91 protein-coding genes and 1 pseudogene (2 of these 92 cut by a window edge) are annotated in these 115,343 nt (G+C 72.6%); 36 read left to right on the top strand and 56 right to left on the bottom strand.

The features are described from left to right. A protein-coding gene (locus DQ384_RS29605; protein ID WP_220183209.1) for an arabinofuranosidase catalytic domain-containing protein crosses the window boundary here: on the top strand, positions 1-615 show its end. Its footprint begins 891 nt before the window's first position; 615 of the gene's 1,506 nt are visible here — the last part of the coding sequence; its start codon lies off the left edge, out of view; the stop codon is at positions 613-615. A gap of 495 nt (positions 616-1,110) precedes the next feature. Continuing rightward, positions 1,111-2,880 (top strand): RICIN domain-containing protein, encoded by a 1,770-nt coding sequence (locus DQ384_RS43215; RefSeq protein ID WP_245966871.1) that lies wholly within the window; start codon positions 1,111-1,113, stop codon positions 2,878-2,880. A gap of 188 nt (positions 2,881-3,068) precedes the next feature. On the opposite strand, the gene DQ384_RS29595 is transcribed toward DQ384_RS43215, so the two are convergent. Genes DQ384_RS29595 through DQ384_RS29580 form a run of 4 tightly spaced genes read right to left on the bottom strand, consistent with a single transcriptional unit; the run spans position 3,069 to position 7,882 of the window. Further along, positions 3,069-4,796: an amylo-alpha-1,6-glucosidase gene (locus DQ384_RS29595; protein WP_114032156.1), complete on the bottom strand. Its 1,728-nt coding sequence runs from the start codon at positions 4,794-4,796 to the stop codon at positions 3,069-3,071. Positions 4,797-4,834: 38 nt separating this feature from the next. After that, positions 4,835-5,653: a carbohydrate ABC transporter permease gene (locus tag DQ384_RS29590; protein ID WP_114032155.1), complete on the bottom strand. Its 819-nt coding sequence runs from the start codon at positions 5,651-5,653 to the stop codon at positions 4,835-4,837. After that, complete coding sequence (locus DQ384_RS29585; protein ID WP_114032154.1) at positions 5,650-6,594, bottom strand: carbohydrate ABC transporter permease; 945 nt, start codon at positions 6,592-6,594, stop codon at positions 5,650-5,652. Before DQ384_RS29585 ends, DQ384_RS29590 begins: the two co-directional genes overlap by 4 nt. Before the next feature lie 19 nt (positions 6,595-6,613). After that, positions 6,614-7,882 (bottom strand): sugar ABC transporter substrate-binding protein, encoded by a 1,269-nt coding sequence (locus tag DQ384_RS29580; RefSeq protein ID WP_114032153.1) that lies wholly within the window; start codon positions 7,880-7,882, stop codon positions 6,614-6,616. Between the two features lie 191 nt (positions 7,883-8,073). Between DQ384_RS29580 and DQ384_RS29575 the strand changes: the two genes are divergently transcribed. After that, a complete protein-coding gene (locus DQ384_RS29575; protein ID WP_114032152.1) occupies positions 8,074-9,090 on the top strand; it encodes a LacI family DNA-binding transcriptional regulator in 1,017 nt (338 codons plus the stop codon). Between the two features lie 61 nt (positions 9,091-9,151). Here DQ384_RS29575 and DQ384_RS29570 read toward each other — a convergent pair whose 3' ends face one another. Together DQ384_RS29570 and DQ384_RS29565 are read right to left on the bottom strand one after the other, a co-directional pair. Next, complete coding sequence (locus DQ384_RS29570) at positions 9,152-10,897, bottom strand: ThuA domain-containing protein (RefSeq protein ID WP_220183208.1); 1,746 nt, start codon at positions 10,895-10,897, stop codon at positions 9,152-9,154. Between the two features lie 63 nt (positions 10,898-10,960). Continuing rightward, positions 10,961-12,589, bottom strand: a complete 1,629-nt coding sequence (locus DQ384_RS29565) for a lectin (protein WP_245966870.1) — start codon at positions 12,587-12,589, stop codon at positions 10,961-10,963. Between the two features lie 64 nt (positions 12,590-12,653). Here DQ384_RS29565 and DQ384_RS29560 point away from each other — a divergent pair. Then, positions 12,654-12,920 (top strand): annotated as a pseudogene (locus DQ384_RS29560) (SAM-dependent methyltransferase); the annotation flags it as partial. 381 nt (positions 12,921-13,301) lie between these two features. Here the strand turns inward: DQ384_RS29560 and DQ384_RS29550 are convergent. Next, complete coding sequence (locus DQ384_RS29550; protein WP_114032149.1) at positions 13,302-14,996, bottom strand: lectin; 1,695 nt, start codon at positions 14,994-14,996, stop codon at positions 13,302-13,304. Between the two features lie 463 nt (positions 14,997-15,459). Here DQ384_RS29550 and DQ384_RS29545 point away from each other — a divergent pair, with 463 nt between their 5' ends. After that, the gene (locus tag DQ384_RS29545) at positions 15,460-15,717 is read left to right on the top strand and encodes a hypothetical protein (protein ID WP_114032148.1); all 258 of its coding nucleotides are present in this window, start codon (positions 15,460-15,462) and stop codon (positions 15,715-15,717) included. A 108-nt stretch (positions 15,718-15,825) separates the two neighbouring features. On the opposite strand, the gene DQ384_RS29540 is transcribed toward DQ384_RS29545, so the two are convergent. Beyond that, positions 15,826-17,136 carry a serine hydroxymethyltransferase gene (locus tag DQ384_RS29540; protein WP_245966869.1) on the bottom strand — a complete coding sequence of 437 codons (1,311 nt, stop codon included), beginning with the start codon at positions 17,134-17,136 and terminating at the stop codon, positions 15,826-15,828. 291 nt (positions 17,137-17,427) lie between these two features. On the opposite strand from DQ384_RS29540, the gene icmF reads away from it, so the two are divergent. Beyond that, positions 17,428-20,643 (top strand): fused isobutyryl-CoA mutase/GTPase IcmF, encoded by a 3,216-nt coding sequence (icmF, locus tag DQ384_RS29535; protein WP_114032147.1) that lies wholly within the window; start codon positions 17,428-17,430, stop codon positions 20,641-20,643. A gap of 63 nt (positions 20,644-20,706) precedes the next feature. Here icmF and DQ384_RS29530 read toward each other — a convergent pair whose 3' ends face one another. Then, the gene (locus DQ384_RS29530) at positions 20,707-21,531 is read right to left on the bottom strand and encodes a DUF1206 domain-containing protein (RefSeq protein WP_114032146.1); all 825 of its coding nucleotides are present in this window, start codon (positions 21,529-21,531) and stop codon (positions 20,707-20,709) included. A gap of 167 nt (positions 21,532-21,698) precedes the next feature. On the opposite strand from DQ384_RS29530, the gene DQ384_RS29525 reads away from it, so the two are divergent. The 4 genes from DQ384_RS29525 (at position 21,699) to DQ384_RS29515 (ending at position 25,616) form a co-directional block, all read left to right on the top strand. Next, on the top strand, positions 21,699-22,649 hold the full coding sequence (locus DQ384_RS29525) for an ABC transporter permease (protein ID WP_114032145.1): 951 nt from the start codon (positions 21,699-21,701) through the stop codon (positions 22,647-22,649). Then, complete coding sequence (locus tag DQ384_RS29520; RefSeq protein ID WP_114032144.1) at positions 22,646-23,755, top strand: ABC transporter ATP-binding protein; 1,110 nt, start codon at positions 22,646-22,648, stop codon at positions 23,753-23,755. Before DQ384_RS29525 ends, DQ384_RS29520 begins: the two co-directional genes overlap by 4 nt. A 244-nt stretch (positions 23,756-23,999) precedes the next feature. Next, complete coding sequence (locus tag DQ384_RS41640) at positions 24,000-24,155, top strand: hypothetical protein (protein ID WP_181871488.1); 156 nt, start codon at positions 24,000-24,002, stop codon at positions 24,153-24,155. Between the two features lie 72 nt (positions 24,156-24,227). Continuing rightward, the gene (locus tag DQ384_RS29515) at positions 24,228-25,616 is read left to right on the top strand and encodes a sensor histidine kinase (protein WP_245966868.1); all 1,389 of its coding nucleotides are present in this window, start codon (positions 24,228-24,230) and stop codon (positions 25,614-25,616) included. A gap of 18 nt (positions 25,617-25,634) precedes the next feature. Here DQ384_RS29515 and DQ384_RS29510 read toward each other — a convergent pair whose 3' ends face one another. Next, on the bottom strand, positions 25,635-26,981 hold the full coding sequence (locus DQ384_RS29510) for a lanthionine synthetase LanC family protein (RefSeq protein ID WP_114032143.1): 1,347 nt from the start codon (positions 26,979-26,981) through the stop codon (positions 25,635-25,637). A 327-nt stretch (positions 26,982-27,308) separates the two neighbouring features. On the opposite strand from DQ384_RS29510, the gene DQ384_RS29505 reads away from it, so the two are divergent. Continuing rightward, a complete protein-coding gene (locus DQ384_RS29505; protein ID WP_181871487.1) occupies positions 27,309-27,539 on the top strand; it encodes a hypothetical protein in 231 nt (76 codons plus the stop codon). Next, positions 27,536-28,450: a nucleoside hydrolase gene (locus DQ384_RS29500; protein WP_114032141.1), complete on the top strand. Its 915-nt coding sequence runs from the start codon at positions 27,536-27,538 to the stop codon at positions 28,448-28,450. The genes DQ384_RS29505 and DQ384_RS29500 overlap by 4 nt, the downstream gene beginning before the upstream one ends. Before the next feature lie 187 nt (positions 28,451-28,637). On the opposite strand, the gene DQ384_RS29495 is transcribed toward DQ384_RS29500, so the two are convergent. Beyond that, on the bottom strand, positions 28,638-28,871 hold the full coding sequence (locus tag DQ384_RS29495) for a hypothetical protein (RefSeq protein WP_147268936.1): 234 nt from the start codon (positions 28,869-28,871) through the stop codon (positions 28,638-28,640). A 413-nt stretch (positions 28,872-29,284) separates the two neighbouring features. Between DQ384_RS29495 and DQ384_RS29490 the strand changes: the two genes are divergently transcribed. Beyond that, positions 29,285-30,208 (top strand): TIGR03619 family F420-dependent LLM class oxidoreductase, encoded by a 924-nt coding sequence (locus DQ384_RS29490; RefSeq protein WP_114032139.1) that lies wholly within the window; start codon positions 29,285-29,287, stop codon positions 30,206-30,208. 33 nt (positions 30,209-30,241) lie between these two features. Here the strand turns inward: DQ384_RS29490 and DQ384_RS29485 are convergent, their stop codons facing one another. Both DQ384_RS29485 and DQ384_RS41635 read right to left on the bottom strand, forming a co-directional pair. Further along, on the bottom strand, positions 30,242-31,420 hold the full coding sequence (locus DQ384_RS29485; protein ID WP_114032138.1) for an NAD(P)/FAD-dependent oxidoreductase: 1,179 nt from the start codon (positions 31,418-31,420) through the stop codon (positions 30,242-30,244). Between the two features lie 82 nt (positions 31,421-31,502). Continuing rightward, on the bottom strand, positions 31,503-31,649 hold the full coding sequence (locus DQ384_RS41635) for an anti-sigma factor domain-containing protein (RefSeq protein WP_181871486.1): 147 nt from the start codon (positions 31,647-31,649) through the stop codon (positions 31,503-31,505). Positions 31,650-31,953: 304 nt separating this feature from the next. On the opposite strand from DQ384_RS41635, the gene DQ384_RS29480 reads away from it, so the two are divergent. From DQ384_RS29480 to DQ384_RS29470, 3 genes are all read left to right on the top strand, one after another. Continuing rightward, positions 31,954-33,012 (top strand): LLM class flavin-dependent oxidoreductase, encoded by a 1,059-nt coding sequence (locus DQ384_RS29480; RefSeq protein WP_114032137.1) that lies wholly within the window; start codon positions 31,954-31,956, stop codon positions 33,010-33,012. A gap of 309 nt (positions 33,013-33,321) precedes the next feature. After that, positions 33,322-33,837: an HAD domain-containing protein gene (locus DQ384_RS29475; protein ID WP_114032136.1), complete on the top strand. Its 516-nt coding sequence runs from the start codon at positions 33,322-33,324 to the stop codon at positions 33,835-33,837. 74 nt (positions 33,838-33,911) lie between these two features. Continuing rightward, on the top strand, positions 33,912-35,018 hold the full coding sequence (locus DQ384_RS29470; protein ID WP_114032135.1) for a glycerophosphodiester phosphodiesterase: 1,107 nt from the start codon (positions 33,912-33,914) through the stop codon (positions 35,016-35,018). Positions 35,019-35,134: 116 nt separating this feature from the next. Here the strand turns inward: DQ384_RS29470 and DQ384_RS29465 are convergent, their stop codons facing one another. After that, positions 35,135-35,506, bottom strand: coding sequence for a hypothetical protein (locus DQ384_RS29465; RefSeq protein WP_114032134.1), 372 nt, complete (start codon positions 35,504-35,506; stop codon positions 35,135-35,137). 607 nt (positions 35,507-36,113) lie between these two features. On the opposite strand from DQ384_RS29465, the gene egtA reads away from it, so the two are divergent. From egtA to DQ384_RS29440, 5 genes are all read left to right on the top strand, one after another. Beyond that, a complete protein-coding gene (egtA, locus tag DQ384_RS29460; RefSeq protein ID WP_114032133.1) occupies positions 36,114-37,421 on the top strand; it encodes an ergothioneine biosynthesis glutamate--cysteine ligase EgtA in 1,308 nt (435 codons plus the stop codon). Continuing rightward, a complete protein-coding gene (gene egtB, locus DQ384_RS29455; protein WP_114032132.1) occupies positions 37,418-38,812 on the top strand; it encodes an ergothioneine biosynthesis protein EgtB in 1,395 nt (464 codons plus the stop codon). Before egtA ends, egtB begins: the two co-directional genes overlap by 4 nt. After that, on the top strand, positions 38,813-39,523 hold the full coding sequence (gene egtC / locus DQ384_RS29450) for an ergothioneine biosynthesis protein EgtC (protein WP_114032131.1): 711 nt from the start codon (positions 38,813-38,815) through the stop codon (positions 39,521-39,523). It abuts the gene before it with no gap. A gap of 112 nt (positions 39,524-39,635) precedes the next feature. Beyond that, complete coding sequence (gene egtD, locus DQ384_RS29445; RefSeq protein WP_181871491.1) at positions 39,636-40,640, top strand: L-histidine N(alpha)-methyltransferase; 1,005 nt, start codon at positions 39,636-39,638, stop codon at positions 40,638-40,640. A 472-nt stretch (positions 40,641-41,112) separates the two neighbouring features. After that, positions 41,113-43,290, top strand: coding sequence for a hypothetical protein (locus DQ384_RS29440; protein ID WP_147268935.1), 2,178 nt, complete (start codon positions 41,113-41,115; stop codon positions 43,288-43,290). 50 nt (positions 43,291-43,340) lie between these two features. On the opposite strand, the gene DQ384_RS29435 is transcribed toward DQ384_RS29440, so the two are convergent. The 8 genes from DQ384_RS29435 to DQ384_RS29400 form a co-directional block, all read right to left on the bottom strand. Then, positions 43,341-44,213, bottom strand: a complete 873-nt coding sequence (locus tag DQ384_RS29435; RefSeq protein WP_114032129.1) for a TauD/TfdA dioxygenase family protein — start codon at positions 44,211-44,213, stop codon at positions 43,341-43,343. 75 nt (positions 44,214-44,288) lie between these two features. Further along, positions 44,289-45,098, bottom strand: a complete 810-nt coding sequence (locus DQ384_RS29430) for an ABC transporter ATP-binding protein (RefSeq protein WP_114032128.1) — start codon at positions 45,096-45,098, stop codon at positions 44,289-44,291. After that, on the bottom strand, positions 45,085-46,137 hold the full coding sequence (locus DQ384_RS29425; protein ID WP_114032127.1) for a taurine ABC transporter substrate-binding protein: 1,053 nt from the start codon (positions 46,135-46,137) through the stop codon (positions 45,085-45,087). Before DQ384_RS29425 ends, DQ384_RS29430 begins: the two co-directional genes overlap by 14 nt. A 118-nt stretch (positions 46,138-46,255) precedes the next feature. Continuing rightward, complete coding sequence (locus tag DQ384_RS29420; RefSeq protein ID WP_114032126.1) at positions 46,256-47,131, bottom strand: ABC transporter permease; 876 nt, start codon at positions 47,129-47,131, stop codon at positions 46,256-46,258. A 76-nt stretch (positions 47,132-47,207) separates the two neighbouring features. Continuing rightward, positions 47,208-49,127, bottom strand: coding sequence for an FUSC family protein (locus DQ384_RS29415; protein ID WP_114032125.1), 1,920 nt, complete (start codon positions 49,125-49,127; stop codon positions 47,208-47,210). A gap of 12 nt (positions 49,128-49,139) precedes the next feature. Next, positions 49,140-51,230: a xanthine dehydrogenase family protein molybdopterin-binding subunit gene (locus tag DQ384_RS29410; RefSeq protein ID WP_114032124.1), complete on the bottom strand. Its 2,091-nt coding sequence runs from the start codon at positions 51,228-51,230 to the stop codon at positions 49,140-49,142. Then, positions 51,227-52,216 (bottom strand): FAD binding domain-containing protein, encoded by a 990-nt coding sequence (locus tag DQ384_RS29405; RefSeq protein ID WP_114032123.1) that lies wholly within the window; start codon positions 52,214-52,216, stop codon positions 51,227-51,229. The genes DQ384_RS29410 and DQ384_RS29405 overlap by 4 nt, the downstream gene beginning before the upstream one ends. Next, positions 52,213-52,716: a (2Fe-2S)-binding protein gene (locus DQ384_RS29400; RefSeq protein ID WP_114032122.1), complete on the bottom strand. Its 504-nt coding sequence runs from the start codon at positions 52,714-52,716 to the stop codon at positions 52,213-52,215. The genes DQ384_RS29405 and DQ384_RS29400 overlap by 4 nt, the downstream gene beginning before the upstream one ends. A 309-nt stretch (positions 52,717-53,025) precedes the next feature. Between DQ384_RS29400 and DQ384_RS29395 the strand changes: the two genes are divergently transcribed. Further along, positions 53,026-53,649 (top strand): helix-turn-helix domain-containing protein, encoded by a 624-nt coding sequence (locus DQ384_RS29395; RefSeq protein WP_220183207.1) that lies wholly within the window; start codon positions 53,026-53,028, stop codon positions 53,647-53,649. Positions 53,650-53,985: 336 nt separating this feature from the next. Further along, positions 53,986-56,697: a lectin gene (locus DQ384_RS29390; RefSeq protein ID WP_181871485.1), complete on the top strand. Its 2,712-nt coding sequence runs from the start codon at positions 53,986-53,988 to the stop codon at positions 56,695-56,697. Positions 56,698-56,924: 227 nt separating this feature from the next. On the opposite strand, the gene DQ384_RS29385 is transcribed toward DQ384_RS29390, so the two are convergent. Then, positions 56,925-57,809, bottom strand: coding sequence for a tryptophan 2,3-dioxygenase (locus tag DQ384_RS29385; RefSeq protein WP_114032120.1), 885 nt, complete (start codon positions 57,807-57,809; stop codon positions 56,925-56,927). 147 nt (positions 57,810-57,956) lie between these two features. On the opposite strand from DQ384_RS29385, the gene DQ384_RS29380 reads away from it, so the two are divergent. Beyond that, positions 57,957-58,388: an Lrp/AsnC family transcriptional regulator gene (locus DQ384_RS29380; protein WP_220183212.1), complete on the top strand. Its 432-nt coding sequence runs from the start codon at positions 57,957-57,959 to the stop codon at positions 58,386-58,388. A gap of 13 nt (positions 58,389-58,401) precedes the next feature. Here DQ384_RS29380 and DQ384_RS29375 read toward each other — a convergent pair whose 3' ends face one another. From DQ384_RS29375 to DQ384_RS29315, 13 genes are all read right to left on the bottom strand, one after another. Next, positions 58,402-59,520 (bottom strand): alpha/beta hydrolase family protein, encoded by a 1,119-nt coding sequence (locus tag DQ384_RS29375; protein WP_114032119.1) that lies wholly within the window; start codon positions 59,518-59,520, stop codon positions 58,402-58,404. 42 nt (positions 59,521-59,562) lie between these two features. After that, positions 59,563-60,564: an LLM class flavin-dependent oxidoreductase gene (locus DQ384_RS29370; RefSeq protein ID WP_114032118.1), complete on the bottom strand. Its 1,002-nt coding sequence runs from the start codon at positions 60,562-60,564 to the stop codon at positions 59,563-59,565. Positions 60,565-60,580: 16 nt separating this feature from the next. Beyond that, a complete protein-coding gene (locus tag DQ384_RS29365; RefSeq protein WP_220183206.1) occupies positions 60,581-61,009 on the bottom strand; it encodes a TIGR04076 family protein in 429 nt (142 codons plus the stop codon). Positions 61,010-61,041: 32 nt separating this feature from the next. Beyond that, positions 61,042-62,277 carry an amidohydrolase family protein gene (locus tag DQ384_RS29360; protein ID WP_114032117.1) on the bottom strand — a complete coding sequence of 412 codons (1,236 nt, stop codon included), beginning with the start codon at positions 62,275-62,277 and terminating at the stop codon, positions 61,042-61,044. Positions 62,278-62,532: 255 nt separating this feature from the next. Then, the gene (locus DQ384_RS29355; RefSeq protein WP_114032116.1) at positions 62,533-63,375 is read right to left on the bottom strand and encodes a glutamate ABC transporter substrate-binding protein; all 843 of its coding nucleotides are present in this window, start codon (positions 63,373-63,375) and stop codon (positions 62,533-62,535) included. Positions 63,376-63,388: 13 nt separating this feature from the next. Then, a complete protein-coding gene (locus tag DQ384_RS29350) occupies positions 63,389-64,882 on the bottom strand; it encodes a hypothetical protein (RefSeq protein WP_245966867.1) in 1,494 nt (497 codons plus the stop codon). A 1-nt stretch (position 64,883) separates the two neighbouring features. Next, a complete protein-coding gene (locus tag DQ384_RS29345; RefSeq protein ID WP_245966866.1) occupies positions 64,884-65,624 on the bottom strand; it encodes an FHA domain-containing protein in 741 nt (246 codons plus the stop codon). Between the two features lie 69 nt (positions 65,625-65,693). Then, a complete protein-coding gene (locus DQ384_RS29340; RefSeq protein ID WP_114032114.1) occupies positions 65,694-66,983 on the bottom strand; it encodes a vWA domain-containing protein in 1,290 nt (429 codons plus the stop codon). Beyond that, positions 66,976-67,890 (bottom strand): PP2C family protein-serine/threonine phosphatase, encoded by a 915-nt coding sequence (locus DQ384_RS29335; RefSeq protein ID WP_245966865.1) that lies wholly within the window; start codon positions 67,888-67,890, stop codon positions 66,976-66,978. The genes DQ384_RS29340 and DQ384_RS29335 overlap by 8 nt, the downstream gene beginning before the upstream one ends. Continuing rightward, on the bottom strand, positions 67,887-70,304 hold the full coding sequence (locus DQ384_RS29330) for a serine/threonine-protein kinase (protein ID WP_114032112.1): 2,418 nt from the start codon (positions 70,302-70,304) through the stop codon (positions 67,887-67,889). Before DQ384_RS29330 ends, DQ384_RS29335 begins: the two co-directional genes overlap by 4 nt. Then, the gene (locus DQ384_RS29325; protein WP_147268934.1) at positions 70,301-71,491 is read right to left on the bottom strand and encodes a hypothetical protein; all 1,191 of its coding nucleotides are present in this window, start codon (positions 71,489-71,491) and stop codon (positions 70,301-70,303) included. The genes DQ384_RS29330 and DQ384_RS29325 overlap by 4 nt, the downstream gene beginning before the upstream one ends. 223 nt (positions 71,492-71,714) lie before the next feature. Beyond that, positions 71,715-71,927 carry a hypothetical protein gene (locus DQ384_RS29320; protein WP_114032110.1) on the bottom strand — a complete coding sequence of 71 codons (213 nt, stop codon included), beginning with the start codon at positions 71,925-71,927 and terminating at the stop codon, positions 71,715-71,717. A 77-nt stretch (positions 71,928-72,004) separates the two neighbouring features. Then, positions 72,005-73,027 carry a GTPase family protein gene (locus DQ384_RS29315; RefSeq protein WP_181871484.1) on the bottom strand — a complete coding sequence of 341 codons (1,023 nt, stop codon included), beginning with the start codon at positions 73,025-73,027 and terminating at the stop codon, positions 72,005-72,007. Between the two features lie 182 nt (positions 73,028-73,209). On the opposite strand from DQ384_RS29315, the gene DQ384_RS29310 reads away from it, so the two are divergent. Next, the gene (locus DQ384_RS29310) at positions 73,210-76,689 is read left to right on the top strand and encodes an AAA family ATPase (protein WP_181871483.1); all 3,480 of its coding nucleotides are present in this window, start codon (positions 73,210-73,212) and stop codon (positions 76,687-76,689) included. A gap of 67 nt (positions 76,690-76,756) precedes the next feature. Further along, the gene (locus tag DQ384_RS29305; protein ID WP_147268933.1) at positions 76,757-77,299 is read left to right on the top strand and encodes a hypothetical protein; all 543 of its coding nucleotides are present in this window, start codon (positions 76,757-76,759) and stop codon (positions 77,297-77,299) included. A gap of 247 nt (positions 77,300-77,546) precedes the next feature. On the opposite strand, the gene DQ384_RS29300 is transcribed toward DQ384_RS29305, so the two are convergent. The 4 genes from DQ384_RS29300 to DQ384_RS29285 all read right to left on the bottom strand — a co-directional run bounded on the left by DQ384_RS29300 (position 77,547) and on the right by DQ384_RS29285 (position 84,151). After that, positions 77,547-78,263 (bottom strand): YoaK family protein, encoded by a 717-nt coding sequence (locus DQ384_RS29300; RefSeq protein ID WP_114032106.1) that lies wholly within the window; start codon positions 78,261-78,263, stop codon positions 77,547-77,549. Between the two features lie 472 nt (positions 78,264-78,735). Further along, positions 78,736-81,534, bottom strand: a complete 2,799-nt coding sequence (locus DQ384_RS29295) for a helix-turn-helix transcriptional regulator (RefSeq protein ID WP_114032105.1) — start codon at positions 81,532-81,534, stop codon at positions 78,736-78,738. Between the two features lie 236 nt (positions 81,535-81,770). Next, a complete protein-coding gene (locus tag DQ384_RS29290; protein WP_114032172.1) occupies positions 81,771-83,582 on the bottom strand; it encodes a 2-isopropylmalate synthase in 1,812 nt (603 codons plus the stop codon). Between the two features lie 74 nt (positions 83,583-83,656). After that, positions 83,657-84,151, bottom strand: coding sequence for a hydroxyisourate hydrolase (locus DQ384_RS29285; protein WP_114032104.1), 495 nt, complete (start codon positions 84,149-84,151; stop codon positions 83,657-83,659). Between the two features lie 360 nt (positions 84,152-84,511). Here DQ384_RS29285 and DQ384_RS41630 point away from each other — a divergent pair, with 360 nt between their 5' ends. Further along, the gene (locus DQ384_RS41630) at positions 84,512-84,661 is read left to right on the top strand and encodes a hypothetical protein (RefSeq protein WP_181871482.1); all 150 of its coding nucleotides are present in this window, start codon (positions 84,512-84,514) and stop codon (positions 84,659-84,661) included. 428 nt (positions 84,662-85,089) lie between these two features. After that, a complete protein-coding gene (locus tag DQ384_RS29280) occupies positions 85,090-88,167 on the top strand; it encodes an AfsR/SARP family transcriptional regulator (protein WP_114032103.1) in 3,078 nt (1,025 codons plus the stop codon). Positions 88,168-88,439: 272 nt separating this feature from the next. Here the strand turns inward: DQ384_RS29280 and DQ384_RS29275 are convergent, their stop codons facing one another. Next, positions 88,440-89,468 carry a LacI family DNA-binding transcriptional regulator gene (locus DQ384_RS29275; RefSeq protein WP_114032102.1) on the bottom strand — a complete coding sequence of 343 codons (1,029 nt, stop codon included), beginning with the start codon at positions 89,466-89,468 and terminating at the stop codon, positions 88,440-88,442. A gap of 769 nt (positions 89,469-90,237) precedes the next feature. Here DQ384_RS29275 and DQ384_RS29270 point away from each other — a divergent pair. Both DQ384_RS29270 and DQ384_RS29265 read left to right on the top strand, forming a co-directional pair. Next, positions 90,238-90,888, top strand: a complete 651-nt coding sequence (locus DQ384_RS29270) for a hypothetical protein (protein WP_220183205.1) — start codon at positions 90,238-90,240, stop codon at positions 90,886-90,888. A gap of 110 nt (positions 90,889-90,998) precedes the next feature. Continuing rightward, a complete protein-coding gene (locus tag DQ384_RS29265; protein WP_220183204.1) occupies positions 90,999-91,802 on the top strand; it encodes a fibronectin type III domain-containing protein in 804 nt (267 codons plus the stop codon). Positions 91,803-92,061: 259 nt separating this feature from the next. Here DQ384_RS29265 and DQ384_RS29260 read toward each other — a convergent pair whose 3' ends face one another. The 6 genes from DQ384_RS29260 to DQ384_RS29240 form a co-directional block, all read right to left on the bottom strand. Then, entirely contained in the window at positions 92,062-92,316 is a 255-nt protein-coding gene (locus tag DQ384_RS29260) for a hypothetical protein (RefSeq protein WP_147268932.1), read from the bottom strand. Beyond that, a complete protein-coding gene (locus DQ384_RS29255) occupies positions 92,313-92,711 on the bottom strand; it encodes a hypothetical protein (RefSeq protein WP_114032099.1) in 399 nt (132 codons plus the stop codon). Before DQ384_RS29255 ends, DQ384_RS29260 begins: the two co-directional genes overlap by 4 nt. Before the next feature lie 60 nt (positions 92,712-92,771). After that, a complete protein-coding gene (locus DQ384_RS29250) occupies positions 92,772-93,563 on the bottom strand; it encodes a helix-turn-helix domain-containing protein (RefSeq protein WP_220183203.1) in 792 nt (263 codons plus the stop codon). A 72-nt stretch (positions 93,564-93,635) separates the two neighbouring features. Continuing rightward, complete coding sequence (locus DQ384_RS29245; RefSeq protein WP_114032170.1) at positions 93,636-94,139, bottom strand: DUF6879 family protein; 504 nt, start codon at positions 94,137-94,139, stop codon at positions 93,636-93,638. Then, complete coding sequence (locus tag DQ384_RS40555; RefSeq protein ID WP_147268931.1) at positions 94,132-94,371, bottom strand: hypothetical protein; 240 nt, start codon at positions 94,369-94,371, stop codon at positions 94,132-94,134. The genes DQ384_RS29245 and DQ384_RS40555 overlap by 8 nt, the downstream gene beginning before the upstream one ends. Positions 94,372-94,577: 206 nt before the next feature. Continuing rightward, on the bottom strand, positions 94,578-95,426 hold the full coding sequence (locus DQ384_RS29240) for a maleylpyruvate isomerase family mycothiol-dependent enzyme (RefSeq protein WP_114032097.1): 849 nt from the start codon (positions 95,424-95,426) through the stop codon (positions 94,578-94,580). A gap of 478 nt (positions 95,427-95,904) precedes the next feature. Between DQ384_RS29240 and DQ384_RS29235 the strand changes: the two genes are divergently transcribed. Beyond that, complete coding sequence (locus DQ384_RS29235; protein ID WP_245966864.1) at positions 95,905-98,637, top strand: M36 family metallopeptidase; 2,733 nt, start codon at positions 95,905-95,907, stop codon at positions 98,635-98,637. A gap of 165 nt (positions 98,638-98,802) precedes the next feature. Beyond that, complete coding sequence (locus DQ384_RS29230; RefSeq protein WP_114032096.1) at positions 98,803-99,390, top strand: hypothetical protein; 588 nt, start codon at positions 98,803-98,805, stop codon at positions 99,388-99,390. 121 nt (positions 99,391-99,511) lie between these two features. On the opposite strand, the gene DQ384_RS29225 is transcribed toward DQ384_RS29230, so the two are convergent. The 7 genes from DQ384_RS29225 to DQ384_RS29195 all read right to left on the bottom strand — a co-directional run bounded on the left by DQ384_RS29225 (position 99,512) and on the right by DQ384_RS29195 (position 107,153). Further along, positions 99,512-101,455, bottom strand: coding sequence for a helix-turn-helix domain-containing protein (locus DQ384_RS29225; protein WP_245966863.1), 1,944 nt, complete (start codon positions 101,453-101,455; stop codon positions 99,512-99,514). 56 nt (positions 101,456-101,511) lie between these two features. Further along, positions 101,512-102,297, bottom strand: coding sequence for a 3-hydroxybutyrate dehydrogenase (locus tag DQ384_RS29220; RefSeq protein WP_114032095.1), 786 nt, complete (start codon positions 102,295-102,297; stop codon positions 101,512-101,514). Between the two features lie 60 nt (positions 102,298-102,357). After that, on the bottom strand, positions 102,358-103,383 hold the full coding sequence (locus DQ384_RS29215) for a branched-chain amino acid ABC transporter permease (protein ID WP_220183200.1): 1,026 nt from the start codon (positions 103,381-103,383) through the stop codon (positions 102,358-102,360). Beyond that, entirely contained in the window at positions 103,380-104,243 is an 864-nt protein-coding gene (locus DQ384_RS29210) for a branched-chain amino acid ABC transporter permease (RefSeq protein ID WP_114032094.1), read from the bottom strand. The genes DQ384_RS29215 and DQ384_RS29210 overlap by 4 nt, the downstream gene beginning before the upstream one ends. A gap of 169 nt (positions 104,244-104,412) precedes the next feature. Next, positions 104,413-105,663, bottom strand: a complete 1,251-nt coding sequence (locus tag DQ384_RS29205) for an ABC transporter substrate-binding protein (protein ID WP_114032093.1) — start codon at positions 105,661-105,663, stop codon at positions 104,413-104,415. 28 nt (positions 105,664-105,691) lie between these two features. Continuing rightward, positions 105,692-106,408 carry an ABC transporter ATP-binding protein gene (locus tag DQ384_RS29200; protein ID WP_220183199.1) on the bottom strand — a complete coding sequence of 239 codons (717 nt, stop codon included), beginning with the start codon at positions 106,406-106,408 and terminating at the stop codon, positions 105,692-105,694. Further along, positions 106,395-107,153 carry an ABC transporter ATP-binding protein gene (locus DQ384_RS29195; protein ID WP_114032092.1) on the bottom strand — a complete coding sequence of 253 codons (759 nt, stop codon included), beginning with the start codon at positions 107,151-107,153 and terminating at the stop codon, positions 106,395-106,397. Before DQ384_RS29195 ends, DQ384_RS29200 begins: the two co-directional genes overlap by 14 nt. 420 nt (positions 107,154-107,573) lie before the next feature. Here DQ384_RS29195 and DQ384_RS29190 point away from each other — a divergent pair, with 420 nt between their 5' ends. From DQ384_RS29190 to DQ384_RS29175, 4 genes are all read left to right on the top strand, one after another. Beyond that, positions 107,574-108,992 carry a tannase/feruloyl esterase family alpha/beta hydrolase gene (locus DQ384_RS29190; protein WP_114032165.1) on the top strand — a complete coding sequence of 473 codons (1,419 nt, stop codon included), beginning with the start codon at positions 107,574-107,576 and terminating at the stop codon, positions 108,990-108,992. Positions 108,993-109,163: 171 nt separating this feature from the next. Next, entirely contained in the window at positions 109,164-111,032 is a 1,869-nt protein-coding gene (locus DQ384_RS29185) for a flavin monoamine oxidase family protein (protein ID WP_114032091.1), read from the top strand. Positions 111,033-111,187: 155 nt separating this feature from the next. Further along, positions 111,188-112,348 carry an NAD(P)/FAD-dependent oxidoreductase gene (locus DQ384_RS29180; protein ID WP_245966862.1) on the top strand — a complete coding sequence of 387 codons (1,161 nt, stop codon included), beginning with the start codon at positions 111,188-111,190 and terminating at the stop codon, positions 112,346-112,348. A 541-nt stretch (positions 112,349-112,889) separates the two neighbouring features. Further along, positions 112,890-114,404, top strand: coding sequence for a sensor histidine kinase (locus DQ384_RS29175; RefSeq protein WP_114032090.1), 1,515 nt, complete (start codon positions 112,890-112,892; stop codon positions 114,402-114,404). Positions 114,405-114,517: 113 nt separating this feature from the next. On the opposite strand, the gene DQ384_RS29170 is transcribed toward DQ384_RS29175, so the two are convergent. Further along, positions 114,518-115,030, bottom strand: coding sequence for a DUF302 domain-containing protein (locus tag DQ384_RS29170; protein ID WP_220183198.1), 513 nt, complete (start codon positions 115,028-115,030; stop codon positions 114,518-114,520). Positions 115,031-115,323: 293 nt separating this feature from the next. After that, positions 115,324-115,343, bottom strand: the 3' end of a protein-coding gene (locus DQ384_RS29165) for a GNAT family N-acetyltransferase (protein ID WP_114032088.1). 862 nt of this gene lie beyond the right edge of the window; the window shows 20 of its 882 coding nt (coding positions 863-882); its start codon lies beyond the right edge, outside the window — the gene reads right to left on this strand; its stop codon occupies positions 115,324-115,326.

Raw genomic sequence — 115,343 nt, 5'->3', positions numbered from 1 at the left:
TCCCTGTACATCAACCCCGGCAACAGCTACTGGCGGGACGGCCACCTGACCGGCGTCCCCACCGGCGCCGCACCCGAGGGCATGTACATGGTGACCAGCGGCACGCACGTGAACAGCGGCTGCTGCTTCGACTACGGCAACAGCGAGACCACCAGGAAGGCCGACGCGGCCGGGGCCATGGACGCCATCAACTTCAGCAAGCAGTGCTGGTTCGGCGGATGTTCCGGAACCGGGCCGTGGGTCCAGGCCGACCTGGAATGGGGCCTGTTCTCCGGAGGGAGCCAGTCCTGGAACCAGAACCAGAGGGCTTTCCCCGGCAAGTTCGTCACCGCCACCCTCAAGAACAACGGCACGACCCGATTCGCCATCAAGGGCAGCGACGCGCAGTCCGGCAGCCTCTACACCCTTTACGATGGCGCGCTGCCCCCCGGCTACAACCCCATGAAGAAGCAAGGGGCGATCATCCTGGGAAGCGGCGGCGACTGCTGTAAGCCCGATGGAGGCGCCAACCTCAGCGCGGGGACCTTCTACGAGGGGGCCATGGTCGCCGGCTATCCCTCCGACGCCACCGAGAACGCCGTGCAGGCGGAAATCACCTCCGCCGGCTACCGCTGAGCCCCGCCGCCCCCGATCCTCCGGACACGGGCGGCGGCCAGACAGAGCCGGAGCGCCCGCCGCCCGCTCCCCCTCGGACGGCGGCCGGCGCTCCGGCACGTCCGACCGTCCCGGCCACGACCGGATTCCCGGATTGCCGGCGAGGGCCGAATCCGAATCGATTCGCGCGGAATAGTGTGGCGAGCGGACCGGCGTCGGAGGAGCATGCGAATGGCTCCCACCAGGCTCTGTAACGTGCCATTCATGCCCGAGATACGCGTCATTGACATCCTTCTGAGCCGGTTTTAAGCTGCGTGCGAATCGATTCGACCCGGTCCCGTAGACCCAGGACCGTCCTTGAAACCTTCGAGCCCCTGGTGACGTGCACGTCGAGACCGACGAACGCGACGACCGGCTCGGCTGCCCCCGCTCGCGCGCCCAAGGAGGTCCGGGCTCCTGAACCGCGCCGTTTCCCCGGCCCAGATGTTCCACCCCCCACTGCTCAAGGAGTCATGAGTGGAAACCACACCCAACAGGCGGCCCAGACGCCGCCGCGGGCTCGCCGCTCTCCTTGCCGCCGGCGCGCTGGTCGCGGCCTCCGTCATGATGGCCGCCGCACCGGCCCAGGCCGCGGATCAATCCATCACCGTCAACTTCTCCGCCGCGGGCGGCTCCCCCACCTACCGCGCCTCCGGGTGGATCTACGGCATGACCGAGAACGCCTCGGGCCCTGCCGACCACTTCTTCACCGATGTGAAGTTCCGGTACATGCGTGCCGGTGGCGCGCAGCTCGACAGCCCGGGCGGCTGGGTGTCGGGCCGATACGACCGCCGCTGGAACGCGACGCGCGCGCAGTTGCTGCGCACCCGATCGCTGGGCGGCGAGTTCGTCCTGCTCGTCCACGACCTGTGGGGGGCGGACGGCTATCCGATCTCGCGCTTCCCGGGTGACAACGGCGACTGGACCGACTACGACGCCTTCCTCACCCGCCTGATCAACGACGTACGGGCCACCGGCGCCCCGGTGCAGTGGGACCTGTGGAACGAGCCCAACATCACGCTCTTCTGGAACCGTCCCCAGTCCCAGTACTTCGAGCTGTGGCGGCGCACCTACCAGCGCGTCAGGGCGGCGTTCCCGGCGCACCTGATCGTGGGCCCGAGCTGCGCGTGCGTGCCCTCCACGGGGGGTTGGTGGACGCAGTACCTCGACTACGTCAAGGCCAACAATGTGGTACCCGACATCGTGAGCTGGCACTCCCTGCCGGGCGACCCGGTGGCGAACGTCGCGACCGCGAACACCACGCTGGACTCGCGCGGCATCCCGCACCCGCGTCCGTACCAGATCAACGAGTACGGGGCCTCCAACGAGCAGAACCCCGGTGACGGCGCCTGGTACATCGCGCGTCTGGAGAGGGCCGGCGCCGACGGCCTGCGGGCCAACTGGGCGGGTGGGAACAACCTGCACAACGACCTGGGCAACCTGCTCGTCCACGACTCGGCGGGTAACCACCAGCCGAAGGGCGAGTGGTGGGTCTACGACTTCTACGGCTCGCAGACCGGCCAGATCGTGTCCGTCACCCCCAGCACGTCGTACGACGCGTTCGCCACCAAGGCGAGCGGCGAGGCGAAGATCCTGGTCGGCGGTGGCTCCACGACCGGCAACATCGCGGTCAACCTGCAGCGCCTGGACACCACGAGCGGCATCGTGCAGAACAACCAGGTCCGCGTGGTCGCCCAGCGCGTTCCGTACAACAACGGCGGCGCGGTCGCGGGGCCGGTCACCGTCCAGGACTCCGTCGTGACCCTGTCCGGCGACGGCGCGACGGTCAACCTGCCGCACACCAATGCCGACGAGACCTTCACCCTCACGCTCCTGCCCCCGAACGGCGGCCCCCCGCCGTCGACGACGCCGATCCGCGGCGTGGCGTCGGGCCGGTGCCTGGACGTGAACGGCGCCTCGCAGGCCAACGGCGCGCAGGTGCTGATCTGGGACTGCAACGGGCAGGCCAACCAGCAGTGGACCTCGACCGCTTCCAGTGAGCTGCGGGTGTACGGCGGCAAGTGCCTGGACGTCAACGGCGGCGGCACCGCCGACGGCACGCCCGTGATCATCTGGGACTGCAACGGCCAGAACAACCAGAAGTGGCGCCTCAACGCCGACGGCACCATCACCGCCATCGGCGCGAACAAGTGCCTGGACGTCAGCGCTCTGGGCACCGCCAACGGCACCAAGGTGCAGATCTGGTCGTGCACCGGCCAGAACAACCAGAAGTGGACCCGCGTCTGACCCCACCTCCACACCGTCGCGGCTCCCGGGCCGCTGACCGGACCACTCCCATCGCGGCAGAGGGCCCGGCGGCGAGATCTTCGCCGCCGGGCCCCTCCGGGTACCCGGTCACGCTCCGAGCTTTGGCCGGGCTCTCCGGGACGGCGGGTACCGAATCGATTCGCCGACCGGCGTGAAGAAACGCGCTCTCATGCCGGAGCCGTCGACGCCGCCGTCGCCCGACGCTCGTGAGCGGCGGCGAGGATCAGGTAGGCGCTGGCCGTCCAGGTGTAGGCGCGGTCTCTCAGACCGGCGCCGCTGCGGGCGTCGAAGTTCTCGGCGAACCCCGACTTCTCGCACAGGGCGCGGAAACGGGCGCTGATCTCGTCCGCGAACGCGACGTACCCCGCCCGGCGGAGGCCGTCCTCGATCAGGATCGTGGCGGGCGCCCAGATGGGCCCTCGCCAGTAGCCGTCCTCCTGGTAGTGCTCCGAGGTGGGCAGCTCGGTGGCGAGCCCGTACTCGGTCAGATGCCTCTCGATGCGGGCGGCGAGCTCCGCGGCGACCGGTTCGGGGAGTTCGTCGCCCAGCACGATCGGCATCAGGTCGAGCAGGCTGGAGCTGGACCAGGTCCGGCCCGACCGCGCGCCCCGGGCGGCGAACCGCTCGCCGGTCCACAGCTGCGCGAGCAGCGCGTCCCGCATGCGGTCGGCCTCCCGCGACCATCGGGCCGCGTCCTCGGGCATGGCGAGTTCGCCGGCCAGGCGGGCGAGCTCCCGCATCTGCAGCACGAGGAAGGACGCGAGGTCGGCGGTCTCCACGACCCGTTCGGGGTCGAAGGTGGTGGCGTTGTCCCAGCCGCTGTCGTTGCCGTGCTGGTAGTGAGCCAGCTCGTGCCCGGGGACGCGGCGGGAGTCCAGCCAGAAGGATGTCCACCGCTCCAGCAGCCGGTAGACCTCGGCCGCCTCGCGTTCGTGCAGCGGGCGCAACCGCCGCAGGGCCCAGCCGTGGATGGGCGGCTTGACGAAGTTGTACAGGATCTCGGAATGGGTGACGGAGTCGGGCAGCGCGCCGGCGGCGTCCTGGTGGTCGAACATGAGCCGGAACTGGTCCCACGCCAGATCCGGCAGGCCGCCCGCGAGGGCGATGGCGTTGAAGCAGTGGTCCCAGCTCCACACCTTGTCCATCCAGTGCTTGGACATCAGCACCGCGGGGCGGGTGACGAACCCGGCCGGCCGCACGGTCGCCGACCAGAGCACGTAGGCGGCCAGGTCGGCGGCGGACGTCCGGTCGCCGCGCCAGGGCGCCACCGCGTCGCGGAAGGCGTCGAACGCGGACCGCGCGGCCGAGGTCACGCGCTCGAAGCGGTCCACGCGGGTGTAGGGGGCACGGGCGGTCTCGTACTCCTCCACGGCGATCTCCCAGGCTCCCTCCTCACCGGATATCACGATGCCGCGCTCGGCCGTACCGAGCGCCTGCGCGCCGAGTCCTTCGGCGACCCGCCCTTCGAGAAGCGTGACGCGGTAGCGGCGCCCGGTCTGGTACACGGTGAAGACCCACGAGCCGTCACCGGGATCCTGGTAGAAGTACGGCCCGCTGAACGGGGTCAGGACGGCGTCTGCCGCTTGCAGGCGCAGGCCGAGGCCCTGGCCCCGTATCCGCGCCGTGTCCGCGTTCTCGTACGCGAGGTCGATCCGGCCCACGTCGGAGGCCCAGGTGAGCCGATGCGGCGTGGCGGTGACGGTCGTCTCGGCGCGGGCGCCCTCCACGGTGGGGATCACCCGCAGGATGGGATGCATGCCGGTCTGGTGCGACACCAGATGCACGTCCTGCGCGTAACTGTTCTCGGCGATCACCGGGGAGAAGTCGAACCACGATCCGCGGAAGCTGAACGGGATCTCGTGCGGGGAGAACACCGGGCCTGCGGCGACGGTCATTAGGAGGGAGTCCCTTCTGCCGGGAGGGGGCCGGCCGGTCAGTTCTTCACCGCGCCCGCGGTGACACCCGCGGCCACGTAGCGTTGCGCGATGACGAGCAGGATGGCCGTGGGGATGGAGGCGATCACGGCGGTGGCCATGATGGCGTTCCATTGCTGGTTGTTGTTGCCGATGTAGTGGTAAATGCCGAGGGTGATCGGCTGGCCGCGGCCTCCGCCGTCGAGGGTGCTGGCGAAGATGAAGTCCGACCACGCCCAGAGGAACGCGAACAGTGAGACCGTGATGACGGAGTTGCGGCTGACCGGCACCACGACCGACCAGAAGGTGCGCAGCGCGCCCGCGCCGTCCACCCGGGCCGCCTGCATGAGCTCTTCGGGGATCCCGGACATGAACGCGGTGAAGATCAGCACCGCGAACGGCACCGCGAGCGTGGAGTCGGCCACGATGAGTCCGGGCACCGTGTTCAGCATCCCGGTGCTGAGGAAGATGGCGTAGAAGCCCATCGCCATGATGATCCCGGGGATCATCTGCGCGATCAGCAGGACGAAGGTCAGCAGCCCGCCGCCGCGCGGACGCAGTTTCGCGAGCGAGTAGGCGGCGGGCGTCGCGACCAGCAGGGTGAGGGCCACCGTGCCCAGGCCCACGACCACGCTGATCCCGAGGTAGGGCAACTGCTGGTCGAGGACGGCCCGGTAGCCCTCCAGGGTGCCGTCGACGGGGAACCAGGAAGGAGGGCTCTTTCGCATGTCCTGGTCACGTGTGAACGACACGTTGACCATCCAGTAGACCGGGAACAGCATCACGCCGGTCAGCACCAGCCCGAGCGCCGTCTTCCACCGGCCGGGCGTGTTTCTCATGAGAGGGTCCGCCTTCGCTGTACGCGGATGTAGATGAGCCCGAAGATCAGCGCCGTGACGATCAGCAGGTTGCCGACCGCCGCCCCCGGGCCGAACGCCGGCAGCAGGTTGCCGAAGCCCAGCCGGTAGGACCAGGTGGCGAACGTGGTCGAGGATCCGCTCGGCCCGCCCTTGGTCATGATCCAGATGATGTCGAACACCTTCAGCGTGTAGACCAGCCCCAGCAGCACCGTGATCGCCGACACCGGGCGCAGCAGGGGAAAGGTCACCTTCCAGAAGCGCCTCCAGCCGGTCGCGCCGTCGAGCTCGGCCGCCTCGTAGATGACCGGGTCGATGGCCTGGAGGCCGGAGTACAGCACCACCAGGTTGAACGGGATGCCGATCCAGATGTTGGCGATGATCACCGACCACAACGACCAGTCGGGCGAGGTCAGCCAGTGAACCGGTTCGACGCCGAGCACGCCGAGCACGGCGTTGACCACACCGGAATCACTGTTGAGCATCCACGACCACGTCGAGGACGACACGATGAGCGGGAGCAGCCACGGCACCAGGAACAGCGCCCGCAACGTGGCCGACAACCGGAAGTTCTTCACGAAGAACATGGCCAGGGCCAGCCCGATGACGAACTGGAAGACCAGCGACACCATCGTGAACATTGTGGTGTGCCACAGGGCGGGCCCGAACGTCTCGTCGCCGAGGATCTTGGCGTAGTTGGCGAACCCCGTGAAGGGCGCGTCCCCCTGGACGAACGAGCGCACCGTGTAGTCGCGCAGGCTGAGCTCGATGTTGCGGTACAACGGATAGGCGTAGAAGATCACGAGGTAGATGACGACCGGGGCCAGGAAGGCCCATGCCGCCCACTGACCGGATCGGGGACGGGGCGCCGCCCGGCGGCCCCCGGCGGCGGCACGGGCGGGCGCCTGTGAGACTCGATTCATGCTCGCGTCGTCCGGGTTCCTACTGCGTGGCGCTCGCCGCCGCGGCCTGCGCGTCGGTCATCGCCTGCTGCGGGCTCTTGGACCCGCTCAGCGCCGCCTGCACCGCGCCCCACATCGGCTCGGAGATCTTCGGATACTTGGTGCCCAGGTCGTCACTGGTCCGTCCCTTGGCGGCCTCGACCGCCTCCACCCACACCTTCAGCTCCGGATCCCGGGCCACCTGCTCGGCCCGCACCTGCTCGGTGGGCGCGATGTACGACAGGGTGGTCGTCGTGGTCAGAGAGTTGGCGCCGCTGGTCAGGCAGGTCACGATCTTCTGCGAGGCCGGGTAGCGCGCGACGTCCTTCTGCACGGGAATGCCGACGAACTCGCCACCCGTCGGCGCCGGCGCCGTCCCGCCGTCCTTGCCGGGGACCGGGATGGTGCCGTAGTCGAAACCGGCCTGCTTGGCGCCCGCGAGCTGCCAGGTGCCGTTCTCGGCGAAGGCGAAGTCGCCGGTGGCGAACTCCTGCCAGCTCGTGGTCTGGGTGTTGTTGATGACCGAGTTGGGTGCGTAGCCCTTCTTCAGCCAGTCCGTCCACAGCGCCACCGCGGAGACCCCTTCGGGGGAGTCGAGCTTGGTGAGCCGGGCGCCCGATCCCCAGAACCAGGGAAGGAACTGGAAGCTGCCCTCCTCGGTGCCGATCGCGGAGAACGTGATGCCCTTCTTGCCCGCGGCCTTCACCTTCTGCAGCGCGGCGGTCAGCGAGGTCCAGTCCTTGACCGAGGCGATGTCGACCCCGGCCTTCTTGAGCACCTCCCTGTTGTAGTAGAGGGCCAGAGTGTTGGCCCCGATCGGAACCCCGTACGTCCTGCCCTGGCTCTGCCCGGCGGCCAGCAGGTTCGGCGCGATGGCCGAGATGTCGAGCTTGTTCTCGTCCGCCGTCGTGAGGACCCCCGCCTCGGCCAGCGTGGACACGACCGGGTTGTCGACGATGAGCACGTCCGGCGCGTTACCCTGCTGCGCGGCGAGCAGCGCCTTGTTCGTCAGGTCGGTCGTGTCGTAGGCGGTGCGCTCGATCGTGACGCCCGCCTGAGTGCCGCACGTCTCCAGCAGCTTGACCCACTCGGAGCTCCTGTCGTGCTGGGGGTACGGATCCCAGATGGTGTAGGTCCCCCCGCCAGAGGCTTGGCTCGCGCCCGCCGGATCGCCGCCCCCGCCGGACGGCGACGAGCACGCCACCAGGCCACCTAGGGCCGCCAGGGACACCAGACCGGTCGCGCGCCGGCTCGCTGCCGCTAATCCCATGATCGTGACCTCCGCTGAGTGTTACGCGGCTATTTCGCATCCGAAGTCGAATCGGTTCGCCCGAAGATAGGCCCGGCCACTCCCGACGTCAATGCCCGCGACCAAAAGCCCTGGAAGCCCCACCAGTTCCTCCACGGGACCGATTCGACCTACGATGAGGGGCGTAGGTCGGGACCAGACGAGGAGTGCCGGTGAACATCGGGGAGATCGCCAGACGGTCAGGTGTGTCGCGCAGCACCGTCTCCTACGCCCTGAGCGGCAAGCGACCGGTGTCGGACACCACCCGGCGGCGCATCCAGGCGGTCATCGACGAGCTGGGATACCGCCCCAACGCCACGGCCAGGGCCCTCAAGGAGGGCAGGACCCGCACCATCGGCCTGATCATCCCTCCGGCCAGCCAGCGCCTGACCGACATGCAGCTCGGGTTCGTGGCCAGCGTCGTCGACGCCGCCGGACGCGCCGACCTGGACGTCCTGTTGTCGTCCTCAGGCGGCGAGCACGACCGCTCGTTCGAGCGCGTGGTCGGCGGCAGGCGCGTGGACGGCGTCATCCTGATGGAGATCCGGCTGGAGGACGACCGCGTCACCAGCCTGCGGCGGGCCGGGCTGCCGTTCGTCGGGATCGGCCGCACCAGCGACCCCGAGGAGATGTCATGGGTCGACATCGACTACGAGACGCTGATCGCCAGGTGCGTCCACCACCTGGCCGACCTGGGCCACCGCGGCATCGCCCTGGTCGACCGCTCCGCCGAGCTGGCGGCCACCGGATACGGCCCCAGCCACCGAGCCCATGCCGGTTTCCTGCGCGCGATCGCCGAACGCCAGGTGGAAGGCGTGCACACGTGCTGCGCCGACGACGCCACCTCCGGGGTGTCGTGCGTCGAGCGGCTCCTCGTCGAACACCCTGCGCTGACCGCGATCGCCACCATAAACGAGGCCGCCGTTCCCGGCATGTACCGGGGGCTCGAACAGGCGGGCCTCTCGGTGCCCCGCGACTTCTCCATCGCCGGCGTCGCCGGCCGTTACCTGGCCGAGAACCTGCACCCCCCGCTCACCGCCGCCGACGTCCCCGCCGACGAGCTGGGCGCGAAGGCCGTCGAGCTGCTCATCGAGCGCATCGCCGATCCGGCCGCCTCGTACCGCGATCTTCTCGTCAGCCCGCCGATCTCCCTGCGCGGGACGACCGGGCCCGCGCGCCCCCGCCACTGACGGGTGCCGCGCGTTCGCCGGAACGGCGGGCCGTCCGGCGAACGCGCGGTGTCACCTCGTCTCAGGGGCGGGTCCACTTCTGGTTGTTCTGGCCGTTGCACGACCAGATCTGTGCCCGGGTGCCGTTGGCGGTGCCGCCGACGTCCAGGCACTTGTTCGCGCCGACGGCCGTGATGGTGCCGTCGGCGTTGAGGCGCCACTTCTGGTTGTTCTGGCCGTTGCAGTCCCAGATGATCACAGGAGTGCCGTCGGCCGTACTCCCGCCGTTGACGTCCAGGCACTTGCCGCCGTACACCCGCAGCTCGCTGGAAGCGGTCGAGGTCCACTGCTGGTTGGCCTGGCCGTTGCAGTCCCAGATCTGCGTAACGGCGCCGTTGGCCTGCGAAGCGCCGTTCACGTCCAGGCACCGGCCCGACGCCACGCCCTTGATCGCGGTCGTGCTGGGCGGGGTCGTGCCGCCCAGCTCCTTGACGCGGATGTTGCGGTACGCCACCACGTCGCCGGGCCCGTGGTTCTGGATGCCGATGTACCCCTGCTGCAGGGAGCGGACCGGGTCGGCGTTGGTGAAGTCGTTGATCTTCACGCCGTTGAGGAACACCTGCAGCCGCTCCCCCTCGACGAGCAGTTCGTAGGTGTTCCACTGTCCCGGCGGGTTCAGGGCCGCGTCGCGGGCGGCGAGGTCGGCGGCCTTGAACCCGTAGATCGCGCCCGTCGTCTTGTCCGCGGTGTCGGTGGCGTCGATCTGGACCTCGTAGCCGGTGTTCATGGCCGCGTTCGGGTCGCTGGTGGCCGGGAATCCGACGATCACCCCGGAGTTGGAGTCGCCGGTCAGCCTCCAGTCGAGTTTGAGCGAGTAGGAGCGGTACTCCTTGGCGTTGTACCACAGCATGCCCAGGCCGCCCTGGGAGGTCAGCGTGGCGTCGCTGTTGGTGAAGGACCCCGGACCGGCCTGCGACCAGCCGGTGGTGGAGCCGTTGTACAGGGCGGTGTACCCGGTCTCGGGACGGCAGTCCGCGTTGACGGCCTTGGACGCGTAGCGGATGCCGCCGAGCAGCAGGGTGCGGAAGTTGCCGTCGGCGTAGGACTCGATCGTGTGTCCCATGCCGGTGTAGAACGAGCGGCCGGACGACTGCGGGTGGCACCAGGTGATGGGGTGGTCGCCGCCCATGGAGCCGCCGCTGTAGCTGCCCTCGTTCAGGTTCTGCAGCACGTGCACGGCCGAGCGCGGGTTGGTGCGGTAGTTGTACCACTCGTCGGTCCGGGTCCAGTTCGCCCCCAGGTGGGCCGTGGCGGCGTGCGCCCGGTCCTCGGTGCGTACGGTGGCCTGCTGGATCGCGGGATGGCTGTTGAACCACGCTCCGACGAGCTGGCCGTAGTAGGGCCAGCTGTACTCGGTGTCGGCGGCGGAGTGCACGCCGACGTAGCCGCCCCCGCCGTCGACGTACGCCTGGAAGGCGTTCTGCTGGGTGTCGTTCAGCACGTCCCCGGTGGTGCTGAGGAACACGACGGCCTTGTACTGCGCGAGGTTGCCGGCGGTGAACGCGTTGGAATCCTCGGTGGCGTCCACGGTGAAGTCGTTGGCCGCGCCGAGATCGCGGATCGCCTGGATGCCGGCGGGGATGGAGTCGTGCCGGAACCCGGCCGTCTTGGAGAAGACGAGCACCTTGAAGGCGGCGGCTTCGGCGGGGGCGGCGGCGAAGCCGGGGATCATGGTGGCGGCGGCGAACGTCGCCATGGCCAGCGACAGGCGTCGCAGGATCGATCTCTTCCCGTCGCGCCCCGTGGCGGGGGTCAGATGTCGCAGCATGGTAGTCCTTCCGATCGTGGCGCCGTGGCGCGACGGCATCGCATCTCTTGGTGGGGGAACACGTCAGGCACGGGCCCACCTCTGGTTGGCTCCGCCGTTGCACGACCAGATCTGCACGGTGGTGCCGTTGGCCGTGCCGGCGCCGCTGACGTCCAGGCACTTGTTCGCGCCGACGGCCGTGATGGTGCCGTCGGCGTTGAGGCGCCACTTCTGGTTGTTCTGGCCGTTGCAGTCCCAGATGATCACAGGAGTGCCGTCGGCCGTGCCCCCGCCGTTGACGTCCAGGCACTTGCCGCCGTACACCCGCAGCTCACTGGAAGCGGTCGACGTCCACTGCTGGTTGGCCTGCCCGTTGCAGTCCCAGATCAGCACCTGCGCGCCGTTGGCCTGGGAGGCGCCGTTCACGTCCAGGCACCGGCCCGACGCCACGCCCTTGATCGCGTTCTGGGGCGTGCCGGAGGAGCCGTCGAAGGTGAAGGCGTCCAGGTCGAACAGGTTCCCCTGGCCTGTCGGCCCCCGGAAGACGAGGTACAGCGTGGTAGCGCCGGCCGGCACGCCGCCGAGGTTCGCGGTGGCGTCGGCGAAGGTCTCCCAGCTCCCGGTGACCGGCACGGTGACCGTGCCGAGCAGGGTGCCCGTCGCCGAGCCGGTGCGCACCTCGATCCTTCCGCCCGCGCCGGCGGACGACACCCGGGCGGTGATCCTCGTCGCGCCGCCCAGCGCGTACGGCTGGAAGGAGATCCAGTCGCCGTCGTCGACGAAGCCGACTGTCTGGCCACCCTCGGCGGCGGTGTGAGCGGCGGGCTGGACGCCCTGCATGGCGCCGTAGTGCTCGCCCTGGCGGTGCCGCGGCTGCAGGATGCGGGTGCCGGTCGAGGTGAGACCGCCCGTGTCGGTGTAGGAGGCCTCGAAGACGCCGTAGATGTTGGCGGCGGCGTCGTGCTCACCGTCGGTGGGCACCGTGATGGAGCCGCTGCAGCCGGACTTGGAGGTGATCTGGTGACGGTGGCTGTCGTGGCCCAGGTAGTAGGTCACGGTCACCTTCGAGCAGTCGATCGCGCCGTCCTCAGGATCGCCGACGTTGACCTGGAACGGCACCGTGTCCCCGAAGGAGAAGAGCTGCCCGTCGCCCGGGCTCGTCAGCGAGACGGCCGGCGCGGTGTTGCCCACGCTCACGATGACGCTCGCGCTCCCGGTCAGACCCTGCGGATCCCGTACCGTCAGCGTCGCCGTGTAGCCGCCGTTGCCGGTGTAGGTGTGGGACGGGTTGGCGGCGGTGGAGGTGGTGCCGTCGCCGAAGTTCCACGAGTAGGTCAGCGCGCCGCCCTCGGGGTCGGAGCTGCCCGCCGAGGAGAAGTTCACCGTCAGCGGCGCCGGGCCGGAGGTCTTGTCGGCGGCCGCCTTGGCGATCGGGTTTCGGTTCGCCGCGCCGATGTACTCGATCCGGTACAGGGCCTGGTTGTTGGAACCGGTGCCGTAGTCCAGGACGTACAGGGCGCCGTCGGGGCCGAAGGCCATGTCCATCACCTGCGTGCCCGCCCAGGGGAACGAGGAGATCTCGCCCCGGGAGCCGTCGGACTTGACCTCGATCGCCTTGATCCAGCGGCGGCCGTACTCACCGGCGAAGAAGCGTCCGTCGAGGGTCTGCGGCGCCGTCGCGGCCAGCTTCGTGAGCCACGAACGTGGGGACATGGACTCCTTCTTCCTGCCGTGAGGACTCGCGGCGGGCGGGGCACGTGGCGTCGGCGCTGCCGCCTCGGGCAGCCACCTGCTGCTGTCGCACATCACGCTCGACTTCGCCCCCGAGGTGCGCCGCGAGGACTTCACCAAGCCGTACGACAAGAGCACGGCGCCCATGGTGCCCCGCACCCACGCCGAGGTGCTCCGGCTCTTCGGGGACTGGCGGCTGGTCGAGCCGGGCCTGGTCGAAGTGGTGCGGTGGTGGCCGGACGAGGAGCCGCAGGAGATGATCCCCGGCGGCGGACGGGCCTGGGCGTACGGCGGCGTCGCGGTCAAACCGTGATCGGCGCCGGTATGTGATCCCGGTCAAATGGCTGCGATCCAGCGGCCGACCGATCATGGAGTCGTGATCCGCGGATGTGTGGTACTCATTCGCGAAGCCCGCCGGACTTGCCTGACCCGGAGGCCGCGGCCCAGGCCGCGGCCATCCACATCGACAACACGCTGGAGGACTACCGCAGGGAAATCCAGCAACGCATCTTCTTCCGCTCCCCCTGAGCCATGTACGACGGCACAATCACGCCGCCCCAGGGCGGTTCCTTCATGGTGAAAAGGCGATCGAGCCGCGCTTTCCCGTACAGTCCGGCCTCGTTCGGCGTTCACAGTCACCGGCATGTCGTGGGCGTGGAACGTTCAGGGCCCGCCACAGATGTGACTTGTCACCTCAGACGCGGGACCAGCGCTGGTTCGCGCCGCCGTTGCAGGACCAGATGACGAGCGTGGTGCCGTTGGCGGTGGCGTTGTTGGGCACGTCCAGGCACTTGCCCGCGGCGACGGCGGTGATGGTGCCGTCGGCGTTGAGCCGCCACTGCTGGTTGCTCTGCCCGTTGCAGTCCCAGATGATCACATTCGTGCCGTCGGCGGTGCCACGGTTGTACACGTCCAGGCACTTGTTGCCGTACACCCGCAACTCGCCTGAACCGGTCGGCGTCCACTGCTGGTTGACCTGCCCGTTGCAGTCCCAGATCTGCGCCGCCGTGCCGTTCGCCTGCGAGGCTCCTGTGACGTCCAGACATCTGCCCGAACCCACGCCCTTGAACGCGCCCGAAGGGCTCGGCGAAGGTGAGGGCGAAGGCGTGCCGGAGCCTCCGCTCACGATGACCATGGCCGCCCCGTGCGCGGGCACCGAGGCGCTTATCGTCCCGGACGAGGAGCCGGTCGTGTGGGCCCACAGGTCGCGTACCGAGTAGGAGGACGCCGGGCCCAGGCCCAGGGCGGAGGCGGTGGTGGACACCGTCGCCGTACCGCCGCCCCGGTTGAGCAGCACGGCCGCGACCGAGCCGTTCGACATCGGCTTTCGCCAGACCTCCAGGTTCCCATTGTCACTGATCTTGTGGCCCTGCCTGCCGCCCCAGTCCTGGTTGACGCCGATGACCTCGGTGTTGGTGAGGATCGTCCGGCTCTCGGCGCTCATCGTGCGGATGTCGTTGCCCGCGATGAGCGGCGCGTTGAGCAGAGACCACAGGCTGAAGTGCGCCCGCGCCTCGGTCCCCGTCAGGGAGCCGACCCCGACCTCCAGCATGTCCGGGTCGTTCCACCCGCCCGGTCCCGCGTACGCCTCCAGACCGACCTGCTGGTCCAGGATGCCCATGACCGAGTTCCAGTTCGCCTGGATGTCGCCCGTCGTACGCCAGGAGTTGCCCACCGGCATCCCCCACGTCCACACGCTCTCCTGACCCCAGTTGCACAGGCTGAACAGGATCGGACGTCCCGTGGCGGCCAGCGCGTCGCGCATGGCGGTGTACCGCTGCTGCCCGTTCTTGCCCTGATGGTCGCCGCAGTTGTCATACTTCAGGTAGTCGATCCCCCACGACGCCCACAAGGCCGCGTCACGCCGCTCGTTGCCCAGGCTCGCCGGATACCCGGCGCAGGTGGTGGTGCCGGCCGAGGAGTAGATGCCGAGCTTCAGGCCTTTGGAGTGGACGTAGTCGGCCACGGCCTTGATGCCGTTGGGGAACTTCTGCGGATCCGGCACCAGATCGCCGTTGGAGTTCCGGCTCCTGGTGGACCAGCAGTCGTCGATGTTGACGTAGGTGTAGCCCGCCGCCGCCATTCCACTGGACACCATCGCGTCCGCGGTCTGCCGCACCAGAGAGTCGTTGACGTTGCAGCCGAAACTGTTCCAGTCGTTCCACCCCATCTGGGGCGTACGGGCCAGCCCGTTGTCCAGCGCGGAGGCCGGCGACGTCCCTCCGCTGATCACGGCCAGGGTGCCGGCGGCCAGCACCGCCGCCAGCGTCCACTGGAGGGTCTTTCGCGCGCTGACTCCTGGCCGATGAGTCAGGCCGGCACTGCGGCGCGGCCGGCCGCCGCGCCGCGCCCCGGCGACGAGCCGGAGCCATTGGCGAGAGATCTTCATGTCACTCCCGGAGGGTGCGTCGTCCGAACGAGATGGATCGCTGCGGGTCACAGCGCGGTTGTGAGCGCTAACATGCCTCGCGCCACGTCGGGTCACCGTCTGGCGCGGGATGCTGCGCGGATCAAATACGACGCGCGAAGGGTTCGTCAAGGGCCCTCACGATGACGCGGACCCTTCACGCGAGGCCCTTACCGCCGCGACCACGCCGCGACCGCACACTCGACCACGCACCTCCGTGAAACTTTCATCACCGCGTGCCGCGAATTCAGTTGGCCGTTCGTGCACGCTCACGACCGTGAGCGCCTCCGCCGGGCCGCCCTATTTCCTCCCTGGCGCGCATTGATTTCGTCATAGTGATCACTCAGGATGTTCGTAATTCCTCCGACACGAGCGCGAAACGGTCGCGCCCGTGATCGCTCTCGCCATGCGGCTCCGACACGGCCGTAGGACGGATATGCCGTCAATGCGATCGCTCTTCGGCCGGGGCGAGGGCGCGCCGGCCCGGTTGGACCTGCACCAGCGGCCGGAGACCCTGCACTTCGCCGTCGAGATCCCGGAAGGGTCCGGCGGGACCTTCACCAAGGCCCTCCGCGGTCTGCCCGACCCCCTCGCCGGAACGATCGGCCCCGACCGCAGAGTCCCGATCACCGATCTGGCCACCCGGATGGCCACCGCCCTGGGCGTGCCGTCCCTCGGCCCGGGGCCTTCGCCCTCCAGATGATCGAAAGCGCCGAACGAGTCACCTTCCTGGCCCCGGGCCGCCCGGAGGCCGGCCACTGAACCGGGCGCACCGAGCTGACGGTGATCTCCCGGAGGTCGTGGGCCGGGGTCAGGGGAGGGAGTGGCGCAGGGTGGTGGTGGCGGGGCGGACGTCGGCGGGGGGTTCGTGGTCGAGCAGGAGCCTTCGCATCAACGCGGCGAGGTCGCACATCAGGGGCGGGGTGAAACCCCGGCGGGTGATCTCTTGGGTGCCGATGCGCAGGCCGGGGAGCGGCTCCGCGCGCCCGGGCAGGCCGATGCCGCTCAGGTAGACGCCGCCCTCCGCCAGCGTCCGCGCGGCCGCGTCGCCGCCGCCGAGGTCCGAGGCGTCCACGGCGACGTGGTGGGAGGCCGTCCATCCGCGGTCGGCGGCCACCACGGCGAACCCGGCCTCCTGGAGGGCCGCGGCCAGCGCCGAGGCGTTGGCGACGCAGGCGTCGGCGTAGTCGGGGCCGGTCTCGGCGAGCTCGGCGGCGGTGACGGCGAGGGGGGCGAGCCGGGCGGCGTCGTAGTTGGCCGTGAGCCCGGGGTAGGCGGCGGCCGAGACGCGCTCGGCGAGGGCCTCGTCCCTGGTCACGATGGCCGCGCCGGGCGGGCCGCCGAACGACTTGTAGGTGGACATGGTCAGGACGTGCGCGCCCTCCTCCAGCGGGCGCTGGAAGCGGCGTCCGGCGATCAGCCCGGCCACGTGCGAGGCGTCGTACACCAGCGTCGCGCCCACCTCGTCGCAGGCCGCGCGTACCGCCGCCACGTCGTGCGGGAAGAGCATCAGGCTCGCCCCGATGACCACCAGCGCCGGCCGCTCGCGCTCCAGGAAGCCCGGCAGCCGCGCGTGGTCGATGGAGAACGCGGCCGCGTCGTAGGGCAGGTCGGCCACCCGCAGCCCGCGCACGCCCGCCACGCCCTGCGCGTGGTGGCTGGCGTGCCCGCCCGCCGCCTCCGGGAGCACCGCGATCGTGTCCCCGGGCCGGGCGAAGGCCGTGTAGCAGGCCAGGTTGGCCAGGGTCGCGCTCTGTAGCCGGACCTCGGCGAACTCCCCCTCCATCAGGGCGGCGACCTGGAGCGGCGCGAGGGTCTCCAGCACGTCCAGGTGGTCGAGCCCGGTCTGGTACTTGTCGCCCGGCCAGCCCATCGACGGGCGGCCGGACACGGCGGCGTCGTGCGCGGCCAGCGCCCGTGGGCTCATCGTGTTGGTGCCCGCGTACAGCACGATGCCGTCCTCGTCGAACGCGCGGCGGTGCCCGGCGAGGGCGCCCGTCACGGTCCGCACGACCTGGTCGGCGTCCTGCCCGGCGAGCCGGGCCTCCAGTTCGGCGAGACGCCGCCGGGCGCGCGGCGGTGCCCAGGGGGCTACGCGGCGGGGACCTTCCAGGGTGACCACTCCGTTCGGCCGAGGTTCGTACCAGGACGTTTCCGACGTTACGGGCGCGCCCAGCGTCTCACCACCGACCACCACAGGAGATCAATACCGGATATTTAGGCATTTGTAGGAATCAAAGCCACGCCTCCCCGCCTGACCGATGCTCCGGAGGACGGAAGCCCGCCTCTCGCGGTGTCCGGGAGGCGACATTCGCCCACACGGTGGATGACGATCCGAATCCGGGCGCAGGATGATACTTGGACGTCCTACAATTTAGTAGGACGTCCAAGTATCTCAGGTTGAGGAGCGCCGGTGCACGTACCTGCCAACCCCGTGCGAGTGGTCACCGCGGCGGCCCTGTTCGACGGGCACGACGCCGCGATCAACATCATGCGGCGCATCCTGCAGACCCAGGGCGCCGAAGTCATCCACCTGGGCCACGACCGCTCGGTCGAGGAGGTCGTCACCGCGGCCGTCCAGGAGGACGCGCAGGCCGTGGCGATCAGCTCCTACCAGGGCGGCCACGTCGAGTACTTCAGCTACCTGGTCGACCTGCTGCGCGAGCGCGGCGCCGGGCACGTCAAGGTGTACGGCGGGGGCGGCGGCGTGATCGTCCCCGACGAGATCGCCCGGCTGGAGGGGCACGGCGTCGCCAAGGTCTTCTCCCCCGAGGACGGCCACCGCCTGGGCCTCGCCGGGATGATCAACACGATCATCGAGGCGTGCGACGTCGACCTCACCGAGGGCGCCGAGCCCCCGCCCGTGGAGGGCGGCGACCCGCGGGCGGTCGCCCGGGCGATCACGTTCGTGGAGTGCGGGCGGGCCGGCGAGGCCTACCTCGGCGCGCTGCGGGCGGCGGCCGGGGAGCGCCGCGCGCCGGTGCTCGGCATCACCGGCACGGGCGGGTCCGGCAAGTCGTCCCTCACCGACGAGCTGATCCGCCGGCTGCGCGTGGACTACGAGGACAAGCTGCGCGTCGCGGTGATCGCGGTCGACCCCACCCGGCGCAGGGGCGGCGGCGCCCTGCTCGGCGACCGCATCCGCATGAACAGCCTCGGCGGCGGCCGGGTGTTCTTCCGCTCGCTCGCCACGCGCGGCTCCCGCGAGCTTCCCGAGCACCTCGAGGACGTGATCACCGTGTGCCGGGCCGCCGGGTACGACCTGGTGATCGTCGAGACCCCCGGCATCGGGCAGGGCGACGCCGCGATCGTCCCGTTCAGCGACGTCTCGCTGTACGTGATGACCCCGGAGTTCGGCGCGAGCTCCCAGCTCGAGAAGATCGACATGCTGGACTTCGCCGACCTCGTGGCGATCAACAAGTACGACCGGCGCGGCGCCGAGGACGCGTTGCGCGACGTGCGGCGGCAGATGGTGCGCAACCGCGAGGCGTTCGGCACCTCCCCCGACCAGATGCCCGTCTACGGCACGGTCGCGGCGCGGTTCAACGACGACGGGGTCACCGCGCTGTACCAGGCGCTGCGCGGCCCGCTGCGGGACCGGGGCCTGCCGGACGGCCCGGGGCTGCTGCCGGCGACGGACGTGAAGACCTCCAGCATCGGCGCGGCGATCGTCCCGCCGGCCCGGGTGCGCTACCTCGCCGACATCGCCGAGACCGTCCGGGCCTACCACCGGCGCACCGCGGAGCTGGCCGAGGCCGCCCGCCGGCGCCAGCGGCTCGCCGAGGTGCGCCGGCTGCTGGCCGCCGAGGGCGCCGCCACCGCCGACGTGGACGCGCTGCACGAGCGCGCCGACCTGGAGCTGCCCGCCGACGCCCGTGCCCTGCTGGACGACTGGCCGAAGACGGTGGAGGCGTACTCCGCCGACGAGCTGGTGGTCACCGTGCGGGGCAAGGAGCTGCACACGCCGCTGTGGCGCACGTCCCTGTCGGGCAGCCGCGTCCCGCGCGTGGCCCTCCCCCGGTTCACCGACCACGGCGAGCTGCTGCGGTTCCTGCGCGCCGAGAACCTGCCCGGCCGTTTCCCGTTCACCGCCGGGGTGTTCCCGTTCAAGCGCGCGGACGAGGACCCGACCCGCATGTTCGCCGGCGAGGGCGACCCGTTCCGCACGAACCGGCGCTTCAAGATGCTCTCGGAGGGCCAGCCCGCCGTGCGCCTGTCCACGGCGTTCGACTCGGTCACCCTGTACGGCCACGACCCGGCCGAGCGGCCCGACGTGTACGGCAAGGTGGGCACCTCGGGGGTGTCGATCGCCACGCTGGACGACATGAAGGCGCTGTACGACGGCTTCGACCTCGCCTCGCCGAGCACGTCGGTGTCGATGACCATCAACGGCCCGGCCCCGACGATCCTGGCGTACTTCCTGCACACCGCGATCGACCAGGCGCTGGACCGCTTCCGCGAGGACGCCGGCCGCGAGCCCACCGCCGAGGAGGCGCGGGACGTGCGGGCGCGGACGCTGTCGACCGTGCGCGGCACCGTGCAGGCCGACATCCTGAAGGAGGACCAGGGGCAGAACACCTGCATCTTCTCCACCGACTTCAGCCTGCGCATGATGGCCGACGTGCAGGAGTGGTTCATCGCCAACGAGGTGCGCAACTTCTACTCGGTGTCCATCTCCGGCTACCACATCGCCGAGGCCGGGGCGAACCCGATCACGCAGCTCGCGTTCACGCTGGCCAACGGCTTCACCTACGTCGAGGCGTACCTGGCGCGCGGGATGGCGATCGACGATTTCGCGCCCAACCTGTCGTTCTTCTTCTCCAACGGCATGGACCCGGAGTACAGCGTGCTCGGCCGGGTGGCGCGCCGGGTCTGGGCCGTCGCCATGCGCGACCGGTACGGCGCGGGCGAGCGCTCGCAGAAGCTGAAGTACCACATCCAGACCTCCGGGCGCTCGCTGCACGCGCAGGAGATGAACTTCAACGACATCCGCACGACGCTGCAGGCGCTGATCGCCATCTACGACAACTGCAACAGCCTGCACACCAACGCCTTCGACGAGGCGGTGACCACGCCCAGCGCCGACTCGGTGCGCCGCGCGATGGCCATCCAGATGATCATCAATCGGGAGTGGGGCCTGGCGTACAACGAGAACCCGCTCCAGGGCTCGTTCATCGTCGACGACCTCACCGACCTGGTGGAGGAGGCCGTGCTGGCCGAGTTCCAGCGGCTGTCGGACCGGGGCGGCGTGCTCGGGGCCATGGAGACCGGCTACCAGCGCGGCCGCATCCAGGACGAGTCGATGCTGTACGAGACCCGCAAGCACGACGGGTCGCTGCCGATCATCGGCGTCAACACCTTCCGTAACCCCGCCGGGACCACCGAGCACGGCACGCTCGAACTCGCCCGGGGGACCGAGGAGGAGAAGCACGGCCAGCTCACCCGCGTGCGCGCGTTCCAGGAGCGGCACGCCGCCGAGGCCCCCGGGGCGCTGCGCAGGCTCAGGGAGGCCGCGATGTCCCAGGAGAACGCCTTCGGCGCGCTGATGGAGGCGGCCAGGGTCTGCTCGCTCGGCCAGATCACCGAGGCGCTGTTCGAGGCCGGGGGCCAGTACCGCCGCAACGTCTGACCCCGCTCGCACGCGAACGGACCCGGGCGCGCGGCCCGGGTCCGTGACGCTGGTGTGGCCGGGTCAGGTGCGGCGCCAGCGGGACTCGCAGAAGCAGAAGGCGGCGAAGACCAACAGGCCGAGCGCGACCACGACGAGCAGCCACGGCCCGAGCGGGGTGTCGGCGAACGCGCGGAGCGTGGAGTCGATGCCCTTGGCCTCGTCGGGGTTGTAGGTGATCGCCGACTGCACGGCGAAGATCCCGGCGCCGGCGGCGATCACGCCGCGCGCGGCGTAGCCGATCATGCCGAGCTTCTCGACGATGTCGCGCGTCCTCGGCGACATCTGACCGGTGTTCAGGTGCTCGAAGAACTTCTTCTTCCAGCCCTTGTAGATCCAGTACAGGCCGAGCGCCACGATGCCGAGGCCGACGGCGCCGACGATGAGCCGCCCCCCGGGCCAGTCCATGACGGCCGCGGTGAGGTCCTTGGACTGCTCGTCGGTCGAGCGGCCCGTGGTGCCGCGGAGCAGGAAGCTCAGGACGGTGCCGACGACCAGCGCGTACACGACGGTGCGGGCGGCGGCCTCGATCCGGTGCTTGGCGTCCATGCCGGACCCGAGCGCGGCCTCCGAGAGCTGCCACAGGGCGAGCGCGGCGAAGCCGATGGCCAGCAGCCAGAGCAGGACGGTGCCGAACGGCTGCTCGGCGACGGTCCGCACCGCGCCGGTCTTGTCCGCCTCCTTCCCCCCGCCCCCGAAGGCGATCTGCAACGCGAGGATTCCGATGAGCGCGTACAACACGCCCCGGCACGCCATTCCGAACCGCGCCAACCGGTCGAACGTCCGGCTGTTGGTCACCTGCCGCGCGGCTCCCCGCGCCTGATTCCCCGCTGAGGCCACGGAGTTCATATTGGCTCCTCTCGAGTCGCCTCCCCACTACACATCTGGCCGGAAATCAAACGCCTAATCCGCCTTGCCCCCCAGGAGAATCGCCGGAATCGCCGTACCCGGGCCCCTGCGGAGGGGCCGCGGGAGGCGCTCGCGTGGCGCGGCGGGATACAGGGGATTCATCCGGCATGAAGGCATCGAGCACGCTTACGGTGATCACGGTACTCAAGGGCAGGCGGCGAAGACCCGAGCGCGGGAGCGGTCACGGCGTCGCGCACGGGGTTCCCGCGGCCCTGCTCGTGCCCGCCGCGGTCGCGCTGGCGCTCGTGGCGCTGCCGCTCGCCGGGACGCTCGCCCGCGCGCCGTGGCCGTCCCTGGCCGGTGCGGACGTCCTGGGGGCGCTGCGGTTCCCGCTGGTGACCTCGGCGCTCGCGACGCTGGCCTGCCTGCCGCTCGGGGTGCCGCTGGCCTGGGTGCTCGCCCGGACGCGGATGCGGGGCGAGCGGGTGGTCCGGGCCCTGGTCACGGCGCCCGTGGTCCTGCCGCCCGCCGCCGCCCTCGTGGCCGTGCCGCTGGTGGCGTCGCCGGGGGGCGGGTGGGCGGGCGCGTCCCTGCGTCCCGGGACGGCGGGGTTCGTGCTCGCCCAGGTGTTCGTCGGGCTGCCGTTCGTGGTGATCGGCGTGGAGCGCGCGCTGCGCGCCGGGGACCCGCGCCTGGAGGAGACCGCGGCCCTGCTGGGCGCGTCCCGGTGGACGGTGTTCCGCAGGGTGACCCTGCCCTCCGCCGCGCCCGGGATCGCCGCCGGAGCGGTGCTGTGCTGGGCGCGGGCGCTCGGAGAGTCGGGCGCGGCACTCGCGCTGGCCGGGAACCCGGTCTGGGGGACGCCGATCGCCCCGCCGGGGCTGTCCCCCGCCCTCGGGTCCCCGGCCGCCGTCGCCCTCAGCCTCGCCCTGGTCACGGTGTCGGTCGCCGTGCTCGCCGGCCTGCGCGGCCACTGGATGGGGACGCCGGGCGGGGTGGGCGTCCCCCGCGCCTGGGTGGGAGCGCCGGGCGGGGGGACGGCCGCCGGCGCGAGGAGGGGGGCGCCGGGCGGGCAGGCCGTCCCGGACCCGCCCGCGCGGGCGGAGGCCGGGCCGTGATCGACGCGCGCCTGGTGGCCGGGCACCCGCCCTTCCGCCTCGACCTGAGGCTCCATGTCGCCGCGGGCGAGGTGGTCGCGCTGCTCGGGCCCGCGGGCTGCGGCAAGACGACGGCGCTGCGCGTGCTGGCGGGGCTCACCCCGTCCCTCGGCGGGTACGTCCTGCTCGACGGGGCGGCCGTGCACGCCCGCGCGCCCCGCCGCCGGTCCGTGGCCATGGCCGGCCGCGATCCGCTGCTGTTCCCCCACCTGACCGCGCTCGACAACGTCGCCTTCGGCCCGCGCTGCCAGGGCGAGTCCCCGGAGCAGGCGCGCCTCGCGGCCTCCGCCTGGCTGGAGCGGATGGACCTCGCCGCCCGCGCGGGCGCCCTGCCGCGCGAGCTGTCCCCGGGCGAGGCGCGGCGGGTGGCGCTGGCCCGCGCGCTGGCCGCCCGCCCGCGGATCCTGCTGCTGGACGAGCCGCTCGCCGCCCTGGACCCGGGCGAGCTCGCCCCCGCGCGCACCCTGCTGCACCGGCACCTGTCCGGCTTCACCGGCGCGTGCCTGCTGGTGACCGGCGACCCACTGGACGCCATGGTGGCGGCCGACCGGCTGCTGGTGATGGACGACGGCGTCGTGGTCCAGGAAGGCGCGCCCGCCGAGGTGGCCCGCCGCCCGCGCACCGGCCACGCCGCGCGCCTCGCCGGGCTCAACCTGTGCCGGGGGCACGCCGCCGGGCGGTCGGTGTCGGTCGGCGGCGGGACAGAAGGCGGCGGGACGGGCTCCGGGCTGGACGGCGGGACGGTCGGCGGGACCGGCGCCGTGGGAGGGCGCGCGGTCACGTTCACCGTGCGGGAGGCGCTGCGCGGGCCAGTGTTCGTCGCGTTCCCGCCCTCGGCGGTCACCCTGTCGCGGGCCATGCCCGGCGGGACGCCGCACAACCTGTGGCGTGGCGGCGTGGAGGGCATCGAGGGGCACGGCGACCGCGTCCGGGTCCGCCTCGGGGGGCCGATCGCGGCGGCCGCCGACCTGATCCCCGCCACCCTCGCCGACCTCGGCCTGACCCCCGGCGACCAGGTGTGGGCCTGCGTCCCGGCCGCCGAGACCCACGCCTACCCCGCACCGTGACACCGCCCCGTGACGCCGTCCTGTGCCCCCCTGTGACACCGCCCACTCGGGCGCGCTGCGGCGGCCGTGAGCGGGACATCGCGGACGGCGAGGGCGGGGCAACGCAAAGTCACACAGCCTGAAGGGAGCATTCGCGCTTGCCAGACCGCTGCGGGGGCAGAGGTAATGGATCAGGAGCGCGACGGGACCACTCCCCCGCGTCCCCCATGCCCGTGCACGGACACCACGGAAGGAGCGGTCGCCGATGCCGAGGCAGATCGCCGCATACCAGGCCCCCAGCCCCCTCGACCTGGAGGCCCGGGTGCACACCCTCGAACTCCAGGTCGCCTCGCTGACCGAGGCCGTGCGGTCGCTCACCACGCGGGTGAGCGACCCGAACGCGGCCGCCACCACCGACTGACGCGTTCTCACCCGCCCCCCGCGAGCAGGGGACCGGACCGGTGTGGTCGACTGGGTCCGTGGGGGGCGATCGGTGAGTACGTGGCACCGTTTTTCGGTCAGGGGCCGCCTGACCCTCTACGCGGGCGCGGTCGCGGCTCTGCTGTCACTCATGCTCGGGGTCGTGCTGATGGTCGCGATCAACCATCTCGCCACCCAGTACCTCACCCGGGAGATCTCCGCGGTCGGAGCCCGCGTCGCCTACGACCTGGAACGCGGGATCGTCCAGAATCCGATCCCGCACGGTCTCGTCGGCGACATCCAGGTCGTCGACGCCCGCGGGCGCGTGGTGAGCGCCAGCGAAAGCCTCCAGGGCAAGCCGCCGATGGCGACGCTCGTGCCGCCGCCCGGCGCCAAGGACATGGCCACGACGGTGGTCTGCGACCACGCCCTCTTCCCCAAGGGCCGGTGCGAGATCGTCGTCGCGACCAAGGTCTACCGCGCCGGGCAGAGCTGGACCATCTACAGCGCGGCGCCCGTCGTCCCGTTCTTCGTCCACCCCATGCTCGTGGCGGTGATCTGCGTGGGCGTCGTGCTGCTCACCGGGGTGATCACCTACGGCGCCTACCGGCTCGTCACCACAAGCCTCGTGCCGGTCGACGCGATCCGCTCCGAACTGGACGAGATCAACGCCACCTGCCCGCAGCGCCGCGTCCCCGTGCCACCCGGCCGCGACGAGATCCATGACCTGGCCGTGAGCGTGAACCACACGCTCGGCCGGCTCCAGATCTCGATGGAGCAGCAGCGCCAGTTCGCCTCGGACGCCTCCCACGACCTGCGCAGCCCGCTCACCGCCATGCGCGCCGAGGTGGAGGACGCCATGCTGGCGCCCGCCGAGACGGACGTGACCGCGCTCGGCTGTTCCCTGCTGCGCAGCCTGGACCGGCTGCAGGCGATCGTGTCGGACCTGCTCACGGTCGCCCGCTTCGACGCCGGGGTGGCCGACGAGCGGGAGCCGGTGAACCTGTCCCGGCTCGTCGGCGGGGAGCTGGACCGCCGTCATCCGGTGATGAAGATCAAACGCGACCTGGAGCCCGAGGTCATCGTGATCGGCGACTCCCTGCGCCTGGCGCGCCTGCTCACCAACCTCCTGGACAACGCCGAGCGGCACGCCGAGACGGAGGTCGCCGTCACCCTGCGCGCGGAGCGGGGCGGGCCGCCCCGTGCCCGGGGGATGCCCCCGGGCACCGCCGTGCTGGAGGTGATCGACGACGGGGCCGGGATCGAGCCGGAGAAACACGAGATCGTCTTCCAGCGCTTCACCCGGCTGGACGCCGCGCGCAACAAGGACGCCGGGGGCACGGGGCTCGGCCTGCCGATCGCCCGGCAGATCGCCGAGCTGTCCGGCGGCACGCTGACGATCGAGCCCAGCGGGCGCGGGGCCAGGCTGGTGGTCCGGCTGCCGCTCGCCGGGCGTCCCTAGGCGGCGCGGCCCTCGCCCTCAGGACGTGCCGCGCAGCGCCGAGGCGGGGAGCGGGATGGCGGGGAACGGGTTGTCCGGCAGGAGGATCATGCGGTGCGGCTCGCTCGCCCGGCAGGCCGCGTCCATGTGCAGCAGCGCCGAGCCGATGCCCGCCGCGCCGATCATGTAGCCGGTGTCGGCGGTGACCTCCCAGGGCCGCAGCCGGCGGTAGGCCTGGTACCAGCGGTAACCGGCCTGGTCGTGCCCGGTGGCGCGGCCGATCAGGTTCTCGGCGAGGGTGCGCGCGAACTCCAGGTGGGCGGTCTCGCCGGTCGCCGCCCACAGGCCGACGAACAGCTCCAGCAGCCCCGCGGTGCCGCAGCACTGGCAGGCGACGTTCCAGTAGCCGGCGGTCTGGCGGCGTGGGACGCCGCTGCAGACGATTCCGGCGGCGAGCCGCCGTACCCAGTCCAGGTCGCCGGGGTCGCCGGTCACGCGGTGAAGCTCGTAGAACAGGCGAGCCACCCCGGCCGAGCCCGAGCACAGCCCGAGATAGTGCAGTCCCCGGCCCTGCGGCACGTGGTGGGGCACGAGGGCGTGCTTGTCGGTCACGACGCTCACCGTGCGGACGAAGTCGGCGCCGCGCCGGGCGGCGTCCAGGAAGCGTCTGTCCCCGGTGACGCCGTACAGCCGGGCGAGCAGGAAAGCCGTGCCCGCGGTGCCGGAAAGGAAGCCGGGCGTGACCGCGTCCTCCGGCAGGTCGGGGCAACCCTCACGGCCGAAGCGGTGGCCGGGGACGACCCGGTCGGCGACGCTCACCCCGGCCTCCACGGCGACCTCCTCGTAGGCCGGGACGCCGAGCATGCCGGAGGCGTGCAGCAGGCCGAGGATGATGCCGCCGTCGCCGCGCTGCGCCGGGTCGCCGGTCCAGCCGACGCCGCCGCCGGTCCTGCGCAGGCTGCGCACGACACGGTCGGCCGCCGCTCTCGCGGCCGCGGACAGGCTCTCGTCGCCGGTCGCCCACCCGGCCTCGGCGAGCGCGAAGACCATTCCGGTGAGGCCGTGGTAGAGCGAGAGGTCGGGCTCGTCCTCCCAGGTGGCGGCGAGGTAGCGGGCGCCCTGCCGGGCGTCGTCGAGGTAGGCCTCGTGGCCGGTGGCCGCGGCGAGCTCCAGGAAGAACAGCACGATGCCGGCGACGCCCGCGTACAGCGAGCCGGGCTGGCCGGAGCGGGCGGACTGGCGGCGAGGATCGGGGTTGGCGACCCAGTGCCGGCCGCGCCCGTCCTCGACGGCGGCCGAGCGGATCCAGCGGCCCGCCATGATCGCCGTGGTGAGCGGGGTCTCGGCGCGCGGCCATGATGGATGGTGGATCCGATCCGGGCTCATGTCGCCTCCTCCACGCTCCCAGCATCCCATGAAACCCATGAATTTGGTAGGAAAACTAGGCAATCGCTAAACATTCGGTCACCGTGCCGCCGGGGTCCGGCGGGGCCGTGACCCACCGCATACCCGCAGTATCAGAACACTCTCACATACGACGCGCCCACGGGGCGATCAATGGGCATCGCTACCGGCACAATCCCGTGCGGGACGGCCGGATAGCCCCGTTTGCAGACCGATACCTGGAGAGGTCACCTCGCCTGGGATGTTCGTCCGGATTTGCGATGATTGGGGGGCCACGGCGAGTCAGCCGAGATGGAGGGGGTGGGCCGGGTGGGCGTCAGCGCACCGGCACTGGCGGACTCGGTCCATCGTGTGCCCGGCACGCGCGGCGCCGCGGAGGGGACGCGGGGCCACTCCCCCACCCTCGACGCCACGCCGCCCCACCTGGTCACCCGGATCGTGACCGAGCGCGGCGCGTTCGAGCCCTTCCGCGTGTCCGAGCACTTCACCGCCGCCCCGGTTCCCGGCGGGCTCTCCCGCGAGGGGCGGCCCGCGCCATGAGCGCCGCCCGCCGCGTCGTCGTCGACACCGATATGGGCATCGACGACGCCTGCGCGCTGCTCTACCTGGCCGGGCGCCCGGAGGCGCAGATCGCCGCCGTGACCTCGGTGGCGGGGAACTGCCCCGAGGAGCAGGCGGCGCGCAACATCGCGTACGTCGCCGGCCTGATCGGGCTGGAGGCGCCGGTGGCGCGCGGCGCCGCCGTGCCGCTGCCGGGAGCCCCGCCCGTGGCGCGCGACTCCCACGGCGCGGACGGCCTCGGCGACCTAGGCCTGAAGCGTCCCCCGCCGCCCGCGACGGACGAGACGGCCGCCGCGCTGATCGCGCGGCTCGCCGGTGAGCGGCCCGGCGAGCTGGACCTGCTGGCGCTCGGGCCGCTGACCAACCTGGCCCTGGCGTCGCGCGCCGACCCGGCGGTCTTTACAAAGTATCGTTCGGTCGTGGTGATGGGCGGCTCCGGCCCGGACGGCACCGGCCTGTCCGACACGAACGTCGCGTGCGACCCCGAGGCGGCGCGGGACGTCCTGTCCGCCCCGCACGGCGAGCTGACCATGGTCGGGGTGAACGTCACCGGCGCCGCGCTGCTGCCGGACACCGCCCTGGACGCCCTGCGCGCCGCCGGCACGCCGGTCGCGCGGTTCGCCGCCGCGGTCCTCGGCGCCTACCGGGACCTCAAGCGGCTGCGGCTGGGCATGCCGGTCATCCCGCTGCACGACCCGCTGGCGGCAGGCGTCCTGCTGGACCCCGGCCTGGTCACCGAGGCCGTGACCGGGCCGGTCGCCGTCGTCCGCGATGGCCCGTCCTGGCGGGCCCGCCCCGCCGCCGGACCGGGGCCGGACGCCCGCGTGGTCACGGCCGTCGACGCGGACCGGTTCGTCGCGCGGTTCACCGCGACGCTGGCCCGGCCATGAGCACGACCATGAGCACGGCCATGCTCATGGCCATGAGCATGGCCGGATCGGTACGGCGGGCCTCGTCGAGTGGCTCCCGGCCTACGCCCTCGCCACGGGCTGAGGCACGGTCAGGCAAGCAGTGAGGTGGGCGGGACGGACGGCGTGACAAGCGCGACCGGAAGCGCAGGACGCGCCGGGAGCACGGTCACCCGGCGCCGGCGGAGAGGCGGCCGAACAGCTCCAGGGCGGCCTCCCGCACGCTGGCGGGGGTGATGCCGTCCAGCGCGGCCCGCGCCTCGGCGATGTCGCGGGTGGTGGCGCAGGTGATCGCCACCGAGGTGGCGGCGGCGTGGTCCAGCGAACCGGCCGGGGTCCTGTCGGCCATCTCGCGGGCGGTCGTGGCGAGATCGAGGTTGTCCATATGCGGCGCGGCGGTCAATGAATTCTCCTCGCGGTAGCGGATCGGCCCGGGACCGGGCCGACGCGAGCGCGCGGCACGGCGGCCCCTCCGCCCCCCGGCGGCGGCCCGGCACGCGCCGGCGTCCTCTGTACTTGGCCCTCAATCCTGCTCCTAAAGGGCACGTTCGTGCCACTCGGGAAGCGGCGTCCGGCCGCGTGGCACGCCTGGTGTGAGGCGGGAACTCCGACGGGGTAGGGCTTCACCAGCGGACACGATCTTTTTCCGTCGTTTCTCAGGTTTCCGGAATACCGGGGCATTTCGCGGGGCTGGACTGCACGGGATCTCACCAGGGGGCGCGGAACGGCCGGACGGCCCGTCGCCCGGCCGCCGGTCGCGCATCCCCCGAGACGACCAGATCACCGCTGACGAATCCGCACCACGTGAGGACGCACATGGAATCTATGGGGCTCGGTGTGGCGCTCCCGACGTCGGGACCGCTCGCGTCACCCGTCAACATCTCCCGCTTCGCCCGGCAGGCCGAACGGCTCGGATACGACTCCCTGTGGACCTACGAGCGGCTGCTGCGCCCGATGGCCGCGCTGCCGCTGCCGGGGGGCGGCGAGCCGGCGCGTATCCCGGAGATCTACCGGCTCACCTACGAGCCGCTGGAGACGCTGAGCTACGTCGCCGCCATCACCGAGCGGATCAAGCTCGGCACCAGCGTCGTCGACGGGCTCTTCCACCCGCCCGTCGTGCTCGCGCGCCGGTTCGCCACACTGGACCAGTTCAGCGGGGGCCGGGTGATCGCGGGTCTCGGCCAGGGCTGGATGCCGCAGGAGTTCGAGACGGCGAACGTGCCGATGCGGCGCATGGGCAGCGGCATGGACGAGCTCGTCGCCGCGATGCGCGCGGCCTGGGGCCCCGACCCGGTGGAGTACGAGGGCCGCTTCTACCGGATCGCGCCCTCGGAGGTGAACCCCAAGCCGGTGCAGCCGCGGATCCCGATCCTGCTCGGCGCGATGACGCCCAAGGGGGTCGAGCGGGCGGGCCGCATCGCCGACGGGCTGAACCCGATCGCCGTCTCGCCGGAGGCGCTGACGCAGCTGGTGGGCGCGTTCCGGCGGGCCGCGCGGGACAACGGCCGCGACGCCGACGCGCTGACCGTGGTGGCGCGGGCGAACGTGCCGATCACCCGGGAGCCGATCACGGGGGGCGACCGGCCGTTCCTGGCGGGGTCGCCGCGGCAGATCGCCGAGGACCTCAAGCGGCTGGAGGGCGCCGGGGTCGGCCACGTGTTCTTCGCCAACCTGGCGAGCACGGACATCGAGGAGGAGCTGGCGCTGCTGGAGGAGCTTAAGGCCACCCTCAAGCCCTGACCCCGCGCCTCCGTGCCACCGCCTCCGGCCGGGCTATCCGAGAATGCGCGCGGCCCCGAACCCGGCGGCCAGCGTCGTGCCGGCGGCGAACCGCCCGGGGCCGAAGGCCGCCAGCCGGGGGTCGGTGTCCTCGCCGAGGATCAGGCGGGCCACGTGCTCGCCCCACGCGGGGGCCAGCTTGAAGCCGTGGCCGCTGGTGCCGGCGTCGACGAAGACCCGCTCGCCGACGCGGCCGGTCACCGGCTGCCAGTCCGGGCTGACGTCGTACAGCGACGCCCACCCGCCGATCAGGGCCGCCCGCCGCCGAGCGGGGCTGCGGCGGGCCGCCGCGCGGGCGAGCCGTCCGAGCTCGGACTCGCGGGGGGCCGCCCGGAAGTCGTCCGGGTCGGCGCGCGAGGCGGGGACGACTCCGCCGGCCAGGAACTGCGTGCGCGGCTGGGGCGTGGAGTAGGAGCCTGCGGCGACGTCGATGAGCACGTGGCGCACGATCTCGGCGGTGTCGGCGGGGTCGTGTTCGAGCACCGCGACGACGTGCCGCTCGGCGGTCAGGGGCAGGTCGACGCCGAGCGGGCGCAGCAGCGCCGGCGTCCACGGGCCCGCCGCGACGAGCAGGTGACCGACGCCGGACGTGCGGCCGTCCGCCGTGGTGACGTCCACCTGGCCGGGCCGCTCGGCGAGCTCCGTGACCCGGTGGCGCAGGTGCAGGACGGCGCCGTGCCGCCGTGCCGCCTCGGCCAGACCGAGCGTCGTGGCGAACGGGTCGGCGAATCCCGCGCCCGGCTCCCAGACGCCGACGGCCACGCCGTCGAGGTCGAGCCCCGGCAGCCGCTCCCGGAGATCGGCGGCGGGGACCACCTCGCTGGGAACGCCCGCCGCGGCGAGGCCGGCGGCGGTCCGCCCGGCGGCGGCCACGTCGTCCGGGCCGTGGAGGTAGAACGCGCCGGTGCGGCGGAAACCGGACTGGCCGCCACCGGTGCGCTCCTCGAAGGCGTCCAGGAAGGCGATGCCGTCGCGGGCGCTCTCGACGAGGAACGGGTCGGTGTAGTAGGCCCGGCAGATGCCGCCGGAGCGTCCGGTGGGGCCCGCGGCCGGGGTCAGCCGCTCGAAGACGGCGACCGAGACGCCCCGGCGCGCCAGGTGGTAGGCGGCGGCGACCCCGTGGACGCCCGCCCCGACGATGCCGACGTCGTACGTCGCGTGTGCCGCCGCCATGCGCTCACATCCTCCGTATTACCCGCTCAAAAGGTAGGAATAATGGGTTTCCCTGTCAACCGTTCCGCGTGACGCACGGCGGTCAGGCCGCGGGCAGGTCCACGAGCATGACGGGAGTGGTGGTCGGCCGGGCCGAGCCGCCGGCGGGCTCGACCGTGACGCCCACCTTGGCGGCCGCGCTCATGCGCTGCCCCCAACCGTCGGTGTGGACATCTACAGGTGCGGACATGGGTGTTTCGAACCAGATGGTCGTGCGGATGGGCGCGGGCCCGGATCGGTCGCGGGACTTTCCCAGCCTTCCATACCTTCCGGGCGTGTCGCCCGGCCGCGGGCTCCGGCCCGTATTTAGAACTAATCAGGTAGGAATTGCATAACTTGTGACCGCGGGGCTATGGTCGAGTCGGACCGGCCCGGCGAGCCCCGGCGCGCCGGACGGCCCGTGGAACCGAGGGACGCGAGCGACCGAGGAGCCCGAGGAACCCAGGAACACGCGCGCCCGTCGCCGCCCCTCCGAGCCCGGAACGGGAGACCGCATGAAGTTCCTCGCCATCACGCTGATCGTCCACGGCCCCCACCCCCTGACCGGCGAGACCAAGCCCACCACGGCGCGGCTGCGCGAGGTCGTCGACAACGCCGTCCTGGCCGAGGAGCTCGGCTTCGACGGCTTCGGGGTGGGAGAACGCCACGAGCGCCCGTTCATCTCCTCCTCCCCGCCCGTCGTGCTCGGCCACATCGCCGCGCGCACGTCCACGATCCGGCTGTTCACCGCGGTCACGACGCTGAGCCTGCTGGACCCGGTGCGCGCCTTCGAGGACTACTCCACCCTCGACCACCTGTCGGGCGGGCGGCTGGAGCTCATCATCGGCAAGGGCAACGGCGCCGCCCAGGCCGAGTTGTTCCACGTGACGGCGCAGGACCAGTGGGACCGCAACCGCGAGGGCTACGAGCTGTTCCGCCGGCTCTGGCGCGAGGACAGGGTTACCTGGTCGGGCCGCTTCCGCCCCGAGCTGCGCGACGCCGAGGTCCTGCCGCGCCCGCTCCAGCGGCCGATCCGCGTGTGGCACGGCAGCGCCACCAGCAAGGACTCGGTCGAGCTGGCCGCCAAGTACGGCGACCCGTTGTTCTCGGCGAACGTGACCAACCCGATCGAGCCGTACGCCGAGCTGATCGCGTACTACCGCGAGCGCTGGGAGTTCCACGGCCACGACCCGGCGGACGCGCTGGTCGGCGCGGGCACGGCGGGGTTCCACGCGGCAAGGACCTCCCAGGAGGCGATCGAGACCTACCGGCCGATCTACGACGCGCGGATGGCGCTGTTCAGGAAGGTCGGCGTCGAACCGGTGTTCCCGACGCTGGAGGACGCGATCGAGCGGAGCTCGATCCTGGTGGGCAGCCCGCAGCAGATCATCGACAAGGTCCACCGCTACCACGCGCGATTCGGCCATGAGGTGATGCACATCGCCGCCGACGCCGACGGCCTCACCGACAAGCAGCACCGGGCGGCGCTGGAGCTGTTCCAGGGCGAGATCGCCCCGGTGCTGCGCCGGGAGATTCCGAGCAGGCCGTTCCCCGGCGCGCCCCCCACGGCCTGAGACCGGCGCCCGGCCTGGCACAGAAAGGCAGACGAAGGCCAGACATGGCACCCCGACGGACCCCGCTGTCCATCCTTGGCGCCGATCCGCTCCGGCGGCACCGTGGGCGAGGCGCTGCGCGAGGGACGTGACCGGGGCGGACGAGCTGCTCGTCACGGCCACCGCCTACGAGCACGCCGATCGCGTGCGCTCGTACCGGCTCCTCGCGGAGGCGTGGAACCGCCCCTAGGCGGAGGAAGGGTCCGTCGTGCCGTCGGAACCCGTGGACACGGCATCATGTCTACAGGACCGACGACCGAGGAGCGGCACGTGACCAAGCGCCCCCTTGTACTTCTGGACGTGGACGGGGTGCTGAACCCGGCCCGGCGGCACTCCCTGCGGCTCCGGCGGCACGAGTGCGTCCTGGACGGCCGCTCCTATCGCATTCTGCTGAACACCCGGCACGGCGCCAAGCTGGCGAGGCTCGCCGGCGACACCGGCGCCGAGCTGGCCTGGGCCACCACCTGGGAGCAGCACGCCAACGCCGAGATCGCCCCGCGCCTCGGCCTGCCGGCCCTGCCGGTGATCACGGTCAACGGCGACCCGGGGTCGCGCGCGGGCGAGCACTTCAAGACCCGTCACGTCGCCGAATACGTCGCCGGGCGCCCGTTCGTCTGGTTCGACGACAGCCTCGGCGTCGCCGACTGGCACTACCTCAAGGACCACCCCGGCGTGGACGAGTTCCTGCTGGTCGACGTCGACCCGGGCACGGGGCTGACCGACGCGCACCTGACCCGCGCCCGCGAGTGGCTGTCGGGCAGAGGCGCCGCCGCCGTTGATCGTTAACCGTCGCGCCACCCCGGGTACAGGTGCGGCCGTTAGCGTGCCCCGCGAAACCAGAGAGTGGGGTGTGCCCGGACATGAAGAAGATGCTGACGGTGCTGACGACGGCGCTCACGGCGGGAGCGGCGTTCGCCGTCCTCGCGCCGCAGAACGCGACCGCCGGAGACCGCGACCGCCACGAGGGAAGCGTGCCCCTCGTCATCGGCCACCGTGGCGCCAGCGCGATCCGCCCTGAGCACACGCTGCTGTCGTACGAGGCCGCGATCAAGCTCGGGGCCGACTACATCGAGCCCGACCTGGTGTCCACGAAGGACCACGTGCTGGTCGCCCGGCACGAGAACGAGATCGGCGGCACCACCGACGTCGAGAACCACCCCGAGTTCGCGGCGCGCAGGACGACCAAGACGATCGACGGCGTGGCGGTGACCGGCTGGTTCACCGAGGACTTCACGCTGGCCGAGCTGCGCACGCTGCGCGCCGAGGAGCGCATCCCGGACCTGCGGCCGGACAACACCGCGTTCAACGGCCTGGCGCAGATCCCGACGTTCGACGAGGTGATCGAGCTCGCGCAGAAGAAGGGCGTGGGCGTCTACCCCGAGACCAAGCACCCGACCTACTTCGACTCGATCGGGCTGTCGCTGGAGGAGCCGCTGCTGGCCGCGCTCAAGCGCCACAACTGGGACGGCTCGCGCGCGCCGGTCTTCATCCAGTCGTTCGAGACCACGAACCTCAGGCAGCTGCGCCCGCTGACGCGCCTGCCGCTGATCCAGCTCGTCAACGGCACGGGCGCCCCGTACGACCTGGTGGCGGCGGGCGACAAGCGCACCTACGCCGACCTGGTCACCCCGGACGGCCTGCGCGACATCGCCCGGTACGCCGACGGGGTGGGCGTGGCCACCGCGTGGATCGTCCCGACCGGCCCCGACGGGAGGCTCCTGCAGCCGACCACGCTGATCAAGGACGCCCACCGCCGCGGCCTGAAGGTGCACACCTGGACGATCCGCCCCGAGAACTCGCAGCTCCCGGTCGACTACCGCCTCGGCAACCCGGCGAGCCCCGCCTACCCGCGCGCCACCGGCGACGTCATGGGCTGGCTGGAGCGGCTGTTCGGCCTCGGCGTGGACGGCGTGTTCTCCGACGACCCGGGCATCGCCCGCGCCACGCGCGACCGCCTGTTCTCGTAGCTTGACCGGCCCCCTGCGATGAGGGGCGGCCGCCGGCGGGCCCGGTCCGCCGGCGGCCGCGGGCGGTTCGGCGAGGACCACCTGCGAGTCCTCGCCGAAGCCGCGGGGAGAGACGATCAGCTGACGTCGGCGCAGATCACGTAGACGCTGATGCCGACGTCGTTGTACTTGTTCTGGCGGCCGAGGCCGATCCATCCGGCGCCGTCGTCGGTCGGGAAGCTCCCGACGAGGATCGCGTCGTTGCCCTGGGCCTCGGCGCCGCCGCCGACGGCGCGCTTGCCGGAGGGGCACCGCACGACGCGGCGCTGGAAGTTGGGGACGTTGGCGTTGGGGAGCTTGACCAACTGGTACCCGGTGAAGCCGGCGGCCCGCTGAGCGGCCGGCGCCGGGGCGGGGGCCGCGTCCGACGCCGGGGCGGCGGCGATCGTGGCGAGTCCCGCGCAGCAGGCGGCGGCCACTCCAAGCGTCCAGACCTTCTTCGCGCGCATTGATTCTCCTTCGATGGTTCCCCTCCCCGTCCCGCGGGGCCGTCGGCGGCCGGTGCCGTCGCGTGCTCCCGGGCGGGGCCGGGGATCTTCGGTTCGTCACCGGAAGTATCCATACGACTACAGTGCGTGTCCATGCCCGCCGGGCGCCGCCCTTGCCTCGCGCGCGCGGCGCCCACTTCGGTCGGCGTGATCCCTTGACTCCCCGCTCCCCCGCGCGACCTGCGCGTTCCTCGCGCCGCGGCCCGGCGGGCCCGTCCGCGCGACCCTTGCCGCCGCGCCGCCGTCCGGCCACAAGAGGACAGCACAAGGCCCCGCACGGCGCCCCTTACATCCGCTTTATACGGCATGATCCGTATATTTGGGAGATCATGTGCTTTTGAGCTGATCATCCGTTTTGGGCTTCATAGGGCGGAATGCCGGGTACGAGATGCTTAGCCAATGGCCCGGCGCCGGCGCACCCGGACGGCCGCGCCCTCTCGTCCTTCTCGGCCTTCTCGACCTTCCGGACCTTCCGACTTCCCGCCCCGCCCTCTTCGCCGCTCGCCTCTCGCGAACAGGAGGTCTCCACGGCTCTGCCGACCGTACACGCCTCGTCCTAGGAGGTCTCATGATCGGTACAGAGAACAGCGACGCGCGGGTCCGCGGTCCGGCGGACGTGGAGAGGTTCGCGCAGCGGTGCTTCCGCGGCTCCCCCGGCACCGCCGCCCCATCGGATTCCCCCCGCTCCCCCGGCTCCCCCGGCTTCCTCGGCTCCCCCGGTCTCCCCGGCGACAGGGTCGGGGTCGAGCTGGAGTTCCTCGTCTTCGACCGCGCCGAACCCTCCCGGCAGGTCACCGTGGCCCGGATCATCGACGCCCTCCCCCCGCTGACGCGCGGCAGCGCCCTCACCTTCGAACCCGGGGGCCAGCTCGAACTGTCCGGCCCCGCCGCCCCGCTGGCACGGGCCGTCCGCGACATGGCCGCCGACCTGGAGACCGCCCGCCGGGCCCTGGCCGACGACGGCCTGCTGGTGGCGGGGATCGGCCTGGACCCGATCCGGCCGCCCCTGCGCCAGCTCCGCCAGCCGCGCTACGAGGCGATGGCCGAACTGCTCGGCGTCCCCTACGGGCCGATGATGATGTGCCTGTCGGCGTCGATCCAGGTCAACGTGGACTTCGGGGAACGGCCGCACGTCCGCTGGCACCGCGCCAACGCGCTCGGCCCGGTGCTCAACGCCGCCTTCGCCAACTCCCCGCTGTCCGGCGGGCGGCCGTGCGGATGGATGTCGGGACGCCAGGCCGTGTGGCTGCACCTGGACTCCACGCGCACCCGCCCGGTCTCGGGGGACGGCGACCCGGCGGCGGCCTGGGCGCGCTACCTCATGGACGCCCGCCTGATGCTCCTGCGCGAGAAGGGCACCCGCCGCCCGCCCGCGCCGAGCCGGGCGACGTTCGGCGACTGGATGCGCTCCCCGCACCTCGGCGGGCACCCGCCCACGCTGCGAGACCTCACCTACCACGCGACCACGGTGTTCCCGCCGGTGCGGCCCCGGGGATGGCTGGAGATCCGCTACCTCGACGCGCTGCCCGTGAAGTGGTGGCCGGCGTGCGTGGCCGTCACCTGCGCGCTGCTGCTGGACGACCGCGCCGCCGACGCCGCCCTCGCCGCCACCGGGCCGCTCGCCGACCGCTGGTGGCACGCCGCCCACGTGGGCCTCGGCGACGAGCGGGTGCGGCGGGCCGCCGACGAGTGCTTCCGCGCCGCCGCCGGGGCGCTCCCCCGGCTCGGCGCCGAACCCTGGCTCGTCGCGGACGTGGAGTCCTACGCCGACCGTCACGTGACGACCGGCCGCTCCCCCGCCGTGGACGCGCTGACGCGCTCGCGCGAGCCGGGCGCGGGCCCGCTCGCCTGGCTGAGCGAGGAGGTCGCCGTATGAGCACCCTGAGGAACACGAAGGCGGCCGAGGCCACCGACGCGTCCCACACCGCGGCACTCCACACCGCGGCGCTCGACGACGCGGCCGCGTTCAAGGAGCGGATCGCCGCCGAACTGGACGAGGGCCGCCGCCGCTCGCTCACCTACACCGACATCGACGACGACCTGCTGGTGCGCCAGCACTCGGCCCTGATGTCCCCGCTGGTGTGGGACCTGGCCCACGTGGGCAACTACGAGGAGCTGTGGGTGCTGCGCGAGCTCGCCGGGGCCGACCCGACCCGCCCGGAGATCGACACGATCTACGACGCCTTCGCCCATCCGCGCAAGGACCGCCCGAACCTGCCACTGCTCGGCCCCGCCGAGGCCCGCACCTACATCGCCGGGGTCCGCGGCCGCGTCCTGGACGTCCTCGAGGGCCTCGGCGAGGCGGACCTGCGCGGCGCCGACCCGCTGCGCGCGGGCGGGTTCGTGTTCGGGCTCGTCCTTCAGCACGAGCACCAGCACGACGAGACGATGCTCGCCACGCTGCAACTCTCCGGGCGGCCCGGGCTCGTGCGCGACGGCGACCTGCCCCCCGGCAGGCCCGGCGGCGCGGAGGAGGTGTTCGTCCCGGCCGGCCGGTTCCGCGCCGGGGCCGGCGCGGACCCATGGGCCTACGACAACGAGCGGCCCGCCCACGACGCCGACCTGCCCGCGTTCTGGATCGACCGCCACCCGGTGACGGCCGGCGCGTACGCGGCGTTCGTGGAAGACGGCGGGTACGCCGAGCCGCGGTGGTGGAGCCCGCGCGGATGGCGCTGGCGCGCCGAGCAGGGCGTCACCGCCCCGCTGTTCTGGTGGCGCGAGGGGCACACGTGGTGGCGCACCCGCTTCGGCCGGGCCGAGCCGGTGCCCGCGGACGAGCCCGTGCAGCATGTGAGCTGGTACGAGGCCGACGCCTACGCGCGCTGGGCGGGCAAGAGGCTGCCCACCGAGGCCGAGTGGGAGAAGGCGTGCGGGTGGGACCCCGCCGCCGGGCGGGCCCGCGCCTACCCGTGGGGGGACGCCGCCCCGGGGCCCGCGCACGCCAACCTCGGCCACCGCGCCTCCCGTCCCGCGCCGGTGGGCGCGTTCCCGGCGGGCGCGTCCTGCTACGGGGCCGAGCAGATGATCGGGGACGTGTGGGAGTGGACCGGCTCGTGGTTCCTGCCCTACCCCGGCTTCCGCGGCTTCCCGTACCGGGAGTACAGCGAGGTGTTCTTCGGGCGCGCCCACCGGGTGCTGCGGGGCGGGTCGTGGGCGACGCACCCCCGGGCCGCGCGCGCCAGCTTCCGCAACTGGGACCTGCCGAACCGGCGGCAGATATTCGCCGGCTTCCGCTGCGCGCGCCCGGCGCCGAAGGAGGAGGCGTAGGTGTGCCGGCACGCGGCGTGGCTCGGCGTCCCCCGCCCGCTCGCGTCGCTGCTCCAGGAGCCGTCGTACGGCCTGTGCCGGCAGTCCCACGCGCCGCGCATGCAGCGGTGCGGAACCGTGAACGCCGACGGGTTCGGGGTGGGCTGGTACGACGCGGGGCGCGAGGAGCCGGTGCGCTACCGCCGTTCCATCCCGATCTGGGCGGACGCGAACCTGCCGGGCCTGGCCTCCGTCGCCCGCTCGGCCTGCCTGATGGCCGCCGTGCGCTCGGCGAGCCCGGGCATGCCGGTCGAGGAGTCGGCGACCGCGCCGTTCGCCGAGGGGCGCTGGCTGCTCAGCCACAACGGGCGGGTCGCGCGCGAGGCGGTGCGGCCGCTGACCGGCGGGCGCGCCCCGGAGAGCCCGTGCGACTCGGCGTGGCTGGCGGCCGCGGTGTTCGCGCGGCTCGGCGCGGGCGCCACGCTCGGCGATGCGGTGTCGGAGGTGGTGCGGCTGGCCGGGCTGCGCGACCCGGACGCCCGGCTGAACCTGCTGGTCGCCGACGGCGGCATGATCGCCGCGACCGCCTGGAACGAGACCCTGTTCCTCCATCTCGGCGAGGGCGCGCTCCTCGCCAGCGAGCCGCTGGACGACCGGCCGGGCTGGGAAGCCGTGCCCGACCGGCACCTCGTCCTCGCCACGCCCGACGGCGTGCGCGTCCAGCCGGTGTGACCCGCCGGGACGTGCCCCGCCGCGCGCGCCGCCGCCCGTCCACCCGTCACCTCAGGAGGTTCGCGTGTCCGTCACACAGATTCCGCTGCCGTTCCTGTACACGGTCGACCACATGGGCCCCCGCTACCTGCGCCAGGCCCTCGCCGAGGACGTCCGCACCGGGCTGACCTCCGTCCCCAAGTGGCTGCCGCCGAAGTGGTTCTACGACGCGGCGGGAAGCGAGCTGTTCTCCCGGATCACCCGGCTCCCCGAGTACTACCCGTCGCGACGGGAGCTGGCCCTGCTGCGCGAGCACGCGCGCGAGATCGCCGCGCTCACCGAGGCCGAGAACCTGGTCGAGCTGGGGTCGGGGACCAGCGAGAAGACGACGCTACTGCTGGACGCGCTGACCTCCGAGGGCACGCTCAAGACCTACACCCCGGTCGACGTGGACGGGACGACGCTGGAGGCCGCGGCCCAGCGGGTGGCGGCCGCCTACCCGGGGCTGGCCATCTGGGCGGTCCGGGCCGACTTCGAGCGGCATCTGTCCCTGCTGCCCCGGATCGGCCGGCGGCTGGTCGCGTTCCTCGGCGGCACGCTCGGCAACATGGACGAGGAGGGCCGGGCGTCCTTCCTGACCGAGCTGCGCGCGACGCTGTCCCCCGGCGACTGCCTGCTGCTCGGCGCCGACCTGGTCAAGGACACCGGGCGGCTGGTCGCGGCCTACGACGACGCCGAAGGGGTGACGGCGGCGTTCAACCGCAACGTCCTGTCGGTGATGAACCGCGAGCTCGGCGCCGACTTCGTGCCCGAGGCGTTCGAGCACGTCGCGTTGTACGACGCCCGGCTGAACCGGATCGAGATGCGGCTACGCGCCGTGCGGCACACGCGGGTCCGCTTCCGCGAGCTCGACCTGGTCGTCACCTTCAAGGCGGGCGAGGAGACGCGCACGGAGATCAGCTCCAAGTTCTACCGCTACCGGCTGGAGCGCGAGGTGGAGCGGGCCGGGTACACGCCGGTCCGCTGGTACTCCGACCCGGCCCAGGACTTCGCGCTGTTCCTGGCGCAGGTCCCCCGACGGCCCGGCGAGGATCGTCCTCCGGAGTACCGCTCACGGCGCGCCAGGCACCACACCTGACCCGCCCGCCCCCTCCGACACGCCGCCCCGGAGGCTCGGCCATAGGCACCGGTCGGGGCGCGGCGGAAGAACGCCGACTCTCAGGCGCCCCGAACCGGCCGAGCGGAGCGAGGCCATGAACACAGGGCCCCGAACCGCCGTGCCGGAGGCACGGCCATGAACACAGTGCGCCGCGGGCGTAGCGTGGAGCGATCCATGGGTCGAAAGGCCGGCAGATATCCGAGAGATATATCCGGTTATTACCGTTGAAGCCTATTCATCCGGCCGTTTGCCGGTCGCGGGACGGCGACTTTCCAGGCAACGTGGGAAAGATGAGAGCCGATTCCCCCGCTCGTGAACGCGCCCCTCCATGACGGGCCCATGCAGCTTGGGAGTTGCCCGAGATATATGCTTTGGAGATCAATATGGCTTTTGCCCATTGATATCCGCTGCCACAGGTGTGAACCGCATCACCGTCGAGGAGGCTTCAGGGGTGTCGGCGCAGGAAAGACGGCTCTCGGCGATCGGAGAGGCCGCGGCAGAGGTCCTCCGCCACACCGACTACCACCTCGTCAGGGCCGAGGACGTCGCGGCGGCCGTGCGGCTCTCCCGGGAGGGCCACAGCGGGCGGCGCAGCGCCGTCTGGCTGTACAACGAGGTCAAGAGCCGCAGGGTGCTCGTCGCGCTCGCGCTGCGCCACGCCTTCGCGGAGTTCGCCGACCGCGCCGGCCCGCGCGAGCCCCTGGAGACGCCCGGCTCGCTCGTCGAGGCGCGCGACCTGCTCACCCAGGCGCTGCTGCTCGTGGCGCGCTTCCATCGCGCCGAGGCGTTCCTGACCCAGCAGGTCCAGCTCGGCATCGGCGACATCGCCACCTCCGAGAAGCGTCAGTCCGCGCCCCAGGGACCGCCGAGCTGGCCCGACACCGCCATCGGGCGGACGGCCGCCGCGGGCTGGTCGGGCCGGGTCGTCGCCTACGCCGACCACCTCGCCCCCGTCATCGCGGCGGCGGCGCGCGCCGTCTGCCTCCCCCCGCCCGGCTGGGCCCGCGCCTGCGCCGAGAAGCTCTCGGACCTGGCCTTCGACGCCCTCACCGACGACCTGGACGGCCCGGTCGACCGCCAGGCGGCGGCGCTGAGCGCGCACTGGTACGAACGACACCTGATCCCCCTGGCCGGCACCTGGATCAACGACCTGGACGTGGCCGAGCGCGCCCGCGACGTGGCGCGCCGCTCCGCCCCGGGCACCCCCGCCGAGGCCGACGCGCAGGCGGGCGTGCTGCGCGCGCTGCTCGACACCGGCATACTGCTGAAGCGGGCCGCCCGGGAGGCCGGGGAACTGGCCGGGCTGCTGGAGTCCCCGGAAGCCGGCCCGGCGGCCGGCGCCGCCCTCGGCACGCGCTGCGACGTGCAGAACCGGCGCGGGCTCGCGCTGCTGCGCTACGGCGACCTGGAGACGGCGCGGGCCACCTTCGAGTCCTCGCTGGAGATCGCCGAGAAGCAGCGGTCGCTGGACCCGGACGACGCCGCCGCCCACGCCGCGCGCGCCCGCCATCACCTCGGCGAGACCCTGGTCGAGGCCGGGCGCCCGGTCGAGGGGCGGCGGCTGATCGAGCAGGCCCGCTCGGCGCGCGAGGCGGGCGGCACGGGCGACACAGGCGGCACGGGCGGCACAGGGGCTGCGTCCAGGGCCTGGCGGCGGCTCACCCTGACCGCCCAGGCCGCCGCCCGCGCGGCCGTGCGCTCCGGCCAGGTCGTCGAGGGGCTGCGCCAGGCCGAGGCCGTGGTGACCGACCGGCAGGCCCGCCTGGGCGACCCCGGCGACATCAACGTGGTCGCCGCCCGGGTGTCCCTCGGGGAGGCCCTGCTGGAGGCGGGGCAGCCGATCGAGGCCCGTCACCTGCTCCAGGAGGCCGGGCGGCAACGCGCCGACCTGCTCCAGCCGACCGCCTACTGGCCGAACCACGACCTCGTGCGCACCGCGCAGGCCGAGCTGGCCCTGCGGGACCCGGGCACGGTCGTGCGGCTGCTGGAACGGGCGCCCGTCCTGGACGACTGGTTCGCCGCGCAGGTCTCGGCCCGCCTGTGGGTGGAGGCCCGGGTGGTGCACGCGCAGGCGCTCGCGCTCGGGGAGGACCCCGGGACGGCCGTCGCCGCGCTCGGCGAGCTGGCCGAGCGGCTCGCCGCCGATCCCGGCGACGCCCTGCCGCTGACCGTGCGGCGGGCCCTCGCCGAGGTGCTGCTCTTGAGCGGGGATCCCAACGAGGCCGCCGCCGTGCTGCGCACGGTGCGGGCCGCGGAGTCCGACCCCGGAGATCCGCCGGGCCGGGCCAGGACGTCGCTGCTGGCCGCGCGCTGCGAGGACGCGCGCGGCGACGACAAGGCCGCCGCGCGCCACCGCGCCGCCCTCGCGGGCGTGAAGGGCCTGGACCCGAACCATCCGCTGCTGCTGGAGGGGCGCTACGACGAGGCGGCCCGCCGCTTCCAGACCGGCCGCTTCGACGGCCTGGATGAGCTGCTCGCCCCGCTCCTGGACCGCACGCCGCTCGCCCACGGCCGCCCGGCGCTCGGCGACGGCCATCCGCTGCTGCTCAAAGCCGTCGCCCTGGCCGACCGCAGCGGCGCCGTCCGCCTTCCCCGCGCGCCGCGCCAGGTCCTGTGGGAGGACGCCTGACGCGCCGCCACAGCAACCCGCGGCACCCTGCTGAACCCTCCTGAGGCGCCCTAGCTCGCGGGCCCGACGGGACGGTCGCCGCGCAGCGTGATGCGGTGCATGACGCGGCGGGTGTCGCCGTAGTCGCGGTTGGCGTAGTGGGAGGTGCTGCGGTTGTCCCACATCGCGACGTCCCCGGCCCGCCAGCGGTGGCGGACGATGTGCTCGGGCTTGGTCAGGTGGGCGTACAGCAGGTCCAGGATCCCGCGGCTCTCGGCGTCGGAGACCCCGGCGATGTGGGAGGTGAAGCCCGGGTTGACGAAGAGGCCCTTGCGCCCTGTCTCCGGGTGCACGCGGACCACGGGGTGCTCCACCGGGTCGAGCCGCGTCACCGTCTCGCCCTCCCACACGTTGCCCCGGCCGCCGCGGCGCTGGGCCAGGTAGTAGCCGAACTCGCGGTTGCCGTCGTGCACGGCGGTCAGCCGGTCCACCAGGTCGCGCACCGGCGCCGACAGGGATTCGTAGGCGAGCTGGGAGTCGGCCCAGCTCGTGTCGCCGCCCGACTCCGGCAGGCTGACCGCGCGCAGGATCGAGCCGAGCGGGGGCCGGGGCATGAAGGTGACGTCGGTGTGCCACACGTCGGCGAAGCCGTTGTCGGCGCTGTCGATCGCGTAGATCTCCGGGTGGGCCTCGTCCACGCCGGCGACCACCGGGTGGGAGGGGGTGAGCTCGCCGAGGCGCCGCCCGAGGGCCACCTGGCCGTCATCGTCCAGGCTCTGCCCCCGGAAGAACAGCACCTTGCGCTCGACGAGCGCGGCGCGCACGGCCGCGAGCTCGGCGTCGGTGGCGGTCGCGAGGTCGAGCCCGATCACCTCGGCGCCGAAGCGCGGGCCGAGCGGGTCGAGGGTCAGCGCAGGGGCCGGCTTCTGGGATGTGTAGGTCATCTCCGGGTCCTCCGATCTGTGGTGGCGGTCGCGTACGGGTCGGCGGGCTTGGCGGGCGGGCTTGGCGCGGGGAGGTCAGGCGGCGGCGCGGACGGCGTGGCCGATCTCGGCGCGCAGCGAGGCGTAGGCGGGCAGGGCGCGCAGCTCGTCGGGGTCCGGCCCGGTGCGCGGGAGGTCCACGTCGATGTCGAGGGCCACGCGGCCGGGCCGCCGGGTCAGCACGACGACGCGGCTGCCGAGGAACACGGCCTCGTCCACGCTGTGGGTGACGAAGACCGAGGTGCGGCCCGTCTCTGCGCTCACCCGGCGCAGGTCCTCCTGCAGGCGCTCGCGGGTGAGGGCGTCCAGCGCGGCGAACGGCTCGTCGAGCAGCAGCAGCGGGTCGTCGCCCGCGAGCGCCCTGGCGATGGCCACGCGCTGCTGCTGGCCTCCCGAGATCTGCCAGACGCGGCGCCCGGCGACGTCGTGCAGGCCGACCCGGTCCAGCAGCCCGGCCACCCGGCGCGGGCGCTCGGCGCGCGGGACCCCGGCGTAACGCAGGGCCAGCTCGACGTTGCCGCCGACGGTCTTCCAGGGGAAGAGCCGGGGCTGCTGGAACACGACCCCCGCCCCCTTCCCCGGGACGGGGACCGCGCCCGCGGTGCGCACGGAGCCGGACGTGGGCTCCTCGAACCCGGCGATCAGCCGCAGCAGGGTGCTCTTGCCGCAGCCGGACGGTCCCACGAGCACGAGGAACGCGCCCGCCGGGACGTCCAGCGAGATCGGGCCGAGCGCGGCGACGGCCTCCGAGCCCCGCCCGTAGACGTGCTCCACGTCGCGGACCTCGACGGCGGCGTGCTCCTGCCGCGTGGCGGGAGCCGTCCCCGCGGCGTCAGGAGAGGGCATCGGGCAGGCCCTTGGTGTAGATCGCCTTCTGGACGGTGGCCAGGTCGGGCACCGCGTCGATCTTCTTCTGCTCCTTGAGGAACTCGGCGGCGCTGACGAGGTTCCCGGCCAGCCCGCCGGGCTTCTCCGGCGTGCCGAGCCACTCGGGCCCGGAGAGGTCGGCGGGGTCGAGGAACACGCCCTGGGCGAGCTGGTTCGCGGCGTCGGCCGGGGCGATGTTGAGCTCGGCGCCCACGGCCGCCGCCGCGGCGTCCTTGTCGCTCTTGATCAGGGTCAGGGCCCTGGCCTCCGCCTCGCGCCAGGCGTCGACGGCGTCCGGGTGGGCGTTCGCGAACGCGGTGGACACGACGCCGAGGTCCAGGGTGGGCTTGCCCGCCGTCGCCAGCTCGCGGCTGGAGACCAGCACCTTGCCGTTCTTCTTCAGAGTGTCCAGGGCGGGCAGCCAGACGTAGGCCGCGTCGATGTCGCCGCGCGTCCAGGCCGCGAGGATGTCCTGCGGCTCCAGGTCGACGATGGTCAGCGCCGACTCGGGCACGTTCGCGCGGTCCAGGGCGGCGAGCAGGCTGTAGTGCGCGGTGGAGGCGAACGGGCTCGCGACCTTCTTGCCGCGCAGGTCCGCGATCGAGGCGATGCCGGTGCCGTCGCGGGCCACGAGCGCCTCGTTGTCCCCGGCCACGTCCAGGACGAACGCCACCTGGTAGGGGATGTTCAGCGGCGCCGACAGCCCGCGCGCGACGGGGCTGGAGCCGATCGCCGCGATGTCGACGGCCCTGGCGACGAAGGCGGTGTTGATGCTCGCACCGGAGTCGAACCTGGTCCAGGTGATCTTGTAGCCCGGCAGCGCCTCCTCCAGCCAGCCCTTGTTCTTGACGATGAGGTCACCGCTGGGGAACGCCTGGTAGGCGAGGCGGATCGTCTTGCCCGCGTCGCCGCCGGAGGGTCCCGCGGAGGCGGCGCCGTTTCCGCAGGCGGCGAGGACGGCGGCCGCCGCGGCGGCCGCGGTGAGCAGGAAAAGGCGGCTGAGGCCTGGTCGGGCCATGGGTTGATCTTCCTTGTCTCTCTCCGGGCCCCTTTCCGGGATCCCGGGCCTTCTCGCTGTGCGTACCGGGGCCTGAGCGTGCCCGGGCCTTCGCGTGACGGCCTCGCCGTACGCCGGCTCAGGCGCGGCCCCGCCAGGGGATGAACCTGAGCTCGGCCAGGCGCAGGACGGCGTCGATGAGCAGGCCGGAGACGCCGATCGCCAGCAGGCCGAGCACCACGACGTCGGTCTGCAGGTAGCGCTGGGCGTCGCGCACCATGCCCCCGATGCCGGGTACGCCGTTGATCGTTTCGGCCGCCACGACCGAGGAGTACGCGACGCCCACCGCGAGGCGGACGCCGGTGAAGATCTCCGGAAGCGCGCTCGGCAGGACGACGTCGCCGACGACGTTCCACCGGGTGGCGCCGAGCGCCCGCGCGGCCTCGACCAGGCCGACCGGGGCGGCGTACACCGCCGAGGCCGTGGCCACGGCGACCGGGGGCAGCGCGGCGATGGTGAGCAGCCACAGCTTCGGCGTCTCGTCGATGCCGAACCAGATGATCAGCAGGCTGAAGTAGGCCAGGGGCGGCAGGACGCGGACGAAGGTGACGACCGGCTCGGCCACCACGCGGATCCAGGGGACGGTCCCCATGATGACGCCGAGCGCCAGCCCGGCCACCACGCCGAGCGCCGAGCCGATGAGGATGCGGCGCAGGCTCACCCCGAGGTGTTCGACCAGCAGGTGCCCGCTGTAGCCGCGGGTGCCGTCGTGGACGGTCGAGGTGAGCACGAGCTGGTCCCACACCGCGCGGGGCGAGGGGATGAAGGACGGGTTCCGCGTCGCCGCCGCCAGGAGCTGCCACAGGACCAGCAGCACCGCCAGGGCGAGCACCCTGACGCCGAACCGGCGGTACCGCGCCGCGCGCGGGCTTCCCGCCGGGGAGCCGGAGCCCTCGGCGGACGCGGCGGGCGCGCTCCGGCCCGCGTCCGGACGCAGGGAGGCGGGGGACGTCACGGGTGGGCGCGCGGACGCCGACGGGGGGTCGTAATCACACCTATTTCCTACCGTAAATACGGGGATTAGGCAACCCTCAGTCGCCCGCCAGGGTGGCCCGCAGGCCGCTCACCGCGCGGCTCACCGGTTCGAGCGGGCCCTCCTGGACCCGGCAGGGACGGTCCGGCAGGGGCGTGCCCGCGCGCACGCTCTCCGCGATCCCCTCCAGGCAGCGCACCACGTCCCGCACCGCCTCGTCCGACGGGAGCGGCGCGCCGTGGCCGGCGCGGGCGACGGTCGCCGCCGTGGCGTCGGCGACCTGCTCCAGCGCCGTCATCGGCGCCATCCACGTGGTAACCCGCCTGCTCACCATGGGCGGCTCGGTCACCGCCCGCTGGAAGACCGTGCGCAGGTCGGCGAGCGCGTCGAACGCCCGGCGGTGGGCCACGGCGCGGTCGGGGTGGCCGGGGTCGAAGGCGTGGCGCAGGTAGCGCGCGGTGGCCGAGACCGCGTCGGCGAAGCGCGGCCGCACGGGCGCCTCCCAGCTCGCCGGCCACGGCAGGTAGCCGAGCAGCAGCACGATGGCGCAGCCCACCAGGGTGTCCACCAGGCGGATCTCGGCGATGCGCGGGCCCGCGCCGGTCAGCAGGTCGACCAGCAGCACGACCACCGGCACCTGGAAGGTCGACATCAGGCCCCAGTTGCGCTGCTGGCCGTACGGCAGCAACGCCGCGAAGATCGCGATCGGGACGAGGATGGGCGGGCCGTACGGCACCACGTAGAGAATCACGGTGCCGATCAGCGCGCCGACGACGGTGCCGAGCCCGCGTTGCACCGCGCGCGCGAAGACCGACCCGAAGTCCGGCTTGAGCACCAGGGCGACGGTCAGCATCGCCCAGTACGACCGCTCCAGCCAGTGCAGCTCGCTCACCGCCGCCGCCGCGCCCATGCACAGCGCCAGCCGGATCACGTAGACGCGGGTGAGATGCCCCGAGCACATCCCCCGCGCGGTCTGCCGCAGCTTCGCGCCGGGACCGACCCGCTCGTAGGGAAGGCGCTCGTCCTCGTCCTCGGACACCGAGTGGCCGGAGATCAGATCCACGGCGCCTCGCGCGGCGGAGCGCAGCGCCGCCAGGGCGGGCGAATCGGTCTCGAACGGCACCGTCACGGGGAGGCCGTCGCGCTCCAGGGCCTCGGCCAGCGACCGCACGGCGTCCACGACCTCCGGCGGAGGGCCGCGGCCCTCCTGGGCCAGCGCGACCAGGGCGTGGCGGATCCGCGAGGCCTGGTTCAGCAGCGCGATCAGACGGGTGCGTTCGGGGTCGGGCCCCGCCGCCGAGGACCGCGCGCCGAACACAACCTCGTACGCCCGCTTCAGCGCCGTGTCGAACGCCTCCAGGGCGCCGCTCGCGCCCGGGTCCTCGGCGAGGCGGGCCAGCTTGTGGTAGACCCCCGCCACGGCGGCGTTCTCCGCGGCGCGGGGGTGCAGCGGCCAGCCCGCCACCGACAGCAGCAGCGACCACATCGCGCCGGCCAGGTACGCCAGCGCGCCCTGGACGGGCGTCTCGGGGAACGGCACCCCTAGGCCGATCACCGACATGACCAGAAGCTGGAGCGCGCCGAACGATCCCGCGCCGCCGGCCGTGCTGACCAGCGCCGAGAGCACCGAGACCGCGACGACGGCGGCCACCGTCCACCAGCCGAGCCCCGGCACGGAGTGGCCGATCACGAAGCCGGTGGCCCCGCCGATCGCGCCCGCCCCGGCGCGGATCACCCGCGCCCGGTAGGAGCCTCCCCGGTCGGCCAGCGCCGCCGCCATGGCGCCCATGGAGGGCAGCAGGCCCATGGTGATGCGCCCGGCGAGCATGGCCACCAGCAGCGGGGTGGTGACGGCGGCCGCCACGCGCAGCATCGCGCCCCAGCGGGGCCGCACCGGGACGGGCCGCACGGCCTCCACCAGCCAGCCGGGCGCGACGTCCGCGAGCCGGTCGGCGGGACGGCGCAGCGGGCCGCTCATCCCGCCGGTCCCTCAGCGCACCAGCCGGTCCAGGCGGATGGGCAGGTCGCGGACGCGGATGCCCGTCGCGTGGTGGACGGCGTTGGCCACCGCGGCCGCGGTGCCGACGATGCCGATCTCGCCGATGCCCTTGGTGCCCATCGGGTTGAGGTGCGGGTCGTCCTCCTCCACCCAGAACGCCTCGATGTCCCGCACGTCCGCGTTCGCGGCGATGTGGTACTGGGCGAGGTCGTTGTTGAGGTAGTCGCCGAACCGCGCGTCCATGACGCTCTCCTCGAACAGGGCCATGGACAGGCCCATCGTCATGCCGCCGACGAACTGCGAGCGCGCGGTCTTGGGGTTGACGATGCGCCCGGCGGCGAACACGCCGAGCAGCCGCGTCACCCGGGTCTCCCCCGTGTCGGCGTCCACGGCCACCTCGGCGAACTGCGCGCCGAAGGCGTGCCGCGCGTATTTCTCCTGCCCGCGGACCTCCTCCGCGGTGGCGGCCGAAGCCTCCGCGCCGCCCGGCGGCACGACGCCGCCGGTCCGTTCCAGCTCGCGGACCAGGGCCTCACAGGCCCGCACGACCGCCGTGCCCCACGACGCGGTGCCCATCGACCCGCCCGCGATGGAGGCCTGCGGCAGCGCGCTGTCGCCGATCTCCACCCGGACCCGCTCGGCGGGCGCGCGCAGCGTGTCGGCGGCGATCTGGGTCAGGACGGTCCTGGCGCCGGTGCCGAGGTCGGCGGCGGCGATCCGCACGGTGAACGTGCCGTCCGGCTCCGCGCGGGCGGAGGCCTGCGACGGGGACCGGTAGGCCGGGTAGGTCGAGGAGGCGACGCCGGTTCCGTACAGCAGGCCGCCCCGGCGCCGGACGCCGGGACGCGGGTCGCGGGCGTCCCAGCCGAACCGCCGGGCCCCCTCGCGCAGGCATGCCACCAGGTTGCGCGAGCTGAACGGCAGCCCGGTGTCGGGGTCCGTGGCGGGCTCGTTGCGGACGCGCAGCTCCACCGGGTCGACGCCGCAGGCGACGGCCAGCTCGTCCATCGCCGACTCCAGCGCGAACATGCCCGGGGCCTCGCCGGGCGCGCGCATCCACGACGGCGTCGGCACGTCCAGCCGGACGAGCCGGTGGGTGGTGCGCCGGTGCGGCGCGGCGTACATCATGCGCGTCGCGACGGTGGTCTGCTCGGCGAACTCCGCGATGGTCGAGCTCTGCTCGCAGGCCTCGTGCGAGATCGCGATCAGCCGCCCGTCCTCCTCCGCGCCGAGCCGCACCCGCTGGATCGTCGGCGTGCGGTAGCCCGTGACGGCGAACATCTCGCGCCGCGTGACCGTGAGCTTCACCGGGCGTCCGACCTGCTTGGCGGCGAGGGCGGCGAGCACCACGTGCGGGTGGGCGAGGCCCTTGGAGCCGAACCCGCCCCCGACGTGCGGCGAGATGATCCGCACCTGCTCGGGCGGCATGCCGAACAGCGGCGCGAGCTGGCCGCGCAGCGCGGTCGGCCCCTGCGTGGAGTCGTGGACGGTGAGCCCGCCGCCGTCCCACTCGGCGACGGTGGCGTGCGGCTCCATCGGGTTGTTGTGCTCGGCCGGGGTGGTGTACGTCGCGTCGACCACGACCGGCGCCGAGGCGAGGGCGGCGTCGGGGTCGCCGCGCACGTCGTCGGCCGGGAGGCGCGGGTTGACGTGATCCGGCCGGTACAGGCGGGGATGGTCGGCGCGAAGCTCGACGTCGTGGGCCTCCTCGGAGTACTCGACGCGCAGCAGGGCGGCGGCCTCCCTGGCGGCCTCCAGCGTCTCGGCGATCGCCACCGCGACGTACTGTCCCCGGTAGGCGACCCTCGGCGACTGCAGGACCGACAGCTCGGCGGCGTCGCTGGGCGCCAGGCGCGGCGCGTTGCCGTGCCAGATCACCGCGATCATGCCGGGGACCTTGAGCGCCGCACCGGCGTCCATGCCCTTGACCTCGCCCCGGGCGATCGTCGCCTGCACGGGCGCGGCGTAGGTGAGGTCGCGGGGGTTGTGCTCGGAGGCGTACCGGGCCCGGCCGGTGACCTTCTCCAGGCCGTCCACCCGGTCGATCGGGGAGCCGACGTATGTGATCTCGGTGGTGGTCATGAGGTCTCCGCGAGGTCGGCGAGCACGCGTACGAGCAGGTTGTGGGCCAGGGGGACCTTGAAGGCGTTCAGTGGCAGCGGGCGGGCGCCCCGCACCTCGGCGTCGGCGGCCCGCGCGAACTCCTCCACGGTCGCCGGCGCGCCGCGCAGCGCGGCTTCGGCCGACCCGGCCCGCCAGGGCACGTGCGCGACGGCCCCGAAGGCGATGCGGCAGTCGCGGACGCGCCGTTCGCCGTCGAGCTCCAGGACCGCCGCCACCGACACGACGGCGAACGAGAACGAGGCGCGGTCGCGCGCCTTGCGGTAGCGCGACCGCGCCGCCAGAGGCAGCGCGGGCACCTCCACGGCGGTGATCAGGTCGCCGGGCTCCAGCACGGTGTCCCGGCTCGGGTCCTCGCCCGGCAACCGGTGCAGGCCCGGCATGGGGACGGTCCGCGCGCCGCCCGGGCCCTCCACGTGCACGACCGCGCCGAGCGCGGCCAGCGCGACCGCCATGTCCGACGGGTGGGTGGCGACGCAGCTCTCGGAGTGGCCGAAGATCGCCAGGTTGCGGTGGTCGCCGGTGCGGGCGGGGCAGCCGGAGCCGGGCGACCGCTTGTTGCAGGGCTTGGTGACGTCCTGGAAGTAGGAACAGCGCGTGCGTTGCAGCAGGTTGCCGCCGACCGTGGCCATGTTGCGGATCTGCCCGGACGCGCCGGACAGGACCGCCTGGGCCAGGACGGGATAGCGGCGCCGCACCAGCGGGTGGGCCGCCAGGTCGCCGTTGCGCACGCCCGCGCCGATCAGCAGGCCGCCGTCCGGGGTCTCCTCGATCGCGGCGGGGGTGACGCGGGTGACGTCGACCAGCGTGCCGGGCTCGGCGACGCCGAGGCGCATGAGGTCGACCAGGTTGGTGCCGCCGCCGAGGTACATCGCGTCGGTGCCCGCGCCGAGCGTCGCCACGGCCGATCGGACGTCGGCGGGACGCTCGTAGGCGAAGGGCCTCATCGCGCCACCTCCTCGATGGCGGCGACGATGCCGGGGTAGGCGCCGCACCGGCAGAGGTTTCCGCTCATCCGCTCGCGGATCTCCTCCTCGCCGAGCACCGGGTCGGCGGCGACGTCGGGGGTGACCGCGCTCGGCCACCCCCGCGCCGCCTCGGCGAGCATGCCGGCCGCCGAGCAGAGCTGCCCGGGGGTGCAGTAGCCGCACTGGAAGGCGTCGTGCTCGATGAACGCCCTCTGCAGCGGATGCAGCCCGTCCTCCCCCGCGAGCCCCTCCACGGTGGTGATCGGCTGGTCGTCCACGGTGACCGTGAGGGTGAGGCAGGATTTGACGCGCCTGCCGTCCACCAGCACCGTGCAGGATCCGCACTGCCCGTGGTCGCATCCCTTCTTGGAGCCGGCGAGGTCGAGGCGTTCACGCAGCGTGTCGAGCAGGGTCTCACGGGTGTCCACCGTGAGCGGATATATCTGCTCGTTCACCGAAAGTTGGAGGTCAACGGTCATCGGTCCAGGGGCGGTGTCGCCCCGCGGTTCGTTCGCTCGGGCTTTCACCCGCGCTTCCCTACCCCCGCAATCCCCAGGGCTATCCCATGAAACGGCCATGCTGACCGGGCCAGGACGCCCGCAGGGTCAGCGTTCGGCCCGCCGGCGATGTGGAACGGGCATGGAGGGGTGCGCCCCCGCCCCCTGGACACCCCTACGCCCCCAGCCCCGGCGAGCGCGGGTTGGCACGCGGAGTGGCTCTGTTGTGAAATATGGTTTGCCCGGATCTATGGCGCGGCGCGTGCCGCATTGGTCGGAGGAGGGGTCCCGGTGGGCATATCGGAGCGCCGGGGCAGCGACGACGACCGCGAGGAGCGCGGGGACGCCGTCGGCGCGCGGATGCGGCGGTTCCGCAAGGAGCGCGGCATGACCCTGCGCGGCCTGTCCACCCGCTCGGGCCTTTCGATCGGCTTCCTGTCACAGGTCGAGCGCGGCATCTCCTCCATCGGCCTCACGGCACTGAACGGCGTCGCGGCGGCGCTGGACCGCACCGTGGCCGACTTCTTCGAGGAGGACGCGCCCGAGGGCGAGGGCTCCAAGGTCGCCCGCCTGCCGTTCCACTTCACCCTCACCCGGGCCGAGGCCGCGGCCACCGAGTACGTCTCCGGCCAGCAGACCTACCGCATGCTGTCCTCCCGGGGGCCGCACCTGGTGCTGGAGCCGCTTCTCGTGCGCATCGCCCCCGGCGGCAGGCGCGAGGACGCCTACGGGCACGCCGGGGAGGAGTTCGCGTTCGTGCTGGAGGGGGAGCTGCTGTACGAGGTCGAGGGGGTCGAGCACCGCCTGTTCGCCGGCGACAGCGTCCACCTGCGCTCGACCGTGCCGCACACCATGTACAACGACACCGACCGCGTCACCACGGTCGTGTCGGTGGTGACGCCCCGGCTGTACTGAGCCGGTCCCGCGAAGAGCCCTTCATGGCCGCCTCCGCGCCGCGACCGGGCGGCCGAAGGCACGGGCAGGCGCGACCGCTCTGGGGACCTCGGCGTCGCTGCCATCCGGTGGCCGCGGGCCGCCATGCCCCGGACCGCTCCCCATAGTGCCGTGCCGAGGCCGTGAGCTGCGGAGATCAGGCGAGATTCACAACCTCTGTTGACAGCGGTCAAGCGCCGGTCGATTATCCGATCAACTCCTCATGACAACGTTGTCTGCGCTCCCCCCATGACAACGTTGTCCACGATCCGGGCTCGATCGCTCCAGACGACGCCCCACCCCCCACAGGAGGCACCCGTGCGCGCCTTACTCGCGCTCGCCCTCACCCTGTCCGTGATCGGAGTACCGGCCTCGGCCACCGCCGCCGAGGCGCTCGCGATCGACGACCCCGCCCAGTACGTGAACGCCTTCGTCGGCACCAGGCCCGGCGGCCCGGACTTCGGGCACGGCGGCGGCGGAGGCAACACCTTCCCGGGCGCCGACGCCCCCTTCGGCATGCTCCAGTGGAGCCCGGACACCGTGACCCACCAGCACGGCGGATACGACTACGACGACAACCGGATCAGGGGCTTCAGCCTCACCCACCTGTCCGGCCCCGGCTGCAGCGACTTCGGCAACATCCCGTTCATGCCGGTCCTCGGCTCCTCCCCGGTCTCCTACTCGACCTTCACGCACGCCGGCGAGTCCGCGTCGCCCGGGTACTACTCGGTCCAGTTCGACAACGGCCTGCGGACGGAGCTGACCACGACCGCCCGGTCCGGAATGGGCCGCTTCACCTATCCGGCCGGTCAGCGGGCCTCGCTGTCGGTGGACGTCGCCAAGGCGTTCAACGCGGCCAGCGGTTCGCTGACCATCGGTACCGACACGCTGTCGGGGTACACCGACGGCGGCGGCTTCTGCGGCGCCGGCAACCGGTACCGGCTGTACTTCCACGCCGCGTTCGACCGTCCCTTCGCCACCGCGGGAGTGGCCACGGCGGACGGCAAGGTCGACCTGAGCAGGAAGTCGATCGAGGGCGACAGCGCCGGCACGGTACCGCCCGCGCCGAAGACCGCCGAGCGGCAGGGAAAGGCGCGCGCCACCGCGAGCACCGAGGACGTCCGGCCGCTCGCCGCCGCCGCGCTGGTCTCGTTCGACACCGGCACCCAGCGGTCGGTCACCGTCCGGGTCGGCATCTCGTTCGTCAGCCTGGACGGCGCCAAGGCCAACCTCGCCGCCGAGCAGGGGTCGCGGACGTTCGACGAGGTGAGGGCCGGCGCCAGGACGGCGTGGAACGATCTGCTGGGCCGCGTCTCGGTGACCGGCGGAACCGACACCCAGCGCCGCAACCTGTACACCTCGCTCTACCACTCGCTGCTGCACCCCAACGTGTTCAGCGACGCCGACGGCCGCTACATCGGTTTCGACAAGCAGATCCACACCGTGCCCGCGGGCCGCGCGCAGTACGCCAACTTCTCCGGCTGGGACGTCTACCGGTCCCAGGCCGCGCTGATCGCGCTGCTCGCGCCCAAGGAGGCGGCCGACATCGCGCAGTCCGCGATCAACCAGGCGGCCTACGGCGGGTACTTCGACCGCTGGACCGTCGCCAACGGCGGCACCGGGGTGATGAACGGCGACCCGCTGGCGATCATCATCTCGACCATGCACGCCTTCGGGGCGACCGGTTTCGACGCCGCGGACGGGCTGCGCCGGATCGTCGCCGGCACCAAGGACGTGCGCCAGCGTCAGGGCTGGCTGCAGTACGACACCTACGGCTACGTGCCGACCGGGCTCGGCGACGTCTGGGGTTCGGCGTCGACCACGCTGGAGTACACCAGCGCGGACTTCGCGATCTCGCAGCTCGCCCGGCGGATCGGGGACAACGCCACCGCCGACACGTTCCTGCGGCGCGCGCAGAACTGGCGCAACCTGTTCGAGTCCGGCAGCAGGTACATCCAGCCCCGCAACGCCGACACCACCTTCCCCCCGTTCAGCCCGCTCCAGCAGAACGAGTACGTCGAGGGCAACGCCGCGCAGTACACGTGGATGGTGCCGTTCAACCACCGCGGCCTGTTCGACGCCATGGGCGGCAACGCCGCCGTCCTGACCAGGCTGGACGACTTCTTCACCGAGCTGAACGGCGGGCCGAACAAGGCGAAGGCGTACCTGGGCAACGAGCCGACGCTGAACACGCCGTGGGCCTACGCCTACGCCGGCGCCCCGTACAAGACGCAGGACATCGTGCGGCGCGCGCTGACGACGATCTTCAAGCCGACGCCGGACGGCCTGGTCGGCAACGACGACCTCGGCCAGATGTCGTCGTGGGCGGTCTGGGCCGCGCTCGGCATGTACCCGCAGGTCCCCGGCAGGGCCGATCTGGTGCTGGCCAGCCCCCAGTTCCCCTCGACCACCATCACCCGGGGCAACGGGAAGGTCATCACCATCACCGCGCCGGAGGCCTCGGACACCGCCAAGTACGTGCAGAGCCTGCGCGTGAACGGGCAGACCTCGACCCGGCCGTGGCTGCCGGAGTCGTTCGCCGCCAACGGCGGCACGCTCGACTTCACCCTCGGCAGCGCCCCGAACACCGGATGGGGCGGCGCGGCGGCCGACGCGGCGCCGTCCTATGACGTCGGCCCGACGCCCGCGCGGTCCGGCGCGATCACAGGGCCGGCGTCCAAGTGCCTCGACGCCGAGCCCTCCACCGCGGCCAACGGCGCGGTCGTCCGCCTGTGGGACTGCAACGGGACGCCCGCGCAGCAGTGGACGCTCGCCTCGGACGGGTCGCTGCGTGCCCTGGGCCGCTGCCTCGACGTCGCCCAGAGCGGCCGGGCGAACGGGACGAAGGTCCAGTTGTGGGACTGCAACGGCACGGGGGCGCAGCAGTGGTGGCCGAAGGCGGGCGGCGCCCTGGTGAACCCGCCGTCCGGCCGCTGCCTCGACGTGCCCGGCTCCAACACGGCCAATGGAATCCAGCTGCAGATCTACGACTGCAACGCCACGGGCGCCCAGGTGTGGCGCCTGCCGTGACCCCCGGGTGGCCCGGCCCCGCACCGGCGGCCGGGCCACCCCTCTGTGCGGGATGAGATCCGGGGATCCGTCTGGGAACCCGCTTCTTCCGCCCGGCCGGCTTGATCTGGGATCGACGAAGCCGAAACCCGGGCGCGTGTGGCGGAACCCCGTGCTGTTCAGTGGGACGTGAATATCATGAACAGTGCTCATGTTGTTCACGGCGCCCGTTCCGGTGGGCGGGGCGGTCACATGGTCGTGCGCGCCGACCAGAGTTCGGGGAAGACGTCGCGGCGCAGGCTGCGTTCCAGCCAGGTCAGGCCGCTCGAGCCGCCGGAGCCCGGCTTGGCGCCCATCGAGCGGCGCACGGCCATGAGGTGACGGTAGCGCCAGTCCGAGAACCGCTCGGACAGGTCGGTGAGCGTCTCGGCGAGCGTCCAGAGCTCGTCGCCCGGGCCCTGTTCGGCGTAGATCTTCACCCAGGCGGCCTCGACCAGCGGGCTCGGGACGTACTCGGCGGCCGGGTCGCCCGCCGGGGGGACGTCGAACCCGCGCCGGGCGAGCAGGGCCAGCACGGTGTCGTACAGGCTCGGGGCCCGCAGCGCCGCGACCAGCTCGCGGTACACCTTCGGGTCGCGGCGGTGCGGCCGGGTGAGCGGCTCGGACTTGTTGCCGAGCAGGAACTCCAGGTGGCGGTACATGGCGGACTGGAATCCGGAGGCCTCGCCGAGCGCGTCGCGGAAGGAGTTGAACTGCGCGGGGGTCAGCCAGCCGAGCGCGCCCCAGGCGGCGTTGAGCGCCTCGAAGTAGCGGACGCTGCGGGCCAGCACGGCGGTGGCCTCGGCCACGCGCTCGGCGTCCAGCAGCCGCTGGGCCAGGTGCCACTCCGCGCGGATCAGCCCGAAGTACAGCTCCATCACCTGGGTCGTGACCAGGAAGGCGCGTTCCTCGGGGATGTCGGTGATCGGCCGCTGGAGGGCGTGCAGCTCCTGCGCGGCCACGTAGTCGTCGTACGGTGTGCCGGAGGTGAACTCCAGCGTGGGCCTGCCGTGGTTCGCCGCCGCCCGTGAGGCGCGCTGCCGTACGTCCGCCGGGCGCACCCGCGCCCCGCCTGCCCGCCGTCTGCTCGTCATTCTCGTCTCCCTGTTTCACCTCCATGTTCACTTAGGTCGAATTTTAGTGAAATACTGGGCCAGGAGCGATTCTGGCGTTCGGCTTTCTGGATGAAAGGTGCAAACCGGGTTCCGGTTTGCGAATGACGGAGCGTGACCGTGGACGCGATGGACTGGGCCCTGCTCGCCGAACTACAGGCGGACGCGCGGCTGTCGTACAGCGAGCTGTCCCGCCGTGTGCATCTGTCCGCGCCCGCCGTGGCCGAACGGGTGAGGCGGCTGGAGGAGGCCGGCGTGATCGCGGGCTACCACGCCCGCGTCGACCTGTCCCGGGCCGGGCGTAAGGTCAGCGCGCTCATCCGCATGTCCTGCTACGGCGTGCGCTGCGTGCTGCGCGACCCCCTGGCGCTGGCCTGGCCGGAGATCGTCGAGGTGCACCGCGTGACCGGCGACACCTGCTGCCTGCTGCGCGTCGCCACCACCTCGATGGGCGCCTTCGAGGAGCTCATCGACCGCCTGGCCCCCTACGGCCAGCCGTCCAGCATGATGATGCTGTCCAGCCCCCTCCCCTGGCGCGCGCTGAGCCCCGTCGACGAGTGACCGACCGCGCCGTTCAGCCGCGGGCGGAGGCGAGCCGGGCGGTCAGGTCGCGGGCCGTGTGCGCGCAGATCGGCGCGGACGGGTCTATGACCGACCAGTGGTCGCCCGGGCGTTCGATGTAGAGGGCCTCGCCGCCCGCGGCGGCCGCGTACCTGCGGGCCATGTCCACGAGGTCGGGGTCGTCGGACGCGCCCTGGACGACCAGGTGCGGCACTCCGAGCGGCAGCCGCCCCAGCGGGCTCGCGGCGGCGTACACCTCGGGAAGCTCCTCCGGCGTCCCGCCGAGCGCGCCGGCGACGGCCCCCGAGCTCATGTGCCGCCTGTGCCCCTCCACCAGGTCCAGCACCCCGGCCAGCGAGACGGCGACCGCGATCGCTCCCCCGGCGTCGGCCGCCGCGCGCAGGGCGAGCTGCCCGCCCGCCGAGTGACCGGCCACGGCGACCCTGCCGAGGTCCACCGGAACGTCCATGGACCGCAGCGCGGCGATGCCCGCGGCCACGTCGGCGGTGGTGGCGTCCCAGCCGTGCAGGTCGGGGCGGCGGTATTCGAGGTTCCAGGACGCGAGGCCCCGGCGCGCGAGATCGACGGCGAGCGCGTCCATGAGGTCGGCGCCCCAGACCGACCGCCAGTAGCCACCGTGGACCAGCACCACGACCGGCGCCACGACCGGCACCGTGACCGGCACGGGCGAACGCGCCGGCGGCGCGGGAAGGCGCAGCTCCGCCCACTGGTCGGGGTGGGGGCCGTACGCGATCCGGCGCGCGGGCCATCTCAGCCGGTGCACCGCGTGGCGGATCGCCCAGATCAGCCCGCCGACGCCGCGTCCCTGCTGGTGCGCCGCCCCTCCGGCCACCGGGACCGGACCCGTGCGCTCCAGGTCGAGCCACACCGTACGCGGCGCGTACGCGGCGGGCAGCCCCATGAGCGCTCGGACGTCCGGGTGCGGCCCCGGCAGGACGACGACCGCGCAGTCTCCCGAGGTCGCGCCCAGCTCGGCCTCCAGCGCCGCGGCGTCGCCCGCGACCGCGAACCGCGCGGGAACCCCGAGCGCGGCCGCCTCGGCCCCGGCGACCTCCCTGAGCAGCCGCGCGTCGGCCACCAGCCCCGGCCCGGCCACAACGAGCACGCGCACACCGCACCTCCGTCCACCATCTGCTCGCGAACCTACCCCCGGCTACTCGCGCAGCATCGGCAGGACGGCCGTTCCGAGGAGGTCGACCCCCTCGTCGTCGGTGAGACCGTGCGGCGTGCCGAACTCGACCCGGCGGACGCCGGCGTCGAGCAGCGCCCGCGCCTGCGCGGCCACCTGGCCGGGGGTGCCGGAGAAGGCGAACAGGTCGAGGACGTCGTCGGGGATCAGCGCCCCGGCGGCGCGGTCCTCCCCCGAGGCGACCAGGGCTTTGACGCGGGCGAGCAGGTCCGCGGGGACGTCGGCCGTCGGGTCCAGGTCCGCGACCACCGCGAGGTACATCGCGACCTCCGTGCGGGCTCGCGCGCGGGCGGCGGCTCCGTCTCTGTCGACGACCGTGACCGCGCCGAGCACGATGCCGACGTCGCCGGGGTCGCGCCCGGCCGGGACGGCACCGGCGCGCACCCGTTCGCGGATCACCGGGACCATCGCCGGGTTCGCGCTGCCGCCGACCTTGATCTCGTCCGCGATCCGCCCGGCCAGCGCCGCCCCCTTGGGGCCCCACGCGCCGAGCAGCAGCGGCGGCCGGGGGCGCCGCACGGGGTAGCGCAGCCGCGTGCCCGGTTCGAGGCGGAACATCTCGCCCTCGAAGCCGCCGTCGTCTCCCCCGAGCAGCCGGTAGACGACCTCGGCCGCCTCGGCGAGGGCGGTGAGCGGGCGGGGCTGGGGGATGCCGACCGCGCCGAGCCAGGTCCCGCGCGCCAGGCCCAGGTACGCGCGCCCGTCCGAGGCGAGGTCGAGGGCCGCGACCTGCCCGGCGATCTCGTACGGCGCGAGCGAGTACGGGTTGAGGCAGGCGGCGCCGAGCCGGACGCGCCGGGTGGCGGCGGCCATCTCCAGCAGCGGGAAGACGGGCGGCTGGTACATCAGGTCGCCGAAGACGCTGACCACGTCGAACCCGTGCACCTCGGCCCGGCGCGCGAGCCGCGCGTAGTCACCGGCGCGCTTGTCGCTCTGCAGCCCGAGGCCGATCTCGGCGGCGGTCATTTCCGAAGCTCCCGTCTCAGGTCAGGTCGGCGGAGTTCATGCGGCGGCGGCCCGTGCGCTCGACGCGCATGATCAGGCGTTCCTCGGGGTCCGGGCAGGCGAACAGCGCGTCCTTGGCGAGCCAGTCGCCGGAGGCGAGGTCGCGCTGCTTGGCCGCGAGGAAGGGCAGCACGGCGGCGAGGGCGTACACGCAGAAGTGCCTGCCGTCGGGCAGGCGCAGGTGGGCGCTGCGCTCCAGCGTGAAGTGGTCGCCGGTCGCCATGCCGCACACCGACCTGCCCTCGATCCGGTCCACGACGACCCGCAGGTCGTACAGCTCCATGTCCCCGGACTCCCCGGACTCCCCGGACTCCCCGGGCTCCTGGAGGTCCCCGGTCCGCCCCGGGTCCGCGTCCGCGAGGCTCGCGGCCTCCCCGGGTTCCCGGACGTCTCCCGCGTCGTTCACTGCGGTCTCCTGTCGGTCGTGTCCAGCGGCGGTCATGCGAGGGACGGGACGGCCGCGTCGTCGCGGACGACGGCGCCGCCCTTCATCACCCATCTCACCGTGCGGAAGGCCGAGGCGGAGGCGAGGGGGTCGGTGTCCGTGGCGACGAGGTCGGCGTACCTGCCGGCTTCGACGGTGCCGAGGTCGGCGTCGGCGCCGAGCCAGCGGGCCGGGCCGAGCGTCGCGGCGTGGAGGGCACGGGCGGGGCCGAGGCCCGCCTCGGACATGTGCTCCAGTTCCCTGACCGTGGCGTTGGTGCCCTCGAACGGCCAGAACGGCGGCATGTCGCTCCCGAGCAGGACGGTGACGCCCGCGTCCAGGGCCATGGCGTAGCTCTCCAGGTGGCGGGGGCCCGCCCCGAGCGAGCGGGCGCGCATCCAGGCGGGGACGCCGAGCTCCTCGAAGAAGTCCGCGCAGCGCGTGACGAGCAGGGTGGGCACGAGGGCGGTGCCGCGCGCGGCCATGGCGGCGGCGACCTCGGGGGTGAGCTCGTAGCCGTGCTCCACGCAGTCGAGCCCCAGCGCGACGGCCTCGGCGATGACGGTCGCCGGGCCGGCGTGCGCGGTGACCTTGCGTCCCCAGGCGTGCGCCGTCTCCAGCACCGCGGCCATCTCGTCTGCGGACAGCTGCGGGGTGTCGATGCGCTCGTTCTCGCCCGCGATGCCGCCGGAGATCATGAGCTTGATCAGGTCGGCGCCCGCCTTGATCTGGGCGCGGACGCCCCGGCGGAACTCGGCGGGGCCGTCGCATTCGAGGGTGTCGGTGCCCTCGTGCCCGTGCCCGCCGGTGCAGACCAGGGCACGCCCCGCGGTGAAGACGCGCGGCCCGGGGACGCGGCCGGCGTCGATCGCGCGGCGCAGCGCGAAGTCGGCGTGGTCCTTCTCGGCGACGCACCTGACGGTGGTGACGCCGCAGGCGAGCGTGCGGCGGGCGCCGTCGGCCATGTAGAGGGCCAGGTCGTGCGGGCCCATGGCCTTGACGCCTTCCCCCTCGGCCCCGGGGAGCGACAGCGAGAGGTGGGTGTGCATGTTGACGAGGCCGGGCGTGACGTAGGCGCCGCCCAGGTCGATCACCGTGGCCTCGGACGCCTGGGGCATGACCTCGGCGAGCGGCCCGGCGGCGGCGATCCGCTCGCCACGGATCAGGACGGCCGCATCGGGAACGGGGGCGCCGCCCTCGGCCGTCCTGCCGTCGACCACCGTGCAGTTGACGATGACCTTGTCGCCCATCGGCCGGCCCCGATCCCTGAGAAACCCGAATGTTCATGAACAAACGTGCGGTTGTTCAGGGCGTAATATAGCCGTCTTCGCAGTATGTCCCGCTAGTCCAGCGGACAAACCGGTTACCATGTTCACGGAATTTCATGAAGGCGGACCCACTGGACGCGTCAGGAACCGCCGGACGCGCGCGCCGCGACGCCGCGCGCCGCCTACGGCGCGTCGGAACGTCCGGCGCGGACGCCCTCCGCCTCCGTCAGGGGATCGTCAGCCGCAGCCCTCGAACTGCGGCACGCTGAACGTGAGAGCCAGCCCGGACTTGGCGAACCACTTCTGCAGCAGCTTCTTGGCCGTGCCGTCCTGGTACATCTCGGTGAGGGCCTTGTTCACCGCCTCGCAGCCGTCGATGTCGCCGCTGCGGATGCCCACGCCGTACTTCTCGTCGCTGAACGGCGCGTTGACGATCGCGGTGCCGGGGGTCGCAAACCCCGCGAGGATCAGATCGTCGGTCGAGACCGCGTCCACCTTCCCCGACCGCAGGTCCTTGACGCACTCGCTGTAGGACTCCGACGGCACCAGGGCGACGGGGACCTTGCGCTCCTCCTTCACCCGCTTCCAGGAGTTGGACCCGGTCACCTGGCACAGCTTGCGGCCGCGCAGGTCGCGGACGTTGTCGATCCGCGCCTGCCCGGTGCGCACGAGGGTGTCCTGGTGGGCGACGTAGTAGGGGCCGCCGAACCCGACCTTGGTCTTGCGCTCGGGGGTGATCGAGTAGGTGGCGAAGATCAGGTCGACCCTGCCGTCGATGAGCGCCTTCTCTCGCTCCCCCGACGTCACCGGGACGAAGTTCGCCCGCTTGCCGAGCTTGGCGGCGACGTAGTTCGCGACGTCGACGTCGAAACCCTCGAACCTCCCCGACACCAGCATGCCGAGACCGGGCTGGTCCTTCTTGACCCCGACGACGAGGGCGTCCTTGTCGAGGACCGACGTGCCGGCGGCGCAGGACGCGGCGAGGGGGACCGCCGCCGCCACGGCGAGCGCGACGGCGGCGGCGCGGCGCGGGCGACCGGCCCTGCCCAGAGGGCCGCGCGTCCGGATGAGCGTGAGCATCGATACGTTCCCTTCAGCGGTACTCGGCGAGCCGGGGCCGGACACCGACGAGGACCAGCACGATGGCGAGCAGCGCGGCGGCGGGAGGCAGCCAGTCCCACCCGCCGAGGGCGCGGTCGCCGTCGGCCACGGCGTCGTCGAACGCCTTGCGGTGCAGGCCGGTCAGCTTGACCAGCGCCTCGTCGTAGTCGCCGAAGGCCGGTCCCATGACCTTGCCCACGGCGTCGCGGCGCGCCCCGGAGGTGGCCGTCTGGCGTATCTGCCGGTCGTTGCGCTGGAACGCCTGGTAGAGACGCAGCACCCGGGCGACGGCGGCCTCCTGCCCGGGAAGGCTGCCGCCGGAGGCCTCCGTGCCGTAGAACCCGAGGAAGGTGACCTTGCCGGGATAGGCGGCCACCGCCGAGTCCAGGGCGGTGTAGTACTTGTCCAGGTTGCCGCCGGGCACGTAGAGAACGGCCTGCGACTTGTCGAGGTACACCTGCTCGTAGGTGTCGGCCCGCTGCGGGTCCAGCAGGTACCGGATCTCGTCGCCGTGCAGGGTGTTGCCGATGGCGCGGGCGCGGGACAGCGCGAGGACGGAGTTGAAGCCGTCCTCCTTGGCGGAGGTGAGCGCGTTGCCCTCGTGTTGCAGCACGACGATGCCCGCGAGGGTGAGCGCGCCGACGACGGCGGTGGCGACCAGCAGCGGCAGGTTGAGCGTGCGCCGGAAACCACGGCTCAGGAAGACCTGGAGCGCGACCAGCGCGGCGAGCGCGATCAGCCCGGTGAGGCCGACCCACAGCCGCCCGGTCCGCACCGAGTCCAGCTCGGCGAGGGAGGAGTGACGGACGATGGTGGCGCTGTCGAGGGTGAGGTTGTAGGCCTGGGGGAGCAACTGGAGCCGCATCAGGTCGGTGGCCTCGCGGTACTCCTTGAGCACCTCGGCCGGGGGCGGCCCGGCGTCGTGCCCCGCCTGCTCGTCCAGCAGCAGGGCGCGGGCGGCGAGCCGCTCGTAGCGGCCGAGCCCGTCGAGCAGCGCGCGTACGGTGGTCTGTCCGGTGGCGTCGCCGCCCGCGAGGTCGGCCGCCTGGAGCACCGCCCGGTCGGCCTGCGCGCGGCGCTGCTCGTAGCGGTCGAGCATGCCCTGGCGGCCCGCCTGGAAGCCGGCGTCCCTGCCGGTGAGCAGCAGGCCGGCGACCTGCGCGTCCATGTCGCTGAGCGCGAAGTAAAGGTCGGCGGTGGCGACGACCTGCGGGCCGGCGGTGTGGCCGATGGCCCGCAGCCCGTCTCTGGCGTGCCCGATGGACAGGGCCACCGCGCCGGACACCAGAAGCACGGTCGCCGTGGCGACGGCCGCGAGGAGGCGGATCCAGCCGGGCACGGTGCGCACCCGGGTGACGCGGCGCAGCGACGGCGAGCCGACGACGGAGCCCGGCACCGGGACGGCGACGGGGCCGGGCGCCGGGGCGGGATCGGGGGGCGCGGCGGGCGCGGGGGCGGACGCCGCGGGGGGACCGGCGATCGTCATGTCAGCCCTTCCGCACGGTGAGGAGAGTCCAGGCGCCGACGTGGACGCGGTCGCCGTCTTCGAGCGGGACCGGCACGTTGACCTCGATGATCTTGCCGTTCACCAGCGTGCCGTTGGCTGAGCCGGGGTCGACGATCTGCCAGCTCCCGTCGGGCTGGGCGAGCAGCACGGCGTGCAGGTGGGACACTCCAGGGTCCTCGGGGGGCTCGGACAGGTCGATCTCGGGCACCATGGGCCGCGACTGCCGGCGCCGGCCGATGCGCGTCTCGGGCCCGCGCAGGGGCACCCGGCGCTCGGGACAGTAGGGCGGGAACGCGACCCTGGCCGCGTCGGGGCCGCCCTGGGCGATCATGCTCTCGTAGTGGGCGCGGTCGGCGTTGATCACCGCGACCCAGCCGCCCGCGGGGGCCGGGGCGGGCGCGGGCGGCTGCGCGGTGCGGTACGACGACGAGGGCGCAGGCGGCTGCCACCCCGGCTCGGCGGGCCGCCAGGACTGGGACGGCTGCGCGGGCTGCCACGGCGCGGGCTGCGGGGAGGAGCCGGTGGGCTGCGGGGCGGGACGCACGGCCTGGGACGGACCGGCGCCCGACCCGCCGAGCACGAAGTCGTACCCGCAGTTCTCGCAGAACCGGCCGGTGCGCGGAGCCCCGCAGTCGGGGCACGGGCCGTCCTCGCCGCCGGGGGCCGCGGACGGCCCCCCGGACGGCGCCGCGGGCACACCCGCGGCGGGGGCGCCCGTCATGCGTGCTCCGCAGGTGTCGCAGTACTCCTCGTCGGAGCTTTCGTGCCCTTGTGGGCAGATGGCCATCGCTCAGCTCTCCGGGTCCTTGCGCATGCGGACGGTTCGGACGGAGCGGGTGTCGAGTGCGATCTCATCCGCTTTGTCAACGACACGCTTGAGACGGGCGGTTCCCGTCGCGGGGTCGACGTCGATGACCTTGTCGAGCAGCTTGGCGGTCTCCTCGTTCCCGGCCCGCTCGGCGATGCCGCGCGCCTTGCCGAGCCGGGCGGTGGCGGTCTCGACGTCGCCGTCGTTGCGCGCCTGCAGGCCCTCCTGGATGAGCGAGGCGAGCTCCTGCTGCCCGGTGTAGTGGGCGACCCGGGGGTTGATGCGCGTGGACTGGACGGGGTCGTCGCTCCACTGGGCCAGGATGTTCCCGCTGGCCATGACCTCGCCGGTGGCGGGCTGGACGAGCTTGACCAGGGCCGCGCGCATCTCCTGGCCGACGTTGCCCGGGGGCACGCTGACGCTGACGTGGTACTCGCGGGTCTCGCCGCCCCACGCGCCGGTGGGGTAGTCGCCGGTGAGCGCGTCCACCTCGGTGCGGCGGCCGGTCAGGTCCTCCAGGGCGGGCGAGACCTGCTTGACGAAGTTCAGCTTCGCCGCGCGGGGCGCCCACACCCGCAGCGCGATGTCGGCGACGGTCTTGCCCATCGCGGCCTCGGTCATCGCCCGGAAGTCGGCCTCCAGCTCCTCGGGCCTGCGGACGTCCATCACGCTGCCGAGCAGGGTGGAGCCGATCCTGCGGACCTCGGCGACCACCCAGTCGGTGCCGACGCCGCGGCAGTCGCAGACGAACTTGCCCGCGGAGTAGGCGAGGTTGGCGTCGAACTCGGGGGCCGGCTCGTGCTCGTTCTTGCCGTCGGTGAGCAGGATGGCGTGCCGGATGGCGCCGGGGTGCTCGGCCTGGTGGGCGCTGAACAGGTCGGCGGCGCGGCGCAGCCAGCGGCCCATGGCGGTGCCGCCCTCGGCGCGCAGGCGGGCGATGGCCTCCTTGGCGGCCTGCCGGCTGTGGAAGTCGGCAGGGGCGAGCCGCCCCGAGCCCGGGAAGATCACCTCGGCCTGGTGGTTGCCGGAGATCACGGCGAAGTGGACGCCGTCGCGCAGGGTGTCCACGGCGGCCTGCGCGGCCTTGCGCGCGTCGTTGATCTTGCCGTAGGACATGGAGCCCGACGTGTCGATGATGATGACCTCGGCCGCCTCGGCCACGGAGGCGCTCCGCACCGGCCCGCTCGCCTCGACCGTGATGATGCCGTGGACCTCCTGGCTCCCCGCGGGCAGGTACTTGTTCTGGTCCACACGGATGGTGAAGTCAGTCACTTCTCTCCTTCGGGAAAGCCACCGTGGTGTCCGTCCGCTCCCCCTGGCCGAACGGGATGATCGCCACGGTGATGTTGTCGTGGCCTCCCGCCTCGATGGCCAGGCGTACGAGCCGCCGCGCCGCCACGAGAGGGGTGTCGTGCAACGCCGTGGCGGCCAGCGCCTCCGGCTCCGGGTAGTAGTTCCACAGGCCGTCACTGCACAGCAGCACCGCGCCGGGCCCGTCGGTGGTGAACGTCCTGACGTGCGGGACGACCTCGCCCGCGTCGGCGCCGAGCCACGCGGTCAGCATGTGGGTGCCGGGGGTCGCGTCGTCCTCGGTCAGCAGCGCCGACTGGCCGCCGAGCCAGTACGCGCGGCTGTCGCCCACCCAGCCCACCGTGACCTGCCGCCCGAGGACGATCGCCGAGACGTAGGTGCACGCGGGAGAGTCCTCGCCCGGGCGGGCGGCGGCGGCGACGGCGTCGGCGGCGAGGCGCACGGCCTCGCGGGTCGCGGCCTGCGCGTCGTCGCCGTCGGCGAGCCGCTTGACGATGGCCGCCGCCGCGACGTCGGCCGCCGCCTGGGACGCCTCGTCGGGGCGGGGCGAGCTGGACACGCCGTCGCAGACCACCGCGACGACCGCGCCCTGGCCGCCGGGCAGCAGCGCCATGGCGTCCTCGTTGCGGCTGTGGCGCAGGCCGCGGTCGCTCACGGCGGCCGAGTACGCCGCCTCGATCTCGACGTGGTCGCGGCCGGTTGGCTGGAGCATGCCGCAGTTCTCGCAGTAGCCGTCCGGCCCCACGGCGCAGGCCCCGCAGGCCGTGCAGGGGCCCGCCGGGGCGGTGGACAGGTCGTGGCCGCAGCTCTCGCAGAACGCCTCGCCGGCCAGGACGCGGGTGCCGCACGCGGGGCAGGCGCCGTTCACCACAGCGTCCTCGGGCGCACGGAGTTGGCCCGGCCGATGAGCGCGTACCGGTCCTCGGTGGACCGGGCCGAGCGGGCGAGCGCGCGGTACACCCGTTCCAGCTCGCCGCGCAGGCCGCGCTCGTTCAGCGGCGTGCCGAGCAGCGTGCCGGCGCCGCCGGCGGACTGGCCGGTGACGAACCGGGCGAGCGCGCTCTCCAGGACCTCCGAGGCCAGGCCGTCGCGGTCGCGCGAGTCGAGCTTCAGCACGCGCAGCCGCTCCCCCGCCGAGACCAGCTCGGGCTCGGCCGGGGCCTGACCGCGCACGATGACGGCGACGGCGGCGACCTGCGCGGCGGTGCGGTGGATCGAGGTGGGCGGCACCTCGTCCAGGGCGTGGACGGCGCCGGCGCGGTCGTCGTGGGCCAGCGCGATGCGGGCCAGGCCGAAGCACGCGCTGACGTAGGAGCGGTCGGTGCGCCAGACGGCGGCGAAGTGACGGGCGGCCTCGGCGCCCGCGCCCGCCGCCTCCAAGGCGAAGGCCAGGGCCAGCCGGGGCGCCGCCTCACCGGGGAACCAGGAGTAGAGCCCGTCGAAGAACCGCGCGGCCATGCCGGCGTCCCCGGAGGCCAGCTCGGCGACGCCGCGGTACCACCACAGCCGCCAGTCGCCCGGCAGGTCCGTGGCCGCGGCGGCGTACAGCGAGTCGGACACGGGACGGCCGAGCTCGCTCAGCACCCGGATCAGCGCGAGCTTGGTCTCCGGCGTGGGCGGCGCGGACTCCAGGACGGCGATCAGCTCGTCGGGACTGCCGGAGGTGAGCCCGGCGAGGAACCCGGCGGCGGGGTCGAGCGGGTCGACCAGGGGCACGGGGAGCGCGGAGGCGGCGTCGAGCCGGTCCGGCGCCCCGAACACCCGCCCGGTGCCGGCGGCGGCGAGCTCGGTGCCGACCGCGCCGCGCTCGGGGCCGAAGACGCCGGACTGCGCCGGGTGGGGCCTGCCTTCCTCCTCGGCCCTGGTCTCGCGCAGCACGCCGACGAGCTGCTCGGTCATCTCGGCGGCGCTCTCGAACCGGCGGGCCGGGTCGGCGTCGGTGGCGCGGCGCAGGAAGCGCATGAACGACTCGCGGCCCACGCCCATGTCGGGCAGCGGGGCCGCCGCGCCTGCGCTGGAGGGGCTGAACGGGAAGCTGAGCACGGCCAGGGTGCGTCCGACGGTGTACAGGTCGGAGGCGATCGACGGGCCGTGCGCGGCGATCTCGGGGGCCTGGTAGCCGATGGTGCCGTAGATCGCGCTGTCGGGGTCGTCGATGCGGCGGACGGCGCCGAGGTCGATGAGCTTGAGCTGCTCCTCGACCTGGATCACGTTGGCGGGCTTGAGGTCGCAGTACAGCATGCCCCGGTCGTGCAGGTAGCCGAACGCGCGCAGGATCTCCAGCCCGTACGCGATGACCTGGGACAGCGGCAGGGCCTCGCCGTTGGAGGTCTCCCTGAGCCGCTTGCGCAGCAGGTCCTGCAGGGACTCCCCGCCGACGTACTCCATGACGATGTAGCCGACCATCGTCCCCGTGCCGGGGTCGGGGTGGCTGACGAAGTTGAAGATCTTGACGATGTTCGGGTGGTCCATCGCCGTCAGGAAGCGCCGCTCGGCCTCGGCGGCGGCGAGCGCCTCCAGGTCGCCGGTGTCGAGCAGGCCCTTCATGACGACCCAGCGGCCGTCGAGGTTGCGGTCGGCGGCCAGGTAGATCCAGCCGAGGCCGCCGTGGGCCAGGCAGCCCTTGACCTCGTACTGCCCGGCCACCAGGTCGCCGGGGTGCAGTTTGGGGGTGAAGGAGAACCGCTGGCCGCAGTGCGGGCAGAACCCCTCGGGGCGTCCGGGACGCCCGTCCCTGTGGCGGCCGACGGGCTTGCCGCAGTCGGGGTTGCCGCAGAAGCGGCGGTCCTCGGGGACGACGGGGTCGGCCATCACGACGGCGGAGGGGTCCCGGTAGGGGACGGGAGGCACCTCGACCAGGCCCATGCCGAGCATGCCGCGCCGTGACCGGGTGCTGCCGCGGCGGGAGCCGCCGCTGCGCGTGCTCGGCGAGGTGCCGACGGAGCCGGTGACGGGCGCGCCGCCGATGGAGGGCATCGTCACCGGCGGCAGGGGCGCCGATCCCATCGGCGCGGAGGGGGCCGCTCCTGAGGGCGCGCCCGCCGGGGCGGACGGCCACGCGACTCCCGGGCCGCCGGGGACGGGGGCCGAGGGCCAGGCGACGCCGGGCGCGCCGGGGCCGGGCTGGCCCTGCGGCGGGAGGCCGGGCGCCCACCCGGAGGCCGGGCCCGCCGGTGAGGAGGCCGGGGCCGGGGCGGGCTGCGCGACGGGCGCCATGCCGCAGGTGTCGCAGTACCCGTCCACCACCGTCCCGGCGCATCCCGGCTGCGTGCACTTGGTCATCCGGCCGCTCCGATCCGCGTGATGGCCCGCTGGTATTCGGCGACCGCGACGGTGGCCCGCCGCAGGTCGCATGGCGCCGTCCAGAGCAGGTCGCGCGCCTTGCCGTACAGGTCGGCGAGCGCCATGTCCTCGGCGTGCCCGAGGCGGACGGCCTTGGCCTGGAAGGCGGACAGCCGCCCGCGAAGCTCGTCGCGGCGGCCGATGAGCCCGCCCAGGGAGTCGGCGACGCCCCGGGCCCGGGCCAGGGCCTCGTCCGCCGCGCGCTCCATGCCCGAGAGGCGCTCGGCCAGTTCCAGCCAGCGCCCGCCCAGCGTGCCGAGGGCGCCGAGCCGGTCGCGCAGCGCGGGCGCCTGGTCGGGCATCGCGGGCAGGGCCGGGGCGGCGATCTTGGCGACCACGATGTCGCGGACGCGCAGCGCCTCGCGCTCGGCCTCGGCGACCTCGTCGATGCGCTCGCCGAGGCGCCGGGTGCGCTCGGCGTGGTCGTGGCGGGCGAGCACGGCCCGGTCCAGCGCGGCCCTGCGCGCGGCGACGGCGGACGCCAGCGCGTCGAGCTCGCCGCGCCGCTCCCGCGACCCGAGGGGGTCGGAGGTGACGGCGGCGCGCAGGCGGGCGGCCTCGGCGTCCAGGCGCTCCAGGTCGGGGTCGTTGACGTCCAGGTCGCGGGCCAGTTCCCTGGCGGCGGCGCGGGCGGCGTCGGCCCCGTCGAGCACGGGCAGCAGGTCGGTCCAGGCGGCGTCCACTGCGGCGACGGTCTCGGCGACCTCGCGGTAGGCCTCGTCCATGCGGGCCAGCAGCACGTCCAGGGTGACGCGCTCGCCGGCGGCCTGGAGCAGGGAGCGCTTCTCGACGGGCACGTCGTCGGGCTTGAGCTCGGCGGAGGGGCCGGTGAGCAGCGCGGTGAGGGCGGCCACGTCAGGGCGGTTGACGGCCCTGAGCTCCTGCGCGAGGTCCAGGACGCGGCGGTAGGCGTCGAAGAGCCACCACAGCGTGACGTACCTGCCCTGGGCGTGCCGCCAGCGGCGGCCCGTCTCGCCGGCGGGCGTCATGCCGGTCAGCAGGCGGTGGCTCGGGTGGTCGTCCAGGTCGAGCAGGTCGCCGGCGACGCGGTCGCGCTCCTCGGTGCGGCGGCGCAGGGCATGGTCGATCTCGGCCAGGCCCATCGGCGGGCCGCCTGCCCCGCGCATGACCAACGCTCCGCGCCTCCCCCCGGTACGGGATGGACGAGTCCATCTCCATACACATTCTTTACCTAAACCCGGGAAGTGCGCGCCGCGCGCCCCGGCAGGTGAGCCAGAATTCGATCACATACCGGTCACGCGGCCGTCACGGGCGGGGATTGGGGCGGAACGGATACGGGACACGCGGGGAACGGGCGGCGAACGCCGTCGCCGGGACGCGGGCGCGGGGTCAGTGGCCGACGAGCCAGTTCCAGATGTCGCGCACGACGTCGAACCCGACGTCGGCGGCCCTGCCGACGACGCGGGCGACGGCCTCCCTGACCAGGTGCTCGATGGCGGTCTCGTCGCGGTGCTGCACCGCGTCGTCGAGCCGCGTGACGTACTCGGCGTCCTCCCGGCGCCTGGCCTCCACGGCCCGGGTCATGTCGTCGTCCTCGATCATGTCGGTTCCTCGTGTCCGGCCGGGGCGCCTGCCGTGGCGGCGTCCGGGAGAGGTGGCGCGGAGCTGCTCACAGGGGCTCAGAACGGCAGCCGGGACAGGTCGAAGGCGCGCGCGCCGCGGATGCCGTCCCACACCAGGAAGTTGCCGTACTCCCGCATCTCGGTGACCGGCACGCCCGCCAGCTCGGCGACGTCGTCCAGCACCCGCTGGAAGCGGAAGATCGCGGTGGGCCCCAGCTTGTTGACCACGTTCACCATGAGCGCGGCGAGGTTGAAGCGGAACAGCGCCGAGCAGGGCAGGACGCGGTGGTTGTCGCGCAGCCGCGAGAAGACGGCGGCGTGCTCGGGGTGGGCGGCGGTGTACCGCTCGCGGACCTCCCGCGAGAAGTGGCCCCGGTAGGTGACGGTCTGCCGGTCGAAACCGAGCCGGTCGTCGCGCACGGCGAACTCGCCGGTGTTGTAGGTGTGGGCGCTGAGCACGTCGCCCCAGGGTTCGACGAGCATCTGCTCGACGTGGGCCGCCTTGAGCTCCATGCGGGCGGTGAGGGGCGGGCTGGGGACGAAGGCTCCGCGTTCCCCGCGCATGTCGAAGATCCACGGCGGCGGGGTGAGCAGGTCGGCCTTGGTGAGGACGTGGGTCACCTTGCCGACGATCCGCCGCCGTTCCTCGGGGTCCGCGTCGTCCAGGAGGCGGCGCAGGTGGCGGGCCTCGTGGCCGGTGCAGCGGCTGTCGGCGTGCATGGCCCAGATGACGACGTCGCACTCGGCGAGTTTCTCCAGGTACATCGCGCGATAAGCCGCGTCCGCATCCTCCGAATCCCCGATTCCCGGCATATCCCAGAATGTCAATAAGTGGCCGGAATTACTGGGAACGGAAATGGCCAGGGGTTCACGGGTGGCGGGCTTCACGTCCCCCACGGGGAGTCGCGTGCCGAACAGGACGTTGAGCAAGGAGGACTTTCCAACCCCGCCATGCCCCATGACCGCCACGCTCAGAGCCTTGTTCGCCTCGGTGTCGCGTTCGCGGCGTACGTTCTGCCTGACCCGGTCGAGTTGATGCTCGTCGAGCGCGTCGACCGAGATCGGTCCGGTCCTTGCCACGGGCTCACCTCGGGTCATAGCGTTGACAACGGCACGGTGTTCACGGTGTTAACGGCGCCTCCGGCGTCCGCGACCCGTGACTCCACGACTCCTTTTGCCACCGGCCCCATCGTGGCCGATGATCCTTGCGATGTCCTTGCGGGGAAGGCCGTCGATCCGAGAATCGCAGAACCGATCCGGCGGTGAATGTGGCGGAATTCGACATCAGACTCCTCGGCGAAGTCGCGATCCTGGTGGACGGAACGCCGAGGAAACTCCTCCCCCAGACGGCCAAGGCCCTGGCCATTCTGCTGTCCTCCAGAAACCCCGTCCCCCAGGACACCCTCGCCGCCGCGCTCGGCCAGGGCCCCGACCGGCCGGTGCCGGACGTGGCGCCGCCGCTCTCCCGGCTGAGGCAGGCGCTCGCCGGGGCGAACCTGGACATCCCTCCCGCCAAGTGGTCCCACGCCTACGAGCTGGTCGAGAAGGAGCCCGGCATCCTCGCCGCCGCGCTGGACGCCTCCCGGTTCAGGGCGCGGCTGCGCGAGGGGCGGGAGCTGTACGAGTCCGGCGACCTCGCCGCCTCGCTGGCGCGCCTGCGCGCGGCGGCCGCCGAGTGGCGGGGGGCGCCGTTCGCCTCGCTGGCGGCGGGATGGTCGCTGCCCTGGGTCTGCGAGACCCACCGCGCCCGGCTGGAGGAGCAGCGCACCGAGCTCGTGCGCCTGGTGGCCCGCATCGCCCTGCGGCTCGGCCGCCACGAGGACGCCTCGTTCCTCGCCGAAGGCCCGGTGGGCGAGGGGCATGAGGACACCACCGCGATGTGGCTGCTGCGCTTCCTCACCACCCTGGGCGAGGACGGCGGGGCCGCCGCCCGCCGCATGGCCGGGGCGCGCCGCGCCCGCACCCCGGGCGACGAGGCCCTGCGCCGTGCCGAGGACCTGCTGACCCTGCACGAGCACGGCTTCGACGTGCGCACGCCCCTCGGCGCCGATCCCGGCCCCGCCGAGCGGGGCGGGCCCCGGGAGCTGGTCGGCCGCGAGCGGGAGCTCCAGGAGCTCTCGCGCCTGATCGGGCGGCTGGGCGGCGGGGACTCCGCCGCCCTGGCGCTGTGCGGCGCGGGCGGCATCGGCAAGACCCGGATGCTGCGCGAGGCGGCGCGCCTGGCCGCCGTGGCGCGCGTGCGCGCGGTCACCGTCATGTGCCGGCAGGCCGACGGGCTGCAACCGTGGCGCGAGCTGGCCGGCGCCCTGTGGGGCCACCTGCGCCGCGACCTCGCCGCGCCCGCCGACCCGATCGGCACCCAGGAGCGTGGCACGCTCGCCAAGCTCATGTCCGCCGCCGAGCTCGGCTCCCCCGCCCGTCCCGGCCACGAGCGCGACCCCCGGGAGCTGACCTTCCTGCTCACCGGCCTGCTGCGCCGCGCCGCCGGATCCGGCCTGCTGGTGGCGTTCGACAACGCCCACCTGCTCACCGGCTACACCGAGGAACTGCTCCAGCACGTGCGCAGGGGGCTCGGCGCCGCCCCGGTGGGCTTCCTGCTCGCCACGCGCGCGGAGGCCGCGCACTGGCGGCAGGCCATGGACACGCTCACGCTGTCCCCGCTCACGGTGGAGGAGGTCGGCGAGTGGCTGGGCCGCGCGTGGGGCCGCGAGCCCACCGGTGACGAGGTGCGCGAGGCCGCGCGCGTCACCGACGGCGTCCCGCTGGAACTGCACAACCTCACCGAGTACGGCGAGCCCCGCCCCGCGCCGGCCCGCGCCGAGCCCGCGGGCACCCCGGCCTTCCGCTGGCTTGCCGCGGCGGCGATCACCGCCGTGGGCCTGGACATCGACGCCGCGCTGGTCACCCGTATGCTCGGGCTGCGCCCGGAGGAGGCCGACCGCGACCAGGCAGTGGCGGTCGCGGGCAACGCCGTCCTGGGCCACGACCACCTGTGCTTCCCGCACGACCGGTCCCGCGAGGCGGTGCTCGACGGCCTCAAGGGCGACCCCGCGCTGGCCAGGGACCTGCACCGGCGGGCCTTCGAGGCGCTGACCGAGAGTGTGAACGGCGGCGGCTGGGCCGACCCTGCGCTCCCGGTGCGCATCGCCCGGCACGCCCGCGCCGCCGGGGCCGACCTGCCGCAGGAGCGCGTCGCCGCCGCGTGCCTGGACGCGGCGCGCGCCGAGCAGCGCGGGTTCGGCGTGGACGGCGCGGTCGAGTGGGCGCGGGCCGGGCTGCGGCTGCGGTCCGACCCGGCGACCCGCGTGGGGCTGCTGATCACCCTCGGCGACGCGCTCAGCGACGCAGGGGAGTTGGACGAGGCCGGGCGCCACTACCTGGCCGCGCACGACGCCGCCGAGAGGCTGCCCGAGCTCGCGGCCGCCGCGGCGATCCGGCTCGCCCGCCGCTGGTCCGCCCCCGGCCAGGCCGACCAGCAGCTCGTCCACCTGCTGCGCGGCGCGCTGGCCGCCCTCGGCGACGGGCCGGGCGGGCAGGCCGCCGAACTCCGGCTCCAGTTACGCGCCCACCTGGCCAAGAAGCGGACGATGGCCGTCAGCCCCGGCGCCGGCGCCGTACCCGCCGGGCCTCCCCCGGAGGTCGAGCTGGCCCGCGCCACCCTGCGCGAGCTGCCCGGGGACGGCGACCCGCTGGTGCGCTGCGAGGTGCTGAACGAGTGCCGCTGGGCCCTGTTCGACCACGCCTACCCCGGCGAGCTGATCGGCATCTCCGCGCGCCTGCGCGAGGCGGGCATCGGCGCGGGGTCGGCGTACTTCCAGAGCGAGGGCATGGTGGCGCTGGCCGTCGACCAGCTCCGGCTCGGCCTGCTGCCCGACGCGCTCGGCACCGTCGACGCCCACCGCCGGCACGTCGCCCGCAACCCCCGCGCGCTCGGCCCCTGGCTCCAGGCCACCTTCGACACGGTGATGGACCTGTGGGGCGGCGACTTCACGCGGGCGCGCGAGCGCCTGATGGGCGAGTCGCTCGGCATCGTGCAGGAGCTGGCCAAGGGCCAGGCCGTGGCGGCCGAGACGCTGTGGCAGACCTGGATGGGCCAGTACTTCTGGCTGCTGCGCGAGCGGGGGGCGATGGCCGAGCTGTTCGAAGGGGGCGTGGCCACCCAGATCGAGCAGCACGGCTACTTCCCGATCTGGCGGGCCGCGCACGTGCTGGCCCTGTGCGAGACCGAGCGGTACGACGAGGCCGCCGACCGGCTGACCGCCGTCGTCCGCGACACCGCGGGCCTGGCCGCGCTGCCGCCGCACGGCTGGACGGTTCCCACCCTCGCGGTGCTGGCCGAGGCGTGCGCGATGATCGACGAGGCGGGCGCGGAGGGCGCCGAGACCGACGGGCACGTGCGCCTGCTGCGCGAGCGCCTGGCCGCCTACCCCGGGGAGATCGTGCTCGCCGGGTGGCCGACGGTGCTGATCGGGCCCACGGCGCGGTTCCGCGGCCTGCTGGCGACCACGGCCGGCGACCCCGAGGACGCGCTGCGCTGCTTCGACGAGGCCAAGCGCCTGGTCTCCGGCGCGTCCCCGCACATGGCCCGCATCCAGCTCGACCGCACCAAGGCCCTGCGCCTGCTGGACCCCTCCGACACGACCGGCGAGGCCACCCGCCTCCTCCACCGCTCGCTACGCCAGTCCACCCGCCTGGGCATGACCCGCCTGGCGAACGAGGCCCGCGCCCTCCTGACCACCTGACCAACGGCCCTTGCCCCGCACTTTCGGAGATCTGGCGCGCCTGACGTGCGTGGTCGATACTTGTCAGATGGAACCCGCTGTGCACCAAGAGTCCGGCCTGATCAAGGCCACCTGGACGGATGGTGACCTCGACACGATGTCGTGGGACTCCTGCCAGGTACATGCCCTCGCCATCACCGACGACGAGGGCCTTCCCGACGACCTGACCCCGGAGGAGCGCCTGGAGTTGGACGACCTCGACCCCTCCGCGCCGTCGGGCCTGGCACTGCACTTCGATCTCGACTACATCGTGCGCCGGGTCGGGCCGGTGCCTCGGCGCGGCTTCGAGTTCTGGGTCGCGCCGGCCACGCTGGTCTTCGACTCCGTGTGGGCGGTCACCGGGGATCTGCGCTCCATCTGCCTTCCCCTTGAGACGAGGAACCTGCACCGGTCCACGCCCGTGATTCCGCGTGACGAGACACGGTGGCACCTGGAGGGCCGCGACTTCGACCTGAGGTTCAAGGCCCTGGGCTTCAGGCTCTATCTCCGCCGGCCCCCGCGTTACGGCCGTCGGGTGCTGCGGATGGCCGACCGCGGCGGGATCAGCTTCGAGGCACGCTCCTTCGCCTAGCCGGAGCTTCCGACGATCATGCCCCTTCGGATGACCTGGTCTCCGCGACGCTCGGCATATCCCCGTGACCTGCACCGGTCGATCCACCTCGAGGCTGGGGACGGCTTCGGGAGAAGGACGCCGTTCCCGGCCGCGTACCGCGCGGTGCGCGGCCGCGCCGCCTCACAATGGTCCCGGGGACCTGTCGCTGCGGCCGGCCGGGGAAGAGGACGGCCGTGATCGGCCCCGCCCCGGCGGGGGGCTCGTCTCACGGGCCTTCGTCTCGCGGACGCGTGCCCGCGGGGCCGGCGCCCCGCGGGCGTGAGCGCACGGCGTAGACGACGGCGATCAGGGCGACGCAGACGGCGACGGCGGCCAGTGTCCGGGCCACGCCTCCCGCCCGGTACGCCTGCGCTCCGGCGAAGGCGCCCAGCACCAGGGTCAGCACGGAGGCGATCCGGCGGCCGGCCCGCGGGCCCTCGCCCCCGGCGAGGCGGGAGTCGGCGACCAGGCCGGTGAGGATCCGCGTCTGGATCGTGGTGGTCAGGTCGGGGATCCCGAGCAACCGCACGGTGGCGAACTGCAGCCCCATGGCGAGGGCGACCAACGCGACCACGGGGTCGTAGCCGCCCGTGACGGCCCGCGAGCGGGACGAAACCCCCGCGGCCACCGCGATCAGGACGGTCTCCGCCGCCAGGCTGATCAGCACGCGGGCACGGGAGGAGGGGACGTGGACGCCGAGCCGCCCGGCGGCGAGCGCCCCGGCCATGAAGCCGAGCAGCGAGGTCAGCGACGCGACGGCGGAGAATCCGGGCGTGCCCGCGGCGGCGAGGCCGAGGATGACCACGTTGCCGGTCATGTTCGCCGTGAAGACCCGGCCCATCGCGAGCAGGCTGACCGCGTCGACACAGCCGCTGAGCAGCGTGAGCGCGAGAAGGGCGGGAGGCAGAGGGTCACGGGAGGCGCCCCGCGTGCGCGAGGCCATGATCCCCTCCCGGAACCGCCGCGGTCACTGTCCGTGACGGTAGTGCACGAACCGGCCCCGGCAATGGCGGCACGCGGTACAGGCCCCCCGGGCGCCTGGGGTGCGCGATAGCGCGACAAGCGGAATAGGGGCTTCCGCACGGGCGACCGGCTGGGGCGAGGCCCGTAGGAGGCCGCCGAAGGCGCGCGGTGCCGGGAACGCGGGATGCGCGGCGGCGAGTGCCTTGGCCTGCGTGGGTGGTGCGTGGGATCCGCCGGGCGCGGGTGCCGGTCGTGTGCCGGGCACGTGGGGCGGGGGCGATCCGTTCGGGCCCGCGTCGCCGCTGAGCGGCGGTGGCACAGGCCGGCGACTTCTCCCGCGAGGACTTCGTCTCGCGCGGAGCGGCCTGTGCTCGGGCCTCTTGCGTTCCGGCCCGGGGCCGGAGCGTCCTCGGAAGCGCTCCGATCCAGCGCGTCCGGGGAAGGCGTGTCTGTCAGGCGGGCATCGTGGTGCCGAGCTGCAACGTGGAGGGCAGCTCGGCCCTGCTGGTGATGTCGAGCTTGCGGTAGGTCCTGGTCAGGTGCTGTTCGACGGTGCTGACCGTGACGTACAGCTTGTCGGCGATCTCCCGGTTGGTGTACCCGGCGGCGGCGAGCACCGCGACCCGGCGTTCGGCGTCGCTCAGGATCGCCGTCACGTCCGTGGTCTCGGTGACCGTCCCCGTCGTGGCGGTGGCGCCGTTGCCGTCGCCCTCCCTGGCCAGGGACCTGTGCAGCGGGTCGGCGTGGCATTCCTGGGCGACGGCGCGGGCCCGCCCTCCGATCATGCCGGCCCGCCGGTATTCGCCCAGCGCGTGGAACGCCTCCGTCAGGTCGGCGAGCACGCGCGCCAGCTCGTACCGGTCTCCCCCCGCCTGCAGCAGGTCACCGGCCTGGCGCAGCAGCATCGGGCGGTGGCGTGGCTCGCTGGTGGCGGCCAGCAGGCGCATGGCGATGCCGTGCACCCGTGGCGCGCCGTTGCCGCACCGTCTGATCTGCTCCTCGGCGAGCCTCCTGGCCTGGTCGGGACGTCCGAGGCGCAGGCACGCCTCGGCGACCTCGGCCCGCCAGGGGATGAGCCAGGGCACGTCCAGGTCCCACTTGCCCATCAGCTCGCCGCACCGCTGGAAGTCCCGCAGCGCGAGCTGGGCGTGGTCGGTGGCCAGGCTGTAGCGGCCGCGGGCGTGCAGGTAGTGCAGGCCCCAGCGGGTCTGGAACATCGCCTCGGGCACGGGCTGGTCGAGCAGCTCGTTGACCGCGTCGTACTTCCCCATCGCCGTGGAGGCGATGACGAGGCTGGACAACGGCCCGCCCAGCGCCACGCCCCAGCCGCTCAGCGGGATGGTGTCCAGGGCCAGGCGGCCGTGGAACTCCGCGCCGAGCATGTCACCCTGGCGCAGGGCGATCTCGGCCCGGATCGCCGAGAGCCGCGCCTGTCTGCTCGGCGCCCGCCGCGAGGAGGCCTCGTCGATGAACAGGTCGCACCAGGGCGCCGCCTTGTCGGGCCGCCCCCCGTAGGTGAGCGCGAGCAGGGCGCTCTCCACCGTGTCCATCGACATCTCGTCGAGGCGTGAGCTGCGCAGGATGCGCTCCACGCCGGAGACGATCTCCTCGCGCGGCCCGCGGGTGAGGACGGCGGCGAGCGTGACCGCCGACTCCAGGCGCCGGTAGGCCGCCACCGTCAGGATCGCCGCGCGTGACTGCTCGCTGCTCACCTGGGGCAGGTGGGAGAGGAACGGGGCGTAGGAGCAGCGCAGCCACGGACGGGTGACCACCAGCTCGGTGATCGTGTCCGCGTCCAGCTTCTCCTCCGACTCGTTGAGGTGTTTGAGGACGTCCTCGGCGTCCTCGAGCCTGCCGTGCCACAGCAGGGCCTTGGCCAGCACGACGGCGTCGCTTCCCCGCAGGTGACCGCGGTGCAGCGCGTCGGTCAGCTGGGTGAAGTGGCCGGTCGGCGTGCTGGGGTTGATGCGCCACTCGGCCCGCATGAGCGTGGTGGTGATCCTGACCCGCCGCTGGTCGTCGGTGCAGGTCCGGCTGGCCATGCGCAGGTACTCCACGGCCGGTTCGACCCGCCCGTCGCGCAGGGCTTGCCGGGCCGCGTCCTCCAGGACCTCGACGGTCCAGGGCTCGTGGGACCCTCCGGCGCTGAGCAGATGGTCGGCGACCACGGTGGTGGAGCCGCCGCCGTCGTAGGTGAGCCTGGCCGCGCGCCGGTGCAGCTCGGACCGTTCCCCGGCGTCCAGCTCCGCGAGGACGGCGGAGCGCGCCGCCTCGTGGCGGAACCGGCCGCCGGTCAGGAGGCCGGCGGCGTCCAGGGCGTTGAGCAGGCGGGTCACGTACTCCTGGCCCACGTCGAGCAGCCTGGCCAGGGACTCGGGCCGTCCGAGCACCCCGAGACCCCACGCGACCTGCATCATCTTGGGGTCGGCCCGGTGCAGGCAGGACAGGACGGCCTGCCCGTAGCCCTCGCCGACGACCAGCTCCTCCGGTGGATCTCCCCCGGACGAGCGCATCGCGGCCTGGTAGTCCTCGACGAGCCCGGCGGCCAGCAGCGGGTTGCCCCCGCTGACGGCGTACCACTCGCCGGCGAACCGTTCGGCCGCGCCGGCGCCGAGTTGCTCGGCCACCAGGCTCATCACGCCCGCCTGCGACAGCGGCGCGAGCTGGATCCTGCGGCAGTGGGGCTGGCGCAGCAGCTCGGTGGGGAACGACGTCTCGGCGTACCTCCCGTGGGTGGAGTGGCTGAACACCACGATGATCGGCGCGAACCGCACCCGCCGGGACAGATAGGCCAGGCACAGCAGCGAGGCCCGGTCGGCGTGGTGCACGTCGTCCACGACGATCATCAGGGGATAGCGCTCGGACAGTTCCAGCAGGACGGTGCACAGAGCGTGGACGATCTGCGCGTCAACCTGTTTCAGCGGCTCGCCCCCCGGCTCGGACGAGCTGACGGCGCGGGCCCCCTCCTGCAGGAGCGCCATCGCCCGTTCACGCTCGGCCGGGACCAGGGGCGCGTCGTGGATGAGCTGCCCGAGCACCCCGAACGGCATGTCGCGCTCGGCGAGCGAGCCCGTCGCGGTGACGGGCAGTGCGCCGAGCTCGGCCGCGTGCTCGGCGAATGAGTGCAGTAACTCACTCTTGCCGGTCGCCACGGTGCCGCTTACCAGGGCCACCCGGCCTTTTCCGTTGATAGCGCTGGTGAGTAGTCCCTCCAAGGAGGCCAACGCCTCCTGTCGTTCGATCAGGCTCATGACGAGCCCCCCTCTTTCCCGACGAAAATCACATCCCCGCCGTAAATCGAAAGCCCAGAGAGCGGCCTCCCCCGATACGCGGGTTCAGTGCGTCGCATCCCCGTCCGCCTATTCCGTGCTTGGCCGGGAATTCCCGGCGGCACGCCGTGGCGTCTTCCGATTGTCCATACATGTCCGATTTCGGCGTTAATGCCCACGTTAAGTTCGGGCACCTTCCGGGCTTTATCGCGTGGCTATCACCGCGCGGCGGCCACGGCGGGATGTGAGGGGCTCGGCGCGGGTATGCCGAGAGGCTCGGCCTCCTCTGCCTGCGGTGATGGTCGGGCGGGTGGGGCCATGGTGGCGAGCAGGCGGGCACGGGTGAGCGCCGAGCGGACGGCCGACAGCGCGGCCGTCCCCACGTCGGGATCGATCCCGGCCCCCCACATCGTGCCGTCGGGCAGCAGGCACTCCGCGTACACCGCCACCCCGCCGTCGATGGGCGCCGGTCCCGCCGTGCGGTGCACCGCGCGGACCTCCACGCCCCATCCGGCCAGGGCCTCCCGCACCCGCCGGACGGAGTCGGTGCGCGCGCCGCCGACGTCGAACGGCTCCCCGTCGACGTGCAGCTCGACGGTGACGGGCCTGCCGGTGAAGGCCGGCGGAAGGGGCAGGGCCGCGTACTTCAGGTACTCGCGGTCGAACAGGTCGAGCATCTCCTCGGGGGTGATCTCCCCGCCCTTCTCCTCCGCCCTGGCCTGGACGGCGCGGGCGAAGTCGGCCCGCAGGGCGGGGGGCAGGTTCATCCCGTGGGCGGCGCTCATCACGTACGCCACGCCGCCCTTGCCGGACTGGCTGTTGATGCGCACGACCGCCTCGTAGGTGCGGCCGACGTCGCGCGGGTCCAGCGGCAGGTAGGGCATCTCCCACGGCAGGTCCCCGGCCTCGACGCCCCGCTCCGCCGCGTCGCGCTCCCGGGCCTCGAACCCCTTCTTGATGGCGTCCTGGTGCGACCCGGAGAAGGCCGTGTAGACGAGGTCGCCGCCGTAGGGGTGGCGCGGGTGGACGGGGAGCCCGGTGCACTCCTCCACGGTGCGCCGGACCGCGTCCAGGTCGGAGAAGTCGATGCCCGGGTCGACGCCGTGGGTCAGCAGGTTCAGGCCGAGCGTGACCAGGCACACGTTGCCGGCCCGCTCCCCGTTGCCGAACAGGCAGCCCTCGACGCGCTGCGCCCCGGCCAGCAGGGCCATCTCCGAGGCCGCGACCCCCGTGCCGCGGTCGTTGTGGGGGTGGATCGACAGGCAGACGTGCCGCCGGCGGGACAGGTTGCGGTCCAGCCACTCGATCTGGTCGGCGAAGACGTTGGGCAGCGAGCGCTCGACGGTGGCGGGGAAGTTGAGGATGATCTCGCGCCCGGCCTCCGGCCGCCAGACGTCCATCACCGCTTCGCACACCTCAAGGGAGAAGTCCAGCTCGGTGTCGCTGAACAGCTCGGGTGAGTACTCGAACCCGAGGTCGCACCCGCTCAGCAGCTTGTCGGCGTACTTCATCACCAGGCGCGTGCCCTGGACCGCGAGGTCCTTGCACTCGTGGCGGTCCATGCCGAACACGACGCGCCGGAACTGCGGCGAGGTCGCGTTGTAGAGGTGGATCGTGGCGCGCCGGATGCCGTCCAGGCTCTCCACGGTGCGCCTGATCAGCTCGTCGCGGGCCGGGACGAGCACCGAGACGCGCACGTCGTCCGGGATCAGGTCGTGCTCGATGAGCGTGCGCAGGAACGCGTGGTCGTCCTGGCTGGCGACCGGGAAGCCGACCTCGATCTCCCGGTAGCCCATGCGCACCAGCAGGTCGAACATCGCCAGCTTGCGCTCGGGGGCCATGGGCATCGCGAGCGACTGGTTCCCGTCGCGCAGGTCGGTCGACAGCCAGCGCGGAGCCGAGGTGATCGTGTTATCCGGCCACGTCCGGCCGTCCAGCGGGACCGGCGCGAACGGGCGGTAGCGCGCGGCGGGCGGCCTGGCCGGCCCCCCGGCACCGGCGGCCGTGCCCGTGTTGTCTCCTGTGGTCACTGTGGGGGTTCCCTTCTCCGCCTGGGGCCCGTCCCCCGGGAAGTCGGGCGAGGACAGGGCACGGCTCGCGTGGATCACGCGATCCGGAAGTGGGTCGAGTACGAGTACGGGGACAACATGACCTGGATCAGATAGGCGTCGGTCTCGTCCTGCATGCGAAAAGTGACGATTATCTCTGGATAGGCAGCGCTCAGGCCCAACCCGACAAAGTAGTAGTCACTATCGAAAACAATGCGATAAAGCCCACGTTCCAGCTTCTTGTCACGCCACTCGCTGATGCAGCCCTCGCTGTCGGTCTCCGCGTCCGCGAGATCCTGCCATCGCCCGAGACGGTCCTGCTCCAGGCGCGCGCGTACGCCTGCGGCCGACCGGCCGTAAACGCCGTCCAGCGCCTGCGCCGTAATGCTCATCTCGAGAACCCAATCTGCCGGGTCCGCCATGACGGACAGCTCGACCACCATTGCGATCGCGCGCCGGTCGCCATGGCGCCCCCACTGACGCGACACGCGCGTGAGCTGCCGGACGGCGTGCCGCACATCCGGATTCACCGTCCCTGAGCCGACGCGCATGGATCCGGAGCTGAAGATGCCAAGGACACCTGGAGAGTTCCGGCCTGCGGGCAATAATGCCGTATCTCGCTATCGATTCTCTTTCGTCCGGCTATTCGGCCCGGCATTCGCGCGCGCCCACGGGGCCCCCGCGCCTGCGTGCGCCGCTTTCGGGCGGCGAGAGCCCCCCGCGACCCCCTCGCCGGCCGGAAATGGCTTCCAATGACCGAAAGTCCCCGAATAGCGCTCTGAGCTGGACAAATGGCAGGCGAGAAGAGAACCGATAAGGACCGAATGGCGGTGGTTTCTATGTTGTCGGTGTTCGGAACCCACCGGCTGCGGCTCCTCGCAGCACCGCGACACGAGAAGAGGTCAGCAGAGATGAGTGCTCACGCCCGCCCCGCCTTCCGCGTCGCCGTGACCGCCGCGTCCCGGATCACCGGCGCCGGCCGCACCGCGCCCATCGGGTCCGCCGGGTCGACCGTGGCCGCCGCGGCCGTCAAGGGCGGCGGCCAGACTCCGTGGGGCTGAGCCTCGGGCGGCTCGCGCACCCGGCCCGCCTCCGGCCGCGCCGGAGAGCGATCCCCTGCCCCGCGCTCCGCCGAGCCGGGTCACTCAAACGGGAAACAACGCACATAACCGGACATTTCACCGCACGGGGGTCGTCCGACATCCGGCATTTGGTTGCATGTGCAAACAAGTATACGAGTTCGGAAAGTCTTCGTAGACTCTCTATAGATCTGAACCACGTATAGTAGTACGATCCAGACATAAGTGACATCGCTATACGTGACTATCTGGCGCCTGGCAGTATCAATGCGCAAGAGTGTGACAAACCGGCCAATGGTCGATGTTTACTACGGGGCGGATCTCCTGGAATCAGGCACCTGTTACCTCTCGCATCGGAGGGTGAGCAAAGTTCCGGATGGGCCGCGGGCTTTCTTGCGAGGAGATGCAGGGTGGAATTCGGGATTCTAGGGGCTCTCGAAGCGTCCGTGGCCGGTCGGCGGCTTGATCTCGGCGGGATCAGGCAGCAGATCGTGCTGGGCGTCCTCCTGCTCGACGCCAACCGGGTCGTCACCATCGGCCGCCTCATGGAGGCCATCTACGGCGACGAGCCCCCGACGACCGCCCGGGCCCAGGTCCAGATCTGCATCTCCTCACTGCGGCGCCTGTTCGCGGCCAACGGCAGCCCCGACATCATCTCCACGCAGTCCCTCGGCTACGCCATCCGGGTCGCCGCCGACGAGATCGACGCCCAGCGCTTCGAGAGCCTCGTCCAGCGGGCCCGGCGCGCCCGCGAGAGCCGCAACGTCAACGAGGCGATCCGGCACTACCGCGAGGCGCTCTCGCTGTGGCGGGGCCCGGCCCTGGACGGCATCGACAGCAGGCTGGTGCAGTCGGCGGCCAGCAGGCTCGCCGAGGACCGCATCACCGCCAACGAGGACTGCATCCAGCTGGAGCTCGACCTCGGGCGCCATCACGAGCTGGTCGGCGAGCTCACCGAGCTGACCGAGGAGTATCCGCTGCGCGAGCGGCTGCGCGGCCAGCTCATGACCGCGCTGTACCGCTCCGGCCGCCAGGCCGAGGCCCTCCAGGTGTACCGCAACGCCCGGCGCACGATGATCGAGGAACTGGGCATCGAACCCAACGAGCGGCTCCAGCAGCTGGAGCACGCGATCCTCACCTCCGACGAGAGCCTGGACCCGCCCGCCCAGCCGGAGCGGGTGCAGGCGCAGCCGGCGCCGACCGTCCCGAACGTCCCGGGCATGCTGCCCACCGACATCGCCGACTTCACCGGGCGCACCAAGCAGATCGAGGACATCCGGCAGCGGCTGATGCTCGCCTCGGAGGACCGCTCGCGGTTCGCCGTCCCCATCATCGTGATCGTGGGCAAGCCCGGCGTCGGCAAGACCACCGTCGCCGTCCACGCCTCCCACAGCGTCGGCGACCGCTTCCCCCACGGCCAGCTCTTCGCCGACCTGCACGGCGCCGCGCCCCGGCCCACCAGCCCCATGCAGGTCCTCGAACGCTTCCTGCGCGTCCTCGGCGTGTCGGGCACCGCGATCCCCGACGGCCTGGAGGAGCGGGCCGAGATGTACCGCGCGCTGCTCGCCGACCGCCGTATGCTCATCGTCCTCGACGACGCCGGCAGCGAGAGCCAGGTGCTGCCCCTGCTCCCCGGCAACCCGGCCTCGGCCGTCATCATCACCAGCCGCAGCCGCCTGGCCGGGCTGGCCGGCGCCGTCCACGTCGACGTGGAGATCTTCGAGTCCGACCAGTCGGTCAACCTGCTGTCGCGCATCGCGGGCATCGAGCGCGTGCAGTCGGAGATCGAGGCCGCCGAGGCCCTGGCCGAGCTGTGCGGGCACCTGCCGCTGGCGCTGCGCATCGCCGGCGCGCGCCTGTCGGCCCGCCCGCACTGGAGCATCGAGCAGCTCGTCAGCCGCCTGGAGGACGAGACCCGCCGCCTGGACGAGCTCAAGCACGGCGAGATGGGGATCCGGGCGAGCATCTCGCTGACCTACGACAGCATCAGCGAGGACGCGCGCCGCCTGTTCCGCCGCCTGACCATCCTCGACTCACCCGTCTTCTCCGCCTGGGTCAGCGCCGCTCTGCTGGACCGGCCGCTGGCCGAGGCCCAGGACCTGCTGGACGACCTGGCCGACGCCCAGCTCATCGAGACCACCGGCATCGGGTACGGCGTCCACAGCCAGTACCGCTTCCACGACCTGCTGCGCGTGTTCGCCCGCGAGCGCCTGGCCGCCGAGGAGACCCCCGCCGAGCGCGGCGCCGCCCTGGCCCGCGTCCTCGGCGGCCTCCTCTACCTGGCCGAGGCCGCGCACCGCAGGGAGTACGGCGGGGACTACGTCCAGATCCACAGCGGCGCCATGCGCTGGCCGCTGCCGGACAAGCTCGTCGGCCAGCTCGTCGCGGCCCCCCTGCAGTGGTACGAGCGCGAGCGGTCGATGCTCGTCTCCGGCATACGCCAGGCGGCGCAGGCGGGGTTCGTCGAGCTGTGCTGGGACCTGGCGATCAGCTCGGTCACGCTCTTCGAGTCGCGGGTCTACCTCGACGACTGGCGGGAGACCCACCAGATCGCGCTGACGGCCGCCCGGCAGGCGCAGGACAAACGCGGGCAGGCGGCGATGCACTACTCGCGCGGCTCGCTCTACATCACCGAACAGCGCTTCGGCGACGCCCGCTGCGACTTCGAGGCGGCCGTCCAGCTGTTCGAGGAGGTCGGGGACAGGCAGGGAACGGCCCTGGTCATCAGGAACATCGGGTTCCTGGATCGGCTGAGCGGGCGGTTCTCCGACGCAGAGGCACATTACAAACGGGCCCTGGAGATATTCCGGAGCACCGAGGACCAGGTCGCGTCGGCGTACGTCCTGCACAACCTGGCCCAGCTCCGTCTGGAGTTCGACGACCTTCCGGGGGCGCAGCGCCTGCTGACCGAGGCGCTGGAGCTGAGCCGCACGAGCGGCAGCAGGCGGGTGGAGGCGCAGGTCCTCCACCGCATCGGCCATACCTACCTCCAGTCCGACCAGCCCGCGCTGGCGGCGGAGGTCTTCAACGAGGCGCTCGCGGTCGTGCGCAACATCGGTGACCCCACAGGCGAGGCGTACGCCCTGCACGGCCTCGGCATCGCCCGGCTCCGGCGAGGGGAGCTGGCCGACGCCGCGAGCGCGCTGCACCGGTCACTGATGCTGGCGAGCACGTCCAGCGAGCAGCTCGTGGAGGCCCGGGTGCAGCTCGGGCTGGGCGAGCTGTCCATCGCGCAGGAGGACGCGCCGCAGGCCGTCGTCCATTTCGAGCAGGCGCTTTCGCTGTTCCGGGCCATGCACATGCCGCTGCTGGAGGCCCGCACGCTCATCTCCCTCAGCGAGGCGCAGCAGGATGCCGGGGACGGCGAGGCGGCGCAGGACTCGCTGGCGCGGGCGCTGGCGCTGACCGACAAGATGGACGCCTCGCTCGCCCAGCAGATGCGCGCCCAGCTCAACCAGATCATCGACGCCAAGAATTACAAGGCCTGACGGCCGCGTGCCCGGCGGGCCCCGATGCGAGCCCACCGCGAGCCCGAAACCCCTCACAAGCCGCTTGCAGAAGCCGGCAACTCCCGGCAACGCGGCTTACATGAACCGCAAATAAATGACGTCCTTCCGGCTGCCGCTGTGAACGCGGCGAGTCGGCCACCTTCGGGGGGCGGGAGGCGGGGGCTGCCACGGGCGCGCGACCGCCCACGTGCGGAGCGTCCGCGTGTGGACCGTTACACCCCGGCGGCGGCCGTCCCGCCTCCCGGACGTCGTCACACGGCCGCGGCCAGCACCCGGGCCCTGACCGGCGCGGTGGAGCCCCGGACCACCAGCTCGGGCTCGAACAGCAGCTCCTGCGCGGTGACGGACGCGCCGTCGATCTGCCCCGCGAGCAGCGTGACCGCGGCCCGGCCGACCGCCTCGATCGGCTGCCGCACGGTCGTCAGCGGAGGGTTCGTGCAGTTCATGAACGCCGAGTCGTCGTAGCCGACCACCGACACGTCCTCGGGCACGGAAAGGCCCAGGCGGCGCACCGCGCGGATCGCTCCAAGAGCCTGGGGGTCGCTCGCGCAGATGATGCCGGTGAAGCCCTGCCGGACGAGCCGGGCCGCCGCGGCCTGGCCGCCCTCGACCGAGAACAGCCCCCGCTCGACCGTCTCGGGACCCGCGTCCACGCCCACCCGCCGCGCCGCCTCGACGAACGCCATCAGCTTGCGGCGCGAGGGGACGTGATCGTGCGGGCCGAGGACCAGGCCGATGCGCTCGTGGCCAAGGGAGAGCAGGTGGCCGAACGCCTGCTCGACCGCCACCGCGTCGTCGGTGGCCACGCAGGGGAACCCGAGGGCCTCGCTGGCGGCGTTGACCAGGACGACCGGCAGGCGAAGCTCCAGCAGCCGCCGATAGTGCTCGTGGGGGGCGTCGGCCTCGGCGTAGTGGCCGCCGGCGAAGACCACGCCCGAGACCTGCTGGTCCAGCAGCATCTCGACGTAGTCGGCCTCGGACAGCCCTCCGGCCGTGCGCGTGCACAGCACCGGTGTGAAGCCCCGCTGCGCCAGCGCGCCCCCGACGACCTCCGCCAGGGCGGGGAAGATCGGATTGCCCAGCTCGGGCAGCACGAGCCCGACCAGGCGTGCCCGCTCCCCCCTCAACTGGGACGGCCGCTCATAGCCCAGCACGTCCAGTGCGGTCAGCACCGCGGCGCGCGTGGACTCCGACACCCCGGGCTTGCTGTTGAGCACCCGGCTGACCGTGGCCTCGCTGACCCCGACCTTCTTAGCAACTTCCGCAAGTCGTCGTGTCATGCCGCAAGGATACTGTAAAAAACAACGCAAGCCGGTGACAGCATCATGATTTGGCATGCGAGCCACCCGACGGCCACCCGGAGGCCTCCTGGCAAGGCCAAACGGTCCCGCCGAGACGTCACCACAGCTCGGACCCATACTTAGCCACCCGAGCGGGCCGGACTCCCGATTCCCCAGGTCCAGCGGCGAAATCCACCGCCGAACGGGAGGCATCCGCCGACGGCGTTAACATTCCGGCAATATTGCGCAATACCGTCGACTTATTGCATCGGCGACAATGCCCACCCCCGTCCAGGCCCCGGAACACCTACCCGGGGACCGATCCACGCCGACGCGACGGGCGCCGTCCGGGAGGCCCGCCCGCCGCCATGAAGCACATCCGGGGATCTGGGGTACTTTCCTGAATGCATATTTCGGCCCGCCCTTAACAAGCGTGTAAACTGACGAGATTCATCCGACCTTTCGACGTATCCAATCCCTCCACGTCGTTCGGAATAACGCACGGCGGGGCCTTCTGGACACAATCATCGGACTCCCCTGCCCGTGGAGAGTGTTCATATATATGGATAGCGTTCACCATCTTGACCGCCGTTCGTTAAGAGGTTTACTTTCCTCTCATCGCGCGCGGTGATCCACCCCGATCCGTGCCCCGGGACGTTGACGATGCCGTCCCGGTGGCCGGACATGCCTTGAAGGACCGCGACACCATGCTCGTCCGCGCGGTCCTGAGATGACGGTCTTACCCCCCGAGACAGTCAGGAGAAGTCCGATGCGATCTTCGAAGCGCCTGTGGGCGTTCACGGCCCTGGCGGTGGCCGGGCCGATGGCCGCAGTGCCCGCGGCGGTTCCCGCCTCCGCGGCGCCCGCGCAGCGGCCGGCCACGGCCCTCGCCGCCGACCCGCCGGTCGAGGCAGGGCCCTGGACGTCGTACTCGCCCGGTTTCGCGGTCCAGCAGCGCGGCTGCGGGAAGGTCAGCGGCGGGACCTTCCAGCTCACGTGCTCGACCGCCAGTGGCGACCAGCGCGCGGAGCGGCGCTACGACACCTACACCGGCGGCACACGGCAGTTCCAGGGCTATTTCAAGATCACCAGCATGGGCGGCACCCGCATCAGCCTGAAGCAGACGTTCCAGGACCCTCAGGGCCCGTACTTCATGCTCGCCGTCGAGCGCGGCGGCCGGCTCTACGCCGTGCACGGCGGCACCACGATCGCGACCGGCGCGACGGTGGGCACCACCGTCCGCGTCAACACGGTGCATGAGGTGGGCAAGACCCACAAGACGTACATCAACGGCTCACTCAAGCGCACGGAGTCCAGCCCCGGCGGCTCCTTCTACGACAAGTTCGGCTCCTACCGGACCAACAGCGGGCAGGGGCCGATCACGGTCGAGTGGAGCAACATCCAATTCTGGCGCAAGTAGGCCCCATCGCCAGGAGACCCCCGCAAGGCACCCCCCACAGTGAGACCGTCCCGGCGCCGCCGTCACCGGCCGGCCGGGGCGGTCTCCGCGCCCTGGACGCGAGGCCGACATTGACCAAGAAAGTCCCGGCCCTGATGGCGGCGCTGCTGGCATGCGGGCTCACCGCCTGCTCGACGGCGCCACCGCCGGCCGCCGCCACGCCCCAACCGGCCCTCGGAGTCTCCGCCACCCCCGATCCGGAGGCCCGGCTCTCCGCCACCCCCGAGCCGGAGATACGACTCTCCGCCACGCTGGTCTCGCCGACCGACATCACGCTGGAGTGGACCGAGGGCGCCCCCGGCGCCGCCGGGCGGATCGTCGAGTTCGCTACCGCGCCGCGGGGGCAGTACACCATCCTGGAGTTCGTCCCGCCCGGCCGGACGACGTTCACCCACCCGGACCTCATCCCGCAGACTCCGTTCTACTACCGCGTCCGGCCCTACTACGGTCCCGCGTCCCAACCGGTGGAGGTGAGGCTGCCGAAGGGCGAGTTCGACGAGAAGACCCAGCACGAGAAGCACGCCTGGCTGAACCCGCGGACGATCCCCGGCGGCCCGGTGGACACGCACCCGATCAGGGACGCCCGGACCGCGGCCTCCGCGGCGCCGTCCGGCCTGCGGGCCACCGTCATGCACGCGAACGGCGTCCGGTTCACCTGGACGGACCACGCGAACGACGAGGAAGGCTACCTGCTGGAGGTGCGACCGACCGATGCCACGCAGTTCCACGTAGCCGCCGTCATGCCACCGGACGTCAACTCCACCGGCCTGATCACCCTCCCGTCCGAGAAGCACTCCTTCTACCGGGTCCGAGCGTTCTACTACGGACAACCGTCGAACCTCGCCCACCAGACGACGGGCCCATCGCAGGAGTGAACCGCGGGGCGGCCCACGCACAAGCCCCGTCTCGTACCCCCGGCGGCGCAACGCATGAGATGGTCGGCCGGGTCTGGTGCCGTCACTGTTCCCGTTTCAGGACTTCGATTATGGCGTTGATCCCGGCGACATTCCTGATTCGCAGCGTGGGCGAACGTCACGGAGCTGATGCTCCTGACGCACGCGCGGCACGAGGCCGAGTCGCCCATTCCGGGCGGCACGGCCGGCGTGTGACGACGTGACCTCGGGCCCTCTCCCCCTAGGAGGCGGCCCGCAGGTGCCGGTCCTGGCGGTGGGGGGCGGGAGGGACGGCCCGGCCTTCGAGGCGGTACTGGGTTTCGAGCTCTCGCGTCAGCTCGTCCACGTCGGCGCCGCAGACCACGTGCGCCAGTCCTCTGCTCCGTGCCTCCGCCGAGACCCGGCCGATCCGCAGGGCGATGAACCCTCCCCCGGCGCCGTCCATGAAGGTCCACCGCCTGCCGTAGGCGGCCTCCAGCTCGCGCAAACCGGTCATGAGGCGGCCCGCTCGCTGTGCAGGGCCGCGGCCACCAGGTCGGCGACCCGTTCGGGGTGCCGGCGCCTGACCGTGTGGACGTCCGGCAGCGAGCCGCGGACGGTGACCAGGTAGCAGCCCGAGTGCGTGCCCATGGACACCACGGCGACGACCTGCCCGTCCCCGCGGTGGACCGCGAGCTCGGGCGTGACCTGCGTCCGCACCATGAGGAGAGGCCTCGCACGCGACAGTTTCAGATGGATCACGTGAATCACCTGGGACCGGACTCCTTGCGCCTTCAGCAACCGCTGCACGGCTCCCAGCGCCGCGTCGTGCTTCTCCGCGGTCGTCTCGGACACCTCGTCGCCCCTGAACCAGGGAATGCGGAGCTCCGCGCCCTTCCGTCCGATCACCATGCGCAAGACGTTATGTGCGGAGAGTTCCCGGGCTCAACGAACATGCACGAACTTGCACGCCTATTCGAGCGCGCCGATGGCGGCCGTGATCAGCGCTTCGGCCTTGTCGCCGTAGACGGCGGCCGACGCGAGGTCGTTGAAGCACCTGATGTAGAGGTCTATCTCGCGCGGCTGGGTGATGGTGATGATGGCCGAGACCAGTTCGATGGATACCGTGTTGTCGCCATATATGTGAAATGTCTCCGTCAGCTTCTGCACCCGGACCGCGGCCAGCGGAATGATGCCCAGCGAGAGATTCGTCTGCCGCATGCCGGTCAGAAGATGACGGAACTGGTCCTTCATCACCTCGTCGCCGAAAACGCGGTTCCTCAGCACCGACTCCTCGATGATCATGGCGCAGCGGCGCGTGCCGTCGTCGAGGAAACGACGCCGGGCCATCCGCGTTCTCACGCCGTCCTCGATGTCGGGCACGTCGGCCCGGTGGAAATCGGAGAAGCGCTGCATGATGGCCCGCATGTACCCCGGCGTCTGCAGGGGCCAGGGAACGAGGTTGGAGGAGTAGAACCGGTACACGCGGTTGTCCTCGAACAGCCGCAGTCCCAGATCCTGCATCCGTTTCATGCTGCGCTGAACCCTGCGCCACTCCAGATAGGCGTTCTCGGCGCTGCGGGACGCGGCGATCAGGTTCGGGATCTCGTCTTCCGCCCCGCAGATCCGGCACCAGGTGCGGATGTCGTCGTCACTGGGCGGCGTGCGGGCGTGGATGAGGCGGGAGCATTTGGTCTCGTCCCATCCGGCCTGACGGGCGAGCGCACGGGCGGTGAGACCGGAGTCGCGCAGGATTTCGCGCAAACGGTCGGCGATGGCCTGCCGGGCCTGCTGGCCACTGGAGGACGGAGACGCGGGCATGTGCGATCGTCGTATCTACGCCGGGCTGTACTCCGCGTGGTCCAGGGCGCGTTCCCATACCGCCTCGAAGGCCGAGGCGCACAACTCGGCCACCGCGGCGTCGTCCACCAGGTCGTAACCCGCGGGGTTGCCGTCCCCGCTCTGGTAGACGAAACACACCAGCCCATCGTCGAACTGCCAGAAGTCGCACCCGGGAAGGGCCAGGTCGGCGGCCCGGGGCCGGGGGAGCCAGCGAACCCGCTCGCCCGCCGCCAGGTTCGAGTGGGGGGTGGCGGCGTGCTCGAAGCGGATGTATTCGCTGACCGGCTCGGAGATGATCCTGGCCCGGCGAAAGCTGACCCCCCGGCTCACATGCGCGCGCACCAGCGTCACCCAGGGCCCGACCGGATCGAACCGGGCGATCTCGTCCATGGGAACGCCTTCGCGCCATGCCCGGTAACCGGGCCCCCCGTCCCCGTAGTCGTCCCGCAGTTCCATGTGCGTCACCGAACGCCGCGTCCGCCCGAACAACTCAGCCAAGATCTGGATCATGCCCACCCAGCGCCTCCCAAAGAGCCTTCCGTAGCTCGCGGGGCACGCGAACGGCCCGTTCATGGGGGTCGATGTGGCTTTCTCGCTGGATCTCGCCGAGCACCTCCGGGTCTTCGATCAGGGCGCCCACGATCACGAGGCTTCCGTCCGCCTCGTCCACATGGACCGAGGGACAACTGTCGGTTTGGCTGCCGCCCTTGCCGAAGAACCGTAGCGCCATCGGAACCTCCCGCATCGGAAGTACGCATGGACCCGCACACCTCCGAGGCTCGCGGCCGGTGGCACCGTAGTCAAGCGACTACAGGAAGTCGGGGCGCACCGCGCTCACTCCCGGAGTGCTCTTCCCGCGAAACCGTTCCCGTCCGGAGTCCCCGCCGATGGCGTCCGGTTCCTTCACGACTGACCTCCGCCGGAGCGGGGCGCCGGTCAGACGCCGAAACCGACCCGTTCCAGCCACCAGTCGAGCAGCCGCGCGTCGCCGGTGATCTCGATGCCGTCACGACGTGCCGGCAACCGCCCGTAGACGAGCAGCAGAAGGGCGTTCAGCGGGCCGCGTGCGGTCACCGCGGCCGCCTCGTGGGCGCGGCGGCAGGCGATGACGTCGCCGGTGAGGTCGACCAGCCACTCCCCCACCCCGGCTCCTGCGTCCGTGGCGTGGAAGTGCAACGTACGGCCCGGTCCCAGCAGGTCGCGTTTCGCCGGCTGGTAATCGAAGACCTGCGGCAGCGACTCCAGCCGCATCCACTCGTCGAGGGCGTCACCCGCGACGTCCGAGTCCAGGACGAAGTCCGCACCGGCGGCCAGGAAGGCGTCGGCCCGGTGGACGGCCGTCTCGTGCGTGAACCGCCGGGCCAGGAACGCCGCCTTCTCGCCCGGCAGCGGCGTCCACACCTCCGCGTCCGGCCCGGCGGCGCGCAGGGTGGCGGCGAGCCGCGCGGCCCCCTCGGCGAGCCAGGCGTCCACAGCGGCGGGAGACCACTCCGGGTCGCCGGACAGGTCGCGCAGCTTCTCGTCGGACAACGGCTCGGCCGCCCTCGTCCGGACGATCGTCTCGGCCCAGCGGTGCCCCTCGCCCACGTGCCGCAGCAACTGGGCGAGGTTCCAGCCAGGGCAGGAGGGCACGGGCGCCGCCAGGTCCGCCCCCGCGACGCCGTCCCTCAGCAGGCCGGTCTGCGCGACGATCTCCGCGCAGTAGCGGTCATGGCTCAGGAGGCCCTGCCCCACGCGCACGCGCGTGCCGTCCGCCGGAGTCCCCTCGTCGATGCCGTGCTGCATGTCATGTCACCTTCCGCTCGCGGCCGGCCACGTCGGCCACCGTCGTGAAGAAGGTCGGAGCCGGGCATACGTTCTCGACATCGTTCGGCGGAGAAACCGACGGCGCGGTCGTCATGGGGGGCGGCGACGTCCACGCAGCTCCTGACCGAAATGGGCGAGGCGGAGGCGCCCTCGGGCTACCTAGTCCTATATATGGCCATTTTTCACACTTTGCAAGATCTTGTCAGGATTTCCAGGTGGTGCTACCACTATCGCATCGGATGGGACGTAACCAACGTCGGCGACGTCCCCATTTCAGGAGGCAAGTGTGTCGTCTCTCCCCCCATTACGCACCATCGTCGTCACGGCCGCCGCAGCCTCGCTCGCCCTTTCCGTCGCCGGGGCCGCCCAAGGCGAAGAGCGCCGTGAACAGCGGAAAGGTTCCGTGGTCCAAGGCGATGGCCACGGCAAACCGGATAAGGACAACAGGACCGGCCGGGTGGCGCCCCCGCTCTCGGCCAGGAAATCCACCAAGGCCACCGTCCGGTGGAACGACCTCGGCACCCCCGCTCTCGTCACCTCGGCAGAGCCGCTCGCCGAAGGGCTCGCCGCCGATCCGGCCCAGGCCGCCCGCGACTACCTGAAGGCCGGCACGGACCTCTTCGGCCTGGAGGCCGAAGCCGTCGACGCGCTGGAGACGGTCGCGGTCAATCCGATCGGCACGGGGCACGCGGTGCTCCTGCGCCAGACGTTCGGCGGCCTGCCCGCCGGCTACGACGGCCTGGTGTCGGTGGGCGTGAGCCAGGGCAAGGTGGTGTACGCCTCCTCGACGCTGTCACGGGCCACGGACGCGCCCCCGGCCGCGGCCATCACGGAGCGGCAGGCACTGGAGATCGCCGCCCGCGACGGCGAGATCGACCTCGGCGCCGCCTCGACCAAGCAGGTGGAGGAGGTGGCCGTGCCCGCGGCCGACGGCGTGCACCGGGCCTTCCAGGTCACGCTGATCGAGCAGGGGCACGAGGACGAGCCCCTCGCCTACACCACCTACGTCGACGCCGTCAGCGGCGACGTCCTCGTCAGGGAGAACCTGGTCGACCACTTCGACCCGGAGCCCGCGTCGTGGTCGGCGTTCCCGGCCAATCCTCCCGCGGACTACTCGTCCAGGGACACCCGCGAGACCTGGTGCGCCGCCCCCGGGTGGCGGTGCGATCTCGTCGTCGGCGACGCGGCCACCGGAAGGGCGTGGGACGTCGATCACGCCACGAACACGCCGACGAACACCAGCCTCGGCAACGCGGCGCGCACGTTCGAGAACCGCGCCAGTGGTTCGTCCAACTCGGTCGGCACGCGCCCCAACGTGGTCACCCCGAGCCGGAAGTACGACTTCCCCTGGCAGAACCAGTGGTTCACCGCCAAGTGCGACCCGGCCGCGTTCGACGCGCCCGGCGAGGCCGACCTCGAGGCGGCCATCTCGAACCTGCACGCGATGCACAACCGCATGCACGACTGGTCGTACCGTCTCGGCTTCACCGAGAAGGCCTGGAACATGCAGTCGGACAACGGTGAGCGCGGCGGGCTCGGCGGCGACCCGGAGCAGGGCAACGCCCAGGCCGGTGCCCGGGTCCTGTCCATCAGGAACAACGCCAACCAGATCACTCCCAGGGACGGCGTCGCCCCGATCACCAACATGTACCTGTGGCAGCCACAGGCCGGCGCGTTCTACCCGCCCTGTGTCGACGGTGACTACGACATGTCGGTCATCGGGCACGAGTACACCCACGCCATCTCCAACCGCATGGTGGCCGGGCCGAACGCCGGGCTCAGCGGGGCGCAGGCCGGCGCGATGGGCGAGAGCATCTCCGACCTGTTCGCCATGGAGTACCTGTTCGAGAACGGCTACCGGCCGCGCGGCGACACCCCGTACGTGACCGGCGGCTACGTCACCGGCGACGCCGAGCGGGGCATCCGCAACTACGACATGTCGAAGTCGCCGCTGAACTACAGCGACATCGCCTACGACCTGGTCGGCCAGCAGGTGCACGCCGACGGCGAGATCTGGTCGGCGACCCAGTTCGACGTGCGCGACGCCTTCATCGACAGGTACGGCAAGGGCTCGTCCAAGGACCAGCGGGCCTGCGCCGCCGGGCAGAAGCCGATCGACGAGTGCCCGGGCAACCGGCGGTGGATCCAGCTCCACTTCGACGCCTTCCTGCTCACGGCCGCGGGCAACCTCAGCATGGTGGACATGAGGGACGCGATGCTCGCGGCGGACACCCTCCGCTTCGGCGGCGCGAACCAGGACATCATGTGGAAGGCCTTCGCCGAGCACGGCCTCGGCGCGGGAGCGTCCAGCAACGGGACCGCCGACCCGGACCCCACGCCCAGCTTCGCCTCCCCGGACGGCGGCAACGCCACGGTGACCCTGCGGCCTCACGGCGAGGCCACCGGCGCCCCGGTGCGCCTGTACGTGGGTGACTACGAAGGCCGTGTCGTCCCGGTGGCGGACACCGATCCCGCGACCGAGCTCGGCGCGACCTTCGAGATCGTGCCCGGCGAGTACTCGTTCGTCGCGGTGGCCCCCGGGTTCGGGCACAAGAGGTTCGAGTTCAAGGTGAAGAAGGACCGTCCGGCCGACCTCCTCGTGGAGATGTCCCGCAACCACGCCTCCGCGGCGGCGGGCGCGGTCGCGACCGGCGACGGGGTCAACCAGGACAAGCTCATCGACGAGACGGAGGCGACCAACTGGGCGTCCCTCACCGCCCCGGTCGCCGGCCGGTCGGTCATGGTCGATCTGGCGGGCACCGAAGCCGTCAAGATCCGCAGGGTTCAGGTCAGCGCCATGCTCCGGCCGGCGATCAACGACCTCGCCGATCCCGGTACGCAGAACCGGTTCACCGCGCTGCGCGCCTTCGAGGTCCTGGCGTGCGACGCGACCTCCGGCACCGACTGCGCGAACCCGGCCAGCTACTCCAAGATCTACACCAGCCGTAAGGACGCCTTCGCCACCAGCCTCCCGCGTCCGCGAGGCGGCGACCTGATCATCGACTCGTTCGACGTCCCGAAGACCGTCGCCACCCATCTGATGCTCCGCACGGTGTCCAGCCAGTGCACCGGCAACCCGCTGTACCTGGGCGAGCAGGACAACGACCCCAACTCCAGCACCGACTGCGCCACCGCCAGCGCGTCCGCCGCCCAGATCCGCGCCGCCGAGTTCCAGGCCTTCTCCCACTGACCCACTCACGCGAGAAGGGCGGCCCAGCCATCTGGGCCGCCCTTTGCGGTCTCCGGCACGCGGTCTCCCGGGCGGATTCAACGGTGATCTTGCCTTAGGTCTCCCAGGAGCGGGAGGGGCGCGTCGCGACGCTTCCCTCCCGCTTCTCAATCGAAGGAGTCAATAATGTGGGACACCTTCCCTGTGGAAGGCCAACGGGATCTGCTGCGTGAGCACGGATTGCATGATTTGTTCAGCGGTCAGTGGGTGCAGACGGAAGACGTCGGCGACGTGGTCAGACGCCTGGGCGTCGATCCGGCATCGGGGGTCGTGTGTGACTTCCCAACAGCCATGCGGTCGTATGACCGCTACTCCGACGAAATAGTCGTCTGGCTGGGCGAACATGCGCCGGGCTGGGCCCACATGCTCACCCTGAGCGGCACGGCACCACCCAAGGAGGTGATCGACACGTTGAGCGCGGGGCGGCGACGCGTTTTCGATGTCTTCTTCATCTGGGAAACCGGTCACCTCAACAACCGGTACACCTATGACGGTGTCTGTATCGGCGACGTTTCCCCACCCTATCCCGGCGGGGTGGGCGAGGTCGAAGAATTCACCCCGTACTCGCGCGGCCTAGAACTCGGCGATGGGATGAGCACCGCCGAGGTCTTCGACCGGATCCTTTGCATGGTGGGGCGGATCACGGGCCGGTTCATCGACCGGGACTGGTTCTCATCGCCGCGAACCCTCTACCGACTTCCGCGCAAACACTGAGACCCCACGCCATCGACGGCGCGAGGGGCGGAGCCCTTCGTTCGGGGGGCGAGGGGGGCAGAGCCCCTGGGAAGCGCAGCTCTGAGCGGAGCGAAGGACCATGGGTGCGGGCGAAATTCCTTCAATTGGTCAAGGGGCCGAGGCGGTTGAGGCGGAGGGCCAGTTGTAGTTCCAAGGCTCGGGCCGGGTCCTGCCAGTCGTCGCCGAGGAGGCGGGATATGCGGTCCAGGCGCTGGGTGACGGTGTTGACGTGGATGTGGAGGCGTTCGGCGGTGCGGGACAGGCTGGCGCCGGTGCCGAAATAGGTCTCCAGGGTCTGGATCAGGGACGTGCCGCGGCGGCGGTCGTAGGCGAGGACGGGGCCGAGGGCGGACTCCAGGAAGCCGCCGACGTCGCGGTCGCGGCCGATGAGCAGGCCGACGAAGCCGAGTTCCTCGCTGCTCGCCCCGTCCCCCGCGCGTCCGAGGGCGAGCAGGGCGTCGGCGCAGCGGCGGGCCTCGTGGTAGGCGCCGGCGATGGCGGCGGGTCCCTGGACGGGGCCGGCGGCGCCTGCGGTGACGGGCGTCCCGAGGGAGGCGCCGAGTTCCTTGGCGACGCGCTGCGCGGCCGGGCCGGGGGCGAGGCCGGGCAGCAGGAAGACGGTCTCCTCGCCCCGGGCGGCCACGAGCCCGTGCCGGGAGGCGGCGTCCGAGGACGCCCAGAAGGCCGTCCGGCGGGCGGAGGATGACCAGGAGGCCGCTCGTCCCTCGGAGGATGACCAGGACGCCGCTCGTCCGTCCGGGGAGTCCTCGGTGCGGTGCCGGGCGACGACCAGGACGTGCGGGGCGTGCAGGTCCACGCCGAGCAGGCGGGCCCGTTCGTGCAGGGCGTCGGAGTGCACGGCGCGGCCGGTGAGCAGGTCGTCCAGCAGCTCGCCGCGCACCCGGCCCTCGGCCGCGGCGGCGGTGCGGCGGAACAGCAGGAGCAGGGCGGTGACCAGCGCGGCCCGTTCGAGGATGCGCTGGTCCATGGCGGACACCTCCTCGGGGGTGCGCAGGACGAGCGTGCCGAGGATCTCGGCGCCGGAGGCGATCGAGGTGACCCACAGGTCGCCGCTGCGCACGCTCCTGCCGAGGCCGCGCGAGGCGGCGGCGGCGCCGGCGACGCCCGCCTCGTCCAGGTCGCCGACGGTTCCGACGGCGGCCAGGCGGCGCCCGTCGGCGTCCAGGACGATGAGCGCGCCGCCGAGGATGTCGGTGACGACGGCGGCGACGTCCTCGACCCCTCCCCCGCGCACGACCAGGCCGGTCATGCGGTCGTGCGCCTGTGCGGCCCGTTCCACGGCGACGCTGCGCGCCTGGACGAGCTGGTTGGCGGCGCCGAGCTCGGCCAGGGCGGTGCGGGTCTCCTCCAGCAGGCGGGCGTTGTCGAGGGCGATGGCGGCGTGGGCGGCCAGGGAGGCGAGCAGGGTCACCTCCTCCTGGGCGAAGGGGCGGGCGCTGCGGTTGGCGGCGAACAGCACGCCGATGATCTGGGCGCCGAGCCGCATCGGCACGCCGAGGATCGCGACCAGCGCCTCCTCGCGGACGGCGACGTCGATGTGGTCGCGGTGCCGGAACCGCTCGTCGGCGAAGTAGTCGGGGCTGGCGTACGGGGTGCCGGTCTGGGCGACCAGGCCGCCGAGCCCGGCGCCCATGGGCAGCCGCAGCGCGCGGAACGCGGCCGAGACCGAGCCGTCGGTGACGCGCATGTAGGTGTCGCCGCGGTCGGGGTCGTGCAGGGTCATGTACGAGATGTCGGCCTGGAGCAGCCGCCGGGCGCGCCGGACGATGGCTTCGAGCACGGCGCCGACGTCGCGCAGCCCCGCGAGGTCGCCGGCGGTGTCGAACAGCGCCGACAGCTCGGCCTCGCGGCGGGCGCGCCGTTCGAGCAGGGCGCGGACGCGCAGGGCGGCGAGCTTGGCCTGCTCCAGCTCGGCGAGGACTTCCGGGGCGGCACCGGAGGCACGCGCCTCGACCAGAGGGGCCTCGAACTCGACCGGAGGGGCCTCCCGGGCGAGCAGGTCGAGAAAGACGGTGCAGCTCATGGGGTTCATTGTCCCCTTGATCGGCATATGTCCCCCCGATACGTCCGCCACCGGCTTCAGTGCGACGTCCAGCCGCCGTCGATGGCGAACGAGGCGCCGGTGATCATCGAGGCCGGGGGCGAGCAGAGGTAGGCGACGGTCTCGGCCACCTCCTCCGGCTCGATCAGCCGCCGGATCGCGGCCGGGGCCAGCATGATGCGCTCGACCACCTCGTCCGGGTCCATGTCGTGGACGCGCGCCTGGTCGGCGATCTGCTCCTCCACCAGCGGCGTGCGCACGTAGGCGGGGTTCACGCAGTTGGAGGTGACGCCGTGCTCGGCCCCCTCCAGCGCGATGACCTTGGACAGCCCCTCCAGCGCGTGCTTGGCCGTCACGTAGGCGACCTTGTACGGCGAGGCGCGCAGCCCGTGCACCGACGAGATGTTGATCACGCGTCCCCAGCCGCGCTCGTACATGCCGGGCAGCGCCCGCCGCGCCAGCCGGAACGGCGCCTCGACCATGATCTTCATCATCGCGGCGAAGACGTCAGCGGGGAACTCGACGATCGGGGCGACGTGCTGGAACCCGGCGTTGTTGACCAGGATGTCGACGCCGCCGAACTCCAGCGCCTCCACCGCGTCCATGTCGGTCAGGTCGGCGGCGACGGCCGTCCCGCCGATCTCCCCCGCCGCCTCGCGGGCCAGGCCCTCCCGCACGTCCAGGATCACGACCTCGGCCCCCGCGAGCGCCAGCCGCCGGGCGCAGGCCCGGCCGATGCCGCTAGCCCCGCCCGTCACCAGGGCGCGCCGGCCGGTCAGATCCACCGCGGCGGCGTTCCCGGCGGTCACGCTCGTTGAAACCACAGCATTACTCCTAGAAGCACGGACTCATGGACGTTCAGGCGACGAAGGAGCACAGGGGGCCTAGACCGGCGAGCCGACGCCCTCGGTGGGGGCGGGCGACCCGTCCGGCGCGCCGCCGGGAGGCCGGTCGCCCGGGGACGCGCCGCGCCCGCCGGAGCGCGTCTCCAGCAGGTGGCGGGCCGTCCCCCAGATGCCCCGGCGGAAGACGAGCACGATGAGCACGAAGATGGTGCCGGTGACGATGCCGATGCCCTCGAACCCCGCCGTGACCAGGTAGTCGTTGAGCTCGACGACCAGCGCGGCCCCGAGGACGCCGCCCCACAGCGTGCCGATGCCGCCGAGGACGACCATCATCACGGCCTGCCCGGAGGTCGTCCAGTAGACGCTCTCCAGCGAGGCGAACCCGTGGCCGATGGCGAACAGCCCGCCCGCGAGGCCCGACAGGCACGCCGACAGCACGAACGCGAGCAGCTTGTAGCGGTCGACCGGATAGCCGAGCGCCTGCGCCCGCGCCGTGTTGTCCCTGATCGACATGAGCACCCGGCCGAACGGCGAGCGGACGATCCGCCACACGGCCACGAACCCGGCGAGCACCAGGGGCAGCGCCACGTAGTAGTAGACGAACGAGTCGGACAGATCCAGGCCGAACAGCTCGCGCGGAACGCCCTGCAGGCCGTTCTCGCCGCCGGTCAGGTCCCGCCACTGGTTGACGAGGAAGTACACCATCTGGGCGAAGGCCAGGGTGACCATCGCGAAGTAGATGCCGCGCAGCCGCACCGACAGGTAGCCGATGGGCACGGCCAGCACGGCCGCGAACGCCGCGCCGGCGAGCACGGCCACGGGGAAGGGCAGGCCGCTGTGGACGGCGACGAGACCGGCGACGTAGGCGCCGCCGCCCCAGAAGGCGGCGTGGCCGAACGACAGCAGCCCGGTGAAGCCGAGCAGCAGGTCGAGCGCGCACGCGAACAGCGCCCAGCACGCGATGTCCATCGCGACCGGCGGGTAGATCATCCAGGGCAGGACGAGGGCGAGGAACAGCCCGGCGACCAGCAGGATCGGCCGCGCGGCGAGCCGGGAAAGGATCACGACAGCGACTCCTCGCGTCCGAACAGGCCGGCCGGACGCCAGAGCAGCACGGCGGCCATCAGGATGAACACCAGCGTCTGCGACAGCGCCGGCACGTACAGGTTGCCGAGCGCCGAGACGAGCCCGATCGCGAACCCGGCGGCGACCGAGCCGAAGATCGAGCCCAGCCCGCCGATGACGACGACCGCGAACACCGTGATGATCAGGTCGGCGCCCATCAGCGGGTTGACCGCGCGCATGGGCGCGGCGAGCACGCCCGCCAGCCCGGCGAGCGCGATGCCGAAGCCGAAGACCGGGGTGACCCAGCGGCCGACGTCGATGCCGAGCGCCCGGGTCAGCTCGGGACGCTCGGTGGCCGCCCGCACGATCATGCCCAGGCGGGTGCGGGTGAGCACCAGCCAGACGGCGGCGCAGACGACGACCGACAGCGCGAGGACGAACACCTGGTAGGCGGGGTAGGTGAACAGGCCGAGGTCGACGGTGCCGTCGAGCAGCGCGGGGCGCGGGTAGGGCTGGGACTGCACGCCGTACTCGCGTTTGACCAGGTCCTGAAGGATCAGCGCGAGGCCGAAGGTGAACAGGAAGTTGTAGAGCGGGTCCAGCGGGGCGAGCCTGCGGATGAACAGCCGCTCCAGCGCGACGCCCGCGAGGCCGAGGACGACCGGGACCGCGACCAGGGCGACCCAGAAGTTCACGCCGAAGGAGTCGAGCAGCACGTAGGAGCCGAACGCGCCGAGCATGTAGAAGGCACCGTGGGCGAAGTTGACGACGCCCAGCATGCCGAAGATGACGGCGAGGCCGAGGGCGAGCAGGGCGTAGAAGGCGCCGCCGACCAGGCCGTTGAACGCCTGCTGCAGCACGGTGACCTCCAGGGGGACGGACGGGGGGCGCGCCCGCCGGCGGGGGCGGGGACGCGTCCGGGTGGGACGGGGGGCGGATGGCCCGGCGGCCGGGACCGGGGTCGCCGGCCTCCGGACCCGGCGCCCGCGCACCGGGACGGTGGTCGCGGGCGCGGGCGGGGTCCAGGGATCAGAGCTTGCAGGCGGAGTCCGGGGTCGGCTGGAACGCCTCGGCGGCGGGGATGGTCTTGAGGATCTTCTCGTAGTCCCAGGGCTCGGTGACCTCGCTCGCGGGCTTCACCTGGGCCAGGTACACGTCGTGGAGCAGCAGGTGGTCCTGCGCGCGGATCGTGGCGTTGTGCGCGAAGGCGTCCTCGAAGCTGTGGCCTTCGAGCTGCTTGACGATGGCGTCCGGGTCGTCGGTGCCCGCCCGCTGCACGGCCTCCAGGTACTGGGTGGCGGCCGAGTAGTTGGCGGCGTTGGGGAAGGACGGCCGCTTGCCGGCCTTGGCCTGGAACTTGTCGGCCCAGGCGCGGTTCTCCGGCGAGGCGTTCCAGTACCAGGCGTCGGTGAACTTGGTGCCGGCCAGCGCGTCGGCGCCGAGCGAGTGGATGTCGGTGATGAACATGAGCCCGACGGCCAGGCCGATGCCCTTGTCGCGAAGCTTGTACTCGTTGTACTGCTTCACCAGGTTGACCAGGTCCCCGCCGGCCTGCATGGTGCCGAGCACCTCGGGCTTGGGGTCGAGGCCCGGGGCCTTGAGCAGGAACGTCGAGAAGTTGTCGTTGGGGAACGGCGCCGGGTCGCTCTGGATGACCTTCCCGCCCGCGCCGGTCACCGCCGCGGTGAAGTTCTTCTGCATGTCCTGCCCGAACGCGTAGTCCGGGTAGACGATGTACCAGTTCTTGGCGCCGTCCTTGGTCACCGTGTCGCCGGTGCCGTGGGCGAGCATGTAGGTGTTGTAGCCGTAGTGGAAGGTGTACTTGTTGCACTGGGCGCCGGTGAGCGCGGTCGTCGCGGCGCCGATGTCCATGAACAGCCGCTTCTTGGCCTTGGCCACGCCCGCGACGGCGAGCGCGGCGGCCGAGGACGGCACGTCGAGGATCAGGTCCGCCTTCTGCCGGTCGTACAGCTCCTGTGCCTTGGAGTTGGCGACCTCGGGCTTGTTCTGGTGGTCGGCCGACAGGACCTCGATCTCCTTCGCGACCGCTTTATCACCATATTTCGCCTTATAGTCGGCGACGGCCATGTTCACGGCCTCGACGCTGCTCTTGCCCGACAGGTCGGCGTACACGGCCGACTGGTCGTTCAGCACCGCCAGCACCACCTTGCCGTCGCTGACCTTCTCCCCGGCGCCCCCGCCACCGGGTCCTCCCGCGCAGCCGGCGATCGTGGCTCCCGCCGCCACCACGGCGACGGCCGCCCGGCCCAGAGCTTTCATGTGCGTATCTCCTTGATGTTGGGGGGAGTCAGATGCCGAGGTAGTCGAGCAGCTCGTGCTCGCGGGCGCGCATCTCGTCGTTGTCCAGCGACTCGACGATCCGGCCCTCCGCCAGCAGGTAGTGCCGGTCGGCGACGGTCGCGGCGAAGTGGACGTTCTGCTCGATCAGCAGCACGGTGGTGCCCTGGCGCTTGACCTCGCGCAGGATCCCGCCGATCTGCTGGACGATCAGCGGCGACAGGCCCTCGGTGGGCTCGTCGCACAGCAGCAGCCGCGCGCCCGTCCGCAGCACGCGGGCCAGGGCGAGCATCTGCTGCTCGCCGCCGGACAGCTTGGTCCCGGGAAAGCCGCGCCGCTCGGCCAGCCGGGGGAAGGTCTCGTACACCTTCGCCAGCGGCCACGGGTCCGGGCCGGCGACGGGCGGCAGCGTCAGGTTCTCCTCGACGGTGAGCGTGGAGTAGATGCCCCGGTCGTCGGGGACGTACCCGAGGCCCAGGCGGGCGCGGCGGTGCGCGGGCAGCCGGGTGATGTCCGTCCCGGACAGGGTGACGGTTCCGTCCCGGCGGGCGTGCAGGCCCATCAGGCAGCGCAGCAGCGTCGTCTTGCCCGCGCCGTTGCGGCCGACGAGCGTGACGATCTCCCCGCGTCCCACCTCCAGGGACACCTCGCGCAGCACCCGCGCCTCGCCGTACCAGGCGGACAGGCCCGCGACGCGCAGGATCGGATCCGGATCAGTGGACGGCATCGGCGTCTCCCAGGTAGGCGGAGATGACCCGGGGGTCGTGGCGGATCTCGGCGTAGGGGCCCTCGGCGAGCACGCGGCCGCTCTGCAGGACGGTGACGCGGTCGGCGAGGCTGGCGACGACGGTCATGTTGTGCTCGACCATCACGACCGTGCGGCCGGCGCGCACCTTCCTGACCAGCTCGACCGTGCGCTCGACGTCCTCGACGCCCATGCCGGCGGTCGGCTCGTCCAGCAGCAGCACGCGCGGGTCGAGCGCGAGGGCGAGCGCCAGCTCCAGGGCCCGCTTGTGGCCGTAGGCCAGGGTGCCGGCCGGGATCGCGGCGTGCGCGGCCAGGCCGACCTGGTCGAGCAGCTCCATCGCGCGGGCGGCGTGGCGGTCCAGCGTCCGGTGGGAGCGCCAGAACCGCCAGGTGAGGCCGGTGGGGCTCGCCAGGGCCAGCTCGACGTGCTCGCGCGGGGTCATCTGCGGGAACAGGCTGGTGATCTGGAACGAGCGGGCGACCCCGAGGCGGGCGACGTGCTCGGGCCGCCTGCCGGTCAGGTCGTGCTCGCCGAGCCGGATGCTGCCGGCGCTCGGCTTCAGGAAGCCGGTGAGCAGGTTGAACAACGTGGTCTTGCCGGCTCCGTTGGGCCCGACCAGCGCGTGCACGCTGCCCTCCGCGACCGCCAGGTCCACGCCGTCGACGGCACGGAAGCCGCGGAACTCCTTGGCCAGTCCCTGGGCTCGCAGGACGGCGCCGTCCATGTGGCCTCCTCGTCGTCTCGTCCGACTCGCCGGTTTCGTCCAGGTCACCTCGGCGTTAACGGACGAAGTCCTGTGACGCGGAACACTAGGTGAGCCGGGAGAGCCGTTCCATGTGGCGGCATCACACATTCCCGGGCGATCCGATGGGCTTCGGCCACATTCGGCGCAGGTCAGGGGCGGTCCCACGTCGCCGACCAGCGGACATGTGGACGGGCCACGTAAGGGAAACGTGGCGGCGCGGCGAGTGATGCGGACGATCCGGGCATCGGTGTAGCGGCCGGTCGATGGCGCGCACCTCCGATCATGGCGGAGTGGAACATAGGGAGGCCGCCGAATATGGCGGCCCGGGACGTGGCCCGGCTCACACCGGAGGTCCACCATGACCAGGATCCGCTGATCGCGCCCTGTGAGGAGTCCATAATGCGATCGATACGACGCCGCGCCCGGGGCCGGGCCCTCGGCCAGAGGGTGGCCGCCACACTGGCCGCCGCAGTGGCCGCCACGCTGGCCGTGTCCCTGGCCGGGCCCGTCCCCGCGGCCCTCGCCGGCCCCGCGTCCTGCCCGGGAGCCGGCCGGGTCACGGTCCCCGGCGCCGAGAAGCAGATCTCCGCGTGCCTGGACGACCTGACGACCGCGGCCACGGTCGCCTCGGGGCACTCGATCGCCGCCGAGTGGGCGGGCCTGACCCCCGCGGGGGCGAAGAACCCCAGCGGCGTGCCCGGCATCCAGATCGACGGCTACTTCCCCGACACCTCGACGTCCAACACCGACCACGGCTGGAACCACGACAGCCAGTTCGTGATCCGGCTGCCCGAGCACTGGAACGGCGGCCTGGTGGTCGCGGGGTCGCCGGGCGTGCGCCGCCAGTACGCCAACGACTTCGCCATCTCCGACTGGGTGCTGGCCAAGGGCTACGCGTTCGCGGCCACCGACAAGGGCAACGGCGGCGCGGACTTCTACAAGGACGGAGTGAGGCCCGGCGACGCGATCGTGGAGTGGAACGACCGGGTCACCCAGCTCACCCGCGCCGCCAAGGCCGTCGCCGCCCGCCGCTACGGCCGCCCGCCCGCGCGCACGTACGCGGCGGGGATCTCCAACGGCGGCTACCTGGTGCGCTGGCAGCTCGAGAACCACCCCGAGCTGTACACCGGCGGCGTCGACTGGGAGGGCACGCTCTGGCGGGAGAACGGCCCGAACCTGCTCACCTCCCTGCCCGCGACGCTGCGCGCGTACCCGAAGTACAAGGCCACCGGCGACGCCGCCGCGCACGACGCGATCATCGCGGCCGGGTTCGCGCCGGGGTCCGAGCCGCTGTGGGACTACCACTACCAGGTGTACTGGGACCTCACCCAGCGCATCTACCGCGAGGAGCTCGACCCCGGGTACGACGGCGCGACCGAGGCGGGCACCCCGTTCTGCGCGTCCGGCACCCCCGCCTGCGACGCCGACTACGACTACGCCTCCCGGCCGAAGGCGGTGCGCGACGCGGTGAAGCGGATCTCCCTGACCGGCCGCATCGGGCGTCCCCTCATCACCCTGCACGGCACGCTGGACACGCTGCTGCCCATCGGCGAGGACTCAGACGTCTACGACCGGCTGATCCGCTCCAGCGGGCGCGACCGGCTGCACCGCTACTACAGGATCGAGGGCGGCAACCACGTGGACGGCCTGTACGACGCCCAGCCGGGCCTGCTGCGGCCGATCCTGCCCTGCTTCCGCGAGGCGTTCACGGCCATGGAGGGCTGGACGACCCGCGGGAAGACCCCGCCCAGGGACGCCACGCTCCCCCGCCCGGCCACCGGCGACCTCGCCAACTCCTGCTCGCTGACCACGCGCTGACGGACCAGCCCGTACCGCCGCGAAGGCCCCCGAAAGGAAAGCCCCTTCCTCATCGGTTGGAATGCCAGCTCATCTGGCATGGCGTGCCGAGACGACCGATGTCCCCTCCATGTCGAGACTTTCCGTGGTCATATCCCGACCCAGAGTGTTCGTCTCACACGGAGGACATCAATGACGACCATCGACCGCCGAGGATTCGCCCGGCTCGCCGGGCTCGGCGCCGTCGGCTCCCTCGCCGGCGTGGCGGGCGCGGCCCCCGCCGTACCCGCCTCGGCGGCCCCCGCCTCGGCGCCCTCGCGCGGGGCGGCGGCCCCGAGCCGGGAAACCTGCGAGAAGGTCGCCCGCGACCTGCTGCTCGTCGACGAGCACAACGCGGACCTCAAGCTGCGCTACCTGCGCGTGCTCATCGACCACGGACTGCCGAAGGCGCGCTCGCCGAAGAAGGTGCTCGTCATCGGGGCGGGCATCGCCGGTCTGGTGGCCGCCACGCTGCTCAAGCGGGCGGGCCACCAGGTCACGGTGATCGAGGCCAACGGCAACCGCATCGGAGGCCGCATCAAGACCTTCACGTCCGGGTTCGCCGACCACGCGCAGTACGCCGAGGCGGGCGCGATGCGCATCCCCGACTTCCATCCGCTCACGATGGCGCTGATCGACAAGCTCGGCATCCCCCGCCGCCCGTTCTACAACGTGGACGTGCGGCCCGGCGCGGCGCCGAGCGGACCGATCCCGCCCGTCACCTACACCTCGCGCGGCGGGCACGTCTGGCGGTCGGGGCCGGTGAAGGGGAAGTACGAGGCGCCCGCGCGGCTCAACCACACCTGGATCCGCGTCAACGGCATCGTCCAGCGCCGCGACGAGTACGCCGCCGACCCGCGCAGGATCAACGCCTCCTTCGGCCTGAAGGACCGCAGGACGACCGCCCAGATCCTGGACGAGGCGCTCGACCCGGTGCGCGACCACATCTCGGTGCTCCACGGCTCCCAGCGCGTCGACAAGCCGCTCCCCGAGCTGATCAGGGGCTGGGCGCGCGTCCTGCGCGAGTTCGACGGCCACTCCATGAACCGCTTCCTCACCGAGCACGCGGGGTTGAGCGACGCGGCGATCGACGCCATCGGCACGATCGAGAACCTCACCTCGCGGCTCCCGCTGGCCTTCATGCACACCTTCCTCACGCGCAGCCTGGTGAACCCGTCGGCCACCTACTGGGAGATGACGGGCGGCAGCCGCATGCTGCCGTACCGGCTGGAGCCCGGCCTGCGCGGGAACATCCGCATGGACCGGCGGGCCGTGCGCATCACGACCTCCGGCGGGGGCGTGCGCGTCGACACCGTCAGCGAGCGGGGCAGCGACGAGTCGTCCTCGGCGCCGCAGCGGCCCGCCGAGACCTTCCACGGCGACGTCGCGATCGTCACGATCCCGTTCCCGGCGCTGCGCCACGTCGAGATCACCCCCGCGCTGTCGTACGCCAAGCGCCGCGCGATCATAGAGCTGCACTACGACTCGGCGACCAAGGTGCTGCTGGAGTTCCGCAGGCGCTGGTGGGAGTTCGACGAGCAGGACTGGAAGCGGGAGCTCGGCCCGCGCTACCGTCCGGGCCGGGTGACCCACGTGACCGGCGGGGGCTCGGTGGCGGACAACGCCAACCGGTTCACCTACTACCCCTCCCACGCGGTGCCGGGCAGCGAGGGCGGCGTCGTGCTGGCCAGCTACGTGTGGGCCGACGACGCCGCGCGCTGGGACTCGATGGACGACCGCGAACGGTACGGCTACGCGCTGCGGGGCCTCGCGGAGGTGCACGGCGACCGGATCACCGAGTTCTACACCGGCCACGGGCAGACGCAGAGCTGGCTGCGCAACCGGTACGCCTTCGGGGAGGCCGCGGTCTTCACCCCCGGCCAGATGACCGAGATCCACCCGGCCGTCGCCGTCCCCGAGGGGCCCCTGCACTTCGCGGGCGAGCACACCTCGCTGAAGCACGCCTGGATCGAGGGGTCCCTGGAGTCCGCGGTCCGCGCTGCCCTGGAGGTCAACGCCTGACCGTCCCGCACCTCCCCCTCGCCTGGCGGCGGCCCCGACGCGCTGACGTGCACCGGGACCGCCGCCAGGCGCTTTGCGACGGGCACGGCGGCGATCAGATCTATGCGATACCCCCCCGAATCGGGCGGTCTGACCGCTGCTGTCATCATGCAGCAATGAGCATTCGGGTCGCCGTGATCGGGAACGGGATCGTCGGGGCGAGCGCCGCCTACCACCTCACCCTGCGGGGCGCGTCGGTGACCGTGATCGACCGGCCGCGCGCCGGGCGGGCCACCGACGCCGGGGCCGGCATCATCTGCCCGTGGGTGGACCACGACGGGGACGACGCCTGGTACCGGCTCGCGCTGGAGGGCGCCCGCTACTACGCCACGCTCGCCGGGCTGCTCGCCGAGGACGGCGAGCCCGACACGAGTTACGCCCCGGTGGGAGCGCTGGTCGTCGACGAGGACCCCGCCCGGCTCGCGCCGGTCGAGGCGCTGCTGCGCCGCAGACGGCCGTCCGCGCCCGACATGGGGGACGTCTCCGCGGTCGACCGGCCCGCCGATCTGTTCCCGCCCCTGGACCCCGGCCTCGCGGCCCTGCGCGTGGAGGGGGCGGCCCGGGTCGACGGCCGCGTCGTCCGTGACGCGCTGGAGCGGGCCGCCGTGGGACGCGGCGCCCGGGTGCGCGGGGGCGCGGCCGCCCTCACCTCCACGGGCACGCCGCTGCTGGACGGCACGGTGCTGGACGCCGACGCGGTGATCGTGGCCGCCGGGGCCTGGACGGGCGAGGTGTGCCGGCCCATGGGCCTGGCCGTGCCTGTGGGCCCCCGGCGCGGGCAGATCGTCCACGCCGAGCTTCCCGGCGCGGACGCGGAGGGCTGGCCGATCGTCCTTCCCCGGCGGGGGCCGTACCTGCTGGGCTTCCCCGGGTCGCGCGTGGTGCTCGGCACCACCGTGGAGGACGCCGGGTTCGACCCGCGCGCGACCGTGGGCGGCGTCGCCGAGGTGCTGTCCGGCGGGGTGCGGATCGCCCCTGGCCTCGCCGGCGCCACGGTCATCGAGACCCGGTCGGGGCTGCGCCCGGTCACGGCCGACGGGCGGCCGCTGCTCGGCCCGATCGGCGGGCACGGCTGGAACGGCGGCGGGACCGGCGGGACCCGCAATGTCGTCGTCGCGACCGGGCTCGGCGCCTACGGCCTCACGGCGGGGCCGTACGCCGGGATGGTCGCCGCGTGCCTGGCCCTCGGTGAGCGGCCACCACTGGACATCTCGCCGTACTCGGCCCGCCCCGACGAGCGCGGGGCGGGCGACGTCCTCACCCCGAAGGCCGGGTGAAGGCCACGTCCGCGACACGGGCGTCTCTGGAACGCGTACAGCGCGGGCGAAGCCTTCCGGCCGTCAGGTACCGGCGCTCCAATAGTGGTCAAGCGTTCCCCCAAGGGACTACAGAATCCCCCGAGAGCCTCACGTACCGTGATAACTTGAGTCTTTCCAGATAATTCTTCTCGTGACGGCACAGACCGTCTCCGGGCACGGCCCGCCGGACGCGGACCGCCGCGGCGCCCCGGTCAGAGGGCCCGCCCATACGTCCGGCCAGGTGCGCTCGGCGCGAGCGACCGGCCACCTTTCGCGACTTTTACAGATCACAAGACCCATATTGGAATCGCCGACAGCGGAAAGCGCTATCCACGGCCAGATGGCGCTCACCGCCGTAGTGGTTGCCTGATCCGCCCGGCTCTCGCGCGACCGTGCGGCGTCCCACGTCACGGCCGCCGCGGACCGCGGCAGGGGCCGGAACGCTTCGCGTGGAGCGCCGCGACAGGCGTCCCCGCGGAGCCCGACGACAGTCTCGCTTCGGCGATCGCCGGTTTGGACGATGATGATGTTCGCAGAGGAACACGTGCCCGACACGCCGCCACCGGCGTTCCTGCCGCGCGTGGCCCCGTACCCGGCATCGGTCCGGGGCCGGCTCACGCTGCTGGTCGGGTTTCTGGCGATACTCCTGCTGGTACCTGCCGGGCTCGCGGCCGGCGTGGTCGCGCACCGCTCGCTCATGAACACGATCGGGCTGGACGCGCGGCAGGAGGCGGGGCTCGTCGCCGCGTCCTACCGCTCGGGACACCCGGCCGGCCCGCCGATCAGGTCGGACGTGCCCGGCATCGACCTGGTGCAGGTCGTGGCGCCGGGCCACCATGTGATCGCCGCCTCCCCCCACGCGCGGAGGCTCGCCCCGATGACCACCGTGTGGCCGGGGCCCCGGGCACCCGAGGAGGACGTGAGCTCCTGCTCCCACCACGATGTGGGCTGCGTCAGGGTGGCGGCGCTGAGGGTGAGCTCCTCGGCGGACTCGCCGGTGGTGTACGCGGGCACACGGGCGCCCATGGAGGCGTCCACCGGGCTCATCGACTCCGTCTTCGCCGCCCAGGGGGCCGTGCTCATCGCGCTCGCGGTCGCGACCACCTGGAAGGTGACCGGCCGCACCCTGCGCCCGGTGGAGTCCATCCGCGACGAGCTGGCCAAGATCAACCTGAACGACCTCAGCGGCAGGGTCCCGCAGCCGCCGGGCGACGACGAGATCGCCCGGCTGGCACGGACCATCAACGCCACGCTGTCGAGGCTGGAGGGAGCCAAATCGAAGACGGACCGGGCTCTCAGCCGGCAGCGGCAGTTCGCCGCCGACGCCTCCCACGAGCTGCGCACCCCGCTCGCGGGGCTTCGCGCGAACCTCGAGGAGGCCCAGCTCCATCCCGAGGAGACCGACCTCGGCGAACTGCTGCGGCTCGCGCTGAAGGACGTCGACCGGCTCCAGGCGATCATCTCCGACCTGCTCCTCCTGGAGAGGATCTGCGCCGACCACGCCCAGCGACGGGAGCAGGCGGACCTGTCCGCGATCGTCCGCTCGGAGCTGACGCGGCAGGCCCACGATCTCCACATACGGATGGCACTGGCCTCCGACGTGCCCGTGGAAGCCGTCCAGGGCCGGCTCGGCCGCGTGGTCGCCAACCTGCTGGACAACGCCGGGCGTCACGCCCGGCGGAACGTGAGCGTCGAGGTCCGCAGGAACTCCACGCACGCCGAGCTCGTCGTCGACGACGACGGGGACGGCATCGCCCCGGCCGACCGGGAACGCGTCTTCGAACGGTTCACCCGGCTCGACGCGGCCCGCAGCCGCGACCGGGGCGGCACGGGCCTGGGCCTCGCCATCGCCCGCGACATCGTCCTGGCGCACGGCGGCTCCATCGAGGCGGGCGACTCGCCCGAGGGCGGCGCGCGCTTCCTCGTCCGCCTGCCCCTGGCCGGCCACCCACCGCTCCCGGCCCAGCGCCTCCACGACGACGGCCGATGCCCTGCCCCCGGCACGGATGCCCGGAACTTCCGCGCCGGCCCCTGACCGGGCCCGCCCGGCCGTCCCGTTGGCCGGTGGACGGCCGGGCGTGAGCCCATGGCGCCACACCATGGCCGGTCCCTCACGCCGGAAGCCGGGGCGCCCGGACGATCAAGCCGTCAGTAGGCGCCGTCCTCCAGCGCGGCGGGAACCGGGACGGACAGGTGGCGCAGCAGGGAGGCGACCTTGTGGTCGAGGTCCGCGCCCACGGCGGTGATGGCGTCGTCGCCGAAGCTGCCGAAGCCGTCGGCGGGCCGGTCGAAGCAGAACCGGGTGACCCCGTCGGCGCCCTCGGTGATGGCCATGCGCAGCGGCGCGTACAGCAAGATGCCGGGGTTGTGGCGGAACATCCGCTCGGCGATGGTGTGGTTGCCCATCAGATACTCCGTGCAGCGGAAGTAGTCGCCCGCCAGCCCCATCATCGAGCCGGCGTCGTACCTCCAGTAGATCATGAAGTCGTGCGGCGCGGCCTCTCGCGCCAGCGCGAGCACCTCGTCCCACCCGGCTCCGCGCCGCACCAGCGCGGCGAACCGCTCTTCCGGGTAGGGCGGCACGGCCTGCTCGAACCGGTCGCGGAAGTCGTCGAACGCCTCCTCGATCTCGATCTCGTACCGCGTGACAGGCCGGCTCACAGCGGCGATCCGCTGACCGTCCATGACGACCCCCGTGACCTATCGCCTGGCATGTGGTCATCCATTCCCTGCCCACGTGGACCGGGCGGCACGCACCACCGAGTGGCCCGCTTCCGGCGGGCGGGGTGATCGTGATCGCGCCGGACTCATACGACTCATGTTGATAACGGACACCAGGGCTCTGCGCCGCGCTCGCGTGCGGCCGGGGGCCGATGTAGGCGGTCCACGTCCATCGGGTCGCCCCGGCGGCCCGATCCCCCTGGCGCGACCGGCGTCCGGGCGGGACCTCCGCGCTATCCCAGGTCGGTGTGCG

Origin of the sequence: Sphaerisporangium album (assembly GCF_003323745.1) — a bacterium.
Taxonomy (GTDB): Bacteria; Actinomycetota; Actinomycetes; order Streptosporangiales; family Streptosporangiaceae; genus Sphaerisporangium; species Sphaerisporangium album.
The sequence above is the reverse complement of the archived record's forward strand: the minus strand, read 5'-3'. Positions and strand labels throughout refer to the sequence as shown.

Coding starts and splice junctions, on each gene's coding strand:
- DQ384_RS29595 (WP_114032156.1), bottom strand. CDS start 4,796: ATGACCGTCGCCGCAGGCCCGGTGTTCTCCCCGCACGAGATCCCGTTC.
- DQ384_RS29590 (WP_114032155.1), bottom strand. CDS start 5,653: ATGAGAAACACGCCCGGCCGGTGGAAGACGGCGCTCGGGCTGGTGCTG.
- DQ384_RS29585 (WP_114032154.1), bottom strand. CDS start 6,594: ATGAATCGAGTCTCACAGGCGCCCGCCCGTGCCGCCGCCGGGGGCCGC.
- DQ384_RS29580 (WP_114032153.1), bottom strand. CDS start 7,882: ATGGGATTAGCGGCAGCGAGCCGGCGCGCGACCGGTCTGGTGTCCCTG.
- DQ384_RS29570 (WP_220183208.1), bottom strand. CDS start 10,897: ATGCTGCGACATCTGACCCCCGCCACGGGGCGCGACGGGAAGAGATCG.
- DQ384_RS29565 (WP_245966870.1), bottom strand. CDS start 12,589: ATGTCCCCACGTTCGTGGCTCACGAAGCTGGCCGCGACGGCGCCGCAG.
- DQ384_RS29550 (WP_114032149.1), bottom strand. CDS start 14,996: ATGAAGATCTCTCGCCAATGGCTCCGGCTCGTCGCCGGGGCGCGGCGC.
- DQ384_RS29545 (WP_114032148.1), top strand. CDS start 15,460: ATGCGATCGCTCTTCGGCCGGGGCGAGGGCGCGCCGGCCCGGTTGGAC.
- DQ384_RS29530 (WP_114032146.1), bottom strand. CDS start 21,531: ATGAACTCCGTGGCCTCAGCGGGGAATCAGGCGCGGGGAGCCGCGCGG.
- DQ384_RS29525 (WP_114032145.1), top strand. CDS start 21,699: ATGAAGGCATCGAGCACGCTTACGGTGATCACGGTACTCAAGGGCAGG.
- DQ384_RS41640 (WP_181871488.1), top strand. CDS start 24,000: ATGCCGAGGCAGATCGCCGCATACCAGGCCCCCAGCCCCCTCGACCTG.
- DQ384_RS29510 (WP_114032143.1), bottom strand. CDS start 26,981: ATGAGCCCGGATCGGATCCACCATCCATCATGGCCGCGCGCCGAGACC.
- DQ384_RS29500 (WP_114032141.1), top strand. CDS start 27,536: ATGAGCGCCGCCCGCCGCGTCGTCGTCGACACCGATATGGGCATCGAC.
- DQ384_RS29490 (WP_114032139.1), top strand. CDS start 29,285: ATGGAATCTATGGGGCTCGGTGTGGCGCTCCCGACGTCGGGACCGCTC.
- DQ384_RS29485 (WP_114032138.1), bottom strand. CDS start 31,420: ATGGCGGCGGCACACGCGACGTACGACGTCGGCATCGTCGGGGCGGGC.
- DQ384_RS41635 (WP_181871486.1), bottom strand. CDS start 31,649: ATGTCCGCACCTGTAGATGTCCACACCGACGGTTGGGGGCAGCGCATG.
- DQ384_RS29480 (WP_114032137.1), top strand. CDS start 31,954: ATGAAGTTCCTCGCCATCACGCTGATCGTCCACGGCCCCCACCCCCTG.
- DQ384_RS29470 (WP_114032135.1), top strand. CDS start 33,912: ATGAAGAAGATGCTGACGGTGCTGACGACGGCGCTCACGGCGGGAGCG.
- DQ384_RS29465 (WP_114032134.1), bottom strand. CDS start 35,506: ATGCGCGCGAAGAAGGTCTGGACGCTTGGAGTGGCCGCCGCCTGCTGC.
- egtA (WP_114032133.1), top strand. CDS start 36,114: ATGATCGGTACAGAGAACAGCGACGCGCGGGTCCGCGGTCCGGCGGAC.
- egtB (WP_114032132.1), top strand. CDS start 37,418: ATGAGCACCCTGAGGAACACGAAGGCGGCCGAGGCCACCGACGCGTCC.
- egtD (WP_181871491.1), top strand. CDS start 39,636: ATGGGCCCCCGCTACCTGCGCCAGGCCCTCGCCGAGGACGTCCGCACC.
- DQ384_RS29435 (WP_114032129.1), bottom strand. CDS start 44,213: ATGACCTACACATCCCAGAAGCCGGCCCCTGCGCTGACCCTCGACCCG.
- DQ384_RS29430 (WP_114032128.1), bottom strand. CDS start 45,098: ATGCCCTCTCCTGACGCCGCGGGGACGGCTCCCGCCACGCGGCAGGAG.
- DQ384_RS29425 (WP_114032127.1), bottom strand. CDS start 46,137: ATGGCCCGACCAGGCCTCAGCCGCCTTTTCCTGCTCACCGCGGCCGCC.
- DQ384_RS29415 (WP_114032125.1), bottom strand. CDS start 49,127: ATGAGCGGCCCGCTGCGCCGTCCCGCCGACCGGCTCGCGGACGTCGCG.
- DQ384_RS29410 (WP_114032124.1), bottom strand. CDS start 51,230: ATGACCACCACCGAGATCACATACGTCGGCTCCCCGATCGACCGGGTG.
- DQ384_RS29405 (WP_114032123.1), bottom strand. CDS start 52,216: ATGAGGCCCTTCGCCTACGAGCGTCCCGCCGACGTCCGATCGGCCGTG.
- DQ384_RS29400 (WP_114032122.1), bottom strand. CDS start 52,716: ATGACCGTTGACCTCCAACTTTCGGTGAACGAGCAGATATATCCGCTC.
- DQ384_RS29385 (WP_114032120.1), bottom strand. CDS start 57,809: ATGACGAGCAGACGGCGGGCAGGCGGGGCGCGGGTGCGCCCGGCGGAC.
- DQ384_RS29380 (WP_220183212.1), top strand. CDS start 57,957: ATGGACTGGGCCCTGCTCGCCGAACTACAGGCGGACGCGCGGCTGTCG.
- DQ384_RS29370 (WP_114032118.1), bottom strand. CDS start 60,564: ATGACCGCCGCCGAGATCGGCCTCGGGCTGCAGAGCGACAAGCGCGCC.
- DQ384_RS29360 (WP_114032117.1), bottom strand. CDS start 62,277: ATGGGCGACAAGGTCATCGTCAACTGCACGGTGGTCGACGGCAGGACG.
- DQ384_RS29355 (WP_114032116.1), bottom strand. CDS start 63,375: ATGCTCACGCTCATCCGGACGCGCGGCCCTCTGGGCAGGGCCGGTCGC.
- DQ384_RS29350 (WP_245966867.1), bottom strand. CDS start 64,882: ATGACGATCGCCGGTCCCCCCGCGGCGTCCGCCCCCGCGCCCGCCGCG.
- DQ384_RS29345 (WP_245966866.1), bottom strand. CDS start 65,624: ATGACGGGCGCCCCCGCCGCGGGTGTGCCCGCGGCGCCGTCCGGGGGG.
- DQ384_RS29330 (WP_114032112.1), bottom strand. CDS start 70,304: ATGACCAAGTGCACGCAGCCGGGATGCGCCGGGACGGTGGTGGACGGG.
- DQ384_RS29325 (WP_147268934.1), bottom strand. CDS start 71,491: ATGCGCGGGGCAGGCGGCCCGCCGATGGGCCTGGCCGAGATCGACCAT.
- DQ384_RS29320 (WP_114032110.1), bottom strand. CDS start 71,927: ATGATCGAGGACGACGACATGACCCGGGCCGTGGAGGCCAGGCGCCGG.
- DQ384_RS29305 (WP_147268933.1), top strand. CDS start 76,757: ATGGAACCCGCTGTGCACCAAGAGTCCGGCCTGATCAAGGCCACCTGG.
- DQ384_RS29300 (WP_114032106.1), bottom strand. CDS start 78,263: ATGGCCTCGCGCACGCGGGGCGCCTCCCGTGACCCTCTGCCTCCCGCC.
- DQ384_RS29295 (WP_114032105.1), bottom strand. CDS start 81,534: ATGAGCCTGATCGAACGACAGGAGGCGTTGGCCTCCTTGGAGGGACTA.
- DQ384_RS29285 (WP_114032104.1), bottom strand. CDS start 84,151: ATGCGCGTCGGCTCAGGGACGGTGAATCCGGATGTGCGGCACGCCGTC.
- DQ384_RS41630 (WP_181871482.1), top strand. CDS start 84,512: ATGAGTGCTCACGCCCGCCCCGCCTTCCGCGTCGCCGTGACCGCCGCG.
- DQ384_RS29275 (WP_114032102.1), bottom strand. CDS start 89,468: ATGACACGACGACTTGCGGAAGTTGCTAAGAAGGTCGGGGTCAGCGAG.
- DQ384_RS29270 (WP_220183205.1), top strand. CDS start 90,238: ATGCGATCTTCGAAGCGCCTGTGGGCGTTCACGGCCCTGGCGGTGGCC.
- DQ384_RS29260 (WP_147268932.1), bottom strand. CDS start 92,316: ATGACCGGTTTGCGCGAGCTGGAGGCCGCCTACGGCAGGCGGTGGACC.
- DQ384_RS29255 (WP_114032099.1), bottom strand. CDS start 92,711: ATGGTGATCGGACGGAAGGGCGCGGAGCTCCGCATTCCCTGGTTCAGG.
- DQ384_RS40555 (WP_147268931.1), bottom strand. CDS start 94,371: ATGGCGCTACGGTTCTTCGGCAAGGGCGGCAGCCAAACCGACAGTTGT.
- DQ384_RS29240 (WP_114032097.1), bottom strand. CDS start 95,426: ATGCAGCACGGCATCGACGAGGGGACTCCGGCGGACGGCACGCGCGTG.
- DQ384_RS29230 (WP_114032096.1), top strand. CDS start 98,803: ATGTGGGACACCTTCCCTGTGGAAGGCCAACGGGATCTGCTGCGTGAG.
- DQ384_RS29225 (WP_245966863.1), bottom strand. CDS start 101,455: ATGAGCTGCACCGTCTTTCTCGACCTGCTCGCCCGGGAGGCCCCTCCG.
- DQ384_RS29205 (WP_114032093.1), bottom strand. CDS start 105,663: ATGAAAGCTCTGGGCCGGGCGGCCGTCGCCGTGGTGGCGGCGGGAGCC.
- DQ384_RS29200 (WP_220183199.1), bottom strand. CDS start 106,408: ATGCCGTCCACTGATCCGGATCCGATCCTGCGCGTCGCGGGCCTGTCC.
- DQ384_RS29195 (WP_114032092.1), bottom strand. CDS start 107,153: ATGGACGGCGCCGTCCTGCGAGCCCAGGGACTGGCCAAGGAGTTCCGC.
- DQ384_RS29190 (WP_114032165.1), top strand. CDS start 107,574: ATGCGATCGATACGACGCCGCGCCCGGGGCCGGGCCCTCGGCCAGAGG.
- DQ384_RS29185 (WP_114032091.1), top strand. CDS start 109,164: ATGACGACCATCGACCGCCGAGGATTCGCCCGGCTCGCCGGGCTCGGC.
- DQ384_RS29180 (WP_245966862.1), top strand. CDS start 111,188: ATGAGCATTCGGGTCGCCGTGATCGGGAACGGGATCGTCGGGGCGAGC.
- DQ384_RS29175 (WP_114032090.1), top strand. CDS start 112,890: ATGATGATGTTCGCAGAGGAACACGTGCCCGACACGCCGCCACCGGCG.